This is a genomic window from Ruegeria sp. YTSA075, from assembly GCF_059610245.1.
On the sequence record NZ_JBXWNG010000006.1, the window covers coordinates 110,431 to 192,953 of the forward strand.

Consider the following 82,523-nt stretch of genomic DNA (forward strand, 5'->3'; position numbering starts at 1 on the left):
GGCGAATATGTCGGCTATCTGAGTTCGGGCAACTACGGCCACACGCTGGGCGGCGCTATCGGCATGGGCTATGTTCCCTGTGAAGGTGAGAAAGCAGCCGATGTCCTGGCTTCGACTTACGAGATCGATGTCTGTGGCGTGAAGGTCAAAGCCGAAGCGTCTTTGAAGCCAATGTATGACCCCAAATCCGAACGCGTCAAAGTCTGAGATGGGTCAGGGGGCTCTGCCCCCGGCTCCCTGCGGGCACCTCCCCCGGGATACTTCGGGCCAGATGAAGCTTGGGATCCTGACTTCATCTGGCTAAAAATATCTCGGAGCGCGAGGCGGAGCCTCGCTGTATTCAAATTGAATTGTGTACGCGCTCAGACATCGACCCATCACTATTCGTTATGTTAGGCTTCACTGATTTCGGAGTTTTCAATCCCTAAGTACCTGCCGTACACCGGTCCGGTACCAACCGGAGATCTGCCGTGTCAGACACACCCTCTTCACTTCAGAACGCGGATACCCCAAAGGGGTTGGTGCTTGCGGTTACGGCTTATGTTCTTTGGGGTTTCTTGCCGCTTTATATGAAAGCGATGGATCATATTGGTCCGGTCGAAGTGGTTGCACATCGTGTGATCTGGTCAGTGCCGGTTGCGGGTCTGTTGTTGATCCTTCTGGGGCGCACGGGGGATCTGAAAGCAGCCCTTGGTAATCCTAAGATGCTGGGGATGGCGGCGGTCACGGCTGCGCTGATTTCAGTGAACTGGGCGATTTATGTTTGGGCGATTTCAACCGGACATGCGCTGGATGCTGCGCTGGGGTATTATATCAATCCTTTGTTCAGCATCGCGCTGGGCGCGATATTGCTGCGCGAGCCGCTGAACAGAACGCAGCTTGTGGCGGTTGGTCTGGCCGCGCTGGGTGTTCTGGTTTTGGTGTTCGAGGCCGGTCGGCTGCCTTGGGCCGCATTGGGTTTGATGGTCAGCTGGGGTTTTTACGCCTTTTTCAAACGCTCTCTGCCCATTGGTCCCAATCAGGGATTTCTGCTAGAAGTACTCATCCTGCTGATCCCGGCGCTGGTTTATGTGACATTGCTGGGCGTGCAAGGCGCGGGTCATTTCGGAATGGTTGCGTCCGACACTTTGCTCTTGTCTTGCGCAGGTATTGTAACCGCTGTGCCCTTGTTGGTTTATGCAAACGGGGCCAAGCTGGTGCGTTTGTCGACGATGGGTATTCTGCAATACATCGCGCCCACAATGATTTTCATCACTGCGATCACTTTGTTCGGAGAGCAGATTGATCGTGGCCGGATGATTGCGTTTCCGTTGATCTGGGCGGCGTTGATTGTCTATTCGATTCCGTTGATCCGACAGGCGCGACGTCAGGTTTGAAGCAAAAGTTTCGCCGCTCTTTCTGCCCAGATCGCATAGGTCTTGGGGCTGGGATGGTAGCCGTCTGGCGCGACCAGGGCAGGGTCGTCAGGTAAGTCCAGTTTCAGATGTCTGAGTTCGGGATGCGCTGCTGTCACCCGTTGCAAACCCTGGTCAAGCCGCGCGGATTGCTGGCCCAGAACCCATGCCAAAGGCTGGGGCAGAGCAGGAAACCGGTTCATTTGGGGGACGGCTGTAACCACGACCTGACGTGCGCCAAACATCTGCGTCAGCAGGGTCGCCAATTGGGTCTGGCGCTCAACGAAACGTTTGAGAGTGACGCCACGGGTCACATCATTCACCCCCAGCGCAGTGACAACAGCGTCATATGTGCCGCCTAGTTGCGATAGCCTGTTGAACGTGTCTTGAGTTGTATGCCCGGTGGTGGCCTCTAGCCGCCATTCGACCGCGTGGTGTTTCGACAGGTGACGCAGCAAATGACCGGAAAGGGCCTGATCTTGCCTGCCTGCGCCGACCCCTGCGGCAGAACTGTCACCCGTGATCAACAGGCGGAGCCGGGGCCCGCGACCGATTTGCCCGTGGCGTGGGCCAGCGGGTTCCGGCAGCAGTTGAGCGCTGCGGCGCACCGAAAGGCCCTGCAACGCAAGAACCGGCGCCAATGGTAAGCGGACAATCTGATCGGCGGCAATTGAGATTGGCATGATCAGCTGAGTGCGGATTTGAAGTCCAGAAAGCGCGGATCGCGTGTGACGCGGGCCATCATCGCCTCGCGCAGGGCCCCGATAGTTTTGTAAGGGCGCATGACGACCTCGAATTCCTGTATCAGGCCGACGTTGTTGAGCGTGATCAGATCCACGCCAACCGCGTCCAGATCACCGACCTTGCATTGAAATTCCAATGCCCAATCGCAGCCGCTGCCCATGATCCGTCGATACCGAAAGTCGGAAAACACCTGCCCCACATGGCCCAGGACAGCCGCAACGGGCTCTCGTCCTGTCCATGTGCTGAAATAGGTCGGGGGCAAGAAACGGACGTCTTCGGCCAACAGTGGGCGGATCTGCGCCTCATCCCCTTTGGCGACAACCTGTTGCATGTGTTCGATTGTTGGATGCATGGCCTCTCTCCCTTGCTCGGTCCAAGGGTTCACGAACACCGTGTGGCGCGCAAGGACGACGTTGCGGTAGGGTGCGCCCTGCGTTAGGCAGGCGCGCATGACCGAAGCCTATGATCCTCCGAACACACCGCTGGATGTGCTGCATGAAGATGCGCAGTTGATCGTGGTCAACAAACCTTCGGGGTTGCTGTCTGTTCCGGGCAAGGGTGAGCATCTGGCAGATTGTTTGTTGACCCGTGTGCAGGCTGCGTTTCCGCAGGCCTTGTTGGTGCATCGGCTGGATCGTGACACCTCGGGCGTCATGGTGTTCGCCCAGACCCCTCATGCGCAACGGCATCTGAGCATGCAGTTCGAAAAACGTCAGACGCGAAAAACTTATGTTGCGCGCGTTTGGGGGCGGGTCAAAGACAAGACTGGAACCGTTGATCTGCCGCTGATCGTCGACTGGCCCAACCGCCCGCGTCAGATGGTATGTCATGAAACCGGCAAACCGGCAGTGACCGACTGGCGTGTCGTGAAACACGAGGGTGAGAGTACCCATATGCGCCTGTTTCCCAAGACCGGGCGGTCACACCAGCTGCGAGTTCATATGCTGGCGCTGGGTCACCCGATTTTGGGTGACCCGTTTTATGCCGAAGGCCCTGCGCGCGATTTCCCGCGCTTGATGTTGCATTCCGAGGAACTGCGTCTGAAAAACCCCGAAGGCGGGGTTTCCATGAAATTCAGGGCGCCGGCGGATTTCTGAATTCACGCGATGCTGGTCCACAGCGTCTTCAGATTGCCTAGCGAAAAGCGGCGCGCGCGTTTTTTTGTGTTGGCTTGGCAAGGCTGTCTTGCCTGCGCAAGTTCGCGTTCAATCTCAAAGGCGCGCAGCGTGTGGTCCTCCGACCAGCGGCCAAGTTTCAGGGTCATCATGACGTGGTTGTCGAGATAGGGCATGCCATCACTCCTTTTTCGGGACTGTTCCAGCTTCGCCCATCACTCCTGACACCACCTTGTCAGTGGGGCGTGCTAATGTGTCAGTAGCGTTGAGGGAGAAAAACATGCGCCGTTCGACCCGATTGTTCGAAATCATCCAGATACTGCGTGCTGCCGACGCGCCGGTGACGGCTGAGGCATTGGCGGCCAAGCTCGAAGTATCGGCGCGCACGGTTTACCGGGACATCGCGGCACTGCAGGCGCAGCGCACCCCCATCGAAGGCGAGGCGGGGATCGGGTATCTGATGCGCCGCGGGTATGATCTGCCGCCGCTGAATTTCGATGCGGAGGAGGTTGAGGCCCTTTGGGTAGGGCTGTCGCTTTTGGCGCGCACCGGCGACAGCGAGTTGCAGGAAGCTGCCCGCCGTATCTGCCGCAAGATCGACGCGCTGCACGACACGCCCAGACGCTGGCTGCGGGTCTCGACCTGGGGAACGCCGCCGGATGATCCGGCCAAAGGCTGCGTGCCTGTTGCCAATTATCGAGAGGCCATTCGCAGCGAACAGAAAATCCGCATTACTTATGTGAATGGGGCAGAGGAACGTACAATTCGCGTCGTCCGCCCCGTTGCCCTGATCTATCATATCGAATGCACGATGCTGGCCGCCTGGTGTGAGCTGCGCAGCGGGTTTCGCCATTTTCGAACGGACCGTATCTGGGCCAGTGAAAGCATAGACGAGAGCTTTTGCGGGCAGGGCGAATCCCTGCGCACCCTCTGGCAGGAACAGACCCGTTGGGACAGCCATGTCGAAACCGCCTGATCGGTGGGTTTGGGCAGGTATTCGCCGACTTCACCGCATTGTTGCTTGAGCCTGTAGGTAGTCCCCATGATATAATGCGCTGAACAAGGCAAACCCGAACAAACCGGGGGCCGGAGCAGAAGGTGATATCATGACGATTTCCAAGTTTTTCGTGGCGACCGGGCTGGGTTCGACCCTGGCACTCGCAGCATGTACCGATCCGGGCACGCTGAATGTCCCCAGCGATCCGAACCAAAACGCCAAACAGGGCGCGCTTATTGGCGGCTTGATTGGGGCGGGTGTCGGGGCCATTTCTAACGATTCCGACCCGCTGTTGGGTGCTTTGGCGGGCGGCGCAATCGGTGCGGCAGGTGGCGGTCTGATCGGCAATCAGCTTGACCGTCAGGCAGCTGAACTGCGCCAGCAGCTAGCCAATGATGGCATCACCATCGTGAATACCGGGGATCGCCTGATTGTCACCGTGCCGAACGACATCACGTTCGATACGGACAGCGCCACCGTGCGCCCGGCCCTGCGCTCGGATCTGGTGAAGGTTGGACAGAACCTGGTGAACTACCCGAACTCGAACGTCCAGATCATTGGCCATACCGACAGCGACGGCGATGCCGCCTACAATCAGGGCCTCTCGGTCCGTCGCGCGAATGCGGTGGCGGATATTCTTCAGGCCAATGGCGTGGGCTACAACCGCATCACAACCATCGGGCAGGGCGAAAACAATCCGATTGCGTCGAATCTGACACCAGCGGGTAAGGCACAGAACCGCCGTGTTGAGATAGTGATCGTCCCCAGCGGTAACACCTGATCGCGCAGGGCCTGTGCATAAAACAGGGTTTGGATCGGGCCTGTGCCGGTTTAACTATGGGGAAACAACGAAACGGAGTTTCCCCTGATGTCCAAACCGATCCTGCTGGGCCTGTCCGGGTCCCTGCGCCAAAGCGCAACCAACCGTAAATTGCTGCGTGAAGCCGCGCGGCTGTTTGATCCTGCTCAGTTTGTTGAGGCTGACCTGAATCTGCCCCTCTATGATGGGGATTTGGAGGAAGGCGAAGGTATCCCCGCTGTCGTTCAAACGCTTCGGGATCAGATCGAGCAGGCGCATGCGGTGATCATTTCAACCCCGGAATACAACAAAGGCCCTTCTGGCGTTCTTAAGAACGCACTGGACTGGGTCAGCCGGACCGAAGGCAACCCATGGGCTGACAAGCCAGTTGCGGTTATGTCAGCCGCTGCGGGTCGCGCAGGTGGAGAGCGGGCTCAGATGATCCTGCGGGCTTACATGGTGCCGTTCCAGCCGCTGATTTTACAGGGACCGGAAATCCATCTGGCCAACAGTTCGAACGAATTTGACGATCAGGGCAGGTTGACCAGCGCGCGCTATGAAAACATGCTGGGGACCCTGATGCAGAAGCTGCGGAACCTGAGCGTTTAGATCCGGGTCAAAGCGAGGCTTCGGGCCGGAAGTCATCCGGGATTGTATCGCGCTCGTCCAGTATCAGATCGGCCATGACCTCGGCGATTTTCGGGGCCATGCCGAAACCGATCTTAAATCCGCCATTGGCGATGAACTGCCCCTTGTGTAACGGGTGTGCGCCCAGCATCGGCGCGCGGCTTTTGCTGCGAGGCCGGACACCGGCCCAACGCTCGATCACCTCGGCGCCGTGAAGCAGCGGAACCGCCTGCATGGCGCGCTCGATCACATCGTCCAGCGCGCTGTCGGTACTGGCGGGATCGTCATAGTCACGTTCCGAGGTCGAGCCGATGGCCAGCGTCCCGTCGGCATGGGGCACGATATGGATCGCGTCCGTAAACAGTTGCGGCACCGAGCCCGCATCAAACCGCAGCAGCGCCGCCTGGCCTTTCACACCGTTGCCGGCTGTTTTGCCAAAGACTTCGCTCAGTTCCTGCAGGCCAGCGACCCCGGTGGCGTGCACAACTCGACCTGCATCGGGTGCATCAGTGACCACCTTTACCCCCATGACCGCCAAAGCCGCGACTAGTGCAGCGCAAGCGCGGCGTGGGTGCATCCGGGCGGTTAGCGTGTCATGAATGACATAGCCGGTCGGGCTGGGCGGGCACCATGATCCGGCCTCGGCGATCTCTATGACCTGCCACGCAGCACGGCCCTGCCACAGCTCTTGTGCCGTGAGTTCGCGCGCGCGCGCCAGATCAAGGCTGTGCGGGTCGGCAATCGGCTGAATGCGCCCCAAACGCCCATACCCGGCAGAGACACCGCCGATAGTCTCAACTTGCGTCCAGAACGGTTCGGCCATGATCAGGCTGTCGAACTGAAAGGCCTTCTTGGCGTTCCAGTTTTCAGGCACATGCGGGGCCAAGGCACCGACCAGACCGCCGCTGGAGCCCGCACCCGGACCAAAGGGATCGACGATGCGCACCTTCGCGCCGCGCTGCGCGCAGGTCCAGGCGATGGACAGGCCGAAAATCCCGGCTCCTCGGACGGTCACATCGACCATTGCCAAACTCCTTTTCCTTGTTCAGTGTCGCGCCGTTTAGCTACAGGATTCCCCGATGGCAAACCAGCGCGCCGAGGTCACGTGGACCGAGGATCAGATACCCGTCTCGGATCGTTTCGACGACCCATACTACTCGTTGCAAAACGGGGTCGAGGAGACGCGGCATGTTTTCCTTGCGGGCAACGAGCTGCCTGCGCGGTTTGTGCCGGGTTTTCACATTGCTGAGCTGGGGTTTGGCACTGGGCTGAATATGCTCACCACGTGGTCTGCCTGGGAACAGGCGGGTCAAACGACCCCGCTGCACTTTACTAGCTTCGAAGCTTTTCCAATGGACACAGCGGATATGCGGCGGGCTTTGACTGCATTCCCTGAACTGGCGCTATGGGCGGATCGATTTCTGGAGAAATGGACAGGGAAAGACTGCCTGCTCGATACGCTGGTACTAACCGTCATTGAAGGCGACGCGCGCCAGACGTTACAGAATTGGCAGGAGCGGGCGGATGCGTGGTTTTTGGACGGTTTCTCACCCGCCAAGAACCCCGAGCTTTGGGGCCCTGACTTGATGCAGCAGGTTGCAGATCATACGGTCCAAGGGGGCTCGGCGGCCACCTATACCGCCGCCGGATTCGTGCGGCGCGGATTGGAGGACGCGGGTTTCCAAGTGACCAGAACCCCCGGCTATGGCCGCAAACGCCATATGACACGGGCGGTCAAAGCATGACCCAGCAGAACAATACGCGCGCGGGCGTTGCGTTGATGATTGGCGCGACAATCGTCTTTGCCTTGCAGGACGGAATCTCTCGCCATTTGGCCGAGTCCTATAACACTTACATGGTCGTGATGATCCGCTATTGGTTCTTCGCTGCCTTCGTGATCGCCCTGGCTGCGCGCGCGCCTGGCGGGTTGAATACAACGACCCGAACCAACCAACTCGGATTGCAAATCTTTCGGGGCGTCTTGCTGGCGGCTGAAATCTGCGTCGCCGTTTTCAGCTTTACCATTCTGGGTCTGATCGACAGCATGGCTGTTTTCATCTGCTATCCACTGCTTGTTGCGGCGCTCAGCGGCCCGGTGCTGGGCGAACGGGTCGGATGGCGTAGGTGGACGGCGATTGGTGTCGGCTGCGTTGGCGTTCTGATCATCCTGCAGCCGGGGGTTGGGGTCTTTAACCCTTGGGCTATCATTCCGCTGATTTCAGCCTTGATGTTTGCTTTGTACGGCTTGTTGACCCGCTATGCCGCGCGTCAGGACAGCACGGCCACCAGCTTTTTCTGGACCGGCGTGTCCGGTGCGGTCGCCATGACGCTTGTTGGCATGTGGTTCTGGGAACCCATGGCCCAAGGCGATTGGGGCTGGATGGCGGTGTTGTGCGTCAGCGGGGCGCTTGGGCACTGGTTGCTGATCAAGTGCTATGAGATGGCCGAGGCCAGCGCCGTTCAACCCTTTGCCTATTTCCACCTCGTCTGGAGCGCAATCCTGGGTATTTCAATCTTTGGTGAAGTGTTGCGCCCCGAAGTGGTTGTCGGGGCGGCGGTTGTTGTGGCCGCGGGCCTGTTCACACTATGGCGCGAACGCAGCCAGGGTTGAGCCCTTCAACTCCTGCGAAAAGGGGATTGGCAGGGCAGGTTGACCCAGGCGAGCCCGATAAACCGGAAGGCTTTCTGCCACGCGCATCACATAGTTGCGGGTTTCGCTAAAGGGGATGGTCTCGATCCAATCGACCACATCCACCTGGCCCCGGCGCGGGTCGCCATAGCGTTCCATCCAGGAAATAGGCCGCCGAGGTCCGGCATTGTACCCTGCCGCCATCATGACCACATTGCCGTTGAAATCAGCCGCCAGCCCCGACAGGTAATTGGCCCCGAGTTTCGCGTTATACTGCCAGTCCGAGGTCAAGCGTCCGGTCTGATGCCCGCTGAGGATACCTAGCTCCTGCGCCACCAGTTTCGCGGTGGCTGGCATTACTTGCATCAGACCGCGCGCGCCTGCACCGCTGATGACGACCGGATCAAACTCGCTTTCGCGTCGTGCGATGGCTAGTGTCATTTCCTTGGCCATCGGCAGGCCCATATCGGCCACAGGGTGCACGGGGTAGTAGGCCGCCGGTAGGACTGTACCGGTGGTGGCTGCCCGTTTGGCAATCATGACCGCCAGATGCGGTTCGTTCAGCTCGATCGCCAGATCGCCCAACTGAGCGGCCTGAACCGGATCAAGGCCTTCGACCAGGTGCGTCAGAAACCGCTCGGACAGATTATCCTCGCCTGCTTTCAACAGCAGCAGCCCGGCTTCCAGAACACTGGAATTGGTGAAATCCGCCTGCCGCCAATGCGGCGCACGGCGGGGTGTGGCCAATTCAGGATCAAACGGGCGTCCGATCTGTTCAGCCGCCAGCAACCCGTAGAACGAGGTCTGATTGTCCGCCCCGATGGCGTAAGCCTCATAAGCCTTTTCTGCCTCACCCTGCGCCGCATAAGCGCGGCCCAGCCAATATCCCCCGCGACCTTTCGAGATCGGGGATTGCACGGCGTCCGAGAAATTCTGGAAATGACGCACAGCAGTGGCTGGATCGTTCAGTCTGCGTAGGGCCAGAAAACCTGACAGCCATTCCAGATCAGCATAGGCATAGCCCATTTCCGGCGTCATATGATGGGTTGAGGCAACCTTGTAGGCCCGCGCCGGTCGGCCTTGCCGCATCTCCAGCCGTGCCAACCTGCGCCGTCCTTCGGCCCACTTGTCAGGCTCGCCTAAAGCCTCCGGGCTGGTAGATCGGGCCAGCATCAGATCAACCGCGCTGTCGTCCAGTTCTTTTCTGTCGCGCCAGACGAAACGGTCAAAGGCAAGACCCGGGGCATCCGCAACCGACTTTGGCACTGCCGCCACCTTTGTATCGACGCCAGGTAGACGCTTTTGCAACGCAATCCGTGCTTCGGCCAGTTTGCGATCATCCGCGCCCACCAGTGGTAACATCTGGGATGCACTCACCAGATGGCCATCCCATAACATCCGGTCCAACCGCGCTGCGTGATGGGGTTTCAGCAACTTGCCAAAATTCTCGACGTAATTTTTCTGCAACCCCGTGCCCATGGGCATGGTGCGCCAGGCTGTGACGATATCCGCCTGTGCCTCACCCTGTTGTCCTTTTGCCATCAGGGCGACGGCGTAATTCAACGCACCCTCCGCCGTTTGCGGCGGCACATCTGAGTAGAACTTCAGCACGCGATCGGGGTCTGCGCCGGTAAAAGACGGCTCGCTTTTGCGGCGCAGCCAGGCCAGACCGGGCCAGTCCGGACGGCGATCCAGAAACACCAGCACATCGCCCGAGCTGCCAAAGCCCTGCCGCAGCCATTCCCACACGATGATATCGCGCGAAACCGATCCGCGCTGCCCAGACACGCGCAGTGCCTCGTTCCAGTCACCCTTGCGCATCTCGCTTAACCCGGCACGCAAATCGGCAGCAGCATCCGCCTGCGCGGGTTGTGGCGTTAAAGCGGAATACAGAATCACGGCCATCATCAGGCCCAGAACGCGTGTCATGCCTTGCATTTCCCAACCAACCAAGGATAGAGCCTGTGAGGATAAACCTTGCATCGCCGGGATCAACTCACAAAGCCTAAATCGTGATGGCCCGCGGTGTAAAAAACACGGAAACTGCACCTTAAGGAGCGTGTCATGTTCAAAGGCTCTATGCCCGCCCTCGTCACCCCGTTCACAAACGGCGCGTTGGACTTGGATACGCTCAAACACCTTGTCGAATGGCAGATCGAATCCGGCTCTACCGGGCTGGTCCCCGTGGGCACCACCGGCGAAAGCCCGACGCTGAGCCATGATGAACATGAGACGGTTGTGGAAGAGGTGGTCAAGGCCGCCGCAGGTCGTGTGCCGGTGATTGCCGGTGCGGGTTCGAACAACACGGTTGAAGCAGTGCGCTTTGTGCAATTTGCCAAGAAAGTCGGCGCGAATGCTGCACTTGTTGTGACGCCCTACTACAACAAGCCGACTCAGCGTGGCCTGTTTGAACATTTTGCCGCGTTGCACGACTGTGCCGACATTCCGATCATCATCTACAACATCCCTGGTCGCTCGATCATCGACATGACGCCCGCCACGATGGGTGAACTGGCCAAGCTGCCACGTATTGTAGGGGTAAAAGACGCCACTGGCGATCTGGCGCGGGTCAGCCAACAGCGTGCAAGCTGCGGTGCCGACTTTTGCCAACTGTCTGGGGAAGATGCGACGGCTTTGGGCTTCAACGCCCATGGCGGTATCGGGTGTATCTCGGTCACGGCCAATGTGGCCCCGAAACTTTGCGCTGAATTCCAACAGGCGACATTGTCAGGCGACTACGCAACAGCATTGGCCTATCAGGATCGGTTGATGCCCTTGCACGAGGCTCTTTTTATCGAGCCCGGCCTTGTGGGTGCCAAATACGCGCTTAGCAAATTGGCCCGCTGCAGCGCTGAGGTGCGCCTGCCGCTGACCAGCTTGGAAGACAGCACCAAAGCCGCCATTGATGCGGCCATGGCCCATGCCGGTCTGATCTGAGCCTAAACAAATCCAAGCAAAAAGGGCGGCCTCGATCCCCGAGCGCCGCCTTTTCCATTTCAGCCCGGATCCAGACTTCATCTGGCCAGAAATATCCCGGGGGGTGAATTGAGCTGCGGGCTCAAGAGGGGGGCTGGCCCCCCTACCTATCGCTTGCCATAATACAATCCGACCACATGCTCGGCTTGGGCAAAGAACAACCAGCGCGACGTGGCAATGCCCGCCAGATGTGAGATCACGGCCAATAGCGCAAACAGATGCTTTATCGCCAAACCTCCGACCGGTAGAGCCAGCAGAATAAGCGGCAAGACAAAGCCCAACGCAAACGCGATCATCCGCAGTTTTTGCGCATGTTTGCGGCCCACCACATGGACGAATTCGCGCAGCAGGTAGTTAGTGCCTGTATGCGGCGGCTCAAACGCGCGCACGGTTCCACGCGCGCCCAATCCGGTTGCGGTGCCCAGATCAGTTCCAGAGTTTGCGAGCGCGCTGTCTCCTTGGTGCCAGTACAGAATCTGGACCAACGCAGCAATCAACAACAATGGTATGGCGATAGACGTCTGGCCGGCCAGCAGTGCTCCCCCGGCCAGGCTGAAGCTGAGGAACATCGCCGGCGTCAGCTTCAAGTTCCAGCGCGGTATCGTCTTGAGCTGCGTGTAGATCATTGATGTCGTAAACACCGTCGCAAGCGAAAATAGCGCGCCCAGTAGTCCAAGTGCACCCCAATGCTGCCCTAGAAACACTGCGCCGATGGCGTATAATCCCATGACGATCAACGCGATAACCGCGCACCAACCTTCGCGGCTGAGCCAACTTGAGCGCCATTGCGTGAAGGCTTTGATCGCGCGTTCCGGGTGGCCAAGGTGAAAGGTCGACGCCATCAGGCCGCCGACGGCCAGGGCATAGGCGATCGCAAAGAATACAAACGCAACCCAGCCCGTGACTTCTGGCAGGCCGAGGCCCAGAAAGACGAGCAGGCCAAAGCCCAGCCCGGACAAGGTGGTAAAGATGATGACGGAAGGGGCCGGATGCATCAGAGCTTCTCCAGTGTTTTGTCGAGCCAGCCGAGGAACCCCTTGGGCTCTTCCGCGATGGGGGCCAGGAGAGGGGCGAGGATATCGATCTGCTCCTCGATCTGATCCTTGGGTCGGGGTGGCAGGTATTTGTTAACCGGTTTGGTGCCCATCTCGGGCATCAGGTCCATGCCGTCCCGCTCGGCCACCAGTTTGCTGACATCGCTGTCCGGATCGCCGAGGTCGCCGAAATGGCGGGCACCGGCCGGGCAGGTGCGCACACACGAAGGCACGCGGTCTACTTCGGGCAGGTTTTCGTTGTAGATGCGATCAACGCAGAGGGTGCATTTCTTCATCACACCTTCGGCCATGTCCATCTCGCGCGCGCCATAGGGGCAGGACCATGCGCAGAGCCCGCAGCCGATACAGTCGTTTTCATTGACCAACACGATCCCGTCCTCGACCCGCTTGTAGCTGGCCCCGGTGGGGCAGACGGTGACGCAGGGGGCGTCTTCGCAATGCAGGCAGGATTTGGGGAAATGGATGAGTTGAGCCGCGCCCTGTTCGGGTTGCACCTCGTAAGAATGTACACGGTTCAGGAAGGTGCCGGATGGGTTGCCGCCATAGGCGTCCTGATCCGAAAGAGGGGCGCCGTAGTTTTCGGTGTTCCAACCTTTGCAGGAAATCACGCAGGCGTGGCAGCCCACACAGGTATCAAGGTCGATGACCAGACCCATCTTGCGTTCCGTGGATTGGGGGAGCTGGGTCATGACTGCCTTGCCTCCGCTTTGATGGTGAGAGTGGGCTGGGGCTCTGCCCGTCGCCATTGTCTCTCGGACCAATGGCGCGACAATGGCGACCCCGAGATATTTTGGGCCAGATGAAGAATGGATTCGGTCATTTTCCAACCTTCCATGCGATATCCTTTGGGCCAGTGCCAACCGGAGATTGAATCGAGGCGAATTCGGGTTGGCTTTCGGCGTCTGATGGCGGGTTAGCCTTTTCAATTTTGACCTTCAGGTCGAACCAGGCGGCCTGTCCGGTCACTGGATCAGAATTTGCCCATCGCATTCCGTCGCCCTTTGGCGGCAGGAGTTCGTGGATCAGATGGTTCAGCAGGAAGCCTTTGGTGGCTTCGGGGGCGTCGTCCTGCAGGGCCCAGGCGCCCTTGCGTTTGCCGATGGCGTTCCAGGTCCAGACGGTGTTGTCGTTGAGCGCGGCCATCTCCATAACTGGCACTGTGATTTCCCCGTGCGGAGAGCTGACTTTGGCCCAGTCGCCATCCTGCAGCCCATGTTCGCGCATCAGTTTGGTTGGGACGTAGAGCGGGTTACGCCCGTGCAACTGCCGCAGCCACGCGTTCTGGGTGCCCCAGCTGTGATACATGGCCATTGGGCGTTGGGTCAGAGCGTTGACGGTGAAGCCTTCGTTACCTTGTTGGTCTGTTTCATACCAGATCGGTAGCGGGTCCATCTTGTCTTTGATCCGCTCGCGCAGATGGTCCGGCGGCTGGCGATCTCCGTGCCCTTCAGCGGCCAGTTGGAATTTGCGCATAGGTTCGGAATAGAGCTGGAACAGGTAGGGTTGTGGGCTGTCATAAATACCCATGCCCACCGCCCAGTCCTGATAGGCTACATTCCATGGTTTGTAGTAGTCGGCGCCTTCGGGGATGTGGGCCACGTAGAAACCACCGTTTTCGATATAGCGGTTCAGCTGGTCTGGATTGACCTCTCCGCGCCCTTCTTTATCGCCATTTTCACCCCGGAACCCCGCCAATGGGCCGATGCCCGGCTTGCGTTGGTGATTGACGATGTAGTCCGCGTAGTCTTTCCACTTGGGCGTGCCGTCTTCATTGGTGAAGCCCGGCAGGCTCATCCGGTTGGCCAGTTCGATCAGAACCGATTGGAAGCCACGCACATCGCGATCAGGTTCGATCACGGGCCAGCGGATCGCATCTGCGGCGGCGTCAGCCTCGCAGATTGGACGATCCAGCAGGCTGATACAGTCGTGCCGTTCCAGATAGGTCGTATCAGGCAGGATCAGGTCGGCATAGGCTACCATTTCCGAGGAATAGGCATCCGAATAGATGATGTTGGGGATGACATATTTGCCGTCTTCTGTCTTGGCCGTCAGCATCTCCATCACACCTTTGGTGTTCATGGAGGAGTTCCACGACATGTTCGCCATGTACATAAACAGCGTGTCGATCTTGTAGGGATCACCCGCAGCGGCGTTTGAGATAACCATATGCATCAGCCCGTGTGCCGACATCGGATTTTCCCAGGTGAAGGCCTTGTCGATGCGTTGTGGGGTGCCACACGCGTCAAGCAGTAGGTCTTCGGGGCCACGCGGGAAGCCCAGATGCGGGCCCTCCAGCGGGCGGCCCGGGCGACGGTCGCCATGCGGGGTTGGATGCGCCTCGACTGGTTTGGGGTAGGGCGGTTTGAAACGAAAGCCGCCAGGTACCTCGACCGTGCCCAGCAGAATTTGCAGCACATGCAGGGCGCGACAGGTCTGGAACCCGTTGGCATGGGCGGAAATCCCGCGCATGGCGTGGAAGCTGACCGGGCGACCCGTCATCTTGGAATGGGTTTCGCCTCGGAAGTCGGTCCATTCATGATCCAGCTCGATGGCCTCATCAAAGGCGACGCGGGCAATTTCTGCGGCAATGGCGCGGATGCGTTGGGCAGGGATGCCACAGCGGTCGGCCACGTTTTCGGGGGCATGGTCGTCGCTGAGGTATTTCTCGGCCATCAGATGGAAGACCGGACGGTGGGTGATGCCGTCTTTGTCATAGGTGGCCGACAGGTCGGGCCGGACGCCGGGTTTGTCGAACGCTGTGGGCTCTCCGGTAACGCGGTCGATAACCAGCGGTTTGCCGTCGATGTCGCGCAGGAAGAGGCCCTTTTCCGGCCCCTCAGAGGCGTTCACCAATACCGGCGCGTTGGTGTAGCGGCTGAGGTAGTCGAGGTCGATCTTACCTGCTTTCATCAACACGTGAATTAGCGACAGAATGAACAGGCCATCGGTGCCGGGCGTAATCCCGACCCAGTCGTCAGCCACGGCGTTATAGCCCGAGCGGATCGGGTTCACCCCGATCACCCGCGCGCCGCGCGCCTTGATCTTGCCGATGCCCATCTTGATCGGGTTGCTGTCATGGTCCTCGGCCACGCCGAACAGCATGAACAGCTTTGTGTGATCCCAATCGGGCTGGCCGAACTCCCAAAACGCGCCACCCATCGTGTAGATGCCGCCCGCCGCCATATTGACGGAACAGAACCCGCCATGGGCCGCATAGTTTGGGGTGCCGAAGTTCTGCGCCCAGAAGCTGGTGAAGCTTTGGCTTTGATCGCGGCCCGTGAAGAAGGCCAGCTTTTGTGGCGCAGTTTCGTGCAATTCATTTAGCCAGCCAACGGCGGTGCTGATCGCCTCATCCCATTCGATTTCGCGGAATTCACCGGATCCGCGTGGGCCAACCCGCCGCAAAGGCTTGCGCAGACGGGATGGGGCGTTGACCTGCATGATACCGGCGCTGCCCTTGGCGCAAAGAACGCCTTTGTTCACCGGATGATCGCGGTTGCCTTCGATATAGGCGACCTTGCCATCCTTCATATGCACATTGATGCCACAGCGGCAGGCGCACATGTAACACGTGGTCTTGCGTATCTCGTCCGAGACTTTGGGCGATGTATCAAGGATCGGCTGCTGATGGGTCATTGGCGGGTCCTACCTGTTACTTCGGGAGAACATTGTCATTTTCCCGTCGATTTGAGAACATCGTTCTGAGGTCGATGCCTGATTTGGGTTCTAGATTTCAATTGCTTGCAATGCGGTCACAGCGATCATCTGGGTCACGTCCTCGGCGCTACAGCCGCGCGACAGGTCGTTGGCGGGTTGGGCCAACCCTTGCAAGACAGGGCCAACCGCTGCGTAGCCACCCAGCCTTTGGGTGATTTTATAAGCGATATTGCCCGCATCGAGATTGGGGAAGATCATCACGTTGGCCTGACCGGCAACGGATGATCCGGGGGATTTGCGGTCTCCAACCGACGGAACATAGGCTGCGTCGAATTGCAGCTCTCCATCAACTTCCAGATCAGGAGTGGTGCGACGCAGCGTATCTGTAGCCGCGATCACCTTGTCAACATCCGAATGCCGGGCGCTGCCTTTGGTTGAAAAGCTGAGCATCGCGACCTTGGGATCGATCCTCAGTAGGGTGCGGGCTGAGGCGGCCGAAGCGATGGCGATCTTGCTGAGTTCGTCCGGGGTCGGATCAATGATCAGCGCGCAATCGGAGTATATCATCGCGCGTGCACCGGGGTCTGCGTTTTCCGGCGGGTACATCATAAAGAAAGAGGAAACCATACCGGCGTCAGGAGCCATGCCAATCACTTGCAGGGCGGCGCGGACAATGTCTCCGGTCGTGTGAACAGCACCGCCAAGCGTGCCATTGGCGCGGCCACTGCGGACCAGCATGGCCGCGTAGATAGCGGGTGTTTTGACAGCGGCCTGCGCTTTCGCAAGGTCGACGCCCTTGTGCTGGCGCAGCTCAAAATAGGTTTGGGCAAATTCCTCGGTCAGGTCCGAGATTACGGGATCATGGATCATGATACCGTTCGTAGGGGCGGCTTCGTGTTCTTGCAGCGCGGCCTCGACGTCGGCCTGTGGGCCGACCAGAATAATATCGGCCAGATCGGCCTGATGAGCGGCCAGCGCCCCCGCGACGATGCGGGGATCACTGCCTTCGCAGAGAGAGATAACAGGTCGGGTCGCCGGGACGTTCTGACGCAACAGCTCGATGGGCGTTAGGGTCATACGTTCCGGCTCCGATCCGAGTTTGGCTTACTGTGCAGCCATGTCGCTGGCATCGATACCAGCAACTGCAACAGGTTTCTTCATCGCGTCGCGGCGGAAGGGTTCACCCAGTTCCTGGTTGATCATGGCTTCGATCAGGGTGGTGATACCGTTTTTCTGGTCCTCGATGGCCTGGTTCAGGGCGGCGGTCAGCTCGTCCTGCGTGCGGGCGACCACACCTTTCAGACCACAGGCCTGTGCGATACCGGCGTAAGACACTTGCGTGTCCAGTTCGGTGCCGACAAAGTTGTCGTCGAACCACAGGGTCGAGTTCCGCTTTTCCGCACCCCACTGGTAGTTGCGGAAAACGATCTGGGTCACGGCGGGCCATTCCGAGCGGCCGATTGCCGTCAGTTCGTTCACCGCAATGCCAAATGCGCCGTCACCAGCAAAACCAACAACCGGCACGTCCGGTTGACCGATCTTAGCGCCGACGATGGCGGGCAGACCGTAACCACAGGGACCAAACAGGCCCGGCGCCAGATATTTGCGGCCTTCGTCGAAATCGGGATAGGCGTTGCCGATGGCGCAGTTGTTGCCGATGTCTGACGAGATGATGGCTTCGCGCGGCAGAGCCTGTTGGATTGCGCGCCACGCCATGCGGGGGCTCATCCAGTCGGGTTTGGCGTCGCGCGCACGCTGATTCCAAGTGGTGCCGGGGTCGTCATCCTCGTGATCCATGCTGGACAGCTGCTGCGCCCAGGTGGATTTCTTCTGGGCAATGTTCGCCTTGCGCGCGTCACGGCCTTCGTCACCAGCGGTGTCGGACAGTTGCGCCAGAATGCCCTTGGCCACTTTGGCTGCATCTCCCACGATGCCGACGCTGACTTTCTTGGTCAGGCCGATGCGGTCCGGGTTGATGTCGACCTGAATGATCTTGGCGTTTGCGGGCCAGTACTCCATGCCGTAGCCGGGCAGGGTCGAGAACGGGTTCAAGCGCGTGCCAAGGGCCAGAACAACGTCGGCTTCCTTGATCAGCTCCATCCCAGCTTTCGAGCCGTTATAGCCCAGCGGACCCGCAAACAGAGGGTGCTTGCCGGGGAAGGCGTCATTGTGCTGGTAGCCGACACAAACCGGCGCATCCAGACGTTCGGCCAGTGCCATCGAGGCGTCGATGCCGCCTTCGGACAGAACCACGCCTGCGCCGTTCAAGATGACAGGGTTCTTGGCGTTTGACAGAATCTCAGCCGCTTTCGTGACCGAGTTTTCGCCACCCGGGCTGCGTTCGAATTCGATGGGCTCGGGGATTTCGATGTCGACCACCTGTGTCCAGAAGTCGCGGGGAATGTTCAACTGCGCCGGACCAGACAGACGCTTGGCCTGGCTGATGACGCGGGTCAGGACTTCGGCCACGCGGGACGGATCACGGACTTCTTCCTGATAGGCGACCATGTCTTCGAACAGCTTCATCTGTTCGACTTCTTGGAAACCACCCTGACCGATCGTCTTGTTTGCCGCCTGAGGGGTGACCAACAGGAGCGGGGTATGGTTCCAATAAGCAGTTTTGACGGCGGTAACGAAGTTGGTGATGCCGGGGCCGTTCTGGGCGATCATCATCGACATCTTGCCGGTGGCGCGGGTGTAGCCATCGGCCATCATACCGGCGCTGCCTTCATGGGCGCAGTCCCAGAACATGATCCCGGCTTTGGGGAACAGATCCGAGATCGGCATCATGGCCGAGCCGATAATCCCAAACGCATGTTCGATCCCATGCATCTGCAGGACCTTAACAAAAGCTTCTTCTGTGGTCATTTTCATGTGACTGATCTCCGGGCAGGTGAGGAATGGCCGGGCACGCTACCCCGCCGTTGCTTTTGGTTTTGACCCATTGGACAGGGTGGCGTTAGGTCCAGAACGCAGCGCGGACTAGGTCCAGTCGGTTGTCAGATGGCCCGGATCGCCTCGGCGATCAGCTTTATCCCGGGTTCGATCCGGTCCTCTGGAATCGAAGAGTATCCGAGGCGGTAATAATTCTGCGGCTGCTCCGGCCCGGAGAAGAAGGGCAGGCCAGGTTCGATATGCACGCTTTGTCCCTGCAGCTTTTGTGCAAGCCGGGTGGTATCGACATGTCGAGGCGCCGACATCCACAGCGATGACCCGCCCATGATGCCTCGCCCGGCAACGGTCAACCCGTGGTGTTCGACGGCTTTGTCGAGCGCCTCCCGCCGATCTGCCAGTGCTTTGGACATGCGCCTGATTTGAGCGTCGTAGTGGCCCAGCGACAGGAAATAGGCCGCAGTCCGTTGGATGTGTCCCGGCGGGTGGCGCAACACCATGGATCGCAGGGCGCGCGCTTCTCGGATGAAGGGCTCGGACCCGACCATGTAGCCCAGTCTCAATCCTGGAAAGAGAGATTTTGAGAAGCTGCCCACATAGATCACGCGCCCATCCCGATCCATCGACTTCAGCGCCGGAGAGGGCGCGCCAAGAAAGGCCATCTCGAACTCATAGTCATCTTCAACCACCATAGCATCCAGTTCGCGCGCGCGTTCCAGCAGTTTGTGCCGGCGTGCGATAGGCATGGTTGCGGTGGTCGGGCTTTGATGGCTGGGGGTTGTGAAGATCACATCGGTGTTTTCGGGCAACTGATCTGGGGTCAGGCCATCACGGTCGACCGGAAGTGCAGTTACATCACAATCCCAATGGTCCAGTAGGCTGCGCAGCGAGTAATAGCAGGGATCTTCGATCACCGCGGTGCGATTGTGGGTGAGTAACACGCGCGAGGCCAGCCACAACGCGTTCTGCGCACCCATGGTGATCAGAATTTCTTCGGGCCGTGCCGCAATGCCACGGCGGGGCAGGGTGTGGCGGGCTATGAATTCCACCAGCAGCGGATCATCCTGATCCACGTAATCAGCTGTTAACGAGGCGAAGTCCTTATGCCCAAGCGCGCGAACAGCACAGAGCCGCCAGTTGGCGTGATCGAACAAGGTGCGGTCGGCCTGCCCGTAGATGAACGGATAGCGATAGTCGCGCCAGTCAGCGGGTTTGGACAGCATGTCCCCGCCTGAAAACCGACGGGCCAGGGCGTTATCCCAGTCGATTGTTTCTTCGTTGCGCTGCACTGGCGTGTATTTTGGCGGTACTGGCGCGTTTTCTGACACGTAGTACCCGGACCGGCCTTTCGCGGTCAGGTAGTCATTGGCCAGCAGTTCAGTATAGGCCAGCGTCACGGTGATGCGGCTGACACCCAGATGTGCGGCCAATTTCCGGGAAGATGGCAGTTTCTCTCCGACATGGAACCGACCTGACAGAATGCCTTCGGCGATCATCTGCTGGATCTGTGCCTGCAGAGTGCCTTGTCCATTGAGTTCAAGGAAGAAGGTGTCGATCGAGATGGCCATAGGCGCTTATAGGTTGGACTTAAGGATGGTGCAATCTGGACTTACTCTATTTGTTGAAATTTCTAGCAGTGGATTGACGGGCAGCTCGAATCAAACTAAATAACTAGAAAATTAGTTTAATGGAGAAGTCAGATGTGGGAAACCGCAGCAGCAGGATTCTCGGCCATGGGCTCCGAGGCCCGGCTACAGGTTCTGAAAACACTCGTCCGTGCGGGTGAGACTGGTTTGACGGTTGGTGAAATCCAGTCGCGTACCGGGATTGCACCATCGACGCTGGCCCATCACCTACGGTTTCTGGCTGCCGGTGGCGTGGTCGAGCAGGAGAAGATCGGACGCAGTACGATCAACCGCGCCTGCTTTGATGAGTTGAGAAATCTGGCAGAATTCATTCTCAGTGAATGCTGCGTGGATGAGGTAGGAAAGGCCGCAAACGATGGCTGAGTTAACACAAAATCCGAAACTGTCATCTAAGGCCGTGTTTGACCTGATCAAAACGCCCTGGGCACTGATCGTCGCCATATTGGCATTGGTGGCGATTCTGGACCCGGGTAACTGGGGCGAGGTTGTGACCTTTGCGGCCAAAGCGCTTGCACATACTGGTCAATACATCCTGTTCGCCGTTTTATTGCTCTCGTATCTCAAGGCTACAGGGGCCGAAGTTATGGTGGCGCGCGCCTTTGAAGGGCGCGAAACACGGATGATCTTTCTGGCGGCCCTGTTCGGTGGTCTCGCGCCGTTTTGTTCCTGCGAGGTTATTCCGTTCATTGCTGGTCTGTTGGCTTTGGGTGCCCCTTTGTCGGCAGTGATGGCGTTCTGGCTCAGCTCGCCGCTTATCGATCCGCCGACATTGCTGATTACGGCAAGCGCATTGGGTTGGCCCTTTGCCATTGGCAAGGCGGTGGCAGCCGTAGCGCTGGGCCTGTTCGGCGGTTTTGCCGTCCGCTTTCTGATGCGCAGCGGCGCGTTTTCCCAGCCGTTGCGGGAATACAAACCGGCGGGATGCTGCGGCTGCGGGCCCAAGATGGACGACAAGCCGGTTTGGAAGTTCTGGCAGGAACCCGAACGACGTCAGCGTTTCCGCGCCGAGTTTCTGCACAATGGCATCTTTCTGCTGAAATGGCTGGCGCTTGCCTATGTGCTCGAGGCGCTCCTGGTCAGCTACGTGCCCGCAGACCTGATTGCCCGCGTTGTTGGTGGCGAAGGTGTGCTGCCCATCGTGATCGCGGCACTGGTTGGCATGCCTGCTTACCTGAACTCCTACGTTGCGCCACCGCTGCTGGCCGGGTTGATGGATCAGGGTATGACTGCAGGCGCTGCGATGTCGTTCATGGTCGCGGGTGCTGTGAGCTCGATCCCTGCGATGGCGGCGGTCTGGTCGCTGGTGAAACCGCGTGTTTTTGCCACCTATCTGAGCCTCGGTGTTGGCGGTGCAATCGTCGCCGGGATCGTGTTCCAGGCCCTCTAAAGGGAACCGCCCGGCACAATGGCCGGGCGGTTCCAATTCCATTCAAGTCAGCTTGCGTCGCAGAACTTTGGCAGTTTGAAGCGGTATCTGGGCTCTCCGCTGTCCACATAGATGCGTTTTTCGATACAGGCGCTGGTGCCAACCGTCTGAGAGATCGGGGCCTCGGTCGACGTGATAGAGGCCGCGGTACCATCCGGCAGCCGAACCGATGCAATCACGCCATTCCTGAGGTCACCATTGATCGCGGTGGCGGACAGGACCGGGACAGTCATGAACGAATGATGCTCGTGCTCGCCATCTCCGCCCAACAAGAACAGCGTGGATACGATTGCGATCATCCCAACGCCCGCAGCCAGACCCAGGCCCCATGTCCTGAGGAACGCATAAATCGAAACGGCGTGGTGTGGGCCAAAAATGGCGGAAAGTACGCTAAGCATAAGGCTTCCGTTGGAAAGAAGGCCCCGGCCTGTTTAGACCGAGGCGGCCAACACATCAGGGGCGCTGATCGTCTTCATCTTCTTCGTCACCGCCGCCTTTGGGCAGGTTGAAGAAGCTGTCAGCATCCACGATCGGATCGCTGTCTTCTGCCTCACCTTCCGGATCATCGGACAGAGAGAACGTTTCCAGACCTTCAATCGCCGTCGGGATTTTCGGTGCAGCGTCCATTTCCAGCGATTGCTCGGTCGAGACCAGCTTGCGGCGCTCGTCATCGCTCATGACGCCGCCTTCGGCCGCCTTCTTCGCGGCCGCCTTCTGAACCACTGCGTCCAGCTCGGACTGTTTACACAGGCCCAGAGCAACAGGGTCGACGGGCTGCATGTTGGCGATATTCCAGTGCGTCCGCTCGCGGATCGACTGGATGGTCGGCTTGGTGGTGCCAACCAGCTTGGCGATCTGTCCATCAGTAAGTTCGGGGTGGAATTTGACCAGCCACAGGATCGAGTTCGGACGGTCCTGACGCTTGGACAGCGGGGTGTAGCGCGGGCCGCGGCGCTTTTCCTCGCCCGTGGCCGACGGGTTGAACTTGAGCTTCAGCTTGTGCAGCGGGTTGTTCTGCGCGGTGTCGATCTCTTCCTGTGTCAACTGGTTGTTGGCAATCGGGTCGAAGCCCTTCACACCAGTGGCTACATCACCATCGGCGATGCCCTGCACTTCCAACTCGTGCATCCCTACGAAATCCGCGATCTGCTTGAAGCTGATCGTGGTGTTGTCCACCAGCCATACGGCGGTTGCCTTGGCCATAAGCGGTTTTGCCATCAGCCCGTCTCCTATACATACATCTTTCCCGTCGCCGGAATTCGGCGGCCCCGGATTTTGGGGCAGGTTTCCGTTGTCGGGGAACTTGGCCCGTATATAGTCGCGCCAGTACAAGAAGGGAAGAGGCGAATGCGCCAAGGGGTTTTGGGCTTTGTTTTCGCGCTGATCGGCGCTGTGGCTGTTCAGGCCGAGGGCGAGAAGGCGGGCGAATTTGACTATTATGTTCTGTCGCTCAGCTGGTCGCCCAATTGGTGCGCCCGCGAAGGGGACGCGCGCGGGTCGGATCAGTGTGATGCGCGACATGACCACGGTTGGGTCCTGCATGGGCTCTGGCCGCAGTTCCATCAGGGCTGGCCGTCGTACTGCCGCACGACCGAAGTTCCGCCATCGCGAGGGATGACCCGAGACATGGAGGATATTCAGGGCAGTTCCGGCCTGGCCTGGCATCAGTGGAAGAAACACGGCACCTGCTCGGGCCTCTCTGCGCCCGCGTATTTCGCCCTATCGCGAGAAGCCTATGGTCGTGTTGAACGCCCCAGTGTTTTTCGCCAACTGGACGCAACCGTGAAACTGCCCGCCGCAGTGATCGAAGAGGCGTTCCTAAAGGCCAATCCCGGGCTAGAGCGCGACATGATCACCGTGACCTGCAAGCAGGGTTACATCGAAGAGGTTCGCCTGTGCCTGTCACGTGATCTGGCCCCGGTTCCCTGCGGACGGGACGTGATCCGCGATTGCAAGGCAACCGACGCGGTGTTTGACCCGATTCGTTAAAGCTCTTTGTTCTGACACTCGCGCGCGTATTCCAGCGCTTTTGCGGTGCCTGTCAGATCAATCGCTATCACCGGCTGATCTTCGGGGTTGAACACGGTCATCGTCTTGTTCTGCGCAATCGCCGCCACGAAGGTACGGTCAGTGAAGAACACCGTCGCCCCCGGCACGCGGTCCTGTTTGAACCCGATTGCGATGGCGTCAAAACTCTTGCCGTCCAACTCGAACCGGATCGGATAGCTCTGCCCCGGCTCAATCTCGCCCCAAGCCTTGTTGAACACAGTAAAATACCCGCGATTGTCCAACGCATCATAGCCCAGTCGCACGACCGAGAGGTCCTGATACACCGTCTGGATGAGGCACCCATTCCCAAGCGCGGGGTCCATCATGATGTTCCAGCCTTCGACGAAACCTTTGTCGATGAGGTCTTGGGCGATTGCGGCGGTGGCGGTGAAGGCGGCAAGGGTCAGGGCGAGAAGGCGGGTCATCTGGTTAAGGTAATTTCAGTTCCGACAATAATTTTGGATGATTCTGGCATGAACGAGTTCTGCTTTGATTTATTGCGTAGCATTTTTTTCGGAAATAACATGGTTTTTCTTCGGAAGTGCTAGTTTTTGACCTTCTTCGGCCCACACGTAAGCCATTGAGAGTATCGCCGCTGTAAGCGCGCTGGTGAAGATGCCTAAAAATGTAATAGCCACATGAAAAATTGCGTTTGTAGCAGTGATTGTGGAAAAACCCTCGGGCAGAGGTGGTAAGCTAACGAGATTGCCTAGCTGGACCATCGCGGTCATGAGTACTACCGAGTACAAGGCGGGTCCGACAATCAAGCGCCATAAGACAAACCAAAAGGTTTTTCGCGAGCGTCTCGACGCCGCTTTGAAGCCGGTAGATGCGCCGATTGCAGCCGCTGGTATCATCGTTCCAATGACTGACAGAAGTACTCCAAGAGACATGAGCGAGAGAACAAACGCGTAGGCGATCGCGGCCCGTCCAACCAATGCTTCGGTCGGAAATGTTGTTTCGACCAATCTCAGAAAGATAAAAAAAGAAGCAAAAATAGCCACGAACGGAAAAGCATAGGCAAACCAAAATTGTCGGTTTGGCGCCTGTCCTTGCGGGTGTTTTCCGAACAGTTCAACTTTTTGGTCGGTCAATAGGTGCAAATGGAAAAAGAACACTAAGAACCCATATGCAATTACCCCAGGGACAACAGTTCTTGACCAACTTTCTTGACCCCAGATGTCGAGTAAGAAAAGAATTACAGACACCGACAATATGATTGGCCAAAAAACTCGAAAAAGATGTAAGGATAACTTGTACAATTGGAGTTCCTGCTCTCTATATTATTATCGAGATTTAGTCCGTTTTGGCAGGGTAGATCGCGAGATTCAACATATTGAGGCCTGCATTCATAGTTCCTTCCGTGCCCTCAATGCTGCCGTGATCGTCCCGTCATCCAGATAGTCCAACTCGCCCCCAATCGGCACGCCCTGCGCCAGTGAGGTCAGGCGGACCTGCCTTTCCAATTGATCGGCGATGTAGTGGGCGGTGGTCTGGCCGTCTACGGTGGCGTTCAGGGCCAAAATGACTTCGGTGATCTCTTCGGCCACGACGCGGTCTTTGAGCCGGGGGATGCGCAATTCGTCCGGGCCCACGCCATCAAGCGCCGACAACGTACCGCCCAAAACATGGTAGCGGCCCTTGAAAACGCCTGCGCGTTCCATCGCCCAGAGGTCCGAGACATCTTCGACCACGCAGAGCTCTCCGGTTGCGCGGGCCTCGTCGCTGCAGATGTCACATATATCGGTCGTGCCGACATTGCCGCAGTTCAGGCACTCGCGGGCGGTGACGGCGACCTGTTGCATCGTGTCCGCAAGAGGCGTCAGCAACAGGGCGCGTTTTCGGATCAGGTGCAGCACAGCGCGACGGGCCGAACGCGGGCCGAGGCCCGGCAATTTGGCCATCAGGTCGATCAGATTGTCGATGTCGCTGTTTGAACTCACGGCCTGTCCTGTCTGGCGCCGGGGGAGGCCTCCGGCGGAAGTGTATTCGAAAAGATAAAGATCAGAACGGTAACTTGATGTCCGCGGGCAGGCCCATGCTTTCGGTCAGCTTGGCCATCTCGGCCTGCGAGCGCTCAGCTGCTTTGGTCTGTGCGTCCTTTATCGCGGCCAGGATCAGATCTTCGACCACTTCTTTGTCGTCGCCGTTGAAGATAGACGGGTCGATATCCAGCCCCTTGAGTTCGCCTTTGGCCGTGGCCGTTGCCTTGACCAGACCTGCACCGGATTCACCAACCACCATGATGGTGTTCAGCTCTTCCTGCATATCGGTCATTTTGGTCTGCAGGTCCTGAGCCGATTTCATCATCTTGGCCATATCGCCCAGACCGCCTAGTCCTTTGAGCATTTAGAGTCTCCTTAAGTGTGATCGCCTCAGGCGAATATATACTGCGTAGAGTGTCATCCCAGCACATAGCGCAATTGCCAAGCCAATGAACAGAGTGGAATGGCCGACGCATCCTATGTCCGCTGCCGTTCGACGCGGGTCATACATCATATCGTCGACAAGAATGTGAGCCGCCCAGATCATCCAGCCGACGGATGTCATCAAAGCAATCCAGAGGTTTCCACGCCAAATTGCCAGTGCCGATAAGACCAGCAAGATGATTGAAACCGGATTTGAGGCAAGGGCGGCTGCTTCGACCCATTCGCTAACCGTTTCGCCATTCCAAGACGGGTTATAGATTTCGCATGCTTCGTGGTAGACCGCATCGATGCGTGCATAGTGCACCTATTAGTCCTCCTCGAACGGGTCCCATTCGTCTTCCACCTCGGGCAGGGCTTCGGTTTCCACCTGTGCGGCGCGTTGTTCGGGGGTCTCGATTTTGGTAATTTTGGCTTTCGGGAACTGCGCCAACACGGCCTGGACCAGAGGGTGCTCAGAGGCTTCTTCCTTTAGTGCAAATTCGGCTTTGTCGCGAATTTCGGCAATGGTCGGCGCCTCTCCGTCCGATACAATCGAAACAGCCCAGCGGTTGCCCGTCCAGCGTTGCAGGGCCGAACCTAAACGCGGGGCCAGATCGGTCGGGGCTTGAGGTGCGGGTGTGAACTCGATCCGGCCGGGTTGGTACGAAACCAGGCGAACACCATTTTCGACCTCGACCAGAAGTTTGACATCGCGGTTGGTCCGGATCAGCTCGACCACATGGTCAAAGGTGGGATACCGCGCAAGTGCCGCCTGCACATCCTGCGCCAGCGCCGCGACCGGTGCGCCCCCGGAACTGCGCGCGGTGGGCTGGTGATGTGTCGGCATCGGACCGCGTGCTTCTACAGGCGTTGCGCCATTGTTGTGGGCAGGTGCGCCGCCTCTCGGTCCGCCCATGGGCGGTGGCGGTGCATCCTGAAGACGTTTGATCAATTCTTCCGGGCTGGGCAGATCGGCCACATGGGTCAGGCGGATCACGGCCATTTCGGCTGCCATCATCGCGTTTGGCGCGGCCGAGACCTCCTCAAGCGCTTTCAACAGCATCTGCCACATCCGGGTCAGCACGCGCATGGGCAGGGCCTCGGCCATCTGCTGGCCGCGCGCGCGTTCGTCAGGCGATACGGTTGGGTCCTCTGCTGCGTCCGGCGTGATTTTCACGACCGACACCCAATGGGTGATCTCAGCCAGATCACGCAGCACAGCCAGTGGATCGGCGCCTTCGGCATATTGCGCGCTGAGTTCGGTCAGCGCGCCACCGGCATCGCCGCGCAGGATCATATCCATCAGGTCCAGAACCCGACCACGATCCGCAAGGCCAAGCATGGCGCGCACCTGATCCGCTGTCGTCTCTCCAGCCCCGTGCGAGATTGCCTGATCCAGAAGTGAGGTCGCATCCCGCGCTGACCCCTCGGCCGCGCGGGTTATCAATGCCAATGCGTCCTCGGCAATCTCGGCCCCTTCGGCAGCCGCGATCTTGCGGAGCAAGCCGATCATATCTTCTGGTTCGATCCGTCGCAGGTCGAAGCGCTGGCAGCGAGACAGAACCGTCACCGGGACCTTGCGGATCTCGGTGGTGGCGAAGATGAATTTTACATGTGCGGGAGGTTCCTCAAGCGTCTTGAGCAGCGCGTTGAAGGCGCTGGTCGAGAGCATGTGAACCTCATCAATTATATAAATCTTATAGCGGGCCGAGGCGGCGCGATAGCGGACGCTGTCGATGATCTCGCGAATGTCATTGACGCCGGTGCGGCTGGCGGCGTCCATCTCCATCACGTCGACATGACGGCCTTCCATGATCGCGGTGCAGTGTTCGCAGACGCCGCAGGGTTCGGTTGTCGGGCCGCCATTGCCGTCCGGCCCGATGCAGTTCATGCCTTTGGCGATGATCCGGGCTGTGGTGGTCTTACCCGTCCCGCGAATGCCGGTCATAACGAAGGCTTGTGCAATCCGATCGGCTTCGAACGCGTTTTTCAGGGTGCGGACCATCGCATCCTGCCCCACCAGATCCGCAAAGGTTTCCGGGCGATATTTGCGGGCGAGAACCTGATAGGCGGGGCTGTCTGTTTCGGTCATGTCTGCTCTGGCGGATTCGGGGCGTCGACACAGCGTAGTGGCCGCTGCTGTCCGCGTCCACAGCGCGATTCAGGAAATTTGGTTTGGAGCGAATCGGGATATGCGTAAACTGAGGTCTCAGATTTGTAGAAATACAACTATTGAACAGGTGCGTATTTGGGAGGAGGTCGTTGATGTCTCAGCTAGTGGTCTATGCTTTGCAAGTCGGGGGCGGCACGCTTGCGTTGACATCACTGCCGGGTCGAGGTGGCGATTATGCCGATGATCTGAACAGGATATCTGACTGGAAACCCGGGCTTGTGATCTCGATGACGACGGAAGTTGAGATGCTTCAGGACGGAGCCCAAACCTTTGGCAGTGATATTCAGGGGCGTGCCAGCCGGTGGGTGCATCTGCCGGTCGAGGACTATGGAGCTCCTTTGTCCAATATCGATGATGAGTGGGTTGCCGTCAGCGCGGCAGCGAGACATGCGCTGTCCGGGGGTGGCCGAGTGTTGGTTCATTGTCGGGGCGGGTGCGGGCGGTCCGGAATGGTAGTTTTGCGGTTGATGATCGAATGCGGTGAGCGTTTTGATCAAGCGTTGGCCCGCTTACGGGCGCTGCGTCCGTGCGCTGTGGAGACCAACGAACAGATGAGCTGGGCTACACGCGCGACCACTGACGTACTCGAACTGCGTTCGGGGTGATCCGGTAGCACCCCTGAGGGTCTATAGCGGTATCTTTGCAACGTAGGGCAGATGTATGGTGTTGCGTAGGTGGACGTTTGGTCAAGTAGCCCTCGGGTTGACTCGAACAAGGTTTGCTGTGCTTTCTAATTCGGTAAACTGGTCGGTTCAGAAAGCACCCGAAGACGCGATGTTAGACACGCACGAGGCAGCGACGGTTGAAGACTTTCGGTTCCCATCCGGATCAGCGATGTTGTCGGCGCGCTTGTATTGCCCCGTAGTCGAACCCGAAACAGTTGTTGTGTTAAACGGCGCAACGGGTGTGCCGCGTGACTATTATCAACACTTTGCGCGCTGGTTGGCAGCAGAACGCAGCATTGCCTGCTTGACCTATGATTATAGCGATTTTGGCCATTCATGCACGGGCCGTTTGAGAGATTCTAAGGTCACAATGGCCGATTGGGCCTTGATCGACATGCCAGCCGCACGGGCCGAGATGCGGCGGCGTTTTCCTGATGCCAATCAGTGGACAATTGGTCATTCGGTTGGTGGGATGCTGGGGCCAATACAGCCGGACATCGACAAGATCGACCGTATGATCTGTGTCTGCTCGGGGCTGGTCACCTTGTCGGATCATCCTTGGCCGTACAAAGGGCTGGCCTGGACGTTTTGGCGTGGGCATGTGCCTTTGCTGGTGAAGGCGCTGGGGTATCTGCCGGGCAAGGCGATCGGGTTTGGGGCTGATTTGCCGGGGCCTGTCTATTGGCAATGGCGCAGGTGGTGTACCGCACCGCGCAGCTATCTGCCCGAGATGGGTCAAGACCTGCCACAAGCGCGCTGGGCGGAACTGGGTGTCCCGGTGGATCTGTTCACCAGCGATGATGATCAGACCGTTCCACCTAAGGCGGTCTGGGGACTGGCCGATCTTTATGGCTCCGAGGCGCGACGCCATGTGCTGTCTGCACGTGATTTCGGGGTTAAGGAGATCGGTCATATTGGCGCGTTTGCGCGGCGTAATGCGGCCGTTTGGCCGCGTCTGATTGAGTAGGGGCGTCGGTCGCGCAACGCCCCTGATTTGATCATCGACCTTTTAGGTGCTTTTTGCCTTTCACAACCGACCGGACCATCTTTCCGAAGGCTTTGTCACGTGCGCGGGATTGGGCGATGGTTTCTGAGTTCCTCTGATCCTCGCGCCGCAGCTTGCGCCATCGATCCAGCCGCGCGGGATCAAGTATGCCATCGGTAATCGCAACCTGCACGGCACATCCCGGTTCCTGATCATGCTGACAATCCGAGAACCGGCACCCTTGCGCAAGGTCGAGAATGTCCGAGAAGACCTCATCCACCCCCTCCTGCGCGTCAAGCAACCGCAACGCGCGCATGCCCGGTGTGTCGATCAGCCAGCCCCCGTTTCGCATAGGATGCAGGGCACGAGCAGTTGTGGTGTGACGCCCATGGGCGTCATCCTCGCGAATGCCTGCGGTAGCCTCGGCCTGACCGGTCATCCCGTTGGCCAGCGTGGTTTTGCCAACGCCGGACGAGCCGACCAGAGCAGCCGTCTGTCCGGTGGGGCACCAGCTGAGGACGGATCCTATATCCGCAGGATCAAGCGCGTTGACGGTCAGAATGGTCAGGAAAGGCCCAAGTTCCTGTGCCTGGCGCTGAACCGCGTTGGGATCAGCACACAGGTCCGCTTTGGTCAGCACGATGACCGGATAGCACCCGGCCTGATTGGCAAGCGCCAGATATCGCTCCAGCCGGGGCAGGTTGAAATCCGCATTGCATGAGGTGACGATGAACAGCACATCCACATTTGCAGCGATCAGCTGCGCTTCGGCCCCCGTGCCAGCGGCACGGCGTTGCAGCAGGCTGCGCCGGTCCAGCAGGTGCTGAATGCGCTGATCCTGATCAGCAAGAACCCAGTCGCCCACTGCAAAGTCGCCAGTTGAACGAGAAGGTGAGATAAGTGGCACTTCGCCTGCAGTTGACAGCCCGATCAGACGATCACGATGCACCGCTGAGATGCGATAGGGGATACAACTAGGGTCATCCACGCTTTGCGCGGCAAAATGAGAGGACCATCCAAGGTCCGAAAGTGTATGAGACATTGATCTGCCTATGTTCAGAAACAGCATGGCGGCCAGATGGCAAACGCGCATCCGGCGGCGATGTGTTCAGGCAGTTGGTTAGATGGTGATCAGAACCACGCTGCCTGAAGGGGTTTTGCTACACTCATAAAAGCCCTCCCGCGGCTTGTGGGTTGCGATCAGTGAGAGGTTGGACATCGACCCAAGCGGGGCTCGTTGTGGCTGCTTCCTTCCGGACCTGACCAGGTTGGCGAGGCGCTCGCCCGCGCCAACCTCTCAGGGCCTGATATAGGCAAGCCCGCTGCAAATGGCAACCCGTCAGAGAGTTAACTCAATGCGTTCAAAACCTGAGGGATCAGGGGTCAGAACTTGTGGTTCATATATGTCTAGCTCCGCCAAATACTTCAGCGCGCCAGGTCCGGTGGTCAGGATCGCCTTTGCCCCGTCTTGGGGGGCAAGTGCAAAAGGATAGGGTGTCTGCGCCAGCGGATCGGCGGGCAGATCGCCAATCAAATAGTCGCGCAGGACCCGTTTGATATCCAATGGCGGTAAGTTGATGGCATGCGCCTCATTGACGAAGGGGAAATACCCACCTCCGCTGGCGCGATAGTTGTTGAGTGCGACGATGACCTCCTGCTCGAGCCGCAGGTCAGACCCGTTAATGCGCAGCTGGCGTATGCGCCGATGGTCTTGGCCTAGCAATTGCCCTTGGCGGTCAAATCGCGCTGGTTGTGACAGATCGATCTGGTAGGTCAGCCCAAACAGCACGTCAAAGTTATGCCCTGCGCGGCTTGGATCAATCAGTTCGCATGCGGCATCGCCTTGTAACTGTTGGAAAACGCCGGCCGACATCTCAAGCCAGTCAAGAACCTGTGCTCCGGTGAGTCTGACGGCGCGCAGCTCATTGGGGAAAATATGCAGGTCGGCGATGTGGCGCAGGCAAACCTCACCTGCGGGGACGTCGGTATAGAAGCGAGGGCCAGATCGACCACCACACTTGTAAGGAGAGACAGCCGATAGAATTGGTAGATCTGCCAGTGCCGAGCCAGCTAAATATGGCCTTAGGCCTGCCGCCTGAGCCACAGCAACAAGTGCAAGCCCCTGATCCGGGGCGCAAAAGCTGAAATAGCTGTGCAAGGGCTGTGAGATTTCAGTCACCGGTTTCGCCATCTCGGCGCGGGTTTTAGAGTGGATTGGTGCAAAGAGCGCGACCAGTTCGGGATCTTCCGGCACTTCATCATCTTCGGAGGCCGCGCTTACCGCATGCAGTTTTGCGCTTTGCGCGATAATGGCCCAGCCAACATCGGCTGAATGCGTCATATGCAGATCAATCTGTCCCAGATGTGAGCCCGCGGATCCAGCCATGACCACAGGTTTGCCATGGATCAGCCCGGCGTCGTGATCGACATGGGGCATGGTGCTATGGCTTGGGCCGGGCAGCGTGAAATGGGTATGTCCTGCGATCAGGGCATCTATGCCCTTAAGATCTGCCAGTGCGATCACCGTATTCTCAGACCCGGGGGCGTCGTCTTCCTGCTCGATACCTGAATGCGCCAAGGCGATGATCAGATCGCATCCCGCCGATTTCAAGGTATGTACTGCGCGTTTGGCCGCGTCGAGCATGCCTTCGGCGGCGACCATCCCACTTAGGTGATGGGCCTCCCATTGGATTGTCTGCGGCGGTAGAACCGAAAAAACACCGATGCGCAGCGGGATATCTTGCCCGTCCCACAAAACGGTTCGGTCAAAGATCGTGTGGCCTTGCCAGCGCGTCCTGATGCCTTTGGCAGGGTGCATATTGCTGCACAGAACCGGGCAGGGCGCGTCGGCAAGAATGCGGTCCAGAGCATCCAGTCCGAAGCCAAAGTCGTGGTTACCCAGACCTATCGCATCGTACTGTAAAGCGGCAAAGCCCTGCATCATCGGATTAGGGTCTTGGTCTTGCACTGCCCGGTCGCCAAGCGGAGTGCCCTGAAGCGCATCCCCATTGTCAAACAACAGGACAACTGCGTTACCTGCGGATTTACGCGCGGAGTTGATCAGGTTGGCGGTGCGCGTAAGCCCGACCGAAACATCGGGCAGGTCGGAGTAATAGTCGAAACCGGTCAGGTTCATGTGCAGATCGGTTGTCGCAAGAATACGAATTTTCACGTCTGCGCTTTCAGTCTGACCTGTACAAACTGGTCTTGTTTTCACTCTGAACTACTACTTTTGGGCGATAATATTATTCAAAATCAACATTTAGTAGATTTAATGCACATATTTTTAGGCGTATCAACCACTGCGTTGTCGCAGGGTCAGGCGCGCGCCAAGAAATGGCATTGCAACATTCCGGTTGCCGTGGCAGCCCTGTCAGCAAAGCCCAAGGGACAATGAATGAAAAACGCAGAACTGGTGACTTTTGGTGGTTCGGGCCTGAATCGAGCCGCCGAGCTGCGATCTGATGCAGAACAGCTGCAACAAGCGCACGATGATACAAAGGCGCGCTGTGTCCTGCTGTGGCGCGGAAAACTGCTGGTGCAGGGTGAGGCGCTGGATCAGCTTGTCAGGCTTCCAATGTCACACCCTGTGATTCAAAACGGACCGGGTGGGATTATCTCTGCCCCGATCCTTTTGGGTTTGGAAGAAGCGCGCGCACCGATCTTTGCCTATGATATCTCGGGCTGGGCAGCCGAGGGGCAGGATCTGACCGGCCTTGATACGTTTGTTGATCGGTCTGAACAGCAACATCCCGACCTGCCCGCGGGCACTGCGTTCGCTGAGCTGCGCCGGATCATGACCCGGCTTTCAAACCGCGATGCCGAGTTGGCTGCAACCGCCAAGTCCGTTGTTGGCTGGCACAAGACGCATAAGTTCTGTGCCCAATGCGGTGTGCTATCTCAGATCGCGCAGGCAGGGTGGCAACGCAGCTGTCCGTCTTGCGGGGCCCAGCATTTCCCACGCACCGACCCGGTTGTCATCATGCTGATCACCCATGGCGATGCGGTTCTGATGGGCCGGTCGCCTGGATGGCCCGAAGGGATGTATTCTCTACTCGCGGGGTTCGTTGAGCCGGGTGAAACGCTGGAAGCCGCCGTGCGCCGCGAAGTGATGGAGGAAGCAGGAGTGCCGGTGGGCGCCGTCTCGTACCTGTCCAGCCAGCCCTGGCCGTTTCCGTCGTCGCTGATGTTTGGCTGCGCGGGAGAGGCACTGTCGCGTGACATCAAGATTGACCCGGTTGAAATCGAGGACGCGCTTTGGGTCACCAAAACCGAAATGATGCAGGCCTTTGCCGGAGATCACCCCAAGCTTCTGCCCGCCCGAAAAGGTGCAATCGCGCATTTCCTTTTACGAAACTGGCTTGCAGATACCATAGACTGACGAAAAACTAGATAAAAGCACAGCAAAGGCCGAAATGCAGTTTTCAGCACGTGAAGATATCGAAGCCCCGATAAACTCGGTGTTCGAAATGGTCGCCGATTTCGACCGGTTCGAGCGGATGGCGATGCGGCGTGGCATCGATGTGCGGCGCGTGACGCAAGATATACCGCCCGCCGCAGGTACTACCTGGGACACTGAATTCAAACTGCGTGGCAAAGCGCGCCAGATGACCGTCGTCATGACAGATTGTGAACGCCCGGCGCAGATGCGGTTTGAGGCCAACAGCAAGGGGATGGCAGGCGTTACGACAATTGATCTGCTTGCGCTGTCGCAGCGTAGGACCCGGTTGAGCGTGGATATGTCGCTGAGCGCGAAATCCCTGCCCGCGCGGTTGCTGTTGCAATCCATGAAGCTGGGGCAAGCGCGGTTCCGCAAGCAATTTCAACTACGGCTGGCTGAATTCGCGCGCGAGTTGGAGCAACGTTACAAGCACGGGGCATAATGTTGGTTGCTGCGGGCAGTTAGGGGCAGGGATTTGAGCGAAATCTTGTACAGACCTGCGCGAGAAGGTGACGCAGAGGGTATCGCAAGCGTCTTGCAGCACATCTTTGAGGCGGGAAAGCGCAAGGCGCCAGCAACAGCCGAGTTTGTTCTGGGTCACTATATCACCCATCCTGACAGTATTCGCTGCACGGTTGCCGTTAATCAAAGCGGGCAGATCCTTGGGTTTCAGTCGCTGAGATATGCCGCCAAAAACAATCCGTACGATGTCGCGATCGGTTGGGGCATCATTGGCACTCATATCCGGCCATCAGCCGCACGACGCGGCATTGGGCGTGGATTGTTTGCCCAGACGCTGAATGCTGCTCGCACTTTCGGGTTGACGTCAATCGACGCTACGATTGGTGCGGATAACGAGGATGGCCTTGCCTACTATGACGCGATGGGGTTCCGAACCTATCGACAGCTCGATGGTGGGGTGTCGAAAGCCTATACTCTGTTAGTCTGATAGGCATGTCCCATATCATTGTCCTTCATGGCGCATCGAGTAGTGGCAAGAGCACAATCGCCCGCGCACTTCAGAAGAAGATAGAACTGCCGTTCTGGCATATCTCGATCGATCATCTGAGGGATTCCGGTGTGCTGCCCTTGGATCGGTATCGCGCCGCAGAGTTTGATTGGCCCTCGGATCGGGCCGCATTCTTTGATGGATTCCACAGGTCGGTGGCCGCTTATGCGGATGCGGGCAATCATTTGATGCTTGAGCATATCCTGGATACACCGGGTTGGGCGGAGCAGCTTCAATCCCTGTTCAGAGCTCATGATGTGCTGTTTGTCGCGGTCCATTGCCCATTGCCGGTACTAACCGAGCGTGAGCGTCGACGAGGGGACCGCCCATTGGGCAGCGCCGCGCGGGATCAAGCTACGATCCACATCGGCAGGCGATACGATCTTGAGGTCACGTCGATCGAAGGAGTCGATCTATGTGTTGATGCCATACTCACCGCATGGCGCAGCGGTGAACGCCGGTCCGAGTTCTCGGACGCCACAACCTAGCGAGTAGTTGTCAGCCTCTGGGCCGGGCGGCCGGGTAGACCCCCAGAATCTCGACATTGGTCGTAAAGTGCTGCAGCTCATCCATTGCCAGTTGGACATTCCTGTCGTCCGGATGCCCCATGATATCGGCGTAGAACTGGGTCGCTGTGAACGAGCCATCAACCATATAGCTTTCCAGCTTGGTCATGTTAATCCCATTGGTCGCAAACCCGCCCATGGCCTTATAGAGAGCAGCGGGAATGTTGCGGACCTGAAAGACGAAACTAGTGATCATCTCATGGTCACCACGACGCGAAGTATCAGCCTCGGGTGACATAACCAGAAACCGCGTTGTGTTGTCGCCGTGGTCCTCGATATGGCGCGCCAGCACGTCCAGGCCATAGATTTCAGCGGCCAGTTCGCTGGCCAATGCGGCAGATTGCGGATCGTTAGCCTCAGAGACTTCACGTGCGGCGCGGGCGTTGTCAGGGCTGACGCGGCCCCGAATGCCATGTTCGCGCAGGAAAGTGGCGCATTGAGGCAGCAAAACCAGATGGGAATGCGCCTCGGTCACATCCTCAAGTTTGGCGCCGGGGACACCAAGCAGATTGATGTGAACCCGCACATACGCCTCATCAATGATGTGCAGGCCGCTATGGGGCAGAAGCCGGTGAATGTCGGCCACGCGCCCATACGTGGTGTTCTCGACCGGCAGCATGGCCAGATCGGCCTGGCCCGAGCGAACCGATTCGATCACATCCTCGAATGTCCGACAGGGCAACGCCTCCATATCCGGCCGCGCATTGCGGCAGGCCTCGTGGCTATAGGCACCGGGTTCCCCTTGAAATGCAATGCGATTGGTCATTTGGTCGATTCCGTGCAACAAGTTCTTGAATTGGGCGTTTAGTCGCGGTGTCTATACCTTGCCTCTCGTCAGGGGAAGCCTTAGACACCTGCGCAGACAGCTGAAATGGACACGCGATCAATGTTCGACACGATGACAGTTACCAAGGCCTCAGCAGGCCTGTTCGGCACTTTCCTGGTGCTTCTTCTGGCTAAATGGGGCGCGGATATCCTGTATTCGCCCGGTGGTCATGGCGAGGCGGAAGCCGCTTACATTATCGAAACCGAAAGCGCGGGCGAAAGCGCGAATGGCGAAGAAGTGGTCTTCGAAGACCTGCTGGCCGCAGCCGATGTCGACAAGGGCGCCAAAGTGTTCCGCAAATGCACCGCATGTCACAAGCTGGAAGACGGAGCGAACGGAACAGGCCCCTATCTGTATGCTGTGGTTGACCGCCCTGTTGCAACGGCCAAAGGGTTCACCGGCTATTCGGCAGCGATGCAAGCGCATGGTGGCAACTGGACGCCCGAAGCGCTGGATGCCTTCCTTGAGCGCCCAAGCGCTTATATCTCGGGCACATCCATGAGCTTTGCTGGCCTGAAAAAGCCGCAAGATCGCGCAGATTTGATTGCCTATCTGCAGACCATCGGCAATTGACCCTTTGACAGATCAAAAACTCGTGAAAGCCGCTGCCTGTTGCAGCGGCTTTAATTTTTGCGTGAGGATTACTTCACAATACGCTCATGCATTCTAAACTTGAAACTGTGTGTTCTAGGCCTTTAGCTAGGCTGAGACGCATCAAGACGTTGACAGGTTTGTAGGAGAGGTGGGGATGACACGCAAAAGCACGATACCAACGCAGGCGCGTATGAACAGGCGCACCGCGCTGCAGTTATTGGGCGGAACGGCTGTTGCTGCAACCGCCCCCGGGCTCGGCGGTGCCTTGGCCGCTGGTGCTGATGCAGAGACCATCATTCGGGCACATGGGTATTCGTTCTTTGGTGACCTTAAATATCCACCTGACTTCAAACATTTTGACTATGTGAACCCGGATGCTCCTGTCGGGGGCCATATATCGGTTTCAACGCGCGGCACGTTCGATGGGATGAACCGGTTCAACTGGCAAGGCAAAGCCGGGCGGTATTCGGGGCTGATTGCGGAAAGCATGTTTGGCGAAAGCCCATTTGGATCTGCGACGCCTGCAGACTCCATCACAGAAGCTTACGGGTTGTTGGCCGAGGCCGTCGAATACCCAGACACCAAGGAATGGTGCATATTTTATATGCGCCCCGAAGCTCGGTTTGCAGATGGCACTCCGCTGACCGCTCATGACGCAGCGTTCACGCATGACCTGTTTCTGGAACAAGGCATCCGCAGCTATGCCCGCGCGGTGAAGCAGCGGATCGAAGGTTATGAGATCATCGATGACCACACGATCAAATTTAACTTCGTGGATGGGGTTTCGCGCCGCTCCTTGATTTCTCAGGTTGGCGGGACCCCTGTGTTTTCAAAAGCCTGGTACGAAAAAACGGGCGAGCGATTGGATAAGCAGAGCTTGCAAACTCCGATGGGCAGCGGGCCCTATGTGGTCGATGATTTTGAGCTGAACCGCTATATCGTCTATCGCCGCAACCCCGACTATTGGGGTTGGGACCTGCCGATCAATGTGGGTCGTCACAACTTTGAGACCGTTCGGGTCGAATACTTCGCAGACGATGCTGCCGAATTTGAGGCGTTTAAGGCGGGTGTCTACACCTTCCGGGCCGAAGGCAGTACCAAGAAATGGGCAACGGGATATGAGTTTCCGGCTGTCCAAAACGGCTATGTGAAACGCGAAGAAATTCCGGTCATGTCGCCTCCATCGCCTTCGGGTTTTATTTTCAATATGACGCGGGCACCGTTTGACGACATCAAAGTGCGCGAGGCTTTGGGGCTTGCCTTCAACTTCGAATGGACGTCTGAATCTCTGCAATATGGTCTGACAGAACAGCGCCATTCCTTCGCAGAAAACTCGGAAGTCGCTGCCGAGGGGGTCCCGACAGGTCTTGAAAAAACCTTCCTCGAGTCACTTGGCGATTTGGTCCCCGAAGAGGTTCTGACACAAGAAGCGGTGCGTGCGCACAGCTCAAATCCATCGCGTACCGTGGATCGTAGGAACAAACGCACCGCGTTGAAACTGCTGTCCGAAGCGGGCTGGACTGTAAATGGTGCGGGCAAACTGCAGGATGCAGATGGCAATCCGATGTCCATCCAGATCATGCTGAATGCGTCCTCTTCGGACACGGCAGAGGCTATCGTGACTACCTATGCATCAAGCCTGGAAAGCTTTGGTGTTTCAGTCACGGTTGAAAAGATCGACAGTGCCCAGTGGATTCAGCGGTACTATGATAAAGACTTCGACATGATCTTTTTCCGCAACCAGCCGTTCTTGGAAGCAGGTACCGGTCTCAAACAGGCGTATGGATCAGAAAACGCCGTCGTATCGTCTTACAACCCGCAATCTTTGCAAAGCCCGTTGGTTGATGCGATCATTGATGCGGCTCTGGATACCAAGTCGCGCGAGGAAGAGATCGCATCACTAAAAGCTCTGGATCGTGTCCTTAGATACCTGCGTATTCAGGTACCGTCTGGATATGTTTCAGATACCTGGGTCGCCTACTACGACATGTATGAGCATCCCGAGGTACTGCCTCCGCTGGCTGTGGGTCAGTTTGATTTCTGGTGGTTTAACGAGGAAAAATACCAGAAACTAAAAACTGCCGGCGCGGTGAGGTAACAGGCTTTGGGCGCATATGTACTACGCCGGCTTTTGCTGGTCATTCCAACGCTGCTTGGCATCATGATCGTGAACTTCACGCTCGTGCAATTTGTGCCAGGTGGCCCGATCGAGCAAATTCTGGCTCAGATGCAGGGCGAAGGTGATGTATTCGCCGGTTTTGCCGGGGGCGAGAACGTTCAGACCGAAGAAACATTTGGGTCGGACAGCGAATACATCGGCGCCCGTGGACTGCCGAAGGAATTCATCGAAGAACTGGAAAAGGAGTTCGGTTTCGACAAACCGCCGCTAGAGCGGTTTTTGAACATGTTGGGTAACTACCTGACGCTGGATTTTGGTGAAAGCTACTTCCGGTCGATCAGCGTGATCGATCTGGTGCTCGAAAAGATGCCCGTGTCGATCTCTCTGGGCCTTTGGTCGACCCTGATTGCCTATCTGGTCTCCATTCCCTTAGGCATTCGCAAGGCCGTCAAGGATGGATCGACCTTCGATACCTGGACCAGCGGAACCATTATCGTCGCCTATGCCATCCCAGGTTTCTTGTTCGCCATCCTGCTGCTGGTTCTTTTTGCCGGAGGATCCTATTGGCAAATCTTTCCACTACGCGGGCTGACCTCGGACAATTGGGAGAGCTTGAGCCTGTTTGGCAAAATTGCTGACTATTTCTGGCACATCGCCTTGCCGATCATTGCGCTGACCATTTCTGCCTTTGCGACGCTGACGCTGCTGACCAAAAACTCGTTCCTGGATGAGATCAAAAAGCAGTATGTCATGACGGCCCGCGCGAAGGGGTTGAGTGAGAAACGGGTTCTCTATGGCCATGTGTTCCGCAATGCCATGTTGATCGTGATCGCTGGATTCCCTGCTGTTTTCATTGGGGTGTTCTTCGGTGGATCAATCATTATCGAGACGATCTTCTCATTGGACGGGCTCGGCCGTCTCGGGTTCGAAGCTGCCGTGGCGCGTGACTATCCGGTGATATTTGGGACGCTGTTCATCTTTGGCTTGATGGGTCTGGTTGTAGGGATCATCAGCGATCTGATGTACGTCCTTGTCGATCCGCGGATCGACTTTGAAAAGCGGGAGGGATAAGTGGCTCTCTCCCCTCTGAACCAGCGCCGCTGGCGCAATTTTCGGCGTAACAGCCGGGCTTTCTGGTCTTTGATCATCTTTTCAATCTTGTTCGGCTTGTCCCTGTTTGCCGAGTTCATCGCCAACGACAAACCGATCCTGGTGCAATACCGCGGCGATTTCTATACGCCGATCTTCAACTTCTACGCTGAAACTGAATTTGGCGGCGACTTCCAAACCGAAGCGATTTATCGCGACCCAGAGGTCATGTGCCTGATCGACAGTGGTGGTATGGACGCCTGTTTCGACGATCCCGAAGGCATCATTGAACAGATCGATGCCGGAACATATCAGGCCGACGGGTTCGAACGCGGCTGGGCCATCTGGCCTCTGATCCCGTATTCCTACAACACCAGCGTCGACCGCCCCGGAGCGGCCCCATTGCCGCCCAACGGGCAGAACCTGCTGGGCACGGATGACACGAAACGCGATGTGCTGGCGCGGGTTATCTATGGCTTCCGCCTGTCGATCCTGTTTACCCTGCTTGTAACAGGCGCGGCCAGCCTGATCGGTATCTTTGCGGGGGCCATTCAGGGGTTCTTTGGCGGTTGGCTTGATCTGATTTTCCAGAGGATTATCGAGATCTGGTCAGCAACGCCCTCACTCTATGTCATCATCATCATGTTTGCCATTTTAGGCCGAAGTTTCTGGTTGCTGGTGGCATTGATGATACTGTTCGGCTGGACCGGTCTGGTGGGTGTTGTTCGGGCCGAGTTCCTGCGGGCGCGCAATCTGGAATATGTCCGTGCCGCGCGCGCGCTGGGCGTGGGAAACATGACCATCATGTTCCGCCACATGCTGCCCAATGCAATGGTTGCCACGCTGACCTTCATGCCGTTTATCGTAACCGGCACCATCGGCGGGCTGGCCTCACTGGATTTCCTTGGTTTCGGCCTGCCATCCTCGGCCCCGTCTCTGGGTGAGTTGACCTTGCAGGCCAAGCAGAACCTTCAGGCCCCGTGGCTGGCCTTCACCGCGTTTTTCACCTTTGCCATCATGCTATCGCTGCTTGTCTTCATTTTCGAAGGCGTCCGCGATGCGTTTGATCCCAGAAAGACCTTCTCATGAGCCTTTTGGATGTGAACAACCTTAAGGTCTCGTTCCGGCAGGACGGGCAGATCTCTGCGGCGGTCAAAGGTGTTTCGTTCACCGTGGACCGGGGTGAAACTGTTGCGCTGGTCGGGGAATCCGGATCGGGTAAATCTGTGACAGCCTTGTCGACGGTGTCCCTGTTGGGGGACAGCGCGATTGTGGAAGGGTCCGTGCGGTATGACGGGCAAGAGATGATTGGCGCGTCTGATGCCAAGCTGATGGAGGTACGCGGAAACGACATCAGCTTTATCTTTCAGGAGCCGATGACATCGCTGAACCCATTGCACACAATCCAGAAGCAGATGGCCGAGTCTCTGGCGTTGCATCAGGGGTTAACGGGCGATGCAGCGCGCGTTCGGATTGTCGAATTGCTGACCAAGGTTGGCATCCGCGACCCCGAGGAACGGCTGGACAGCTATCCGCACCAACTGTCGGGTGGGCAGCGCCAGCGGGTGATGATTGCGATGGCCTTGGCCAACAAGCCGGACATCCTGATCGCAGATGAGCCCACGACCGCGTTGGACGTGACTATACAGGCGCAGATACTGGAACTGCTGGCAGAACTTCAGAAATCCGAGAATATGGGGATGCTGTTCATTACCCATGACCTTGGAATCGTGCGGCGGATTGCTGATCGAGTCTGCGTGATGAAGGATGGCGAGATCGTCGAAACCGGGATCACGGCTGAGATCTTCGACAATCCGCAACACCCCTATACGCGCAAGCTATTGGAGGCTGAGCCTTCGGGCCAGCCTGACCCAGTGGCTGCGGACGCCGAAGAGGTTGCACGCACGGATCATCTGAAAGTCTGGTTCCCGATCCAGCGTGGTTTCCTGAAACGCACCGTCGGGCATGTGAAGGCTGTCAATGACGCTACGCTGAGTGTCAGGGCTGGAGAGACGTTGGGCATTGTCGGCGAAAGTGGTTCGGGCAAAACGACGCTTGCCTTGGCCATCATGCGGTTGATCGCATCTGAAGGCGGTATCACGTTCCGCGATCAGGACGTGCGCCGCTGGTCAACGCGCGAGTTGCGGCGGTTGCGCAAGGACATGCAGATCGTGTTTCAGGACCCGTTTGGCAGTCTGAGCCCGCGTTTGACCTGTCAGCAGATCATTTCCGAAGGGTTGGCCATTCACAATGTCGACCCGCACCGCGCGCCGCGCGAATTGGTGGCCGAGGTGATGACCGAGGTGGGTCTGGACCCTGCCTCGATGGATCGATATCCGCATGAGTTTTCGGGCGGGCAGCGTCAGCGGATCGCGATTGCGCGTGCCATGGTGTTGCGACCAAAGCTGCTGGTACTGGATGAACCGACCAGCGCGCTGGATATGACGGTGCAGGTGCAGATTGTCGACCTGCTGCGGGATCTACAGCGGAAATACGGGCTGGCCTATCTGTTCATCAGTCATGATCTGAAGGTCGTTCGGGCGATGTCGCATAACGTGATCGTCATGCGCAACGGCGATGTGATCGAGATGGGCGCAGCAGAAGACCTGTTTGAAAACGCTCAAACAGATTATACACGCGAACTGATCGCAGCGGCGGGCTGACGCCCGCCTCGCGCGCTTTTTATGCGTTGGCTTTTTCGCGTGTGGCCGTAGTTGGGACCGGTCCGCGCAACTCCTCGTAGTGATCGAAGTTCAGGTTTACCCAGCCGGTGCCACGCGTGGCGCTGGCGAGGGTTCGGTGCAGTTCATCCTGTGCGACGGCCGGAAGTTGGGCGTTGAAAATTTCCCACCCCGACGCATTTGGGTTGCCTTCGAACCCCAGAACCTGGCCTTGCAGCGAACTGATCGTGGGGACCAGATCACCCACAAAATCGGATGGCAGGTGAATCTCGGCACTCAGAATGGGCTGCAGCACAACCGGCTTGGCTTGCGGCAGGGCCTCACGTACAGCGTTCTTGCCAGCCGTTCGGAATGCATAGTCCGAGCTGTCGACATTGTGGTGTTTACCATCGCTCAGGATGACTTTGACATCTACCACCGGAAAGCCCTCGGGGCCTTGAACCAGAGCATCCTGTGCCCCGTGTTCAACCGATGGGATGTAGTTCTTGGGAACGGCCCCGCCCTTGACGACCTCTTCAAACTGAAAGCCCGAGCCGCGGGGTAATGGCGAAACCGAGATGACGACATCAGCGAACTGTCCTGCCCCACCTGATTGCTTGCGGTGTCGATGTCGGTGGTCGACGGGTGCGCGAATTGTCTCGCGATAGGCGGTCTCGACCGCGTCGGTCTCGATCTCGATCCCGAAATCTTCGGCCAGCTTGGCGGTAACGCGCCGCATATGCTGCGGTCCTTGCGAACCCAGAATAGCATGCCCGCTGAGTTCATCCTGTTCCATCTGAAGCCCTGGATCGATCTCGACCAACCGTGTCAGGGCATTTGACAGGCGCACATCGTCCCGCTCATGCGCGGGCGAGACCACCTGTCGATGCGCAACCGGGTGCGACGCGGCCCAATCGGGCAGCGGTGTCGCTGCGCGGCTGTCATAGATGAACCCGGGGTTGAGGTGATCGGACTTGACCGCCAGACCGATCTGCCCGGCCTCAAGGGCACCAATCTGTGTCTTGGCGTCCAGCGTGGTCAGGTTGCCAACGGTTTCGCCGCCTAAGGCCTCATGCGCTTTGATACCATCGCCCAGGCCGCGCAGCACGGTAATCTTACCGATATGCTTTTTCACATCGGCAAACCCTGCGATGGCCCGCGCATTGTCCGCCGCCTCATCTCGTCCGGCGGCGATGTCAAACTCCGGGGCTTCGTGTCTTAGAGCTTTCATGAGCCGGGTCAGGCCGTTGCCATGGCTCGCGGCCCCCAGGCAGGCCGGGATCAGTTGGTGGTTCTGTAAGACTTGCGCGGCGAGTTCATAAACCTCGGCGCTTGGGGGTTGCTTGTCCTCGATCAATTGTTCCAGCAGGTGATCGTCAAAGTCCGACAAGGTTTCCAGGAGCTCGGTGCGCGCCTCTTGTTCGCGATCCTCAACCGATTGTGGCAGCTCAATCAGAGCCGAGGGTTGGCCTTCTTGATATTTCCACGCCCGCTCGGAAATCAGATCAACCGCGCCGATGATCGTGTCCCCATCCCGGATTGGCACTTGTCGCAATGCGATGTGATGGGAGCAATAGGTCTGCAGCGCGCTGATGATGTCGCGGACACGGCCATTTGGGTTGTCCATTCGATTGATGAACAAAAAGCAGGGGATACCAGCCTCTTCGATCAGGCGCAGATAGGGTGCGCAAAGTACCGCGGCGTCCGGGTCGGGTGGCACGACCACAACCGCCGCGTCCGAGATTGCCATGGCGGGGCCGACATAGGCCAGCGCATCGCCACCGCCATCGACGTCAACCGCGCACCAGGGCTCGTCCAAATAAGAAAAACCGTGCAAATGCACGGTTCCGCAGATGTCGAATGTTGTGGGGCGCCCGTCGAGGCGGCTTATGGCCTCGACCAGAGTGGATTTGCCCGATTGGCTGGGGCCTAGAACCGTGAAAACGCGCATAAGTGCTGTCCCTCTTTCAGGTTGCAGAGTGGCTGCACGAAAGGGGTTGCCTTACGCTTGGGGCGTCGGCACGGGTTGTCTGCGAATGGGCCTGCCTCGGGCTGTGGGCCCATATAGAGGCCCACGCCTTGAGTGTGCGGAATACACATGCCGTGCGTCAAGTCCCCTGTTTCGCATCGCCTGTCCGGGGGTGCTGCGCAACTCGGGATGTTAGATCGCGGAACTATGCCCGGCTTTGCTCAGGTCATAGGCATCGAAATTCCGTGCGATCATCCGGGTCAAGGCGCGGGCCTCAGGCGGAATGAACAGCCCATCGGTGGTGACGCGCAGTAACCCGTCGAAGGCTGCGTTTACCGAATTGTACATACGGTTCAATTCCTCAGTTGACACATCGTGGTCGCGCAGAATTTCCGCTGAGTTGATTTGGAAATCGCACATCAACGCTTCGATCAGCCGAGACCGCAACACGTCCTGACCTTTGAACAAATGTCCGCGTGAGGTCGAGAATGTGCCGTCGCGGATCGCCTTGATATAGGCCGAAGTCGCCGGGTCGTTCTGTGCATAACCTTGCGGAAAGCGCGAGATCGAACTTGCGCCAATGCCTATGAGAACCTCGGCCTGATCGTCAGTGTAACCTTGAAAGTTTCGTTTCAGCCGCCCTGTATTCAACGCCTTGGTCAGGCCGTCTTCTTGCGACGCGAAATGGTCGATGCCGATCTCTGCGTAGTTATCCCATATGAACAGGCGGCGGGCTGTGTCGAAGAGATCCAGTCGCTGCTCCGGGGTGGGCAAGGCATCCGATGGAATCAGCTGCTGCCGCTTGGCCATCCACGGCACATGTGCATAACCATATAGGGCGACCCGATCCGGATTGAGCGACAAAAGCTTCTGAACGCTTTCTGTCATACGCGCCTTGGTCTGATGGGGCAGGCCATATAGAATATCGGCGTTCAAACTGGTGATGCCGCGGGCGCGGATCATGTCTATTGCATGTCGGGTGGTCTCGTAGCTTTGAACGCGGCCAATTGTCTTTTGAATCTCATCATCGAAATCCTGCACGCCGATTGAGGCCCGGTTCATGCCAACCTCGGCCAGCGCATCCAGCCGTGCCTCGTCAACCTCATTCGGGTCGATTTCAACCGAGAACTCCACCTTGGGGCCCAGGGGAACAATGCTAAGGATATGCCGAGATAGATCGCGTATCAGATTGGCGTTCAACAAGGTTGGCGTGCCGCCACCCCAATGAAGACGCGATAAAACCACACCGTCGGGCAGGCGCGCTGCCAGCAAATCAAGCTCGACTTTCAGCACATCCACGTAAGCGATCACTGGGTTATCGGTTTGCGTTCCCTGCGTGCGGCAAGCGCAGAACCAGCACAGTCTGCGGCAGAAGGGGACATGAATGTATAGCGAGATCGCGCTTCCAGGCTTGATTGCGGACACCCAGTCACCAAAACGATCCGCCCCCACATCATTGCTGAAATGGGGGGCGGTGGGGTAGCTGGTGTAGCGCGGTACCTTCGCGTCAAAAAGTCCAAGCCGAGCCAATTGTGATTTCTGTATCATGGCGATACCCTAGGCACCTAGACGACCTGGCTGCTTTGACCGAGATCAAGTGGGAACGCGCATGACTGCAAAAGTACAGTTCGATCACGCCAACTGTGAAAGTTGCCCCATCCGTCATCGCGCCGTGTGCGCGCGCTGTGATGCGGATGAGCTCGAAGTGCTCGATAACATCAAGTACTACCGCAGCTTCGAAGCGGGCCAGACGATCATATGGTCAGGCGACCAGATGAACTTTGTTGGCTCGATCGTGTCGGGCATCGCCTCGCTGACACAAACCATGGAGGACGGCCGGACCCAGATGGTGGGTCTGTTGCTGCCCAGTGATTTTGTCGGTCGCCCTGGGCGCGACGCGGCGGCCTATGATGTGCAGGCCACCACGGATGTCGTCATGTGCTGTTTTCGTAAAAAACCCTTCGAAGACATGATGAATGTGACGCCACATATTGCACATCGTCTGCTTCAAATGACCTTGGATGAGTTGGACGCTGCCCGCGAGTGGATGTTGGTCCTGGGGCGCAAAACCGCGCGGGAAAAGATTGCCAGCCTGTTGTCGATCATTGCCCGGCGCGATGCATCGGTCAGCCAAAAGGGGCTGTCTGGTCCGTTTGTTTTCGATCTCCCGCTTACACGCGAAGCCATGGCGGATTACCTTGGTTTGACGTTAGAGACCGTCAGTCGACAGATTTCAGCGCTCAAAAAGGACGGGGTGATCTTGCTGGAAGGCAAACGACATGTGACCGTACCGGATATGGATCGGCTGATGGAAGAGGCCGGAGATGACTCGGATGGCGGATTTCTTGTCTGAGTGTCCGGCTCGGCAGCGGTCGCAAAGGGCCGCACGCCCTTTTTAAGGAGAAGACCGTGGAATTCAGCAGTGTATTGGCCATGGTTGCAATCGGTGCAATCGCAGGTTGGTTGTCGGGCAAAATCATGGAAGGTCGCGGGTTTGGACTGTTCGGGAACATCATCGTCGGAATAGTTGGCGCTTTTGTAGCCGGTCTAATTTTCCCGGCGCTGGGTTTTTCCGTTGGCGGTGGCGTGTTCTCGTCCATCTTCGCCGCCACTATTGGCGCGGTGATATTGTTGTTCCTGATCGGTCTGGTGCGGCGCGGGTGATCAAGGAAGCTGCCCGGACAGGCAGCCTCCACAGTGTAAGCCTTGTTTAGTGGGCAAGAAAAACCGGCACCACAGACTGTTCCAGCATATTGCGCGTTGCCCCGCCCAATATCGCCTCGCGAAAACGCGAATGGCCATAGGCCCCCATGACAATCATGTCCGATTCCGTGTCGGTCGCATGCCGGTTCAGGATGTCGGAGACACGAGTCATGGTTTTACTGAGTACTTCGATTTCACATTTCACGCCGTGCCGTGCCAGCATCTGTGATAAGCCGCCACCTGGATCCGACCGGTCGGGCCCGTGGCGGGGTGGGTCGATTACAACGATGCGCGCCAATTCAGCTTGTATTAGGAACGGCAAGGCGCGTCGAACGGCATGCATTGCTTCGACACTTTCATTCCAGGCAATCATGATGTTCTGGGGTGCGGCGACAGGGTTGTCCTTGCCCGGAACAACCAGAACCGGTGCGTGACCTTCGAACATCGCAGCCTCGATGATGGGCTCAGCTTCGGCCCCACACTCCTCGCCATAGGGTTTAGACAGCACGACCAGGTCTGAGAACCGGGCGCGATGCGCAACGTGGCGGCCAATATCGGCAATTTGAGCAACGCCACTTTCGGCTGACCAGCGCGCAGATGTCTTTTTCAGATAATCCTTTGCAAACGCCAGGACTTCATCGGCGTCCGCATTGGCCCGGCTGAGTGTTTCCTGAAGGATCAACGCGTTTGCCCCGGCATAGTAATAGCCGGTTTGGCTGCGATCGACACCCAGGCACAGGGCCTCGGCATGACCATCCTGTGCCTCGGCCAGAGCGGCGGTTTGGACAAGTGCAGGCAGGGCCAATTTTGTTTCAGTCATGATGGTGAGAATAGATTTATAAGCCATGTTGACCTCATCTTCCGGGCGTGGGTTCGGTATCAGTAAACGCCCATTCACCTATTATGCGTGTCACAGAAAACGGCGGGTTGTCTTGACTCAGATCAAAGCAGTCGGGACCATCATTCGACATTACATCAAGCAGTCAAAAAGGTTCTTCGCGGCATGTAAATCGCGCAGAGCAGGGTAAAGGGACGCAATATGTCGAATTACATCAAGCTGATCGTGCTTGGCCTTTTGGTGGTGTTTGCTGCCATAGGGTCAAATTACGCACGGGATTTGGCGTATCAGGTGCATGCGATTCTGGTGATGGTCATCGCCGCGGGATTGTTTGTCTGGACGCTTCGAAACACGGATGAGCCAGATATTCTTGTGGATCGCTCGGGCGAATACATGGATGACGTAATCCGGTATGGCGTGATCGCAACAGCCTTCTGGGGTGTTGTTGGGTTCCTTGCAGGAACCTTTATTGCGTTCCAGCTGGCCTTTCCAACGCTCAACTTTGAATGGGCTCAGGGCTATCTGAACTTTGGTCGTTTGCGTCCGCTGCACACCTCCGCAGTCATTTTTGCCTTTGGGGGCAACGCGCTGATCGCGACATCGTTCTACGTGGTGCAACGCACCAGTGCTGCGCGTCTGTGGGGTGGAAACCTCGCATGGTTCGTATTCTGGGGCTATCAGCTGTTCATCGTGCTGGCCGCGACCGGATATGTTCTGGGTGGTACGCAGTCCAAGGAATACGCCGAGCCGGAGTGGTATGTCGATCTGTGGCTGACCGTTGTGTGGGTCGCCTATCTTGCAGTTTATCTGGGTACAATCATCAAGCGGAAAGAACCCCACATCTACGTGGCCAACTGGTTCTATCTGGCGTTTATAGTAACTGTCGCCATGCTGCACCTAGTCAATAACATGACCATCCCGGTCAGCATCTGGGGCTCGAAATCGGTCATCGTCTGGTCGGGTGTTCAAGATGCGATGATCCAGTGGTGGTACGGCCACAACGCTGTGGGCTTCTTCCTGACTGCGGGTTTCTTGGGCATGATGTACTATTTCATCCCAAAACAGGCCGAGCGTCCGGTGTTCAGCTACAAGCTGTCGATCATCCACTTCTGGGCGTTGATCTTCCTGTATATCTGGGCCGGCCCGCACCACCTGCACTACACCGCGCTGCCGGATTGGGCCTCGACGCTGGGCATGGTGTTCTCGATCGTGCTGTGGATGCCGTCTTGGGGTGGTATGATCAACGGTTTGATGACCCTGTCGGGCGCTTGGGACAAGCTGCGTACCGACCCGATTATCCGCATGATGGTCATCTCGGTCGGCTTCTACGGCATGTCCACGTTTGAAGGTCCGATGATGTCGATCCGTGCGGTGAACAGCCTTAGCCACTACACCGACTGGACCATCGGTCACGTGCATTCGGGCGCGCTGGGCTGGAACGGCATGATCACCTTTGGCGCGCTGTACTTCCTGGTTCCTGTCCTGTGGAAGCGAGAGCGTCTGTATTCGCTGCAGATGGTCAGCTGGCACTTCTGGCTCGCCACCATCGGCATCGTACTCTACGCCGCGTCGATGTGGGTCACCGGTATCATGGAAGGCCTGATGTGGCGCGAAGTTGATGCCAACGGTTTCCTGGTGAACTCGTTCGCTGACACCGTAGCCGCCAAGTTCCCGATGTATGTGGTACGTGGCTTGGGTGGGGTCCTGTTCCTCACTGGCTCGGTGATCATGTGCTACAACCTGTGGATGACTGTACGGAAAGCGCCGGCCCGTGAGGCCAACCTGACCGTCGCGGTCCCGGCTGAATAAGGAGGGCCGGAGCAATGGCAATTCTCGACAAACATAAGATCCTCGAGACCAACGCGACCCTCCTGCTGATCTTCAGCTTCCTGGTCGTGACCATCGGAGGCATTGTTCAGATCACCCCGCTGTTCTATCTTGAGAACACCATCGAAAAGGTGGAGGGCATGCGCCCTTACACCCCTCTCGAGATGGCGGGCCGTGAGATCTACATCCGCGAGGGCTGCTATGTCTGCCACAGCCAGATGATCCGCCCCATGCGGGACGAGGTCGAACGCTATGGCCATTACTCGCTGGCGGCTGAGTCGATGTATGATCACCCGTTCCAATGGGGATCCAAGCGGACGGGGCCTGATCTGGCCCGCGTGGGTGGCCGTTACTCGGATGACTGGCACGTGCGCCATCTGCGCGATGCACAGTCGGTTGTGCCGGAATCGGTGATGCCGAAATACGGTTTCCTTGAGAACCGCAAGATCGACGGTGAATACATTGGTGACATCATGGCGGTGAACGCTGTTGTTGGAACACCCTACACCGAAGAGATGTTGGAGAACGCTGTGGCGGACTTCCGCGCTCAGGCCGATCCGGACAGTGATTTTGACGGGTTGCTGGAGCGTTACGGTGACAAGGTCAATGTGCGCAACTTCGATGGTCAGCCCGAACTGACCGAGGCTGATGCGCTGATCGCTTATCTGCAGATGCTGGGCACGCTGGTCGACTTCTCGACCTTCACCCCCGCAGCAAACCGGTAACAGGAGGGTAAGATGGAAGAATACACACTCCTACGGCAATTCGCGGATAGCTGGATGTTATTGCTGCTCTTTGCCTTCTTCGTTTGCATCGTGGTCTGGGTTTTCCGGCCGGGCGCCAGCAAGGAATACAAAGATACGGCCAATATTCCCTTCCGGCACGCCGATGCGCCTGCACCGCAGCAAGACGAACCCGCCACATCCAAGGAGGCGCGGCAATGAACAAGACACCTGATAAACAGCCGGGTGATCCAAACACCACCGGCCATACCTGGGACGGGATCGAAGAGTTTGACAACCCGATGCCACGCTGGTGGCTCTGGACCTTCTACGTCACGATTATCTGGGGTGTGATCTACACGATCATGTATCCGGCATGGCCACTGGTCCAATCTGCCACCGCAGGCGTCATGGGATGGTCATCCCGTGAAGAGGTGCAGAAGGAACTGGTTGCGTTTGAAGAGGCCAACGCGCCTTGGAACGTAAAGCTGGTGGAAACCCCGCTTGAGGATATCTCGAAAGATGCCGAGTTGCAGCAATATGCCGTCAACGCAGGCAGCGCGGTGTTCCGCACCTGGTGTGCGCAATGTCACGGTTCGGGTGCGCAGGGTGCAACCGGCTTCCCGAACCTGCTGGATGACGCATGGCTGTGGGGTGGAACGCTGGAAGATATCGAGACTACAGTCAGCTATGGCATCCGTAGCGAAGAAAGTGACGACACACGGTGGTCCGAGATGCCGGCCTTTGGTGACATCCTTGCATCAGAGGAGATCACCCAGGTGGTGCAATACGTCATGTCACTGACCAACGCGCAAACCGACGATGCGGCGGCGCAAGCTGGCAAGGTTGTGTTCGAAGACAATTGCTCAGCCTGTCATGGTGAGAATGGTCAGGGGGATGTCTTCCAAGGTGCCCCGAACCTGACCGATGCGATCTGGCTTTATGGCGGAAGCGAGGAGGCCTTGACCGAAACGGTGACATACAGCCGCTTTGGCGTGATGCCGCCTTGGGATAACCGCCTGACCAAAGCTCAGATCCGTGCGGTCACGGCCTATGTCCACCAGCTGGGTGGCGGTCAGTAAGCATACAAGAATACCTGCAGGCAGTGCGCTGCCCGCAGGTTCAGGCACCGGCTGCTCGATCTGTTCGCGCGTTTCCTGGGCAACCGGTGTCTGTATATTAACAATATGGCTGCCTTTGGCAGCGGCTCGGATACTTTATCTTTGCGCGTATCAAAGATTGCTCAGATCCACATCGCGCGGATTCTTTACCCACCAGTGACCCTCTGGCAGCCAGCGACGTTTGCGGTCGCCTGGTTTTGGTGCGTCTTGGATGCGCGGTGTGTCTATTCGGGTCGCAGTCATAAAAGAGCGTGCAAGAACATTCAGCATGGTTTCTCTCCTGTGCAGAAGCGTTTCTGACAATAAAGATTGACCTTTGACGCGCTGAATGCCACTCAATTACCATTCCGTCATGTAAGTATGGATTACATATGGATTGGCTTTCTCTGCCCCCGATGGCCTCACTCAGGGCTTTCGCGGCCTTTGCTGAAAGGCGGAATGTGAGCGATGCCGGTGCCGCGTTGAACGTCAGTCATGCGGCAATCAGCCAACAGCTTCGCGTGCTTGAAAAACACCTTGGCGTTGCGCTGTTAGATCGCACTGGAAAGGCGTTGACCCTGACAGCCGAAGGTGAGCATCTGGCCCGCGCCCTGCAGCTTGGTTTTGGATCAATCAGCGCCGTTGTAGAAGATCTGATGCGGTCGGGCGAGGCGCGCCCGGTTCATGTGTCTATGACACCTTCATTCGCCGCATCGTGGCTGATGCCACGCTTGCCCGCGTTTCAGGCCGAGCACCCTGATATCAACCTGGCCATCGACCCCTCACCACATCTCGTCACCCTTGCGCCCGGCGGGGTTGATGTCGCGATCCGGTACGGTGTTGGCGGGTGGCCGGGAGTGGATGTTGAGATGTTGCTAAAAACACCTTTTGTCGTCGTGGCAGCGCCTGCTTTGTTAGGGGGCAAAACCAAGTGGACGCCAGAGGAGTTGAGCCAGTTGCCTTGGTTGGAGGAACTTGGCACAACCGAGGCCAGCAATTGGTTGGCCAAACGGGGTGTGGATCATCCCCCGTTGGCGGGCCGTCTGTCTTTACCAGGCAATCTGCTGTTGGATGGGCTTCGCGCAGGGCAGGGAGTGACGGCCACGGTGCGACATTTCGTCGAACAGGATATCCGCGCCGGACGCCTGGTTGAGCTTTATTTCGAACCGGAAAGCAGCGGATACCATGTGTTAACGGCAAAAACGCCGCTTAGACCCGCCGTCAAGACATTTGTACGCTGGCTTAAGCGACAAGCGGACGCAACGCCCTAAAAGACGCAACGCCCTAAAAGATGTGTGTTCGATGCGCGTTTTGACCCATGTCAAAGTTTGCGCGGACGTGATCTGAGAGAACACGCGAGCCAAAGTGCCATTTTTTTGGAGCCAGCCCGTGAGCGATTCCGACCCCGCCCCCAGCCTATATGCCGCCCGAGAGCCGATCTTTCCGCGGCGCGTATCCGGACCATTTCGCAACCTGAAATGGATCATCCTGATCGTGACCTTGGGGATTTACTATGTGACCCCGTGGATCAGGTGGGATCGTGGACCCAGCCTGCCGGATCAGGCAGTGCTGCTGGATCTGGCCAACCGGCGCTTTTACTTTTTCTGGATCGAAATCTGGCCACATGAGTTCTACTTTGTCGCTGGCCTGTTGATCATGGCGGGGCTGGGCTTGTTCCTGTTTACCTCGGCCTTGGGCCGGGTTTGGTGTGGTTATGCCTGCCCGCAGACCGTCTGGACGGATCTGTTCATTCTGGTTGAACGCTGGATCGAGGGGGACCGGAACGCGCGCTTGCGCCTGCACCGGCAAGAGAAGCTGGATTTCCGCAAAGCACGCCTGCGCCTGACCAAGTGGGTGTCATGGTTTCTGATCGGTCTTCTGACGGGTGGTGCCTGGGTGTTCTATTTTGCCGATGCGCCAACCCTGTTGCGTGATCTGGTGACCGGCAATGCGCATCCGGTGGCGTACACAACTGTTCTGATCCTGACCGGCACGACCTTCTTGTTCGGCGGGTTCGCGCGTGAGCAGATTTGCATCTATGCCTGCCCATGGCCACGTATTCAGGCCGCGATGATGGACGAGGATACTCTGGTCGTCGGCTATCGCGAATGGCGGGGTGAACCGCGCGGCAAGGGCAAACGCACCGCCGATTCCGAGCTAGGCGATTGCATCGACTGCATGGCCTGCGTGAATGTCTGCCCCGTTGGCATCGATATCCGCGACGGCCAGCAACTTGAGTGTATCACTTGTGCCCTGTGCATCGATGCGTGTGACGACATGATGGCAAAGATCGGCAAGCCCCGCGGGTTGATCGACTATATGGCGCTAAGCGATGAGCCCCGCGAACGTGCAGGCGGGACCCCCAAGAGCGTGTGGAAGCATATCCTGCGCCCGCGCACCATCATGTACACAGGCCTGTGGTCTGCCGTCGGCTTCGCCTTGCTCTTTGCCCTGTTCATCCGATCCGATATCGATCTGACGGTTGCGCCGGTTCGAAACCCTACCTTTGTGACTCTGTCTGATGGCACCATCCGCAACACCTATGATGTGCGCCTGCGCAACAAACATGGCGAGGACAGGTTGTTCAATTTGTCGCTGGCCGGGGACCCAAGCATGCGGTTGGAGATTGAAGGTACAAACCTACATACTGTAAATGTGACGGCCGATACGGCCCAATTGGTACGGGTTTACATTATCGCCTCGGGCGATACCGGCCCCGCCGGTGCGCACACAACGCCGGTACGGATTTGGGTTGAGGATATCATCAGTGGCGAACGCGCTTACAAAGACACCACGTTCAATGGACGAGGAAACGGATCATGACAGAACGTAAGTTTACGGGAAAACATGCGCTTGCCATATTTGTGGGGGCTTTCACGGTCATCATCTCGGTCAATCTGCTGCTGGCTTATAGCGCCGTGAAAACCTTTCCGGGGTTGGAGGTAAAGAACTCCTACGTGGCCAGCCAGAACTTCAATGAACGTCTGCAAGAGCAACGGGCCTTGGGGTGGGACGTGCGGGCCGAAACCAAGGGCGGGTTGCTGATCCTGCATATCACCGATGCGACCGGCGCACCGGTTCAGGTCGCCGAATTGCAGGCCGTTGTAGGTCGCGCGACCCATGTAAAGGATGATTTCTCGCCCGAGTTCACCTTTGATGGCATCGCCTATGCGACACCTGCTGCATTGGGTAAGGGGAATTGGAATATCCGTCTGGTGGCTCGCGATCATGCGGGGGCTGAGTTTGCTCAGCGCGTTCCGCTTTATGTGAAAGGCTGATGGTGTGACGGCACAGATGTCTTCAGGTACGGCAGCTTGTCCGGGGTGCATCGCAACCCCGGCTGAACCGGCGCGCCCGATCCCCGAGGATGTGCAGATTGCGCTGTCATTGCCGAGCATTCATTGTTCGGCCTGTATCGCGAATGTCGAGCGTGCACTGAACGCACATCCCGGTGTCGAGGATGCACGCGTGAACCTGACTCTGAAACGCGCGATGATCAAAGCCACGCCCGAAACGCGGGCGACAGACCTGATCCCGGTTCTGGAACGCGCCGGATATGAGGCGCATGAGCTGGACCCCGGCGCCCTGTCTGCAACCAGTGCGGATAAGGCGGGAAGGGATCTGTTGATGCGGCTCGCTGTGGCCGGGTTTGCTTCGATGAACGTGATGTTGTTGTCAGTGTCGGTCTGGTCGGGTGCAGCCGATGCAACGCGCGATATGTTCCACTGGATTTCTGCCGCCATCGCCTTGCCCGCGATTGCCTTTTCGGCACAGCCCTTCTTTGCCAACGCCTGGAGCGCCCTGCGCGTGCGACGTCTGAACATGGATGTGCCGATTGTATTGGCGATCCTGCTGGCCTTGGCGACATCGCTTTGGGAAACGGCGCTTAGCGGGAAACATGCTTATTTTGATGCTGCGCTAACGCTGACCTTTTTCCTGCTGGCTGGACGATATCTGGACTACCGAACCCGGGCGGCGGCGCGCTCCGCAGCCGAGGAGTTGACCGCGCTTGAGGTGCCTCGCGCCATTCGCGTCATTGATGGGGTCGAGGAAGAGGTTGCTGTTTCGGACCTGACCGTGGGCGATCTGATCCTGGTTCGCCCCGGTGGGCGTATGCCGGTGGATGGTCAGATTGTCTCGGGCCAGTCCGAGTTGGATAGGTCGTTGCTGACGGGTGAAACCTTGCCAGTGTTCGCCGAAGCAGGCCAGATCGTGAGCGCGGGAGAGGTCAACTTGACCGGGCCCCTGACCATTCAAGCCACCGCTGTGGGCGAAGACACTTCACTCCACCGCATGGCCGATCTGGTTGCGATCGCTGAATCCGGTCGATCCCGGTATACCTCGCTGGCCGATAAGGCCGCGAAGCTTTATGCGCCGGGGGTTCACATTCTGTCGGCACTCAGCTTTTTGGGGTGGTACATCTATTCCGGCGATCTGCGCACTGCATTGAACATTGCGGCGGCGGTTTTGATCATAACCTGCCCCTGCGCCCTGGGTCTGGCTGTGCCTGCGGTCACGACCGCCGCATCGGGTCGGCTGTTCCGCAAAGGGATGCTGATCAAACATGCAACGGCGCTGGAACGTCTGGCCGAGGTGGACACGGTGGTGTTCGACAAGACCGGCACGCTGACATCGGGGGCACCCGAGTTGACCAATCTGGGTGACCATTCCCGCACTGACCTGGAAATTGCATTGGCACTGTCCGAGGCATCGGCCCACCCGTTGTCGGTTGCGTTGACGCAGGCGGTGCGGGCTGCCGGGGTCAAACCTGCTGGGGTGCAGGATATTGCTGAGGTGCCGGGTTACGGCACGGAAGGGCAGTATCGCGGTCAGCGGGTTCGCCTGGGTCGGGCCGCTTGGGTGGGGGCTGTGCAAGGGGCCGAAACATCAGCCTGGTTGGCCGTCGGGTCAAACCCCGCCGTGGGCTTCACCTTCTCGGACGCCTTGCGCCCAGGGGCGGCAGAGGCGGTCGAGGCACTTTCCCAGACCGGTAAGCAGATCATTTTAATCTCAGGCGATTCCAAAGGCGCTGTAGAGGCATTGGCCGATAAGTTGGGTATCCGGAACTGGATTGCCGAGGCGCTGCCGCAAGACAAGGCCCAGCGTATACAAGAGCTCAGTGATCAGGGGCGGCATGTGCTGATGGTCGGCGATGGTCTGAACGACACGGCGGCCCTGGCTGCGGCGCATGTCTCGATCTCTCCGGCTTCGGCCTTGGATGCCGCCCGTGTCGCGTCGGACATCGTTTTGTTGGGCACTGATCTGTCGCCCATTTCGGATGCCTGCGACACCGCCGTCAAAGCAACCAAACGGATTCGTGAGAACTTTCGGATCGCCACCGTCTACAACGTGATTGCAGTGCCTCTGGCAGTCATTGGTTTGGCTACGCCCCTGATTGCGGCCTTGGCGATGTCGACCTCTTCCATTACCGTATCCTTAAACGCCCTGCGGCTGAGGTAATCCAAATGGAAGTTCTTGCCTATCTGATCCCGATATCCCTGTTTCTGGGCTGTGTGGGTCTGGTCGCCTTTGTCTATACCGTTCGGTCGAACCAATACGAAGACCCCGAAGGCGACGCCCATCGCATTCTTAGCGATGAGTGGGATGATAAGCCTAAGCCATAACCGTGCCACACTCCTGCGGCAGAGTTGATCCAACCGCCCTTGAAATTGCCGCATTGCCCGGTTATGTCCGGCGCATTCGCTAGCAGAGAGAACCCGCCACATGGCCACCACCAACCCGATCCAGTTCATTCAGCAAGTCCGTGCCGAAGTTTCCAAGGTCGTCTGGCCGACCCGGCGTGAGGTGCTTTTGACGACGGTTATGGTGTTCATCATGGCTGCCCTGACCGCTGCCTTCTTTGCGCTTGTCGATCTGGGCATTCGTGGGGGTCTGCAACTGGTGCTGGGCGCGTTCAGCTAAGGCAGTTCGGGCAGGCGGAAACACCACTGCCCCCTTGCACAGCACGGCGTGTCAGAGTAGGTGACATGACTATTCGGAATGGGCGTGCGGCGAATCAGGTTGCGCGCCGCTTTTTATTCCGGGTCACGCAATTGAATTTCAACGCGGGGCGCGCGGCTCGCCGCCTCGAAGCTAAACAAGGACGACAGGTTCATGGCGAAACGGTGGTACTCGGTCAGCGTTCTTTCGAATTTCGAAAAGAAGATCGCAGAGCAGATCCGCACGTCGGTGGCTGAACAGGGCCTTGAAGACGATATCGACGAAGTGCTGGTGCCCACCGAAGAGGTGATCGAAGTGCGCCGGGGCAAGAAGGTTACAACCGAACGCCGGTTCATGCCCGGCTACGTTCTGGTGCATATGGAAATGTCCGATCAGGGCTATCACCTGATCAACTCGATCAACCGGGTCACCGGTTTTCTTGGCCCTCAGGGCCGCCCGATGCCGATGCGCGATGCTGAGGTGAACCAGATCCTCAACCGGGTTCAGGAAGGCGAAGACGCGCCCAAGCTGATGATCACCTTCGAAGTCGGCGAGAAGGTCAAAGTCAACGACGGCCCGTTCGAGGATTTCGACGGCATGGTCGAAGGCGTGGACGACGAGGCGCAGAAGCTGAAGGTCTCGGTCTCGATCTTTGGCCGCGAGACGCCGGTCGAACTGGACTTCACGCAGGTTACGAAGCAGAGCTGATACGCTTTCGAAAGTGTAAGAACAGGTCAAAGCCGCAATGTGTACGCATCGCGGCTTTTTTCTGGTTCAACAAGGTGAAGGTCTCAAACGGACGGGTTTTCGCGCCCGGTACCAACGATGTTGTCGGGTTCAACCGACCTCAACGATGCCGCAGACCAGACGTGGACCAGCTCCGCCGATGGGTTGGGTGATCTGATCGTCTTCATTGGCATGTATGACAATCGCGGTCCCGTCTGCGTCCAGAAGGGGCAGGTCGTCACCTTCTAGAAAGACGCCGGTTTTGAAGAACTGCATCTCACCTATGCCATTCTCGCCAACATAGATGTTTCCAAGATCGCCCTTGCCGGGGCCCTTGGCGTTCACCAAGCCATGCTCACCTTCGCCCTCGCCGTGATGGCCGTGCGACGATTTGAAACCCGTATCTGCAGCGCAATGCGCTTTGGAATGGAAATGCACACCTTTGGGGCCCGGAGGCAGGTCGCTGATCTTGATGTGGACCAACACCCCATGTGAGCTTTGGGTGATATCTGCCGCGCCAATTGTTTCCCCGTCCAGGTTCTTCAAATCTGCGGTTGCACTGTGAACATGACCACCTGCATGAGCGGGGCTCAGGCTAAAGCCAATCGCGCCTGCCAGAGCGGCAACCAGAACCAGATCTTTTACAGTTTGTTTCATCGGATGTTTCCTCATATTGGAGTGAACTTGCGCAATGAAAACAACTGGTCGCCGGGTATTATTTGACTAAAACAGTCGGCCATAGTGTCGCATGTCTGGGTTGGGGTTTACCGGGTTGTTCGTTTTGTTGAATGAAAGCGTTCCATTTTATGCGATGGGCGAGGGTCAGAAGAGCTGGAGCGGAAATTCAGGGAGCTCATACCTCCCAAGTGCTGATAGCGTCGATCTCGTTTCTTCCCTGCGGTTTTGCAGTTGAGTATCCAGTTGGAGCGGTTGTTGTCCAAACACGGGATGACGCGTCTAAGGTCGTCAGACGTGATGCAGCGGGTGCCAGTCGGTATAGAGATTGAGACAAATTTGAGTGATGGGGAACTCAAGATGTTTGATGCGTATTTCAATTGGGTGGATTGAGATTGAACGACGAGTCCGCATCGTTTTGACGGCACGTTCGAGGATTTCGAAGGTGTGGTCGACGAGGCGCAGAAGCTGAAGGTCTCGGTCTCGATCTTTGGCCGCGAGACGCCGGTCGAACTGGACTTCACGCAGGTTACGAAGCAGAGTTAGAACGGCGCTTCGGCGGCTTTGGCCGCGCGAGTGCCGCTTTTGGTGGTGTCCAAGCTTCCCACTCGACTCGTATCCGAGTTGATCAGAGTGCGCGGATAGTCCCTGAAAAATTGCACTTGATTCAAGTGAACCAGGTGACACGATCGATGTTTGATATCAAGCTGACTTTCAAGGTATCTGCGTGTCCTACCTACTCTCTGGAAAGCGAGAAAAACCTCAATACTACACCAAACACGATTGTTGAGAAGAATATCCAAATGGACCAGCTGAGACTTGGAAAAACCGGTGCTTGATACAACCCGACTGTTCCATCAAAGCTATACAAATTCACCAATAGGTACGGAACCATCGGTATCGAACTGATGACGAACAAAAGAGCTTCAATGAAGTTAACAGAAGCGTGCGGATAGAAGGAATTGATTGCGCCGAATACAAAAATGGCAGATCCAATAAATGGAATCGCTGCGAATTCTATCGCTGTAAGTAGAAGAAACCAGACGACACCAAGTTTTTTTCGCGCCGCCTGACTCTGTCTGGCAACCATTTGCTGCATCATCGAAGTGCGATTGGGTACAAAGGTTGAGATCGCTTTGGCAACGCTGAAAAAAACAAAGCGCACGATGCTCGCAAAGACCATGACCCCCCCTAAAACCAATGAAACCCATGTCAGTATCTTTGACTCGGTGATCAATTCCAGAAAGTTAAAAACTGTCGCGTTCGAAAGCCCGAACGCCAGCGACAGATAGATAAAAGTTAGGAAGGTGGGCAAAGCAAGGACACCTAGCGCTTTTTCAACTAGTTGTATCGCCGCATACTGTAGTATTGGGCGCTGCACTTTCTTATTCCCAGCTTGAATCCACTGCGCCGTTTCTGCCGAGTTGCCGATCACATAGTAGGGGCTCGGAGGCATGAACTCTGAGAGTCCATCGATAGCTGTCGGGTCATCTTCGTCCATGGTGATGAAACCGTTCTGGGCTACCCGCATGTCAGCAGAGAACAAAACTCCCGAGTAGATAGTGGGGGCATCCAAGGTGTAAGCTTTGCCGAGCACCCAATATGATTTCTCGTTGATGTTTAAACGATAATCGCCATTTTCGTCCTTGCCGAATATGGCGTCTATTGCTGCCTCAAGGCGTTTGGCTACATCAGAATCCTTATCAAGTCCGGGTATTTGCCCTGAGTTGGTAAGAAAGTGGAACGCACCTTGATCGGCGTGGACGATCTGTCCAAAGAAGGTAACGTAGTTTGCAACAGTGCCAGCATTCAAACAAAGACCAATTGCGGCATTGGTTGCGTGCATGAAATCGCCACTGTTGCGGAGACAAACAACGCTAGGTCCGTCGCTTGCAGCCTTGGAAACGCAGACTAAAACTATCGAAAACGATCCTTCCGAAATCAAACACTTTTGCATCCCGTTATGCGCGCTGGTAGACCAGTGGGCTTGAAAAGAGATTTTGTATGCCTCGTAGGAATCATACGGACAGCTATAGAAGCGAGAAACGGTCGCTTTTGAGTGATCAAAACACTCCCCGCTGACACTTTCAATTTGCCTAATAACCTCTTCCGCCTCTTCGGCAGGGCAAGAACACCACATTGAGCTTGTCAAACTAATCACCTCAAAAAAATATTTTATAAATTCTGTCATCGGTGTGTCCAAAGTCAAGGTGCCTGACCAATACTACTCTTAGCGGATCATCTTTTTCATCTTTGGTTTGTGTCAGTGTAAAATGCTGAACATGATCTAGGCGACAGTTTAATACGCCTTGCCAACCCAACCATTCCCCTATAAATGCCGCCTCTATCGTCTTCGGGCGAGATTCTCTCGTGGGAGGTTGCTGGGATCGCGATCCCGGGCCGGACCACGCAACATAAACCGGGTGGAACGCGTTTCACCTACGTTGAAAGGAAAACCAAATGGCCAAGAAGCTTGCTGGTACAATGAAACTGCAGGTTCCTGCAGGTCAGGCGAACCCGTCGCCTCCAGTTGGTCCGGCGCTGGGTCAGCGCGGCATCAACATCATGGAATTCTGCAAGGCGTTCAACGCCAAGACCGCAGACATGGAGCAAGGCGCTCCGTGCCCGACCGTGATCACCTATTATCAGGACAAGTCCTTCACCATGGACATCAAGACGCCGCCCGCGTCTTATTACCTGAAAAAAGCGGCTGGTCTGAAGCCGGTTGGCAAGCGTAACCGTCCCCGCGGTGCGGAAAACCCCGGTCGTGAGACCGTGGCCACCGTGACCAGCAAGCAGGTTCGCGAAATCGCCGAAGCCAAAATGAAAGATCTGAACGCCAACGACGTCGAAGGCGCAATGCAGATCATCCTGGGCTCGGCCCGCTCTATGGGCATCGAGGTGAAGTAAGATGGCAAAACTCGGTAAACGTACCCGCGCTGCGCGCGAAGCTGTCGCTGGCAAGGAAAACCTGTCGGTTGAAGAAGCCGTTGCCCTAGTAAAAGGCAACGCGACCTCGAAATTCGACGAGACCATCGAAATCGCGATGAACCTGGGCGTTGATACTCGCCACGCGGACCAGATGGTTCGTGGCGTTATCGGTCTGCCGAACGGCACCGGTAAAGCGATGCGTGTTGCTGTTTTTGCGCGTGGCCCCAAGGCTGACGAAGCAAAAGAAGCAGGCGCTGATATCGTTGGTGCAGAAGACCTGATGGAAACCATTCAGGGCGGCACCATCGAATTCGATCGCTGCATTGCAACCCCTGACATGATGCCCATCGTTGGCCGTCTGGGTAAGGTTCTGGGCCCTCGCAACCTGATGCCGAACCCCAAGGTTGGCACCGTGACCATGGACGTGAAAGCCGCCGTGGAAGCAGCCAAGGGCGGTGAAGTTCAGTTCAAGGCGGAAAAAGGCGGCGTTGTGCATGCCGGTGTTGGCAAAGCGTCGTTTGACGAAGCCAAGCTGGTCGAAAACGTCCGTGCCTTCATCTCGGCTGTGGCCAAGGCCAAGCCGTCGGGCGCCAAGGGCACCTATATGAAGAAGATCGCGCTGAGCTCGACCATGGGCCCCGGTGTGACACTGGATGTGGCAGCTGCTGCGGGCGAATAAGCCCTTGGCATCTAGCCATCAGTAACAAGACCCGGGTGGTGCGAACTGCCCGGGTTTTTCTTTGCTAAGGGAAAATCTGTTTCAGGCGCGCCTCTAACAGGTCGCGCCTGCGTTCTTCAAACTGGCTGCAAATGAAATCCGGCCGCCAGAGGCGTAGCCAGTCTTTCAGCAGGCGGCCCCGCAGGCAGCAATCCAGAATCTCCGTGTCGATTGGGTGGCGGTAGAGTTTGAAGAACATCTCTTTGTTGGTCTTGAGCATACCGCTCCGGTCAACCTCCTCCTGAGTGGCGCTGCGAAAGATGTCTGCTTTCACAAAATCGACGATGTCGTAGACAGCCAGCTTGTCGCGCGCTTCGGTGAAATCGAGGCCGATGGCCGTGCCCTGACCCATGATCAGATTGAGCCCGTGGAAATCCCCGTGCGAAAACACACGCAGATCGGGTCGGTTCCGCAGCCGGGCGGCTTCGGCCAGAAACGTGTTGACCATGGGCTGACTGATCGGAGTGATATGATCCGGGACAAGGGCTGACAATTCGCGGATGTTATCAGTCATCCAACGGGGCCGGAACGCGTATTGAACTGGCTTCTGCAGGCTGTGAAGATGATGCAGCCAAGCACCGGCCCGACGATAGACCTGCGCAACCTGTTTGTCATCGTCGCTGTTATAGATCACATCGACAGCTGTGGGCCGGTCGACATATTCCGTTACCATGTAAGCGCCACCGGGGGCCAAATAGACAGGCCGCACGACGCGACCGGATTCGTGCCCTTTGAAATGGTCGAAGACCCGGTTGAGTGTTTCGAACTCTCTGCCCAGACGTCCCGACTCAGGTGAGACCGTATCGATTTTGAGGGCAAAGTCCTGACCCGGTGTTTCCACCTTCATGACCAGACGGGATCCCGGAAACCCGTGAGAGCGATAGACGCATTCCAAACCGGTGATGCGGTCGTTCAACTGATGTTGGGCAAACTCATTGGCAAAGCCCGATGCCATGTCGTATTCGGTAATCGTGAGTGTTGGCATGGTCAGGCGGATTTGCGTTTGGTGAATTGGGTGTGATCGGCCTGTTCGACAAGACAAGAGCGACCTACCAGTGTCAATGGTTCGCGCCCTGTCGATGGGTGAGGGCGAACGGCGCGATTGATTGCGCGGACGTGCAATTTACCTCTTGGAAACCGGGCGCGTCTGCCCTAAGTAGACCTGCGGAACAAAGCGTGCGATTCGTCGTGCGCTTTATTTCGTTTCGTCCAAGACGGTGGGTGGTGTCATCTGACCCCTTAATTTCCTGCCTGAGACGGGTAAGACCAAAGAATTCTGAGGGTCCCACCCTCGGGCGCGTTTTGGCCAATCCCGTAACAACGGACCTGAACGCCGGGGTTTCGACCGCGGCAAATATGAGCCGGGGTGAGGTATCACCCCTAACTTGGAGAGAACTGTGGATAGAGCCCAGAAAGAGAAAGTGGTCGAGGAACTCGGCCAAATCTTCGAAAGCTCTGGCGTCGTAGTGGTTGCTCACTACGCCGGTCTGACAGTTGCCGAGATGCAGGACCTTCGCGCACGTGCTCGTGACGCGGGTGGCTCTGTGCGTGTTGCCAAGAACAGGCTCGCCAAAATCGCCCTTGAGGGTAAGCCGTGTGAAAGCATGGCCGACCTGCTGACAGGGATGACCGTTCTGACCTATTCCGAGGACCCTGTGGCAGCTGCCAAAGTGGCCGAGGACTACGCCAAAGAGAACCAAAAGTTCGAAATTCTTGGCGGTGCAATGGGTGAGAACGCTCTGGACCGGGCTGGTGTTACAGCCGTGTCGAAAATGCCGTCGCGTGAAGAGCTTATTGCTACGATCGCTGGTATGCTTGGCGCGCCTGCTTCGAACATCGCCGGTGCAATTGGCGCACCTGCAAGCAACATCGCAAGCATCCTTTCCACCATCGAAGAGAAGGCGGAAGCTGCGTAAGCGGTTGGCACTGAATGATCTGCGTAGGGAAAACCCCCTGACGTTGGAACACACACTGTAAACGGAAAGAGCTGATACAATGGCTGATCTGAAAGCACTCGCAGAAAGCATCGTGGGTCTGACCCTGCTGGAAGCACAAGAACTGAAAACCATCCTCAAAGACGAGTACGGCATCGAGCCCGCAGCTGGCGGCGCCGTCATGGTCGCAGGCGCAGCTGGCGATGCCGGCGGTGCAGCTGAGGAAGAAAAAACCGAATTCGACGTCGTTCTGAAGAACGCCGGCGCTTCGAAAATCAACGTGATCAAAGAAGTTCGCGGCATCACCGGTCTGGGCCTGAAAGAAGCCAAAGAGCTGGTCGAAGCTGGCGGCAAGATCAAAGAAGGCGTGGACAAAGCCGAAGCCGAAGAGATCAAAGGCAAGCTGGAAGCAGCTGGCGCCGAGGTCGAACTGGCCTAAGTCAGTCCGCTGGCACATCGCTGATGTGCCTGGAAATTTGGCTGGGTCCGGAGAAATCCGGGTCCAGCCGAACCTGTCTTAGAAAGGGCCTCATGACGTGGGGTGTTTTCTAAGACACGGTTTTCGGATCGGGAGGCCGCCTTCGGGACGGTGGCCACGAATTGATCCGGACGTGTTGTCTCGATTGTGCAAGATGCCGGGGCCCGACGGTGTCTTTGCCCGCTGAGAACATCGAAAGGTGACATCTGACATGGCTCAAACGTTCCTTGGCCAGAAACGTCTTCGTAAATATTACGGCAAAATCCGTGAAGTTTTGGAAATGCCGAACCTCATTGAGGTGCAGAAATCTTCTTATGATCTTTTCCTGCGCTCCGGTGATGCTGAACAGCCCACAGACGGCGAAGGCATCAAAGGCGTGTTCCAGTCGGTTTTCCCGATCAAGGATTTCAACGAAACCTCCGTTCTGGAGTTCGTGAAATACGATCTGGAAAAACCCAAATACGATGTCGAAGAGTGCATGCAGCGCGACATGACCTACAGCGCGCCGCTGAAGGTTACTCTGCGGCTGATCGTGTTTGATGTCGATGAGGACACTGGCGCGAAATCGGTCAAAGACATCAAGGAACAGGATGTGTTCATGGGCGATATGCCCCTGATGACACCGAACGGCACGTTCATCGTGAACGGCACCGAGCGTGTGATCGTGTCCCAGATGCACCGTTCGCCCGGTGTGTTCTTTGACCATGATAAAGGCAAGACCCATTCCTCGGGCAAGCTGTTGTTTGCCTGCCGCATCATCCCGTATCGCGGCAGCTGGCTGGACTTTGAGTTCGACGCCAAAGACATCGTGTTCGCCCGTATCGACCGTCGCCGTAAACTGCCTGTGACGACCCTGCTTTATGCGCTGGGTCTGGATCAGGAAGCGATCATGGATGCGTATTACAACACCGTGTCCTACAAGCTGGACAAGAAGAAAGGCTGGGTCACGCCGTTCTTCCCCGAGCGTGTGCGCGGCACCCGCCCGACCTATGATCTGGTTGACGCCAAATCCGGTGAAGTGATTGCCGAAGCCGGCAAGAAAGTCACCCCGCGTGCGGTCAAGAAGCTGATCGACGAAGGCAACGTCACCGACCTGTTGGTGCCCTTCGACAACATCGTCGGCAAGTATGTCGCCAAAGACATCATCAACGAAGAAAACGGTGCGATCTATGTCGAAGCCGGTGATGAACTGACGCTGGAATATGACAAAGACGGCGACCTGATTGGCGGTACAGTCAAGGACCTGATGGATGCGGGCATCACCGACATTCCGGTTCTTGACATCGACAATGTCAATGTCGGTCCGTACATGCGCAACACCATGGCTCAGGACAAAAACATGAGCCGCGAAACCGCGCTGATGGACATCTACCGCGTCATGCGTCCGGGTGAGCCGCCCACCGTTGAAGCTGCGTCGGCCCTGTTCGACACATTGTTCTTCGACAGCGAGCGGTATGACCTGTCGGCTGTTGGTCGCGTGAAGATGAACATGCGTCTGGCTCTGGATGCGCCGGACACCTTGCGGACCCTGCGACGCGAAGACATCGTGGCCTGCATCAAGGCGCTGGTTGAATTGCGTGACGGCAAAGGCGACGTGGACGATATCGACCACCTAGGCAACCGTCGTGTCCGTTCGGTCGGCGAACTGATGGAGAACCAGTATCGCGTTGGCCTGCTGCGTATGGAGCGCGCGATCAAAGAGCGTATGTCGTCGGTCGAGATTGACACCGTCATGCCTCAGGATCTGATCAACGCGAAACCGGCTGCTGCTGCTGTCCGCGAATTCTTTGGCTCGTCGCAGCTGTCGCAGTTCATGGACCAGACCAACCCGCTATCGGAGGTTACCCACAAACGCCGCCTCTCGGCGCTTGGCCCCGGTGGTCTGACACGTGAGCGTGCGGGCTTTGAGGTGCGCGACGTACACCCAACCCATTATGGCCGGATGTGCCCGATTGAAACGCCGGAAGGTCCCAACATCGGTCTGATCAACTCGCTGGCCACTTTCGCCCGCGTCAACAAGTATGGCTTCATCGAAACACCTTACCGCGTTGTCAAAGACGCCGAGGTGACTGATGAGGTTCACTACATGTCAGCGACCGAAGAAATGCGTCACACCGTGGCGCAGGCGAACGCGACGCTGGATGAGAACGGCAAGTTCATCAACGATCTGGTGTCGACCCGCCAATCGGGTGACTATACTCTGGCCCCGCGCGAGAATGTGGACCTGATCGACGTCAGCCCAAAACAGCTGGTCTCGGTCGCTGCCTCGCTGATCCCATTCCTTGAAAATGACGACGCCAACCGCGCTCTGATGGGTTCGAACATGCAACGTCAGGCGGTTCCGCTGCTGCGGGCCGAGGCGCCGCTGGTCGGTACCGGGATTGAGGAAAAGGTTGCGATCGACTCGGGCGCTGCGATTCAGGCGAAACGCGCAGGCATCATCGACCAGGTCGATGCTCAGCGTATCGTGATCCGCGCCACCGAAGATCTGGAGCTGGGCGATGCTGGCGTTGACATCTATCGTCTGCGCAAGTTCCAGCGTTCGAACCAGAACACCTGCATCAACCAGCGTCCGTTGGTGAAAGTGGGTGACACGGTTGGCAAGGGCGAGGTGATTGCTGATGGTCCGTCCACCGATATCGGTGAACTGGCCCTTGGTAAGAACGTGGTCGTCGCGTTCATGCCGTGGAACGGGTACAACTACGAAGACTCGATCCTGATCTCTGAACGTATCGCGCGTGACGACGTCTTTACCTCGGTCCATATCGAGGAATTCGAAGTCGCCGCACGTGACACCAAGCTGGGCCCGGAAGAGATCACCCGCGACATCCCGAATGTCGGTGAAGAAGCGCTGCGCAACCTCGACGAGGCGGGCATCGTTTACATCGGTGCGGATGTAGAACCGGGCGATATTCTGGTCGGCAAGATCACTCCGAAGGGCGAAAGCCCGATGACCCCGGAAGAAAAGCTGCTGCGCGCCATCTTTGGTGAAAAAGCATCTGACGTGCGCGACACCTCGCTGCGCGTGAAGCCGGGTGATTACGGGACGGTCGTCGAGGTTCGCGTCTTCAACCGTCACGGCGTCGAGAAAGACGAGCGTGCGCTGCAGATCGAGCGTGAGGAAGTCGAGCGTCTGGCCCGTGACCGGGATGACGAGTTGGCGATCCTGGATCGTAACATCTATGCGCGACTGCAGGGCCTGATCCTGGGTAAAACCGCTGTCAAAGGCCCGAAAGGTGTCAAGGCAGGGTCGGTGATCACCGAGGACCTGCTGGAAACCCTGACCCGCGGTCAGTGGTGGCAACTGGCACTGGAAGGCGAGCAGGACGCACAGATCGTTGAGGCTCTGAACGAGCAGTACGAAGTGCAAAAGCGTGCTCTGGATGCCCGTTTCGAAGACAAAGTCGAGAAAGTCCGCCGTGGCGACGACCTGCCGCCGGGTGTGATGAAGATGGTCAAAGTCTTCATCGCCGTGAAGCGCAAGCTGCAGCCGGGCGACAAGATGGCCGGTCGTCACGGGAACAAAGGCGTCATCTCCAAGGTTGTTCCGATGGAAGACATGCCGTTCCTTGCCGATGGTACGCCGGTAGACTTCTGTCTGAACCCGCTGGGTGTTCCTTCGCGTATGAACGTTGGTCAGATCCTGGAAACCCATATGGGTTGGGCCGCGCGCGGTCTGGGTCTGAACATCGATGACGCCTTGGGTGAATACCGCCGTTCCGGCGACCTGACTCCGGTTCGCGAAGCGATGAAGCTGGCCTATGGCGAGAATGTCTACGAAGAAGGCATTGCTGGCATGGACGAGGATCACCTGATCGAGGCGGCGGGCAACGTGACCCGCGGTGTTCCGATCGCGACCCCGGTCTTCGACGGTGCCAAAGAGGCTGACGTCAACGACGCGCTGGTGCGTGCGGGCTTCTCGGAAAGCGGTCAGTCGGTTCTGTTCGACGGTCGTACCGGTGAGCAATTCGCGCGTCCGGTGACCGTGGGCATCAAGTACCTGCTGAAACTGCACCACCTGGTGGACGACAAGATTCACGCGCGTTCGACCGGGCCGTACAGCCTGGTTACCCAGCAGCCGCTGGGTGGTAAGGCGCAGTTCGGTGGTCAGCGCTTTGGTGAGATGGAGGTCTGGGCTCTGGAAGCTTACGGCGCCGCCTACACCCTGCAGGAGATGCTCACCGTGAAATCGGATGACGTCGCCGGCCGGACCAAGGTCTATGAGTCGATCGTCAAGGGCGAGGACAACTTTGAAGCGGGCGTACCGGAATCGTTCAACGTTCTGGTGAAAGAAGTCCGTGGCCTTGGCCTGAATATGGAACTCCTGGATGCGGAGGTGGATGAGTAATGGCGAGCGCTGCTTGCGTCGCGATGGCTCTGATTGGCATGACTACACCGAACTGCATAACCCCAGAAATGGATTACCTCATGGACATAGGTGGTTTTCTCACCGTCTATGGGGGTTCAAACTATCTGGCCGCAGCGCGGTGTAAGACTGCCTTTGGGAGCGAAGACGCGTGCCCGAGCGCTCACATTTGCCCAGATAACTTCAATTCCACTTTCGTTGATATGAACTGGCGGGATGTTCGAGACTCCCGTGACCTCATTATCGCTCCAAAGAGCTACACGCACATCATTGATTGTGCGGAGCCTGGAAAGGATACCTAATGAACCAGGAAATCACCAACAACCCGTTTAACCCGCTGACGCCCCCGAAGGTTTTTGACGAGATCAAAGTCTCCTTGGCGTCGCCCGAGCGGATCCTGTCTTGGTCCTATGGCGAGATCAAGAAACCCGAAACCATCAACTACCGGACGTTCAAGCCTGAACGCGACGGTCTGTTCTGCGCGCGTATCTTTGGCCCGATCAAAGATTACGAATGCCTGTGCGGCAAATATAAGCGGATGAAGTATCGCGGCGTTGTCTGCGAGAAATGCGGTGTGGAAGTCACCCTGCAGAAAGTCCGCCGTGAGCGCATGGGCCACATCGAACTGGCCGCACCCGTGGCACATATCTGGTTCCTGAAATCGCTGCCGTCCCGCATCGGTCTGATGCTGGACATGACGCTGCGCGATCTGGAACGTGTTCTGTACTTTGAAAACTATGTCGTCATCGAGCCCGGTCTGACTGACCTGACTTACGGCCAGATGCTGACCGAAGAAGAGTACATGGATGCGCAGGATGCCTATGGCATGGACGCGTTCACCGCGAATATCGGTGCCGAAGCCATCCGTGAGATGCTGGCCCAGATCGATCTGGAAGCCGAAGCCGAGCAGCTACGCGCTGATCTGGCCGAAGCGACAGGTGAGCTGAAGCCCAAAAAGATCATCAAGCGTCTTAAGGTTGTTGAATCCTTCCTAGAGTCGGGCAACCGGCCTGAGTGGATGGTTATGACCGTGATCCCGGTCATTCCGCCGGAACTGCGTCCGCTGGTTCCGCTGGATGGTGGCCGCTTCGCGACTTCGGATCTGAACGACCTGTACCGCCGCGTCATCAACCGGAACAACCGTCTGAAGCGTCTGATCGAACTGCGCGCGCCTGATATCATCGTCCGCAACGAAAAGCGGATGCTGCAGGAATCCGTTGACGCTCTGTTCGACAACGGCCGTCGTGGCCGCGTGATCACTGGCGCCAATAAGCGTCCGCTGAAATCGCTGTCGGACATGCTGAAAGGCAAGCAGGGTCGCTTCCGTCAGAACCTTCTGGGTAAGCGCGTCGACTTCTCGGGCCGTTCGGTCATTGTGACCGGTCCGGAACTCAAGCTGCACCAGTGTGGTCTGCCCAAGAAGATGGCGTTGGAGCTGTTCAAGCCGTTCATCTACTCGCGCCTTGAAGCTAAGGGTCTGTCTTCGACCGTGAAACAGGCGAAGAAACTGGTCGAGAAAGAGCGTCCCGAAGTGTGGGATATCCTCGACGAGGTTATCCGCGAACACCCTGTCATGCTGAACCGTGCGCCGACGCTGCACCGTCTTGGCATTCAGGCGTTCGAGCCGGTTTTGATCGAAGGTAAAGCCATCCAACTGCACCCGCTGGTCTGTTCGGCCTTTAACGCCGACTTTGACGGCGACCAGATGGCCGTTCACGTCCCGCTAAGCCTTGAGGCCCAGCTGGAAGCCCGTGTTCTGATGATGTCGACGAACAACGTTCTGTCGCCTGCTAACGGCGCGCCGATCATCGTTCCGTCGCAGGATATGATCCTGGGTCTCTACTATGTGACGCTGGAACGCGAAGGCATGCCGGGCGAAGGCAAAGTGTTCGGTTCGATCGACGAAGTTCAGCATGCGCTGGACGCCGGTGAAGTACATCTGCACACCAAGATCACTGCGCGGATCACGCAGATCGACGACGAAGGCAATGAAGTTCAGAAGCGTTACGAAACCACTCCGGGCCGTTTGCGTCTGGGTGCGTTGCTGCCGCTGAACAACAAAGCACCGTTCGATTTGGTCAACCGCCTGCTGCGGAAGAAAGAAGTGCAGCAGGTGATCGACACCGTCTACCGGTATTGCGGTCAGAAAGAGTCGGTTATCTTTTGCGACCAGATCATGTCGATGGGCTTCAGAGAAGCGTTCAAGGCGGGCATCTCGTTCGGTAAGGACGATATGGTCATACCGGACGACAAGTGGGGCATCGTCGATGACACCCGCGGTCAGGTGAAGGACTTTGAACAGCAGTACATGGACGGCCTGATCACTCAGGGCGAGAAGTACAACAAAGTTGTCGATGCCTGGTCGAAGTGTAATGACCGCGTCACCGAGGCCATGATGAGCACCATCTCATCCTCGGAACGGGCTGAGAATGGTTCTGAACAGGAACCGAACTCAGTCTACATGATGGCTCACTCGGGCGCGCGTGGCTCGGTCACTCAGATGAAACAGCTGGGCGGTATGCGCGGCCTGATGGCCAAGCCGAACGGTGACATCATCGAGACGCCGATCATCTCGAACTTTAAAGAAGGTCTGACCGTTCTCGAGTACTTCAACTCGACCCACGGTGCCCGTAAGGGTCTGTCGGATACCGCTCTGAAGACGGCGAACTCGGGTTACCTGACCCGTCGTCTGGTGGATGTCGCGCAGGACTGTATCGTTCGTGAGATCGACTGCGGAACCGAGCGTGCGATCACTGCCGAAGCTGCCGTGAACGATGGTGAGGTTGTCGCCTCGCTGGCCGAACGTGTGCTGGGCCGTGTCTCTGCCGATGACGTGCTGCGTCCGGGTACGGATGAAGTTCTGGTCGCTGCCGGTCAGCTGATCGACGAACGCATGGCCGACACCATCGATGAAGCCGGTGTTGCCTCGATGCGCATCCGCTCGCCTCTGACCTGTGAGTCCGAGGAAGGCGTCTGTGCAACCTGCTACGGTCGTGACCTCGCGCGTGGTACCATGGTCAACACAGGTGAAGCTGTCGGTATCATTGCCGCGCAGTCGATCGGTGAACCCGGTACACAGCTGACCATGCGTACATTCCACATCGGTGGTGTTGCCCAAGGTGGTCAGCAGTCGTTCCAGGAAGCCAGCCAGGACGGTGTTGTTTCGTTTGAGAACCCGCAGATCCTGGTCAATGCGGCAGGCGAAAGCCTGGTCATGGGCCGGAACATGAAGTTGGTGATCAGCGACGAACACGGCGAAGAGCGTGCCAGCCACAAGCTGGGCTATGGTTCGAAATTGTTCGTCAAGGACGGCACGAAAGTCGCCCGTGGCGACAAGCTGTTCGAGTGGGACCCGTACACCCTGCCGATCATCGCCGAGAAAGCCGGTACTGCGAAATATGTCGACCTTGTTTCGGGCCTTGCTGTCCGCGACGAGACCGACGATGCAACCGGCATGACCCAGAAGATCGTGATCGACTGGCGCGCGGCGCCCAAAGGCAGCGACCTCAAGCCCGAGATCATTCTGGTTGGCGAAGATGGCGAACCGGTCCGCAACGATGCGGGTAACCCGGTTCACTATCCGATGTCGGTGGATGCGATCCTTTCGGTCGAAGACGGTCAGCAGGTCGAAGCTGGTGACGTTGTCGCGCGTATCCCGCGTGAAGGCGCCAAGACCAAGGATATCACCGGTGGTCTGCCGCGTGTGGCCGAACTGTTCGAAGCCCGTCGTCCGAAAGATCACGCGATCATCGCAGAAGCCGATGGTTACGTGCGCTTTGGCCGCGACTACAAGAACAAGCGCCGCATCAGCATCGAACCGGCTGACGAGTCCATGGAGACCATCGAGTACATGGTACCCAAGGGCAAGCACATCCCGGTCGCCGAAGGGGATTTCATCCAGAAGGGTGAATACCTGATGGACGGTAACCCGGCTCCGCATGACATCCTGTCCATCATGGGTGTCGAAGCGCTGGCGGATTACATGATCGACGAGGTGCAGGATGTGTATCGTCTGCAAGGCGTGAAGATCAACGACAAGCACATCGAGGTTATCGTGCGCCAGATGCTGCAGAAGTGGGAGATCCTGGATTCAGGTGACACCACCCTGCTGAAAGGCGAACATGTCGACAAGCAGGAGTTCGACGCGGCCAACGAAAAGACCATCTCTCGTGGTGGTCGTCCGGCACAGGGTGAGCCGATCCTGTTGGGGATCACCAAAGCCTCGCTGCAGACGCGTTCGTTCATCTCGGCGGCGTCGTTCCAGGAAACCACCCGCGTGCTGACCGAAGCGTCAGTACAGGGCAAGAAAGATAAGCTGGTTGGCCTGAAAGAGAATGTCATCGTCGGACGCCTGATTCCCGCCGGTACAGGCGGAGCCACTCAGGCCGTGCGCCAGGTTGCCCAATCGCGCGACAATGTTGTGATCGAAGCCCGCCGGGAAGAGGCCGAAGCCGCCGCTGCGCTGGCAGCTCCGACCTTCGACGACGACATGGTTGGCGACGAGCTGGACGTTTTGGTGGAAACCCCGGAAAGCCGCGAGTAAGCATCGCTTTGTACGATTAGAAAAGGCCCCGCGATCCCGCGGGGCCTTTTTCGTTTCAGGGGAATGGCGTTCCGCGGTCTTTGAGTGTAAGAGGGCTTGCCTTCCTTTGTGACATGCGTGTTTCTTACCCTATGTCCAAAACCTCAGATCACTCGGTAATCTATTTCTATGCGCAAACAGATAGGTATGCAGAGTTTTCTAACTTTGCCCCGTTTGGTGTCGCTATGGATGGTCATTGGTGGCGAACGGTTGAACACTTCTTCCAAGCCCAGAAGTTTCTGGATACCGACTACAAGGAACGTATCAGGCTGGCAAACAAACCAAAGGACGCCAAGGTCCTTGGGATGAGCCGAAAATTCCAGCTGCGCGCAGATTGGGAAGACATCAAGGACCAGATTATGCTGGACGCAGTTCGGGTGAAGTTTCAGACTCATGTGCAGCCACAGAAACTTTTGTTATCAACCCAAAACGCCGAGATCGTAGAAAACGCGCCGATGGATTCCTATTGGGGATGCGGTCCAGATGGGCAGGGTTTGAACAAACTGGGGCAGATATTGATGCAGGTTCGCGAAGAGCTTGGTTCGATTTGATGTCCAAGCATGATGGAGGTGCCGGTAGATCAAATGCGGCAGCTCCGAGCGGTTTTCCAGATTGTATGCCGCTTGATGTGATGCACCCATTGGTTTAGTGATTTGCTGATTAAAAACAAAGAAATTGGGTTGAGGAATGGGTGGCCAGCAAACCTCATTCGAGGAGCGAGTTGCTCGGATAAAGCAGCACAATCTTCAGACGACCGGCAGTGGCAATCGCATCAGTACTGAAAGCATCTGGCAGCGGCTGGCCTATCCGGCCTCCTTTGTTGGAGCGTTCTTGCTGGGCTTTTTTGCCGTATTTCTAACGCGGTACATTCGGTACCACATGGTCGGTGTGCCAGAGGCCGGGCAGCTAGATACACAGGAGATTGTCAGCGTTGTTATGGCCAGTGGCGCAGGTTTCTTTGTTTCGTTCTTTCTACGAGATCGAAAGAAAGAATTCGCCAGCCTGGTCACGCTGGGCGTGTTGTGTAGCACATTCACCTTTCACAACCTAGTTTGGGCATACCCAGAGGTTTTTGAGTACGTGTACGGAGAAGATTGGGTAGAGTTCATCCAAAAACTGACCGAACCATCAAGCCTTTATATGTTCGGCAACAGTGTTGTCTTTGGCTAACATATCGGCCGTTGCGGAAGTTTGATTGACTTCGGGTTTCAGTTGCGGGCCAATATGGCCTGTTGCCTATCCCCGGAGCCGAAGCAGAATGTCCGCAAACACCAAAGGTGCGCTGCTGATGATGGGCAGCATGATGGCCTTTACCATCAATGATACGCTGGTAAAGGTCGCGTTGCAGGATTTGCCGCTGTTTCAGTTGATTGCCTTGCGCGGGTTGTTGGCGACGGTGCTGGTGTATCTGTTGGCCCAGTATCTGGGCGTGCTGCATCTGAGGTTTCCGCAGCATGACAGATGGTTGATTGCCCTACGCTGTGTGGCGGAGCTGTCGGCTACCTTCTTCTTTTTGACTGCGTTGAAACAAATGCCTTTGGCGAATGTGACGGCGGTGTTGCAGGTCTTGCCCCTGACCGTAACGCTTGGGGCCGCGTTGTTCTTTCACGAAGCAATCGGCTGGCGGCGCGTGCTGGCGATTGCGATGGGGTTTGCCGGGATGTTATTGATCGTCCGCCCCGGCCCCGAGGGGTTTGACCTCTACGCGATCTTTGCGCTGGTCGCAGTGCTGTCGGTCACGGCGCGCGACCTGATCACGCGCCGAATGTCGGCTGAGGTACCTTCGATGGTCGTCACACTTGCAACCTCGCTGTCGATCACGGTGACGGCCGCGATGATGTCGATCTTTGAAGGATGGGTGCCGGTCTCTGCCGCCACAGGAGGGCTGGTTGTTTCGGCTGCAATATTCGTTTTGGTTGCGTATTTGTGCAGTGTCATGGTGATGCGGGTTGGAGAGGTCGGTTTCGTCGCGCCGTTTCGCTATACCGGTTTGCTGTGGGCGCTTGGGCTGGGCTGGCTGGTCTTTGGGGACTGGCCGGATGCGATTACCATGCTGGGTGCGGTGCTTGTGGTTGGCTCGGGCCTGTTTACGCTGTTTCGGACGCGCGCGCGTCAACCCGAGGCATGAACCTTTCGGACGGTCTGAGAATCAATGGCAAAGCGTTCTTGAAATTCTGCTTCTAGTTCGTTGTCCAAAGGTTCCAACGCGGTTTGTGCGTTGCGTGTGGCAGGTGAATCGTTGAACCCGTTCAGGCTGCGCACCCACATTGGAGCGTCCGGATAGCTAACGACCGGCATAATGCGAGCCAGCCGGTTATGGGTATAGTTCATGATGGTGGCAGAACTTCCACCGGGCACATACATACCCAGGCCAGCAGTGACGAGAGGCCGATGCACCATTGCGGCCCGCACACCACCCGCATCCATACGCGCAAGATAGCCGCAATTGAAGTCGATCCCCACAGTTTCATGATTTCGCATCAGGCCGGCGCAATCCTGAGCGGCTTGGCGCAGACGCTCCACAAAATCCACCGAGACGGCATCATCGTCGTCATGGCGAAATTGCAGACACGATTGGCCTAGGTCGGTGCGGGCGTCGTTCAGAACCTCTTTCATCAAACGCCGGTGCCGGGCAGGGGGCTTTTGTATGATCCGCACTTGCGACATTCCGGTGGTCAGATCACGCAGGCGATCATGGGCGTGCTTGGGCAAGCAGTCCCCGATCAGGATCAGCAGTTGAAACTCCTGATCCGTCTGGTTGCGGAAACAGGGTAAGGTCGAGGCTTCGAATAACCGGAACCTCTCCTCCAGACGTGCAGGGTCATAGAGGTAGCGCCGCCGTTCCTCGGTTGTTTCATGCTGGACCTGAAAACCACCGATAGCGGGATAGGAAAACCGGCACAGGCCAATGACTGACAGAGAGGTTGGATGCGTCATGCCGCGCCATGCACCTGGCGCACGACATCCTGATCAATGGCGTAGCGGGCGATAAACTCACCCTCCATTTCGGGGGTCAGGGGCTGCAGGTCGACCTTGTTCTTGCGGGCGTGAGGAGAGTCGTTAAAGCCATGCAGCGTCCTCACCCACATCGGCGCGTCCCCGTATGAGATCACGGGCATCGACCGCCCGATCTTGTTATGCGTATAGCTGATGATGGCTTTGTCGCAGCCGCCGGCAACATACATGCCCAGTCCGACGCCCAATTGGTTGATGAAAACGCGTGCGGCCTGAATGCCATCTGAGTCACAGCGCGCCAGAAACCCCTGGCAAAAATCCACTGCGACGGTTGGATGAGCCTCGATCAGGCCGCGACCTTCCTGGATGGCGATGCGCAGGCGTTCGACCAGATCAACGGATACAGCGTCGTCATCATCATGCCGGAACTGAATGCAAGGTTTATCCGGGTCTGTGCGGGCCTTGTTCAGGACCTCACGCATCACTTGCCGCGTCTTCAACCCGCTATCGGCAGGCTTTGAAATAATCTGAACCTGTTTCACATCTGCTGTCAGATCATGCAGCCGGTCGCGCGCCTGTTTGGGCAGACAGTCGCCTGTCACGATCAGAAGCACAAAATCCTCATCCGTCTGTTCGCGGAAACACGGCAGGGTTGAAGATTCGAACAGGCGGAACCGTTCTTCCAGCCGGTCTGGATTGTACAGATGGTGCCGCCGCTCTTCGATCGTTTCATGTTCGATCTGAAAGCTGCCCAAGGCCGGAAACGAGAAACGGCACAGTCCGATGACTTGCATTGAGAACCTGTTATTTTCGCTCTTCCGGCCACTATGGCGTTGCTTTAGACCCGCGGCAACCGAAAGACGCGCAGGGTACGAGCTGCTGGGGACTACCCTGTAAATGCCGGGCTGTTGACACTCGCCCCGACTCCCCCTATTACGCGCGTCATCTCGGTACCGGGGGCCGCCCCAAAACCGATTTCAGTAATGAACTGGTCAAGGCCCGGACAATTTTGCCGTTCGCGCCCTCTGATAACCAACCGCGACGTTCACCTCGGAATGGGAACGCTCGCGGATTTTGCGCTTGTGGACGCACGAACGCAGTGAAGTTTAGCCGCACGCAACTCGCGTGCATGTCATGTGTGTTGCAAAACGGGGAAGAAACCGGAATGCCAACTATTCAACAGCTGATCCGCAAACCGCGACAGCCCAAAGTAAAACGCTCGAAGTCCATGCACCTGGAGCAGTGCCCGCAGAAACGCGGCGTGTGTACCCGCGTGTACACCACCACACCGAAAAAGCCGAACTCGGCGATGCGTAAGGTTGCCAAGGTGCGCCTGACCAACGGGTTCGAGGTTATCTCGTACATCCCCGGTGAAAGCCACAACCTGCAGGAACACTCGGTTGTTCTGATCCGTGGCGGCCGTGTGAAAGACCTTCCCGGTGTGCGTTACCACATCCTGCGCGGTGTTCTGGATACCCAGGGCGTCAAAGATCGTAAGCAACGTCGTTCGAAATACGGCGCGAAGCGTCCCAAGTAAGAAGGAGAGGCTGATATGTCACGTCGTCACGCCGCCGAAAAACGCGAAGTTTTGCCTGACGCCAAATTTGGCGACAAGGTTCTGACCAAATTCATGAACAACCTGATGATCGACGGTAAGAAGTCGGTTGCAGAGCGCATCGTCTACAACGCGTTTGACCGCGTTGAAGGCAAGATTAAGCGCGCTCCTGTCGAAGTCTTCCACGAAGCGCTCGACAACATCAAACCGTCGGTCGAGGTTCGCTCGCGCCGGGTTGGTGGTGCAACCTATCAGGTTCCGGTCGAAGTACGCCCCGAGCGCCGCGAAGCACTGGCCATCCGCTGGCTGATCACTGCTGCGCGCGGCCGCAACGAAAACACCATGGAAGAACGCCTCGCCGGTGAACTGCTGGACGCTGTACAGTCCCGCGGTACTGCCGTTAAGAAGCGCGAAGACACCCACAAGATGGCCGAGGCGAACAAAGCCTTCAGCCATTACCGTTGGTAATTCCAGAGGCTTATCAAAATGGCACGCGAATATACACTCGAACACTACCGTAACTTCGGTATCATGGCGCATATCGATGCAGGTAAAACCACCTGCTCGGAACGCATCCTGTTCTACACTGGCAAATCCCACAACATTGGTGAGGTGCACGATGGTGCAGCCACAATGGACTGGATGGAGCAGGAGCAGGAACGCGGCATCACCATCACGTCGGCTGCAACCACCACGTTCTGGGAACGTACCGAAGATGGTGTAACGGCTGACTCACCCAAGCACCGCCTGAACATCATCGACACCCCCGGCCACGTTGACTTTACCATCGAAGTCGAACGCTCGCTGGCGGTTCTCGACGGTGCCGTCTGCGTTCTGGACGCAAACGCCGGTGTTGAGCCTCAGACCGAAACCGTGTGGCGTCAGGCTGACCGCTACAAGGTTCCGCGTATGGTCTTCGTCAACAAAATGGACAAGATCGGCGCAGACTTTTTCAACTGCGTTGCGATGATCGAAGACCGCACCGGCGCACGTGCTGTTCCGGTTGGTATTCCGATTGGCGCCGAGTCCGAGCTGGAAGGTCTGATTGACCTGGTCACCATGGAAGAGTGGCTGTGGCAGGGCGAAGATCTGGGCGCTAGCTGGGTCAAAGCACCGATCCGTGACAGCCTGAAAGACATGGCTGACGAATGGCGCGGCAAGATGATCGAAGCGGCCGTCGAAATGGACGACGACGCGATGATGGAATACCTGGAAGGCAATGAGCCCGACGTTCCGACCCTGCGCGCCCTGCTGCGCAAAGGTACGCTGGAAATCGCGTTTGTTCCGGTTTTGGGTGGGTCTGCGTTCAAGAACAAAGGCGTTCAGCCGCTTCTGAATGCTGTGATCGACTATCTGCCCAGCCCGCTGGACGTTGTCGATTACATGGGCTTCAAACCCGGCGACGAGGAAGAAGTTCGTGACATCGCACGTCGTGCCGATGACGACATGGCCTTCTCGGGTCTGGCGTTCAAAATCATGAACGACCCCTTCGTTGGCTCGCTGACCTTCACTCGGATCTACTCGGGCACCATGAACAAGGGTGACTCGATCCTGAACTCGACCAAAGGTAAGAAAGAGCGCATCGGTCGTATGATGATGATGCACTCGAACAACCGGGAAGAGATCGAAGAAGCGTTTGCAGGCGACATCATCGCGCTGGCGGGTCTGAAAGACACCACCACCGGTGACACCCTGTGTGATGCGAAGGATCCGGTGGTTCTGGAAACCATGACCTTCCCCGATCCGGTGATCGAGATCGCGGTTGAGCCCAAAACCAAGGGCGACCAAGAGAAGATGTCCCAGGGTCTGGCCCGTCTGGCCGCTGAAGACCCGTCTTTCCGTGTGGAAACCGACCTGGAATCGGGTCAGACCATCATGAAAGGCATGGGCGAACTTCACCTGGACATCCTGGTTGACCGTCTGAAGCGTGAGTTCAAGGTTGAAGCGAACATCGGTGCACCGCAGGTGGCCTATCGCGAAACCATCTCAATGCCGGTTGAGCACACCTACACCCACAAGAAACAGTCGGGTGGTTCGGGTCAGTTCGGCGAAGTTAAGCTGGAAATCCAGCCGACAGAGCCGGGCGAAGGTTACTCGTTCGAAAGCCGCATCGTTGGTGGTGCCGTTCCGAAGGAATACATCCCGGGTGTTGAAAAAGGCATCAACTCGGTCATGGATAGCGGCCCGCTGGCTGGCTTCCCCGTGATCGACTTCAAGGTTGCCCTGCTGGACGGTAAGTTCCACGACGTTGACTCGAGCGTTCTGGCGTTCGAAATCGCGGCCCGTATGTGTATGCGTGAAGGCATGCGCAAAGCTGGCGCGAAGCTGCTGGAACCGATCATGAAGGTCGAAGTGATCACCCCGGAAGAATATACCGGCGGTATCATCGGTGACCTGACCTCGCGTCGTGGCCAGGTGTCTGGTCAGGAACCGCGCGGCAACGCGATCGCGATCGACGCGTTTGTTCCGCTGGCGAACATGTTTGGCTACATCAACACTCTGCGTTCGATGTCGTCGGGCCGTGCCCAGTTCACCATGCAGTTCGACCACTACGATCCGGTTCCGCAGAACATCTCGGACGAGATCCAGGCGAAATACGCATAAGCGAAGATTTGAGGGAGCGCCGTTCAGGGGCTCCCTTCATTACCGAAAAAGGAGGCCATCATGGCAAAGGAAAAGTTTGAGCGTACAAAACCGCACGTCAACATCGGCACGATTGGGCATGTTGACCACGGCAAGACGACGCTGACCGCAGCAATCACCAAGTATTTTGGTGACTTCAAAGCGTATGACCAGATTGACGGTGCGCCGGAAGAGAAAGCGCGCGGCATCACCATCTCGACCGCCCACGTGGAATACGAGACAGACGCACGCCACTATGCGCATGTTGACTGCCCCGGCCACGCCGACTACGTCAAGAACATGATCACCGGTGCCGCTCAGATGGACGGCGCGATCCTGGT

At 57.5% G+C, this 82,523-nt stretch carries 80 protein-coding genes, 1 other RNA gene and 1 pseudogene (1 of these 82 running past the window's edge); 50 read left to right on the plus strand and 32 right to left on the minus strand.

The window, feature by feature from the left end; all coding sequences use genetic code 11:
- Positions 1-207, plus strand: the 3' end of a protein-coding gene (locus AC2FGE_RS13205; RefSeq protein WP_496819669.1) for a GcvT family protein. The gene continues 2,247 nt to the left of window position 1, outside the view; 207 of the gene's 2,454 nt are visible here — the last part of the coding sequence; the start codon falls outside the window, past its left edge; its stop codon occupies positions 205-207.
- 263 nt (positions 208-470) lie between these two features.
- Positions 471-1,376 carry an EamA family transporter RarD gene (gene rarD / locus AC2FGE_RS13210; protein ID WP_496819670.1) on the plus strand — a complete coding sequence of 302 codons (906 nt, stop codon included), beginning with the start codon at positions 471-473 and terminating at the stop codon, positions 1,374-1,376.
- Here the strand turns inward: rarD and AC2FGE_RS13215 are convergent.
- Together AC2FGE_RS13215 and AC2FGE_RS13220 are read right to left on the minus strand one after the other, a co-directional pair.
- The gene (locus AC2FGE_RS13215; protein ID WP_496819671.1) at positions 1,367-2,077 is read right to left on the minus strand and encodes an SGNH/GDSL hydrolase family protein; all 711 of its coding nucleotides are present in this window, start codon (positions 2,075-2,077) and stop codon (positions 1,367-1,369) included. The genes rarD and AC2FGE_RS13215 overlap by 10 nt on opposite strands.
- Positions 2,078-2,079: 2 nt before the next feature.
- Positions 2,080-2,490: a nuclear transport factor 2 family protein gene (locus AC2FGE_RS13220; protein ID WP_496819672.1), complete on the minus strand. Its 411-nt coding sequence runs from the start codon at positions 2,488-2,490 to the stop codon at positions 2,080-2,082.
- Between the two features lie 97 nt (positions 2,491-2,587).
- Between AC2FGE_RS13220 and AC2FGE_RS13225 the strand changes: the two genes are divergently transcribed.
- Entirely contained in the window at positions 2,588-3,235 is a 648-nt protein-coding gene (locus tag AC2FGE_RS13225) for an RluA family pseudouridine synthase (protein ID WP_496819673.1), read from the plus strand.
- Positions 3,236-3,237: 2 nt separating this feature from the next.
- On the opposite strand, the gene AC2FGE_RS13230 is transcribed toward AC2FGE_RS13225, so the two are convergent.
- Positions 3,238-3,429: a hypothetical protein gene (locus AC2FGE_RS13230; RefSeq protein ID WP_496819674.1), complete on the minus strand. Its 192-nt coding sequence runs from the start codon at positions 3,427-3,429 to the stop codon at positions 3,238-3,240.
- Between the two features lie 104 nt (positions 3,430-3,533).
- Between AC2FGE_RS13230 and AC2FGE_RS13235 the strand changes: the two genes are divergently transcribed.
- The 3 genes from AC2FGE_RS13235 to AC2FGE_RS13245 all read left to right on the plus strand — a co-directional run bounded on the left by AC2FGE_RS13235 (position 3,534) and on the right by AC2FGE_RS13245 (position 5,658).
- Positions 3,534-4,229: a helix-turn-helix transcriptional regulator gene (locus AC2FGE_RS13235; RefSeq protein ID WP_496819675.1), complete on the plus strand. Its 696-nt coding sequence runs from the start codon at positions 3,534-3,536 to the stop codon at positions 4,227-4,229.
- A gap of 130 nt (positions 4,230-4,359) precedes the next feature.
- Positions 4,360-5,031 carry a YiaD family glycine zipper/OmpA-like lipoprotein gene (locus tag AC2FGE_RS13240; RefSeq protein WP_496819676.1) on the plus strand — a complete coding sequence of 224 codons (672 nt, stop codon included), beginning with the start codon at positions 4,360-4,362 and terminating at the stop codon, positions 5,029-5,031.
- 87 nt (positions 5,032-5,118) lie between these two features.
- Entirely contained in the window at positions 5,119-5,658 is a 540-nt protein-coding gene (locus AC2FGE_RS13245; protein ID WP_496819677.1) for an NADPH-dependent FMN reductase, read from the plus strand.
- Between the two features lie 7 nt (positions 5,659-5,665).
- On the opposite strand, the gene AC2FGE_RS13250 is transcribed toward AC2FGE_RS13245, so the two are convergent.
- On the minus strand, positions 5,666-6,700 hold the full coding sequence (locus AC2FGE_RS13250; protein ID WP_496819678.1) for an NAD(P)/FAD-dependent oxidoreductase: 1,035 nt from the start codon (positions 6,698-6,700) through the stop codon (positions 5,666-5,668).
- 55 nt (positions 6,701-6,755) lie between these two features.
- Here AC2FGE_RS13250 and mnmC2 point away from each other — a divergent pair, with 55 nt between their 5' ends.
- Both mnmC2 and AC2FGE_RS13260 read left to right on the plus strand, forming a co-directional pair.
- Complete coding sequence (gene mnmC2, locus AC2FGE_RS13255; RefSeq protein ID WP_496819679.1) at positions 6,756-7,421, plus strand: tRNA (5-methylaminomethyl-2-thiouridine)(34)-methyltransferase MnmC2; 666 nt, start codon at positions 6,756-6,758, stop codon at positions 7,419-7,421.
- Positions 7,418-8,287 (plus strand): DMT family transporter, encoded by an 870-nt coding sequence (locus AC2FGE_RS13260; protein WP_496819680.1) that lies wholly within the window; start codon positions 7,418-7,420, stop codon positions 8,285-8,287. The genes mnmC2 and AC2FGE_RS13260 overlap by 4 nt, the downstream gene beginning before the upstream one ends.
- Here the strand turns inward: AC2FGE_RS13260 and AC2FGE_RS13265 are convergent.
- Complete coding sequence (locus tag AC2FGE_RS13265) at positions 8,261-10,234, minus strand: lytic transglycosylase domain-containing protein (RefSeq protein ID WP_496819681.1); 1,974 nt, start codon at positions 10,232-10,234, stop codon at positions 8,261-8,263. The genes AC2FGE_RS13260 and AC2FGE_RS13265 overlap by 27 nt on opposite strands.
- Before the next feature lie 135 nt (positions 10,235-10,369).
- Between AC2FGE_RS13265 and dapA the strand changes: the two genes are divergently transcribed.
- On the plus strand, positions 10,370-11,242 hold the full coding sequence (gene dapA / locus AC2FGE_RS13270) for a 4-hydroxy-tetrahydrodipicolinate synthase (RefSeq protein WP_496819682.1): 873 nt from the start codon (positions 10,370-10,372) through the stop codon (positions 11,240-11,242).
- 146 nt (positions 11,243-11,388) lie between these two features.
- Here dapA and AC2FGE_RS13275 read toward each other — a convergent pair whose 3' ends face one another.
- The 6 genes from AC2FGE_RS13275 to pdxR form a co-directional block, all read right to left on the minus strand.
- The gene (locus tag AC2FGE_RS13275) at positions 11,389-12,276 is read right to left on the minus strand and encodes a dimethyl sulfoxide reductase anchor subunit family protein (protein ID WP_496819683.1); all 888 of its coding nucleotides are present in this window, start codon (positions 12,274-12,276) and stop codon (positions 11,389-11,391) included.
- Positions 12,276-13,025, minus strand: coding sequence for a 4Fe-4S dicluster domain-containing protein (locus tag AC2FGE_RS13280; protein WP_496819684.1), 750 nt, complete (start codon positions 13,023-13,025; stop codon positions 12,276-12,278). The genes AC2FGE_RS13275 and AC2FGE_RS13280 overlap by 1 nt, the downstream gene beginning before the upstream one ends.
- Positions 13,026-13,152: 127 nt before the next feature.
- Positions 13,153-15,972, minus strand: coding sequence for a molybdopterin oxidoreductase family protein (locus AC2FGE_RS13285; RefSeq protein ID WP_496819685.1), 2,820 nt, complete (start codon positions 15,970-15,972; stop codon positions 13,153-13,155).
- Positions 15,973-16,062: 90 nt separating this feature from the next.
- The gene (pta, locus tag AC2FGE_RS13290; RefSeq protein ID WP_496819686.1) at positions 16,063-17,070 is read right to left on the minus strand and encodes a phosphate acetyltransferase; all 1,008 of its coding nucleotides are present in this window, start codon (positions 17,068-17,070) and stop codon (positions 16,063-16,065) included.
- A 27-nt stretch (positions 17,071-17,097) separates the two neighbouring features.
- On the minus strand, positions 17,098-18,867 hold the full coding sequence (gene xsc, locus AC2FGE_RS13295) for a sulfoacetaldehyde acetyltransferase (RefSeq protein WP_496819687.1): 1,770 nt from the start codon (positions 18,865-18,867) through the stop codon (positions 17,098-17,100).
- A gap of 125 nt (positions 18,868-18,992) precedes the next feature.
- Positions 18,993-20,453, minus strand: coding sequence for a MocR-like pyridoxine biosynthesis transcription factor PdxR (pdxR, locus tag AC2FGE_RS13300; RefSeq protein ID WP_496819688.1), 1,461 nt, complete (start codon positions 20,451-20,453; stop codon positions 18,993-18,995).
- 132 nt (positions 20,454-20,585) lie between these two features.
- Here pdxR and AC2FGE_RS13305 point away from each other — a divergent pair, with 132 nt between their 5' ends.
- Both AC2FGE_RS13305 and AC2FGE_RS13310 read left to right on the plus strand, forming a co-directional pair.
- Positions 20,586-20,894: an ArsR/SmtB family transcription factor gene (locus AC2FGE_RS13305; protein WP_480550786.1), complete on the plus strand. Its 309-nt coding sequence runs from the start codon at positions 20,586-20,588 to the stop codon at positions 20,892-20,894.
- The gene (locus AC2FGE_RS13310; RefSeq protein ID WP_496819689.1) at positions 20,887-21,918 is read left to right on the plus strand and encodes a permease; all 1,032 of its coding nucleotides are present in this window, start codon (positions 20,887-20,889) and stop codon (positions 21,916-21,918) included. Before AC2FGE_RS13305 ends, AC2FGE_RS13310 begins: the two co-directional genes overlap by 8 nt.
- A 47-nt stretch (positions 21,919-21,965) precedes the next feature.
- Here AC2FGE_RS13310 and AC2FGE_RS13315 read toward each other — a convergent pair whose 3' ends face one another.
- Together AC2FGE_RS13315 and AC2FGE_RS13320 are read right to left on the minus strand one after the other, a co-directional pair.
- Positions 21,966-22,355: a hypothetical protein gene (locus tag AC2FGE_RS13315; protein WP_496819690.1), complete on the minus strand. Its 390-nt coding sequence runs from the start codon at positions 22,353-22,355 to the stop codon at positions 21,966-21,968.
- A 55-nt stretch (positions 22,356-22,410) separates the two neighbouring features.
- Positions 22,411-23,175, minus strand: coding sequence for a DUF1013 domain-containing protein (locus AC2FGE_RS13320; RefSeq protein WP_496819691.1), 765 nt, complete (start codon positions 23,173-23,175; stop codon positions 22,411-22,413).
- A gap of 129 nt (positions 23,176-23,304) precedes the next feature.
- Here AC2FGE_RS13320 and AC2FGE_RS13325 point away from each other — a divergent pair, with 129 nt between their 5' ends.
- A complete protein-coding gene (locus AC2FGE_RS13325; protein ID WP_496819692.1) occupies positions 23,305-23,946 on the plus strand; it encodes a ribonuclease T2 family protein in 642 nt (213 codons plus the stop codon).
- Here the strand turns inward: AC2FGE_RS13325 and AC2FGE_RS13330 are convergent.
- The 6 genes from AC2FGE_RS13330 to AC2FGE_RS13355 all read right to left on the minus strand — a co-directional run bounded on the left by AC2FGE_RS13330 (position 23,943) and on the right by AC2FGE_RS13355 (position 28,506).
- Complete coding sequence (locus tag AC2FGE_RS13330; protein ID WP_496819693.1) at positions 23,943-24,431, minus strand: hypothetical protein; 489 nt, start codon at positions 24,429-24,431, stop codon at positions 23,943-23,945. The genes AC2FGE_RS13325 and AC2FGE_RS13330 overlap by 4 nt on opposite strands.
- A 69-nt stretch (positions 24,432-24,500) precedes the next feature.
- On the minus strand, positions 24,501-25,214 hold the full coding sequence (locus tag AC2FGE_RS13335; RefSeq protein WP_496819694.1) for a hypothetical protein: 714 nt from the start codon (positions 25,212-25,214) through the stop codon (positions 24,501-24,503).
- Positions 25,215-25,355: 141 nt separating this feature from the next.
- A complete protein-coding gene (recR, locus tag AC2FGE_RS13340) occupies positions 25,356-25,949 on the minus strand; it encodes a recombination mediator RecR (RefSeq protein WP_496819695.1) in 594 nt (197 codons plus the stop codon).
- 61 nt (positions 25,950-26,010) lie between these two features.
- Positions 26,011-26,355, minus strand: coding sequence for a YbaB/EbfC family nucleoid-associated protein (locus AC2FGE_RS13345; RefSeq protein WP_039529126.1), 345 nt, complete (start codon positions 26,353-26,355; stop codon positions 26,011-26,013).
- Positions 26,356-26,739 (minus strand): hypothetical protein, encoded by a 384-nt coding sequence (locus AC2FGE_RS13350; protein WP_480826408.1) that lies wholly within the window; start codon positions 26,737-26,739, stop codon positions 26,356-26,358.
- Positions 26,740-26,742: 3 nt separating this feature from the next.
- A complete protein-coding gene (locus tag AC2FGE_RS13355) occupies positions 26,743-28,506 on the minus strand; it encodes a DNA polymerase III subunit gamma/tau (RefSeq protein ID WP_496819696.1) in 1,764 nt (587 codons plus the stop codon).
- Positions 28,507-28,679: 173 nt separating this feature from the next.
- Here AC2FGE_RS13355 and AC2FGE_RS13360 point away from each other — a divergent pair, with 173 nt between their 5' ends.
- Both AC2FGE_RS13360 and AC2FGE_RS13365 read left to right on the plus strand, forming a co-directional pair.
- Positions 28,680-29,192, plus strand: a complete 513-nt coding sequence (locus tag AC2FGE_RS13360; protein WP_496819697.1) for a protein-tyrosine phosphatase family protein — start codon at positions 28,680-28,682, stop codon at positions 29,190-29,192.
- Positions 29,193-29,361: 169 nt separating this feature from the next.
- Complete coding sequence (locus AC2FGE_RS13365) at positions 29,362-30,219, plus strand: alpha/beta hydrolase family protein (RefSeq protein ID WP_496819698.1); 858 nt, start codon at positions 29,362-29,364, stop codon at positions 30,217-30,219.
- 31 nt (positions 30,220-30,250) lie between these two features.
- Here the strand turns inward: AC2FGE_RS13365 and rsgA are convergent, their stop codons facing one another.
- From rsgA to AC2FGE_RS13380, 3 genes are all read right to left on the minus strand, one after another.
- Positions 30,251-31,279: a ribosome small subunit-dependent GTPase A gene (gene rsgA / locus AC2FGE_RS13370; RefSeq protein ID WP_496819699.1), complete on the minus strand. Its 1,029-nt coding sequence runs from the start codon at positions 31,277-31,279 to the stop codon at positions 30,251-30,253.
- A gap of 159 nt (positions 31,280-31,438) precedes the next feature.
- Positions 31,439-31,537, minus strand: an RNA gene (ffs, locus tag AC2FGE_RS13375) — signal recognition particle sRNA small type.
- A 39-nt stretch (positions 31,538-31,576) separates the two neighbouring features.
- A complete protein-coding gene (locus tag AC2FGE_RS13380) occupies positions 31,577-33,454 on the minus strand; it encodes a bifunctional 2',3'-cyclic-nucleotide 2'-phosphodiesterase/3'-nucleotidase (protein WP_496819700.1) in 1,878 nt (625 codons plus the stop codon).
- A 180-nt stretch (positions 33,455-33,634) separates the two neighbouring features.
- Here AC2FGE_RS13380 and nudC point away from each other — a divergent pair, with 180 nt between their 5' ends.
- From nudC to AC2FGE_RS13400, 4 genes are read left to right on the plus strand one after another with little or no spacing between them, the layout of a single operon-like run.
- A complete protein-coding gene (nudC, locus tag AC2FGE_RS13385) occupies positions 33,635-34,618 on the plus strand; it encodes an NAD(+) diphosphatase (protein ID WP_496819701.1) in 984 nt (327 codons plus the stop codon).
- Between the two features lie 34 nt (positions 34,619-34,652).
- Positions 34,653-35,120, plus strand: coding sequence for an SRPBCC family protein (locus AC2FGE_RS13390; RefSeq protein WP_496819702.1), 468 nt, complete (start codon positions 34,653-34,655; stop codon positions 35,118-35,120).
- Positions 35,121-35,153: 33 nt separating this feature from the next.
- Positions 35,154-35,627 carry a GNAT family N-acetyltransferase gene (locus tag AC2FGE_RS13395; RefSeq protein ID WP_496819704.1) on the plus strand — a complete coding sequence of 158 codons (474 nt, stop codon included), beginning with the start codon at positions 35,154-35,156 and terminating at the stop codon, positions 35,625-35,627.
- Positions 35,628-35,632: 5 nt separating this feature from the next.
- Positions 35,633-36,175 (plus strand): chloramphenicol phosphotransferase CPT family protein, encoded by a 543-nt coding sequence (locus AC2FGE_RS13400; RefSeq protein WP_496819705.1) that lies wholly within the window; start codon positions 35,633-35,635, stop codon positions 36,173-36,175.
- Between the two features lie 10 nt (positions 36,176-36,185).
- Here AC2FGE_RS13400 and AC2FGE_RS13405 read toward each other — a convergent pair whose 3' ends face one another.
- Positions 36,186-37,019 carry a prephenate dehydratase gene (locus AC2FGE_RS13405; RefSeq protein ID WP_496819706.1) on the minus strand — a complete coding sequence of 278 codons (834 nt, stop codon included), beginning with the start codon at positions 37,017-37,019 and terminating at the stop codon, positions 36,186-36,188.
- A gap of 120 nt (positions 37,020-37,139) precedes the next feature.
- On the opposite strand from AC2FGE_RS13405, the gene AC2FGE_RS13410 reads away from it, so the two are divergent.
- From AC2FGE_RS13410 to AC2FGE_RS13430, 5 genes are all read left to right on the plus strand, one after another.
- Complete coding sequence (locus tag AC2FGE_RS13410) at positions 37,140-37,652, plus strand: c-type cytochrome (RefSeq protein WP_496819743.1); 513 nt, start codon at positions 37,140-37,142, stop codon at positions 37,650-37,652.
- Between the two features lie 175 nt (positions 37,653-37,827).
- Positions 37,828-39,771: an extracellular solute-binding protein gene (locus AC2FGE_RS13415; RefSeq protein WP_496819707.1), complete on the plus strand. Its 1,944-nt coding sequence runs from the start codon at positions 37,828-37,830 to the stop codon at positions 39,769-39,771.
- Positions 39,772-39,777: 6 nt separating this feature from the next.
- The gene (locus AC2FGE_RS13420) at positions 39,778-40,863 is read left to right on the plus strand and encodes a microcin C ABC transporter permease YejB (protein ID WP_480826413.1); all 1,086 of its coding nucleotides are present in this window, start codon (positions 39,778-39,780) and stop codon (positions 40,861-40,863) included.
- Complete coding sequence (locus tag AC2FGE_RS13425) at positions 40,864-41,970, plus strand: ABC transporter permease (RefSeq protein ID WP_496819709.1); 1,107 nt, start codon at positions 40,864-40,866, stop codon at positions 41,968-41,970.
- Positions 41,967-43,544: an ABC transporter ATP-binding protein gene (locus AC2FGE_RS13430; RefSeq protein WP_496819710.1), complete on the plus strand. Its 1,578-nt coding sequence runs from the start codon at positions 41,967-41,969 to the stop codon at positions 43,542-43,544. The genes AC2FGE_RS13425 and AC2FGE_RS13430 overlap by 4 nt, the downstream gene beginning before the upstream one ends.
- 19 nt (positions 43,545-43,563) lie before the next feature.
- Here AC2FGE_RS13430 and AC2FGE_RS13435 read toward each other — a convergent pair whose 3' ends face one another.
- The gene (locus AC2FGE_RS13435) at positions 43,564-45,492 is read right to left on the minus strand and encodes an elongation factor G (RefSeq protein ID WP_496819711.1); all 1,929 of its coding nucleotides are present in this window, start codon (positions 45,490-45,492) and stop codon (positions 43,564-43,566) included.
- Between the two features lie 210 nt (positions 45,493-45,702).
- Positions 45,703-47,058, minus strand: coding sequence for an oxygen-independent coproporphyrinogen III oxidase (gene hemN, locus AC2FGE_RS13440; protein WP_496819712.1), 1,356 nt, complete (start codon positions 47,056-47,058; stop codon positions 45,703-45,705).
- Between the two features lie 61 nt (positions 47,059-47,119).
- Here hemN and fnrL point away from each other — a divergent pair, with 61 nt between their 5' ends.
- A complete protein-coding gene (gene fnrL, locus AC2FGE_RS13445) occupies positions 47,120-47,863 on the plus strand; it encodes a transcriptional regulator FnrL (RefSeq protein WP_496819713.1) in 744 nt (247 codons plus the stop codon).
- An 80-nt stretch (positions 47,864-47,943) separates the two neighbouring features.
- Positions 47,944-48,174, plus strand: coding sequence for a GlsB/YeaQ/YmgE family stress response membrane protein (locus tag AC2FGE_RS13450; protein ID WP_480550860.1), 231 nt, complete (start codon positions 47,944-47,946; stop codon positions 48,172-48,174).
- Between the two features lie 46 nt (positions 48,175-48,220).
- On the opposite strand, the gene AC2FGE_RS13455 is transcribed toward AC2FGE_RS13450, so the two are convergent.
- Positions 48,221-49,060: a universal stress protein gene (locus AC2FGE_RS13455; protein ID WP_496819715.1), complete on the minus strand. Its 840-nt coding sequence runs from the start codon at positions 49,058-49,060 to the stop codon at positions 48,221-48,223.
- A gap of 192 nt (positions 49,061-49,252) precedes the next feature.
- Here AC2FGE_RS13455 and ccoN point away from each other — a divergent pair, with 192 nt between their 5' ends.
- Genes ccoN through ccoP form a run of 4 tightly spaced genes read left to right on the plus strand, consistent with a single transcriptional unit; the run spans position 49,253 to position 52,682 of the window.
- On the plus strand, positions 49,253-50,860 hold the full coding sequence (gene ccoN, locus AC2FGE_RS13460; protein WP_496819716.1) for a cytochrome-c oxidase, cbb3-type subunit I: 1,608 nt from the start codon (positions 49,253-49,255) through the stop codon (positions 50,858-50,860).
- Between the two features lie 14 nt (positions 50,861-50,874).
- Positions 50,875-51,603 (plus strand): cytochrome-c oxidase, cbb3-type subunit II, encoded by a 729-nt coding sequence (gene ccoO / locus AC2FGE_RS13465; RefSeq protein ID WP_480545445.1) that lies wholly within the window; start codon positions 50,875-50,877, stop codon positions 51,601-51,603.
- A gap of 12 nt (positions 51,604-51,615) precedes the next feature.
- Complete coding sequence (locus AC2FGE_RS13470) at positions 51,616-51,822, plus strand: cbb3-type cytochrome c oxidase subunit 3 (RefSeq protein WP_496819717.1); 207 nt, start codon at positions 51,616-51,618, stop codon at positions 51,820-51,822.
- A complete protein-coding gene (ccoP, locus tag AC2FGE_RS13475) occupies positions 51,819-52,682 on the plus strand; it encodes a cytochrome-c oxidase, cbb3-type subunit III (protein ID WP_496819718.1) in 864 nt (287 codons plus the stop codon). The genes AC2FGE_RS13470 and ccoP overlap by 4 nt, the downstream gene beginning before the upstream one ends.
- 150 nt (positions 52,683-52,832) lie before the next feature.
- Here the strand turns inward: ccoP and AC2FGE_RS13480 are convergent, their stop codons facing one another.
- Positions 52,833-52,991 (minus strand): hypothetical protein, encoded by a 159-nt coding sequence (locus AC2FGE_RS13480; protein WP_496819720.1) that lies wholly within the window; start codon positions 52,989-52,991, stop codon positions 52,833-52,835.
- 101 nt (positions 52,992-53,092) lie between these two features.
- Between AC2FGE_RS13480 and AC2FGE_RS13485 the strand changes: the two genes are divergently transcribed.
- From AC2FGE_RS13485 to nusG, 7 genes are all read left to right on the plus strand, one after another.
- Positions 53,093-53,971, plus strand: a complete 879-nt coding sequence (locus AC2FGE_RS13485; RefSeq protein ID WP_496819721.1) for a LysR family transcriptional regulator — start codon at positions 53,093-53,095, stop codon at positions 53,969-53,971.
- A 118-nt stretch (positions 53,972-54,089) separates the two neighbouring features.
- Complete coding sequence (gene ccoG / locus AC2FGE_RS13490) at positions 54,090-55,523, plus strand: cytochrome c oxidase accessory protein CcoG (RefSeq protein ID WP_496819722.1); 1,434 nt, start codon at positions 54,090-54,092, stop codon at positions 55,521-55,523.
- Positions 55,520-55,978 (plus strand): FixH family protein, encoded by a 459-nt coding sequence (locus AC2FGE_RS13495; protein WP_480826422.1) that lies wholly within the window; start codon positions 55,520-55,522, stop codon positions 55,976-55,978. The genes ccoG and AC2FGE_RS13495 overlap by 4 nt, the downstream gene beginning before the upstream one ends.
- A 16-nt stretch (positions 55,979-55,994) precedes the next feature.
- Entirely contained in the window at positions 55,995-58,160 is a 2,166-nt protein-coding gene (locus AC2FGE_RS13500) for a heavy metal translocating P-type ATPase (protein ID WP_496819723.1), read from the plus strand.
- A 5-nt stretch (positions 58,161-58,165) separates the two neighbouring features.
- Positions 58,166-58,324 carry a cbb3-type cytochrome oxidase assembly protein CcoS gene (ccoS, locus tag AC2FGE_RS13505; protein ID WP_496819724.1) on the plus strand — a complete coding sequence of 53 codons (159 nt, stop codon included), beginning with the start codon at positions 58,166-58,168 and terminating at the stop codon, positions 58,322-58,324.
- Positions 58,325-58,424: 100 nt separating this feature from the next.
- Complete coding sequence (gene secE, locus AC2FGE_RS13510) at positions 58,425-58,622, plus strand: preprotein translocase subunit SecE (protein ID WP_170533170.1); 198 nt, start codon at positions 58,425-58,427, stop codon at positions 58,620-58,622.
- 192 nt (positions 58,623-58,814) lie between these two features.
- Complete coding sequence (nusG, locus tag AC2FGE_RS13515) at positions 58,815-59,348, plus strand: transcription termination/antitermination protein NusG (RefSeq protein ID WP_496819725.1); 534 nt, start codon at positions 58,815-58,817, stop codon at positions 59,346-59,348.
- A 129-nt stretch (positions 59,349-59,477) separates the two neighbouring features.
- Here the strand turns inward: nusG and AC2FGE_RS13520 are convergent, their stop codons facing one another.
- On the minus strand, positions 59,478-60,023 hold the full coding sequence (locus tag AC2FGE_RS13520) for a superoxide dismutase family protein (RefSeq protein WP_496819726.1): 546 nt from the start codon (positions 60,021-60,023) through the stop codon (positions 59,478-59,480).
- 438 nt (positions 60,024-60,461) lie between these two features.
- On the opposite strand from AC2FGE_RS13520, the pseudogene AC2FGE_RS13525 reads away from it, so the two are divergent.
- A pseudogene (locus AC2FGE_RS13525) lies at positions 60,462-60,587 on the plus strand (transcription termination/antitermination protein NusG); the annotation flags it as partial.
- 190 nt (positions 60,588-60,777) lie between these two features.
- Here the strand turns inward: AC2FGE_RS13525 and AC2FGE_RS13530 are convergent.
- A complete protein-coding gene (locus AC2FGE_RS13530) occupies positions 60,778-62,232 on the minus strand; it encodes a hypothetical protein (protein ID WP_496819727.1) in 1,455 nt (484 codons plus the stop codon).
- Positions 62,233-62,501: 269 nt separating this feature from the next.
- On the opposite strand from AC2FGE_RS13530, the gene rplK reads away from it, so the two are divergent.
- Together rplK and rplA are read left to right on the plus strand one after the other, a co-directional pair.
- A complete protein-coding gene (gene rplK / locus AC2FGE_RS13535; protein WP_037314971.1) occupies positions 62,502-62,951 on the plus strand; it encodes a 50S ribosomal protein L11 in 450 nt (149 codons plus the stop codon).
- Between the two features lies 1 nt (position 62,952).
- The gene (gene rplA / locus AC2FGE_RS13540; protein ID WP_496819728.1) at positions 62,953-63,651 is read left to right on the plus strand and encodes a 50S ribosomal protein L1; all 699 of its coding nucleotides are present in this window, start codon (positions 62,953-62,955) and stop codon (positions 63,649-63,651) included.
- A gap of 64 nt (positions 63,652-63,715) precedes the next feature.
- Here rplA and AC2FGE_RS13545 read toward each other — a convergent pair whose 3' ends face one another.
- Positions 63,716-64,675 (minus strand): aminoglycoside phosphotransferase family protein, encoded by a 960-nt coding sequence (locus AC2FGE_RS13545; protein ID WP_496819729.1) that lies wholly within the window; start codon positions 64,673-64,675, stop codon positions 63,716-63,718.
- Between the two features lie 412 nt (positions 64,676-65,087).
- On the opposite strand from AC2FGE_RS13545, the gene rplJ reads away from it, so the two are divergent.
- The 7 genes from rplJ (at position 65,088) to AC2FGE_RS13580 (ending at position 77,178) form a co-directional block, all read left to right on the plus strand.
- Positions 65,088-65,606 (plus strand): 50S ribosomal protein L10, encoded by a 519-nt coding sequence (gene rplJ, locus AC2FGE_RS13550; RefSeq protein ID WP_496819730.1) that lies wholly within the window; start codon positions 65,088-65,090, stop codon positions 65,604-65,606.
- A gap of 79 nt (positions 65,607-65,685) precedes the next feature.
- Positions 65,686-66,063: a 50S ribosomal protein L7/L12 gene (gene rplL / locus AC2FGE_RS13555; RefSeq protein WP_353009219.1), complete on the plus strand. Its 378-nt coding sequence runs from the start codon at positions 65,686-65,688 to the stop codon at positions 66,061-66,063.
- A gap of 250 nt (positions 66,064-66,313) precedes the next feature.
- A complete protein-coding gene (gene rpoB / locus AC2FGE_RS13560) occupies positions 66,314-70,450 on the plus strand; it encodes a DNA-directed RNA polymerase subunit beta (RefSeq protein ID WP_496819731.1) in 4,137 nt (1,378 codons plus the stop codon).
- A 319-nt stretch (positions 70,451-70,769) separates the two neighbouring features.
- A complete protein-coding gene (gene rpoC / locus AC2FGE_RS13565; RefSeq protein ID WP_496819732.1) occupies positions 70,770-75,011 on the plus strand; it encodes a DNA-directed RNA polymerase subunit beta' in 4,242 nt (1,413 codons plus the stop codon).
- A 131-nt stretch (positions 75,012-75,142) separates the two neighbouring features.
- Positions 75,143-75,601 carry a riboflavin biosynthesis intermediates N-glycosidase gene (ybiA, locus tag AC2FGE_RS13570; RefSeq protein WP_496819733.1) on the plus strand — a complete coding sequence of 153 codons (459 nt, stop codon included), beginning with the start codon at positions 75,143-75,145 and terminating at the stop codon, positions 75,599-75,601.
- A 136-nt stretch (positions 75,602-75,737) separates the two neighbouring features.
- Positions 75,738-76,220, plus strand: coding sequence for a hypothetical protein (locus AC2FGE_RS13575; RefSeq protein ID WP_496819734.1), 483 nt, complete (start codon positions 75,738-75,740; stop codon positions 76,218-76,220).
- Positions 76,221-76,308: 88 nt separating this feature from the next.
- Positions 76,309-77,178: a DMT family transporter gene (locus AC2FGE_RS13580; RefSeq protein ID WP_496819735.1), complete on the plus strand. Its 870-nt coding sequence runs from the start codon at positions 76,309-76,311 to the stop codon at positions 77,176-77,178.
- Here the strand turns inward: AC2FGE_RS13580 and AC2FGE_RS13585 are convergent.
- Positions 77,163-77,969: a putative rhamnosyl transferase gene (locus tag AC2FGE_RS13585; protein WP_496819745.1), complete on the minus strand. Its 807-nt coding sequence runs from the start codon at positions 77,967-77,969 to the stop codon at positions 77,163-77,165. The genes AC2FGE_RS13580 and AC2FGE_RS13585 overlap by 16 nt on opposite strands.
- Positions 77,970-77,983: 14 nt before the next feature.
- The gene (locus AC2FGE_RS13590; protein WP_496819736.1) at positions 77,984-78,799 is read right to left on the minus strand and encodes a putative rhamnosyl transferase; all 816 of its coding nucleotides are present in this window, start codon (positions 78,797-78,799) and stop codon (positions 77,984-77,986) included.
- Positions 78,800-79,170: 371 nt separating this feature from the next.
- On the opposite strand from AC2FGE_RS13590, the gene rpsL reads away from it, so the two are divergent.
- The 4 genes from rpsL to AC2FGE_RS13610 form a co-directional block, all read left to right on the plus strand.
- Positions 79,171-79,542, plus strand: coding sequence for a 30S ribosomal protein S12 (rpsL, locus tag AC2FGE_RS13595; RefSeq protein ID WP_005621086.1), 372 nt, complete (start codon positions 79,171-79,173; stop codon positions 79,540-79,542).
- Positions 79,543-79,557: 15 nt separating this feature from the next.
- The gene (rpsG, locus tag AC2FGE_RS13600; RefSeq protein ID WP_008756926.1) at positions 79,558-80,028 is read left to right on the plus strand and encodes a 30S ribosomal protein S7; all 471 of its coding nucleotides are present in this window, start codon (positions 79,558-79,560) and stop codon (positions 80,026-80,028) included.
- An 18-nt stretch (positions 80,029-80,046) separates the two neighbouring features.
- Positions 80,047-82,164: an elongation factor G gene (gene fusA / locus AC2FGE_RS13605; RefSeq protein ID WP_496819737.1), complete on the plus strand. Its 2,118-nt coding sequence runs from the start codon at positions 80,047-80,049 to the stop codon at positions 82,162-82,164.
- Between the two features lie 60 nt (positions 82,165-82,224).
- Positions 82,225-82,523 (plus strand): GTP-binding protein (locus AC2FGE_RS13610; protein WP_496819738.1); only part of this gene is annotated, 299 nt, incomplete at its 3' end.

Bases quoted from the DNA above. Each gene is read 5' to 3' on its own strand.
- AC2FGE_RS13215 (WP_496819671.1), bottom strand. From the start codon at position 2,077: ATGCCAATCTCAATTGCCGCCGATCAGATTGTCCGCTTACCATTGGCG.
- AC2FGE_RS13220 (WP_496819672.1), bottom strand. From the start codon at position 2,490: ATGCATCCAACAATCGAACACATGCAACAGGTTGTCGCCAAAGGGGAT.
- AC2FGE_RS13225 (WP_496819673.1), top strand. From the start codon at position 2,588: ATGACCGAAGCCTATGATCCTCCGAACACACCGCTGGATGTGCTGCAT.
- AC2FGE_RS13230 (WP_496819674.1), bottom strand. From the start codon at position 3,429: ATGCCCTATCTCGACAACCACGTCATGATGACCCTGAAACTTGGCCGC.
- AC2FGE_RS13235 (WP_496819675.1), top strand. From the start codon at position 3,534: ATGCGCCGTTCGACCCGATTGTTCGAAATCATCCAGATACTGCGTGCT.
- AC2FGE_RS13240 (WP_496819676.1), top strand. From the start codon at position 4,360: ATGACGATTTCCAAGTTTTTCGTGGCGACCGGGCTGGGTTCGACCCTG.
- AC2FGE_RS13245 (WP_496819677.1), top strand. From the start codon at position 5,119: ATGTCCAAACCGATCCTGCTGGGCCTGTCCGGGTCCCTGCGCCAAAGC.
- AC2FGE_RS13250 (WP_496819678.1), bottom strand. From the start codon at position 6,700: ATGGTCGATGTGACCGTCCGAGGAGCCGGGATTTTCGGCCTGTCCATC.
- mnmC2 (WP_496819679.1), top strand. From the start codon at position 6,756: ATGGCAAACCAGCGCGCCGAGGTCACGTGGACCGAGGATCAGATACCC.
- AC2FGE_RS13260 (WP_496819680.1), top strand. From the start codon at position 7,418: ATGACCCAGCAGAACAATACGCGCGCGGGCGTTGCGTTGATGATTGGC.
- AC2FGE_RS13265 (WP_496819681.1), bottom strand. From the start codon at position 10,234: ATGACACGCGTTCTGGGCCTGATGATGGCCGTGATTCTGTATTCCGCT.
- dapA (WP_496819682.1), top strand. From the start codon at position 10,370: ATGTTCAAAGGCTCTATGCCCGCCCTCGTCACCCCGTTCACAAACGGC.
- AC2FGE_RS13275 (WP_496819683.1), bottom strand. From the start codon at position 12,276: ATGCATCCGGCCCCTTCCGTCATCATCTTTACCACCTTGTCCGGGCTG.
- AC2FGE_RS13280 (WP_496819684.1), bottom strand. From the start codon at position 13,025: ATGACCCAGCTCCCCCAATCCACGGAACGCAAGATGGGTCTGGTCATC.
- AC2FGE_RS13285 (WP_496819685.1), bottom strand. From the start codon at position 15,972: ATGACCCATCAGCAGCCGATCCTTGATACATCGCCCAAAGTCTCGGAC.
- pta (WP_496819686.1), bottom strand. From the start codon at position 17,070: ATGACCCTAACGCCCATCGAGCTGTTGCGTCAGAACGTCCCGGCGACC.
- xsc (WP_496819687.1), bottom strand. From the start codon at position 18,867: ATGAAAATGACCACAGAAGAAGCTTTTGTTAAGGTCCTGCAGATGCAT.
- pdxR (WP_496819688.1), bottom strand. From the start codon at position 20,453: ATGGCCATCTCGATCGACACCTTCTTCCTTGAACTCAATGGACAAGGC.
- AC2FGE_RS13305 (WP_480550786.1), top strand. From the start codon at position 20,586: ATGTGGGAAACCGCAGCAGCAGGATTCTCGGCCATGGGCTCCGAGGCC.
- AC2FGE_RS13310 (WP_496819689.1), top strand. From the start codon at position 20,887: ATGGCTGAGTTAACACAAAATCCGAAACTGTCATCTAAGGCCGTGTTT.
- AC2FGE_RS13315 (WP_496819690.1), bottom strand. From the start codon at position 22,355: ATGCTTAGCGTACTTTCCGCCATTTTTGGCCCACACCACGCCGTTTCG.
- AC2FGE_RS13320 (WP_496819691.1), bottom strand. From the start codon at position 23,175: ATGGCAAAACCGCTTATGGCCAAGGCAACCGCCGTATGGCTGGTGGAC.
- AC2FGE_RS13325 (WP_496819692.1), top strand. From the start codon at position 23,305: ATGCGCCAAGGGGTTTTGGGCTTTGTTTTCGCGCTGATCGGCGCTGTG.
- AC2FGE_RS13330 (WP_496819693.1), bottom strand. From the start codon at position 24,431: ATGACCCGCCTTCTCGCCCTGACCCTTGCCGCCTTCACCGCCACCGCC.
- AC2FGE_RS13345 (WP_039529126.1), bottom strand. From the start codon at position 26,355: ATGCTCAAAGGACTAGGCGGTCTGGGCGATATGGCCAAGATGATGAAA.
- AC2FGE_RS13355 (WP_496819696.1), bottom strand. From the start codon at position 28,506: ATGACCGAAACAGACAGCCCCGCCTATCAGGTTCTCGCCCGCAAATAT.
- AC2FGE_RS13360 (WP_496819697.1), top strand. From the start codon at position 28,680: ATGTCTCAGCTAGTGGTCTATGCTTTGCAAGTCGGGGGCGGCACGCTT.
- AC2FGE_RS13365 (WP_496819698.1), top strand. From the start codon at position 29,362: ATGTTAGACACGCACGAGGCAGCGACGGTTGAAGACTTTCGGTTCCCA.
- rsgA (WP_496819699.1), bottom strand. From the start codon at position 31,279: ATGTCTCATACACTTTCGGACCTTGGATGGTCCTCTCATTTTGCCGCG.
- nudC (WP_496819701.1), top strand. From the start codon at position 33,635: ATGAAAAACGCAGAACTGGTGACTTTTGGTGGTTCGGGCCTGAATCGA.
- AC2FGE_RS13390 (WP_496819702.1), top strand. From the start codon at position 34,653: ATGCAGTTTTCAGCACGTGAAGATATCGAAGCCCCGATAAACTCGGTG.
- AC2FGE_RS13400 (WP_496819705.1), top strand. From the start codon at position 35,633: ATGTCCCATATCATTGTCCTTCATGGCGCATCGAGTAGTGGCAAGAGC.
- AC2FGE_RS13405 (WP_496819706.1), bottom strand. From the start codon at position 37,019: ATGACCAATCGCATTGCATTTCAAGGGGAACCCGGTGCCTATAGCCAC.
- AC2FGE_RS13410 (WP_496819743.1), top strand. From the start codon at position 37,140: ATGTTCGACACGATGACAGTTACCAAGGCCTCAGCAGGCCTGTTCGGC.
- AC2FGE_RS13415 (WP_496819707.1), top strand. From the start codon at position 37,828: ATGACACGCAAAAGCACGATACCAACGCAGGCGCGTATGAACAGGCGC.
- AC2FGE_RS13430 (WP_496819710.1), top strand. From the start codon at position 41,967: ATGAGCCTTTTGGATGTGAACAACCTTAAGGTCTCGTTCCGGCAGGAC.
- AC2FGE_RS13435 (WP_496819711.1), bottom strand. From the start codon at position 45,492: ATGCGCGTTTTCACGGTTCTAGGCCCCAGCCAATCGGGCAAATCCACT.
- hemN (WP_496819712.1), bottom strand. From the start codon at position 47,058: ATGATACAGAAATCACAATTGGCTCGGCTTGGACTTTTTGACGCGAAG.
- fnrL (WP_496819713.1), top strand. From the start codon at position 47,120: ATGACTGCAAAAGTACAGTTCGATCACGCCAACTGTGAAAGTTGCCCC.
- AC2FGE_RS13450 (WP_480550860.1), top strand. From the start codon at position 47,944: ATGGTTGCAATCGGTGCAATCGCAGGTTGGTTGTCGGGCAAAATCATG.
- AC2FGE_RS13455 (WP_496819715.1), bottom strand. From the start codon at position 49,060: ATGGCTTATAAATCTATTCTCACCATCATGACTGAAACAAAATTGGCC.
- ccoN (WP_496819716.1), top strand. From the start codon at position 49,253: ATGTCGAATTACATCAAGCTGATCGTGCTTGGCCTTTTGGTGGTGTTT.
- ccoO (WP_480545445.1), top strand. From the start codon at position 50,875: ATGGCAATTCTCGACAAACATAAGATCCTCGAGACCAACGCGACCCTC.
- AC2FGE_RS13470 (WP_496819717.1), top strand. From the start codon at position 51,616: ATGGAAGAATACACACTCCTACGGCAATTCGCGGATAGCTGGATGTTA.
- ccoP (WP_496819718.1), top strand. From the start codon at position 51,819: ATGAACAAGACACCTGATAAACAGCCGGGTGATCCAAACACCACCGGC.
- AC2FGE_RS13480 (WP_496819720.1), bottom strand. From the start codon at position 52,991: ATGCTGAATGTTCTTGCACGCTCTTTTATGACTGCGACCCGAATAGAC.
- AC2FGE_RS13485 (WP_496819721.1), top strand. From the start codon at position 53,093: ATGGATTGGCTTTCTCTGCCCCCGATGGCCTCACTCAGGGCTTTCGCG.
- AC2FGE_RS13495 (WP_480826422.1), top strand. From the start codon at position 55,520: ATGACAGAACGTAAGTTTACGGGAAAACATGCGCTTGCCATATTTGTG.
- AC2FGE_RS13500 (WP_496819723.1), top strand. From the start codon at position 55,995: ATGTCTTCAGGTACGGCAGCTTGTCCGGGGTGCATCGCAACCCCGGCT.
- ccoS (WP_496819724.1), top strand. From the start codon at position 58,166: ATGGAAGTTCTTGCCTATCTGATCCCGATATCCCTGTTTCTGGGCTGT.
- secE (WP_170533170.1), top strand. From the start codon at position 58,425: ATGGCCACCACCAACCCGATCCAGTTCATTCAGCAAGTCCGTGCCGAA.
- nusG (WP_496819725.1), top strand. From the start codon at position 58,815: ATGGCGAAACGGTGGTACTCGGTCAGCGTTCTTTCGAATTTCGAAAAG.
- AC2FGE_RS13520 (WP_496819726.1), bottom strand. From the start codon at position 60,023: ATGAAACAAACTGTAAAAGATCTGGTTCTGGTTGCCGCTCTGGCAGGC.
- AC2FGE_RS13530 (WP_496819727.1), bottom strand. From the start codon at position 62,232: ATGACAGAATTTATAAAATATTTTTTTGAGGTGATTAGTTTGACAAGC.
- rplK (WP_037314971.1), top strand. From the start codon at position 62,502: ATGGCCAAGAAGCTTGCTGGTACAATGAAACTGCAGGTTCCTGCAGGT.
- rplA (WP_496819728.1), top strand. From the start codon at position 62,953: ATGGCAAAACTCGGTAAACGTACCCGCGCTGCGCGCGAAGCTGTCGCT.
- AC2FGE_RS13545 (WP_496819729.1), bottom strand. From the start codon at position 64,675: ATGCCAACACTCACGATTACCGAATACGACATGGCATCGGGCTTTGCC.
- rplL (WP_353009219.1), top strand. From the start codon at position 65,686: ATGGCTGATCTGAAAGCACTCGCAGAAAGCATCGTGGGTCTGACCCTG.
- rpoB (WP_496819731.1), top strand. From the start codon at position 66,314: ATGGCTCAAACGTTCCTTGGCCAGAAACGTCTTCGTAAATATTACGGC.
- rpoC (WP_496819732.1), top strand. From the start codon at position 70,770: ATGAACCAGGAAATCACCAACAACCCGTTTAACCCGCTGACGCCCCCG.
- ybiA (WP_496819733.1), top strand. From the start codon at position 75,143: ATGTCCAAAACCTCAGATCACTCGGTAATCTATTTCTATGCGCAAACA.
- AC2FGE_RS13575 (WP_496819734.1), top strand. From the start codon at position 75,738: ATGGGTGGCCAGCAAACCTCATTCGAGGAGCGAGTTGCTCGGATAAAG.
- AC2FGE_RS13580 (WP_496819735.1), top strand. From the start codon at position 76,309: ATGTCCGCAAACACCAAAGGTGCGCTGCTGATGATGGGCAGCATGATG.
- AC2FGE_RS13590 (WP_496819736.1), bottom strand. From the start codon at position 78,799: ATGCAAGTCATCGGACTGTGCCGTTTCTCGTTTCCGGCCTTGGGCAGC.
- rpsL (WP_005621086.1), top strand. From the start codon at position 79,171: ATGCCAACTATTCAACAGCTGATCCGCAAACCGCGACAGCCCAAAGTA.
- rpsG (WP_008756926.1), top strand. From the start codon at position 79,558: ATGTCACGTCGTCACGCCGCCGAAAAACGCGAAGTTTTGCCTGACGCC.
- fusA (WP_496819737.1), top strand. From the start codon at position 80,047: ATGGCACGCGAATATACACTCGAACACTACCGTAACTTCGGTATCATG.